104 protein-coding genes, 2 tRNA genes and 1 riboswitch (1 of these 107 running past the window's edge) are annotated in these 113,291 nt (G+C 65.6%); of the genes, 53 read left to right on the top strand and 53 right to left on the bottom strand.

The features are described from left to right. Positions 1–762 (top strand): ThiF family adenylyltransferase (locus tag YH64_RS05705; RefSeq protein ID WP_143215265.1); only part of this gene is annotated, 762 nt, incomplete at its 5' end. An 8-nt stretch (positions 763–770) separates the two neighbouring features. On the opposite strand, the gene YH64_RS05710 is transcribed toward YH64_RS05705, so the two are convergent. Genes YH64_RS05710 through YH64_RS05720 form a run of 3 tightly spaced genes read right to left on the bottom strand, consistent with a single transcriptional unit; the run spans position 771 to position 2,822 of the window. Then, positions 771–1,082: a non-heme iron oxygenase ferredoxin subunit gene (locus YH64_RS05710; protein WP_046803552.1), complete on the bottom strand. Its 312-nt coding sequence runs from the start codon at positions 1,080–1,082 to the stop codon at positions 771–773. A gap of 25 nt (positions 1,083–1,107) precedes the next feature. After that, on the bottom strand, positions 1,108–1,581 hold the full coding sequence (locus tag YH64_RS05715; RefSeq protein WP_143215275.1) for an aromatic-ring-hydroxylating dioxygenase subunit beta: 474 nt from the start codon (positions 1,579–1,581) through the stop codon (positions 1,108–1,110). Positions 1,582–1,583: 2 nt separating this feature from the next. Then, positions 1,584–2,822 carry an aromatic ring-hydroxylating dioxygenase subunit alpha gene (locus YH64_RS05720; protein WP_046803529.1) on the bottom strand — a complete coding sequence of 413 codons (1,239 nt, stop codon included), beginning with the start codon at positions 2,820–2,822 and terminating at the stop codon, positions 1,584–1,586. Positions 2,823–2,969: 147 nt separating this feature from the next. Between YH64_RS05720 and YH64_RS05725 the strand changes: the two genes are divergently transcribed. Continuing rightward, the gene (locus YH64_RS05725) at positions 2,970–3,902 is read left to right on the top strand and encodes a LysR family transcriptional regulator (protein WP_046803528.1); all 933 of its coding nucleotides are present in this window, start codon (positions 2,970–2,972) and stop codon (positions 3,900–3,902) included. Here the strand turns inward: YH64_RS05725 and YH64_RS05730 are convergent. From YH64_RS05730 to uvrA, 3 genes are all read right to left on the bottom strand, one after another. Beyond that, on the bottom strand, positions 3,883–4,515 hold the full coding sequence (locus YH64_RS05730; RefSeq protein WP_046803527.1) for an aminotransferase class IV family protein: 633 nt from the start codon (positions 4,513–4,515) through the stop codon (positions 3,883–3,885). The two genes, YH64_RS05725 and YH64_RS05730, sit on opposite strands and share 20 nt — an antisense overlap. 75 nt (positions 4,516–4,590) lie before the next feature. Next, entirely contained in the window at positions 4,591–5,742 is a 1,152-nt protein-coding gene (locus YH64_RS05735; protein ID WP_046803526.1) for an aminodeoxychorismate synthase component I, read from the bottom strand. 5 nt (positions 5,743–5,747) lie between these two features. After that, positions 5,748–11,552: an excinuclease ABC subunit UvrA gene (gene uvrA, locus YH64_RS05740; protein ID WP_046803525.1), complete on the bottom strand. Its 5,805-nt coding sequence runs from the start codon at positions 11,550–11,552 to the stop codon at positions 5,748–5,750. A gap of 292 nt (positions 11,553–11,844) precedes the next feature. Between uvrA and YH64_RS05745 the strand changes: the two genes are divergently transcribed. The 4 genes from YH64_RS05745 to YH64_RS30455 all read left to right on the top strand — a co-directional run bounded on the left by YH64_RS05745 (position 11,845) and on the right by YH64_RS30455 (position 14,594). Further along, on the top strand, positions 11,845–12,630 hold the full coding sequence (locus YH64_RS05745; protein WP_046803524.1) for an IclR family transcriptional regulator: 786 nt from the start codon (positions 11,845–11,847) through the stop codon (positions 12,628–12,630). Positions 12,631–12,652: 22 nt separating this feature from the next. Next, on the top strand, positions 12,653–13,300 hold the full coding sequence (locus YH64_RS05750) for a bifunctional 4-hydroxy-2-oxoglutarate aldolase/2-dehydro-3-deoxy-phosphogluconate aldolase (protein WP_143215266.1): 648 nt from the start codon (positions 12,653–12,655) through the stop codon (positions 13,298–13,300). Continuing rightward, complete coding sequence (locus YH64_RS05755; RefSeq protein WP_046803522.1) at positions 13,293–14,252, top strand: sugar kinase; 960 nt, start codon at positions 13,293–13,295, stop codon at positions 14,250–14,252. The genes YH64_RS05750 and YH64_RS05755 overlap by 8 nt, the downstream gene beginning before the upstream one ends. A gap of 213 nt (positions 14,253–14,465) precedes the next feature. Further along, positions 14,466–14,594, top strand: coding sequence for a hypothetical protein (locus YH64_RS30455; protein WP_006226408.1), 129 nt, complete (start codon positions 14,466–14,468; stop codon positions 14,592–14,594). A 56-nt stretch (positions 14,595–14,650) separates the two neighbouring features. On the opposite strand, the gene YH64_RS05760 is transcribed toward YH64_RS30455, so the two are convergent. Further along, positions 14,651–15,634: a LysR family transcriptional regulator gene (locus YH64_RS05760; RefSeq protein WP_046803521.1), complete on the bottom strand. Its 984-nt coding sequence runs from the start codon at positions 15,632–15,634 to the stop codon at positions 14,651–14,653. A gap of 256 nt (positions 15,635–15,890) precedes the next feature. Between YH64_RS05760 and YH64_RS05765 the strand changes: the two genes are divergently transcribed. After that, entirely contained in the window at positions 15,891–16,826 is a 936-nt protein-coding gene (locus YH64_RS05765) for a glycosyltransferase family A protein (RefSeq protein ID WP_046803520.1), read from the top strand. Here YH64_RS05765 and YH64_RS05770 read toward each other — a convergent pair. From YH64_RS05770 to YH64_RS05835, 14 genes are all read right to left on the bottom strand, one after another. Continuing rightward, positions 16,823–17,590 (bottom strand): ABC transporter ATP-binding protein, encoded by a 768-nt coding sequence (locus tag YH64_RS05770; RefSeq protein WP_046803519.1) that lies wholly within the window; start codon positions 17,588–17,590, stop codon positions 16,823–16,825. The genes YH64_RS05765 and YH64_RS05770 overlap by 4 nt on opposite strands. Then, complete coding sequence (locus tag YH64_RS05775) at positions 17,590–19,383, bottom strand: ATP-binding cassette domain-containing protein (RefSeq protein WP_046803518.1); 1,794 nt, start codon at positions 19,381–19,383, stop codon at positions 17,590–17,592. Before YH64_RS05775 ends, YH64_RS05770 begins: the two co-directional genes overlap by 1 nt. Beyond that, complete coding sequence (locus YH64_RS05780) at positions 19,380–20,420, bottom strand: branched-chain amino acid ABC transporter permease (RefSeq protein WP_046803517.1); 1,041 nt, start codon at positions 20,418–20,420, stop codon at positions 19,380–19,382. Before YH64_RS05780 ends, YH64_RS05775 begins: the two co-directional genes overlap by 4 nt. Before the next feature lie 18 nt (positions 20,421–20,438). Next, positions 20,439–21,590, bottom strand: a complete 1,152-nt coding sequence (locus YH64_RS05785; protein WP_046803516.1) for an ABC transporter substrate-binding protein — start codon at positions 21,588–21,590, stop codon at positions 20,439–20,441. 193 nt (positions 21,591–21,783) lie between these two features. Next, on the bottom strand, positions 21,784–22,512 hold the full coding sequence (locus tag YH64_RS05790) for an SDR family NAD(P)-dependent oxidoreductase (RefSeq protein WP_046803515.1): 729 nt from the start codon (positions 22,510–22,512) through the stop codon (positions 21,784–21,786). A gap of 45 nt (positions 22,513–22,557) precedes the next feature. Continuing rightward, positions 22,558–23,343 carry a cyclase family protein gene (locus YH64_RS05795; RefSeq protein WP_046803514.1) on the bottom strand — a complete coding sequence of 262 codons (786 nt, stop codon included), beginning with the start codon at positions 23,341–23,343 and terminating at the stop codon, positions 22,558–22,560. Positions 23,344–23,432: 89 nt separating this feature from the next. Further along, positions 23,433–24,674, bottom strand: coding sequence for an SDR family NAD(P)-dependent oxidoreductase (locus YH64_RS05800; protein ID WP_046803513.1), 1,242 nt, complete (start codon positions 24,672–24,674; stop codon positions 23,433–23,435). Further along, positions 24,671–25,840 carry a thiolase family protein gene (locus YH64_RS05805; RefSeq protein WP_046803512.1) on the bottom strand — a complete coding sequence of 390 codons (1,170 nt, stop codon included), beginning with the start codon at positions 25,838–25,840 and terminating at the stop codon, positions 24,671–24,673. Before YH64_RS05805 ends, YH64_RS05800 begins: the two co-directional genes overlap by 4 nt. Then, positions 25,837–27,486 carry an AMP-binding protein gene (locus YH64_RS05810; protein ID WP_046803511.1) on the bottom strand — a complete coding sequence of 550 codons (1,650 nt, stop codon included), beginning with the start codon at positions 27,484–27,486 and terminating at the stop codon, positions 25,837–25,839. Before YH64_RS05810 ends, YH64_RS05805 begins: the two co-directional genes overlap by 4 nt. 9 nt (positions 27,487–27,495) lie before the next feature. Beyond that, positions 27,496–27,987 (bottom strand): aromatic-ring-hydroxylating dioxygenase subunit beta, encoded by a 492-nt coding sequence (locus tag YH64_RS05815; RefSeq protein ID WP_046803510.1) that lies wholly within the window; start codon positions 27,985–27,987, stop codon positions 27,496–27,498. Next, positions 27,984–29,303, bottom strand: coding sequence for an aromatic ring-hydroxylating dioxygenase subunit alpha (locus YH64_RS05820; protein ID WP_046803509.1), 1,320 nt, complete (start codon positions 29,301–29,303; stop codon positions 27,984–27,986). The genes YH64_RS05815 and YH64_RS05820 overlap by 4 nt, the downstream gene beginning before the upstream one ends. Positions 29,304–29,333: 30 nt before the next feature. Beyond that, positions 29,334–30,311, bottom strand: a complete 978-nt coding sequence (locus YH64_RS05825) for a PDR/VanB family oxidoreductase (protein ID WP_046803508.1) — start codon at positions 30,309–30,311, stop codon at positions 29,334–29,336. Between the two features lie 50 nt (positions 30,312–30,361). Continuing rightward, positions 30,362–31,918 carry an indolepyruvate oxidoreductase subunit beta family protein gene (locus tag YH64_RS05830; protein WP_046803507.1) on the bottom strand — a complete coding sequence of 519 codons (1,557 nt, stop codon included), beginning with the start codon at positions 31,916–31,918 and terminating at the stop codon, positions 30,362–30,364. Positions 31,919–31,931: 13 nt separating this feature from the next. Next, a complete protein-coding gene (locus tag YH64_RS05835; protein WP_046803506.1) occupies positions 31,932–34,169 on the bottom strand; it encodes an indolepyruvate ferredoxin oxidoreductase subunit alpha in 2,238 nt (745 codons plus the stop codon). Here YH64_RS05835 and YH64_RS05840 point away from each other — a divergent pair. From YH64_RS05840 to YH64_RS05870, 7 genes are all read left to right on the top strand, one after another. Then, positions 34,150–34,512 (top strand): hypothetical protein, encoded by a 363-nt coding sequence (locus YH64_RS05840; protein WP_143215267.1) that lies wholly within the window; start codon positions 34,150–34,152, stop codon positions 34,510–34,512. The genes YH64_RS05835 and YH64_RS05840 overlap by 20 nt on opposite strands. 26 nt (positions 34,513–34,538) lie before the next feature. Continuing rightward, positions 34,539–35,045 (top strand): MarR family winged helix-turn-helix transcriptional regulator, encoded by a 507-nt coding sequence (locus YH64_RS05845; protein WP_046803551.1) that lies wholly within the window; start codon positions 34,539–34,541, stop codon positions 35,043–35,045. A gap of 224 nt (positions 35,046–35,269) precedes the next feature. Then, complete coding sequence (locus YH64_RS05850; protein WP_046803505.1) at positions 35,270–36,841, top strand: ABC transporter substrate-binding protein; 1,572 nt, start codon at positions 35,270–35,272, stop codon at positions 36,839–36,841. A gap of 64 nt (positions 36,842–36,905) precedes the next feature. Continuing rightward, entirely contained in the window at positions 36,906–37,895 is a 990-nt protein-coding gene (locus YH64_RS05855; protein ID WP_046803504.1) for an ABC transporter permease, read from the top strand. After that, positions 37,895–38,809: an ABC transporter permease gene (locus YH64_RS05860; protein ID WP_046803503.1), complete on the top strand. Its 915-nt coding sequence runs from the start codon at positions 37,895–37,897 to the stop codon at positions 38,807–38,809. The genes YH64_RS05855 and YH64_RS05860 overlap by 1 nt, the downstream gene beginning before the upstream one ends. A gap of 7 nt (positions 38,810–38,816) precedes the next feature. Next, positions 38,817–39,797 (top strand): ABC transporter ATP-binding protein, encoded by a 981-nt coding sequence (locus YH64_RS05865; protein ID WP_046803502.1) that lies wholly within the window; start codon positions 38,817–38,819, stop codon positions 39,795–39,797. Beyond that, a complete protein-coding gene (locus tag YH64_RS05870) occupies positions 39,794–40,783 on the top strand; it encodes an ABC transporter ATP-binding protein (protein ID WP_046803501.1) in 990 nt (329 codons plus the stop codon). The genes YH64_RS05865 and YH64_RS05870 overlap by 4 nt, the downstream gene beginning before the upstream one ends. Before the next feature lie 79 nt (positions 40,784–40,862). Here YH64_RS05870 and YH64_RS05875 read toward each other — a convergent pair whose 3' ends face one another. Further along, positions 40,863–41,384, bottom strand: coding sequence for a hypothetical protein (locus YH64_RS05875; protein ID WP_046803500.1), 522 nt, complete (start codon positions 41,382–41,384; stop codon positions 40,863–40,865). A gap of 308 nt (positions 41,385–41,692) precedes the next feature. On the opposite strand from YH64_RS05875, the gene YH64_RS05880 reads away from it, so the two are divergent. The 4 genes from YH64_RS05880 (at position 41,693) to YH64_RS05895 (ending at position 45,716) form a co-directional block, all read left to right on the top strand. Beyond that, positions 41,693–42,607: a DMT family transporter gene (locus YH64_RS05880; RefSeq protein ID WP_046803499.1), complete on the top strand. Its 915-nt coding sequence runs from the start codon at positions 41,693–41,695 to the stop codon at positions 42,605–42,607. A 203-nt stretch (positions 42,608–42,810) separates the two neighbouring features. Then, entirely contained in the window at positions 42,811–44,484 is a 1,674-nt protein-coding gene (ettA, locus tag YH64_RS05885) for an energy-dependent translational throttle protein EttA (protein WP_006217650.1), read from the top strand. A 284-nt stretch (positions 44,485–44,768) separates the two neighbouring features. After that, positions 44,769–45,302 carry an isochorismatase family protein gene (locus tag YH64_RS05890; RefSeq protein WP_046803498.1) on the top strand — a complete coding sequence of 178 codons (534 nt, stop codon included), beginning with the start codon at positions 44,769–44,771 and terminating at the stop codon, positions 45,300–45,302. A 189-nt stretch (positions 45,303–45,491) separates the two neighbouring features. Next, positions 45,492–45,716, top strand: coding sequence for a glycine zipper 2TM domain-containing protein (locus YH64_RS05895; protein WP_039882797.1), 225 nt, complete (start codon positions 45,492–45,494; stop codon positions 45,714–45,716). Between the two features lie 95 nt (positions 45,717–45,811). Here YH64_RS05895 and minE read toward each other — a convergent pair whose 3' ends face one another. From minE to YH64_RS05915, 4 genes are all read right to left on the bottom strand, one after another. Next, a complete protein-coding gene (minE, locus tag YH64_RS05900; protein ID WP_006217654.1) occupies positions 45,812–46,069 on the bottom strand; it encodes a cell division topological specificity factor MinE in 258 nt (85 codons plus the stop codon). 3 nt (positions 46,070–46,072) lie between these two features. Beyond that, entirely contained in the window at positions 46,073–46,888 is an 816-nt protein-coding gene (gene minD, locus YH64_RS05905) for a septum site-determining protein MinD (RefSeq protein ID WP_006217655.1), read from the bottom strand. Positions 46,889–47,029: 141 nt separating this feature from the next. Further along, the gene (gene minC, locus YH64_RS05910) at positions 47,030–47,953 is read right to left on the bottom strand and encodes a septum site-determining protein MinC (protein WP_046803550.1); all 924 of its coding nucleotides are present in this window, start codon (positions 47,951–47,953) and stop codon (positions 47,030–47,032) included. Between the two features lie 175 nt (positions 47,954–48,128). Next, positions 48,129–49,898 carry a glutamine--tRNA ligase/YqeY domain fusion protein gene (locus tag YH64_RS05915; RefSeq protein WP_120153999.1) on the bottom strand — a complete coding sequence of 590 codons (1,770 nt, stop codon included), beginning with the start codon at positions 49,896–49,898 and terminating at the stop codon, positions 48,129–48,131. Between the two features lie 136 nt (positions 49,899–50,034). On the opposite strand from YH64_RS05915, the gene YH64_RS05920 reads away from it, so the two are divergent. Continuing rightward, positions 50,035–51,378, top strand: coding sequence for a cytochrome ubiquinol oxidase subunit I (locus YH64_RS05920; protein WP_046803496.1), 1,344 nt, complete (start codon positions 50,035–50,037; stop codon positions 51,376–51,378). Continuing rightward, positions 51,375–52,430, top strand: coding sequence for a cytochrome d ubiquinol oxidase subunit II (locus YH64_RS05925; RefSeq protein WP_046803495.1), 1,056 nt, complete (start codon positions 51,375–51,377; stop codon positions 52,428–52,430). Before YH64_RS05920 ends, YH64_RS05925 begins: the two co-directional genes overlap by 4 nt. 58 nt (positions 52,431–52,488) lie before the next feature. Here YH64_RS05925 and recQ read toward each other — a convergent pair whose 3' ends face one another. Then, positions 52,489–54,318, bottom strand: a complete 1,830-nt coding sequence (gene recQ / locus YH64_RS05930; protein WP_046803494.1) for a DNA helicase RecQ — start codon at positions 54,316–54,318, stop codon at positions 52,489–52,491. 92 nt (positions 54,319–54,410) lie between these two features. Then, positions 54,411–55,772: a fimbrial protein gene (locus tag YH64_RS05935; protein WP_223264804.1), complete on the bottom strand. Its 1,362-nt coding sequence runs from the start codon at positions 55,770–55,772 to the stop codon at positions 54,411–54,413. A gap of 292 nt (positions 55,773–56,064) precedes the next feature. Between YH64_RS05935 and YH64_RS05940 the strand changes: the two genes are divergently transcribed. The 5 genes from YH64_RS05940 to YH64_RS05960 all read left to right on the top strand — a co-directional run bounded on the left by YH64_RS05940 (position 56,065) and on the right by YH64_RS05960 (position 61,633). Further along, positions 56,065–56,766, top strand: a complete 702-nt coding sequence (locus YH64_RS05940; RefSeq protein ID WP_039882801.1) for a response regulator — start codon at positions 56,065–56,067, stop codon at positions 56,764–56,766. Further along, on the top strand, positions 56,766–58,376 hold the full coding sequence (locus tag YH64_RS05945; RefSeq protein WP_046803492.1) for an ATP-binding protein: 1,611 nt from the start codon (positions 56,766–56,768) through the stop codon (positions 58,374–58,376). Before YH64_RS05940 ends, YH64_RS05945 begins: the two co-directional genes overlap by 1 nt. 101 nt (positions 58,377–58,477) lie before the next feature. Further along, a complete protein-coding gene (ruvB, locus tag YH64_RS05950) occupies positions 58,478–59,551 on the top strand; it encodes a Holliday junction branch migration DNA helicase RuvB (protein WP_046803491.1) in 1,074 nt (357 codons plus the stop codon). Between the two features lie 91 nt (positions 59,552–59,642). Continuing rightward, positions 59,643–60,608: a threo-3-hydroxy-L-aspartate ammonia-lyase gene (locus YH64_RS05955; RefSeq protein WP_046803490.1), complete on the top strand. Its 966-nt coding sequence runs from the start codon at positions 59,643–59,645 to the stop codon at positions 60,606–60,608. 104 nt (positions 60,609–60,712) lie between these two features. After that, positions 60,713–61,633, top strand: a complete 921-nt coding sequence (locus tag YH64_RS05960) for a complex I NDUFA9 subunit family protein (protein WP_046803489.1) — start codon at positions 60,713–60,715, stop codon at positions 61,631–61,633. Here the strand turns inward: YH64_RS05960 and ruvA are convergent. The 6 genes from ruvA to YH64_RS05990 form a co-directional block, all read right to left on the bottom strand. Continuing rightward, positions 61,630–62,202 carry a Holliday junction branch migration protein RuvA gene (gene ruvA / locus YH64_RS05965; RefSeq protein ID WP_046803488.1) on the bottom strand — a complete coding sequence of 191 codons (573 nt, stop codon included), beginning with the start codon at positions 62,200–62,202 and terminating at the stop codon, positions 61,630–61,632. The genes YH64_RS05960 and ruvA overlap by 4 nt on opposite strands. A gap of 89 nt (positions 62,203–62,291) precedes the next feature. After that, on the bottom strand, positions 62,292–62,840 hold the full coding sequence (ruvC, locus tag YH64_RS05970; RefSeq protein WP_046803487.1) for a crossover junction endodeoxyribonuclease RuvC: 549 nt from the start codon (positions 62,838–62,840) through the stop codon (positions 62,292–62,294). Further along, a complete protein-coding gene (purH, locus tag YH64_RS05975) occupies positions 62,840–64,429 on the bottom strand; it encodes a bifunctional phosphoribosylaminoimidazolecarboxamide formyltransferase/IMP cyclohydrolase (RefSeq protein WP_046803486.1) in 1,590 nt (529 codons plus the stop codon). Before purH ends, ruvC begins: the two co-directional genes overlap by 1 nt. Before the next feature lie 105 nt (positions 64,430–64,534). Next, complete coding sequence (locus YH64_RS05980; protein ID WP_006217670.1) at positions 64,535–64,774, bottom strand: helix-turn-helix domain-containing protein; 240 nt, start codon at positions 64,772–64,774, stop codon at positions 64,535–64,537. Positions 64,775–64,810: 36 nt separating this feature from the next. Further along, the gene (gene dusB / locus YH64_RS05985) at positions 64,811–65,836 is read right to left on the bottom strand and encodes a tRNA dihydrouridine synthase DusB (RefSeq protein ID WP_046803485.1); all 1,026 of its coding nucleotides are present in this window, start codon (positions 65,834–65,836) and stop codon (positions 64,811–64,813) included. A 72-nt stretch (positions 65,837–65,908) separates the two neighbouring features. Further along, on the bottom strand, positions 65,909–67,105 hold the full coding sequence (locus YH64_RS05990; protein WP_046803484.1) for a UbiH/UbiF/VisC/COQ6 family ubiquinone biosynthesis hydroxylase: 1,197 nt from the start codon (positions 67,103–67,105) through the stop codon (positions 65,909–65,911). A gap of 78 nt (positions 67,106–67,183) precedes the next feature. Here YH64_RS05990 and YH64_RS05995 point away from each other — a divergent pair, with 78 nt between their 5' ends. Beyond that, positions 67,184–67,672, top strand: coding sequence for a TM2 domain-containing protein (locus tag YH64_RS05995; RefSeq protein WP_082134374.1), 489 nt, complete (start codon positions 67,184–67,186; stop codon positions 67,670–67,672). A gap of 73 nt (positions 67,673–67,745) precedes the next feature. Here the strand turns inward: YH64_RS05995 and YH64_RS06000 are convergent, their stop codons facing one another. Further along, positions 67,746–69,092 (bottom strand): aminopeptidase P N-terminal domain-containing protein, encoded by a 1,347-nt coding sequence (locus YH64_RS06000; RefSeq protein ID WP_046803483.1) that lies wholly within the window; start codon positions 69,090–69,092, stop codon positions 67,746–67,748. A 136-nt stretch (positions 69,093–69,228) separates the two neighbouring features. Further along, positions 69,229–69,392, top strand: a riboswitch (yybP-ykoY riboswitch). A gap of 80 nt (positions 69,393–69,472) precedes the next feature. On the opposite strand from YH64_RS06000, the gene YH64_RS06005 reads away from it, so the two are divergent. The 5 genes from YH64_RS06005 (at position 69,473) to YH64_RS06025 (ending at position 76,654) form a co-directional block, all read left to right on the top strand. After that, positions 69,473–70,480 (top strand): sodium:calcium antiporter, encoded by a 1,008-nt coding sequence (locus YH64_RS06005; protein WP_046803482.1) that lies wholly within the window; start codon positions 69,473–69,475, stop codon positions 70,478–70,480. 462 nt (positions 70,481–70,942) lie between these two features. Then, complete coding sequence (locus YH64_RS06010) at positions 70,943–71,281, top strand: hypothetical protein (protein WP_039882806.1); 339 nt, start codon at positions 70,943–70,945, stop codon at positions 71,279–71,281. A gap of 424 nt (positions 71,282–71,705) precedes the next feature. Continuing rightward, positions 71,706–74,510: a magnesium-translocating P-type ATPase gene (mgtA, locus tag YH64_RS06015; protein WP_046803481.1), complete on the top strand. Its 2,805-nt coding sequence runs from the start codon at positions 71,706–71,708 to the stop codon at positions 74,508–74,510. A gap of 61 nt (positions 74,511–74,571) precedes the next feature. Further along, complete coding sequence (locus YH64_RS06020) at positions 74,572–75,684, top strand: porin (RefSeq protein ID WP_046803480.1); 1,113 nt, start codon at positions 74,572–74,574, stop codon at positions 75,682–75,684. Positions 75,685–75,781: 97 nt separating this feature from the next. Then, positions 75,782–76,654: a cytochrome c oxidase assembly protein gene (locus tag YH64_RS06025; protein ID WP_104143544.1), complete on the top strand. Its 873-nt coding sequence runs from the start codon at positions 75,782–75,784 to the stop codon at positions 76,652–76,654. Positions 76,655–76,677: 23 nt separating this feature from the next. On the opposite strand, the gene galU is transcribed toward YH64_RS06025, so the two are convergent. Next, entirely contained in the window at positions 76,678–77,529 is an 852-nt protein-coding gene (gene galU / locus YH64_RS06030) for a UTP--glucose-1-phosphate uridylyltransferase GalU (RefSeq protein ID WP_046803479.1), read from the bottom strand. Between the two features lie 57 nt (positions 77,530–77,586). Here galU and YH64_RS06035 point away from each other — a divergent pair, with 57 nt between their 5' ends. After that, on the top strand, positions 77,587–79,110 hold the full coding sequence (locus YH64_RS06035) for a M48 family metalloprotease (RefSeq protein WP_046803478.1): 1,524 nt from the start codon (positions 77,587–77,589) through the stop codon (positions 79,108–79,110). An 85-nt stretch (positions 79,111–79,195) separates the two neighbouring features. On the opposite strand, the gene YH64_RS06040 is transcribed toward YH64_RS06035, so the two are convergent. The 3 genes from YH64_RS06040 to YH64_RS06050 are packed head-to-tail and all read right to left on the bottom strand — an operon-like array spanning position 79,196 to position 80,995. After that, positions 79,196–80,296 (bottom strand): YheT family hydrolase, encoded by a 1,101-nt coding sequence (locus tag YH64_RS06040; RefSeq protein ID WP_046803477.1) that lies wholly within the window; start codon positions 80,294–80,296, stop codon positions 79,196–79,198. A gap of 17 nt (positions 80,297–80,313) precedes the next feature. After that, entirely contained in the window at positions 80,314–80,736 is a 423-nt protein-coding gene (locus tag YH64_RS06045; protein ID WP_006217685.1) for a nuclear transport factor 2 family protein, read from the bottom strand. 43 nt (positions 80,737–80,779) lie between these two features. Then, a complete protein-coding gene (locus YH64_RS06050) occupies positions 80,780–80,995 on the bottom strand; it encodes a zinc-finger domain-containing protein (protein WP_006217686.1) in 216 nt (71 codons plus the stop codon). A 298-nt stretch (positions 80,996–81,293) separates the two neighbouring features. On the opposite strand from YH64_RS06050, the gene YH64_RS06055 reads away from it, so the two are divergent. The 3 genes from YH64_RS06055 (at position 81,294) to YH64_RS06065 (ending at position 84,248) form a co-directional block, all read left to right on the top strand. After that, complete coding sequence (locus YH64_RS06055; RefSeq protein ID WP_046803476.1) at positions 81,294–82,043, top strand: AzlC family ABC transporter permease; 750 nt, start codon at positions 81,294–81,296, stop codon at positions 82,041–82,043. Continuing rightward, positions 82,040–82,375, top strand: a complete 336-nt coding sequence (locus YH64_RS06060; protein ID WP_046803475.1) for an AzlD domain-containing protein — start codon at positions 82,040–82,042, stop codon at positions 82,373–82,375. The genes YH64_RS06055 and YH64_RS06060 overlap by 4 nt, the downstream gene beginning before the upstream one ends. A gap of 382 nt (positions 82,376–82,757) precedes the next feature. Next, positions 82,758–84,248 carry a DEAD/DEAH box helicase gene (locus tag YH64_RS06065; protein WP_104143545.1) on the top strand — a complete coding sequence of 497 codons (1,491 nt, stop codon included), beginning with the start codon at positions 82,758–82,760 and terminating at the stop codon, positions 84,246–84,248. Positions 84,249–84,321: 73 nt separating this feature from the next. Here the strand turns inward: YH64_RS06065 and YH64_RS06070 are convergent, their stop codons facing one another. Then, positions 84,322–84,705, bottom strand: coding sequence for a thioredoxin family protein (locus YH64_RS06070; RefSeq protein ID WP_046803474.1), 384 nt, complete (start codon positions 84,703–84,705; stop codon positions 84,322–84,324). Positions 84,706–84,770: 65 nt separating this feature from the next. Here YH64_RS06070 and YH64_RS06075 point away from each other — a divergent pair, with 65 nt between their 5' ends. The 3 genes from YH64_RS06075 to YH64_RS06085 all read left to right on the top strand — a co-directional run bounded on the left by YH64_RS06075 (position 84,771) and on the right by YH64_RS06085 (position 87,417). Beyond that, positions 84,771–85,580, top strand: a complete 810-nt coding sequence (locus tag YH64_RS06075; protein ID WP_046803473.1) for an EI24 domain-containing protein — start codon at positions 84,771–84,773, stop codon at positions 85,578–85,580. Positions 85,581–85,614: 34 nt separating this feature from the next. Beyond that, on the top strand, positions 85,615–86,430 hold the full coding sequence (locus tag YH64_RS06080) for a molybdopterin-binding protein (protein ID WP_046803472.1): 816 nt from the start codon (positions 85,615–85,617) through the stop codon (positions 86,428–86,430). 123 nt (positions 86,431–86,553) lie between these two features. Then, complete coding sequence (locus tag YH64_RS06085; protein ID WP_046803471.1) at positions 86,554–87,417, top strand: IclR family transcriptional regulator; 864 nt, start codon at positions 86,554–86,556, stop codon at positions 87,415–87,417. Between the two features lie 90 nt (positions 87,418–87,507). Here the strand turns inward: YH64_RS06085 and YH64_RS06090 are convergent, their stop codons facing one another. After that, positions 87,508–88,485 carry a tripartite tricarboxylate transporter substrate binding protein BugD gene (locus tag YH64_RS06090; protein WP_046803470.1) on the bottom strand — a complete coding sequence of 326 codons (978 nt, stop codon included), beginning with the start codon at positions 88,483–88,485 and terminating at the stop codon, positions 87,508–87,510. A gap of 382 nt (positions 88,486–88,867) precedes the next feature. Here YH64_RS06090 and YH64_RS06095 point away from each other — a divergent pair, with 382 nt between their 5' ends. Continuing rightward, on the top strand, positions 88,868–89,446 hold the full coding sequence (locus YH64_RS06095; RefSeq protein WP_046803469.1) for a phasin family protein: 579 nt from the start codon (positions 88,868–88,870) through the stop codon (positions 89,444–89,446). A 146-nt stretch (positions 89,447–89,592) separates the two neighbouring features. On the opposite strand, the gene YH64_RS06100 is transcribed toward YH64_RS06095, so the two are convergent. From YH64_RS06100 to YH64_RS06120, 5 genes are all read right to left on the bottom strand, one after another. After that, entirely contained in the window at positions 89,593–90,636 is a 1,044-nt protein-coding gene (locus YH64_RS06100) for a quinone-dependent dihydroorotate dehydrogenase (RefSeq protein WP_046803468.1), read from the bottom strand. Between the two features lie 66 nt (positions 90,637–90,702). After that, positions 90,703–91,437: an arginyltransferase gene (locus tag YH64_RS06105; RefSeq protein WP_046803467.1), complete on the bottom strand. Its 735-nt coding sequence runs from the start codon at positions 91,435–91,437 to the stop codon at positions 90,703–90,705. A 47-nt stretch (positions 91,438–91,484) separates the two neighbouring features. Continuing rightward, the gene (gene aat, locus YH64_RS06110) at positions 91,485–92,297 is read right to left on the bottom strand and encodes a leucyl/phenylalanyl-tRNA--protein transferase (RefSeq protein ID WP_082134372.1); all 813 of its coding nucleotides are present in this window, start codon (positions 92,295–92,297) and stop codon (positions 91,485–91,487) included. Then, positions 92,294–92,875 (bottom strand): NUDIX hydrolase, encoded by a 582-nt coding sequence (locus tag YH64_RS06115; protein WP_046803466.1) that lies wholly within the window; start codon positions 92,873–92,875, stop codon positions 92,294–92,296. The genes aat and YH64_RS06115 overlap by 4 nt, the downstream gene beginning before the upstream one ends. Positions 92,876–92,885: 10 nt before the next feature. Next, positions 92,886–93,818 (bottom strand): LysR family transcriptional regulator, encoded by a 933-nt coding sequence (locus YH64_RS06120; RefSeq protein ID WP_046803465.1) that lies wholly within the window; start codon positions 93,816–93,818, stop codon positions 92,886–92,888. Between the two features lie 128 nt (positions 93,819–93,946). On the opposite strand from YH64_RS06120, the gene YH64_RS06125 reads away from it, so the two are divergent. After that, a complete protein-coding gene (locus YH64_RS06125; protein ID WP_046803545.1) occupies positions 93,947–94,348 on the top strand; it encodes a DoxX family protein in 402 nt (133 codons plus the stop codon). 60 nt (positions 94,349–94,408) lie between these two features. Here the strand turns inward: YH64_RS06125 and YH64_RS06130 are convergent, their stop codons facing one another. The 5 genes from YH64_RS06130 to YH64_RS06150 all read right to left on the bottom strand — a co-directional run bounded on the left by YH64_RS06130 (position 94,409) and on the right by YH64_RS06150 (position 96,850). Continuing rightward, positions 94,409–94,999: a DUF2946 family protein gene (locus tag YH64_RS06130; RefSeq protein ID WP_046803464.1), complete on the bottom strand. Its 591-nt coding sequence runs from the start codon at positions 94,997–94,999 to the stop codon at positions 94,409–94,411. Positions 95,000–95,001: 2 nt separating this feature from the next. Continuing rightward, positions 95,002–95,319: a hypothetical protein gene (locus YH64_RS06135; protein ID WP_052945942.1), complete on the bottom strand. Its 318-nt coding sequence runs from the start codon at positions 95,317–95,319 to the stop codon at positions 95,002–95,004. Positions 95,320–95,419: 100 nt separating this feature from the next. Then, a tRNA-Cys gene (locus YH64_RS06140) sits at positions 95,420–95,493 on the bottom strand. Between the two features lie 55 nt (positions 95,494–95,548). Further along, a tRNA-Gly gene (locus YH64_RS06145) sits at positions 95,549–95,624 on the bottom strand. A gap of 146 nt (positions 95,625–95,770) precedes the next feature. Then, positions 95,771–96,850, bottom strand: a complete 1,080-nt coding sequence (locus YH64_RS06150) for a GlxA family transcriptional regulator (RefSeq protein WP_046803463.1) — start codon at positions 96,848–96,850, stop codon at positions 95,771–95,773. 285 nt (positions 96,851–97,135) lie between these two features. On the opposite strand from YH64_RS06150, the gene glyA reads away from it, so the two are divergent. The 10 genes from glyA to YH64_RS06200 are packed head-to-tail and all read left to right on the top strand — an operon-like array spanning position 97,136 to position 109,400. Next, on the top strand, positions 97,136–98,413 hold the full coding sequence (gene glyA / locus YH64_RS06155; protein WP_046803461.1) for a serine hydroxymethyltransferase: 1,278 nt from the start codon (positions 97,136–97,138) through the stop codon (positions 98,411–98,413). A gap of 27 nt (positions 98,414–98,440) precedes the next feature. Then, positions 98,441–99,427: a dipeptidase gene (locus tag YH64_RS06160; protein WP_046803460.1), complete on the top strand. Its 987-nt coding sequence runs from the start codon at positions 98,441–98,443 to the stop codon at positions 99,425–99,427. Between the two features lie 12 nt (positions 99,428–99,439). After that, a complete protein-coding gene (locus YH64_RS06165; RefSeq protein ID WP_046803459.1) occupies positions 99,440–99,961 on the top strand; it encodes a 4-vinyl reductase in 522 nt (173 codons plus the stop codon). Positions 99,962–99,968: 7 nt separating this feature from the next. Continuing rightward, positions 99,969–102,032, top strand: a complete 2,064-nt coding sequence (locus tag YH64_RS06170) for an NADH:flavin oxidoreductase (RefSeq protein ID WP_046803458.1) — start codon at positions 99,969–99,971, stop codon at positions 102,030–102,032. A 2-nt stretch (positions 102,033–102,034) separates the two neighbouring features. Next, complete coding sequence (locus YH64_RS06175; protein ID WP_046803457.1) at positions 102,035–103,933, top strand: (Fe-S)-binding protein; 1,899 nt, start codon at positions 102,035–102,037, stop codon at positions 103,931–103,933. Continuing rightward, on the top strand, positions 103,930–105,159 hold the full coding sequence (locus YH64_RS06180; protein WP_046803456.1) for an electron transfer flavoprotein subunit alpha/FixB family protein: 1,230 nt from the start codon (positions 103,930–103,932) through the stop codon (positions 105,157–105,159). Before YH64_RS06175 ends, YH64_RS06180 begins: the two co-directional genes overlap by 4 nt. Beyond that, entirely contained in the window at positions 105,152–105,919 is a 768-nt protein-coding gene (locus tag YH64_RS06185) for a hypothetical protein (RefSeq protein WP_046803455.1), read from the top strand. Before YH64_RS06180 ends, YH64_RS06185 begins: the two co-directional genes overlap by 8 nt. 8 nt (positions 105,920–105,927) lie before the next feature. Next, entirely contained in the window at positions 105,928–107,205 is a 1,278-nt protein-coding gene (locus YH64_RS06190; protein ID WP_046803454.1) for an aromatic ring-hydroxylating dioxygenase subunit alpha, read from the top strand. A gap of 9 nt (positions 107,206–107,214) precedes the next feature. Beyond that, positions 107,215–108,360, top strand: coding sequence for a hybrid-cluster NAD(P)-dependent oxidoreductase (locus tag YH64_RS06195; RefSeq protein ID WP_046803453.1), 1,146 nt, complete (start codon positions 107,215–107,217; stop codon positions 108,358–108,360). Between the two features lie 17 nt (positions 108,361–108,377). Next, positions 108,378–109,400 carry a GlxA family transcriptional regulator gene (locus YH64_RS06200; RefSeq protein ID WP_082134371.1) on the top strand — a complete coding sequence of 341 codons (1,023 nt, stop codon included), beginning with the start codon at positions 108,378–108,380 and terminating at the stop codon, positions 109,398–109,400. A 7-nt stretch (positions 109,401–109,407) separates the two neighbouring features. Here the strand turns inward: YH64_RS06200 and fdhA are convergent, their stop codons facing one another. Together fdhA and YH64_RS30080 are read right to left on the bottom strand one after the other, a co-directional pair. Continuing rightward, positions 109,408–110,604 (bottom strand): formaldehyde dehydrogenase, glutathione-independent, encoded by a 1,197-nt coding sequence (gene fdhA / locus YH64_RS06205; protein WP_046803452.1) that lies wholly within the window; start codon positions 110,602–110,604, stop codon positions 109,408–109,410. Between the two features lie 29 nt (positions 110,605–110,633). Further along, entirely contained in the window at positions 110,634–110,771 is a 138-nt protein-coding gene (locus YH64_RS30080; protein ID WP_185975337.1) for a hypothetical protein, read from the bottom strand. A 64-nt stretch (positions 110,772–110,835) separates the two neighbouring features. Here YH64_RS30080 and YH64_RS06210 point away from each other — a divergent pair, with 64 nt between their 5' ends. The 3 genes in view from YH64_RS06210 to YH64_RS06220 are tightly spaced (at most 15 nt apart) and all read left to right on the top strand, a layout consistent with a single transcriptional unit that may run on beyond the window. Beyond that, positions 110,836–112,080, top strand: coding sequence for a sarcosine oxidase subunit beta family protein (locus YH64_RS06210; protein ID WP_046803451.1), 1,245 nt, complete (start codon positions 110,836–110,838; stop codon positions 112,078–112,080). A 15-nt stretch (positions 112,081–112,095) separates the two neighbouring features. Continuing rightward, a complete protein-coding gene (locus YH64_RS06215) occupies positions 112,096–112,374 on the top strand; it encodes a sarcosine oxidase subunit delta (protein WP_046803450.1) in 279 nt (92 codons plus the stop codon). After that, positions 112,371–113,291, top strand: the 5' end (the start) of a protein-coding gene (locus YH64_RS06220) for a sarcosine oxidase subunit alpha family protein (RefSeq protein ID WP_046803449.1). 2,091 nt of this gene lie beyond the right edge of the window; the window shows 921 of its 3,012 coding nt (coding positions 1–921); it begins with the start codon at positions 112,371–112,373; the stop codon falls past the right edge of the window. The genes YH64_RS06215 and YH64_RS06220 overlap by 4 nt, the downstream gene beginning before the upstream one ends.

Raw genomic sequence — 113,291 nt, forward strand, 5'->3', positions numbered from 1 at the left:
CAAGCGCCCGCGCACTTGCAGCGCGCGCACGTGGCCGTGGCCGGCTTGGGCGGCGTCGGGTCGTGGACGGTTGAGGCGCTGGCGCGTTGCGGCGTGGGCGCGTTGACGTTGATCGACCTGGATCACATCGCCGAATCCAACGTCAATCGGCAACTGCACGCGCTGACGTCCACGTTGGGCAAGTCCAAGGTGGATGCGATGGCCGAGCGGGTGCTGGAGATCAACCCCGAATGCCGCGTGACCCGGGTGGATGACTTCGTGTCGCCCGAGAACGTGGCCGAGGTGCTGCCCGGCCCCTACACCGTCATCATCGATTGCACCGACCAGGCAGCCGCCAAGATCGCAATGATCCTGCACGCGCGCGCATTGGGCGTGCCGATGCTGCTGTGCGGCGGCGCGGGCGGCAAGACCGATCCGCTGGCGTTGCGGGCAGGGGACTTGTCGGCGGCGGTGAACGACGCCTTGTTGTCCAAGCTGCGCAACAAGCTGCGCCGCGAACACGGGTTTCCGCGCGCGTCCGACCAGCACGGCAAGGCGCTCAAGCGCGTGCCCAAGATGGGCGTGCATGCGCTGTGGTTCGACCAGCCGGCCATTCTGCCCGACGCGTGGACGCGCCCCACTGAAGGCGAGGACGATGTCGGCGCCGCCGGCCAGGCGACCGCCCCGCAAGGCTTGTCCTGCGCGGGCTACGGCTCGGTGGTGACGGTGACGGCGGCCATGGGCATGGCAGCGGCCAACGAAGCGCTGCGCATGGCGATCTGAACGCGGCGCTACAGCGCCACGAACACCATTCCGTCTTCGATCCTGACCGGATAGGTCGCCACGTTCTCGCGCAAGGGCGAACACAGCGCCCGGCCGTCGCGCACATCGAAACGCCCCTGGTGCAGCGGGCATTCAATTTCATGGCCGGTCAAAAAGCCGTCGCACAGGCGGGCGTTGCCGTGCGTACAGAGGTTGTCCGTGGCGTAGACCTGGCCGTCCACGCCGTACAGCGCAATTTCGCGGTCGCCCGCCTGCACGGCAATCACGTCGTCTTCGGGCACATCGGCATGGGCGATGGCCTGTATCCATTGGGTGGTCATCGTCATGGCGGTGATCCTGGCTAGGCTAGATGGGGTAGATCAGCGAATTGGGCACCAGCTCGCTGTCGAAGATGCACAAGCGCGATTCGAACTTCATGCCGTCGGGCGTGTCGCGCACCACGTCCAGGTAGCGGCCCACGTTGAATACCGTGGTCAGCTGATTGGGCTTGGTGCGAAAGACGGCGTAGCTGGCTTCGGATTCGATGCGGTCGCCCTGGACCGACAGCACGCGCGGCGCTCCGACCACGTGGCGCTGGTAATACGGGTCGTGGAAGATCGTTTCGGTGGCGCCGTAAATGCGGTCTTTCAGCATGCCGCGGCTTTCGAACGCCATGGTGGCCAGTGGGTAGCCGCGTTCATGGTTTTCGCGGGGCAGCACCTTGTAGACGCAGTCTTCCAGGAAAAAGTCGGGCCACTTGTCCCATTGCTCTGCGTCCAGCGCGGCGGCGTAGTCGGTGTACAGGCAGGTCAGCCGGTAATAAAGCGGAAAGTCCAGCATCGTCATGCCTCCATCACGCGTCGCCAATACGCGTACATGCCGCGTATCAACGTTTCAGTGACCATGTGGTCGGTGTTCTCGGCCGTCTTGCCGCCCAGTTCCGCCACGCTGCGGTGCCACGGCTTCTGTTGAAAACCCGATTGCGAAAATTCGATCACTTCGCCGTCGTCGGCCGACACGAAGCCGGCCGGGCCAAACAGGTTTGCCTGGCGCAGCCGCCGCTGCGTCATCTCGGGCGTGTCATCGGCAAAGCCGAAGTGCGTCCAGACGAAGTCGAAGGCGTCGTGGCCCACGGGCTGGATGTGGCGGGTGGATAGCGAATTGACCTGCTGCTGGATGATGACGCTGGGAAACAGCGTCATCAGCACGGCGGTGGGGCCGTTCCACCAGGGCTCCGGCACGATGTCCAGGAACCGGTCATCGTTCAGCGACATCTGTTCCTTGAAGCTGGACACGCCGCTGGTTACGCTGCCCTTGCCGCCCTGGCCGCGCGTGGAAATCATGGCGGCGTGGCGAAAATGGCGGTCCATCTTCAGTTCTGAGCGGTTGTCGGCGCGCCACAGGCCAAAGGTGACGAACCAGGTGTGCAGCAGGCCCGGGTGGTAGGGGTCTTTGATGTTTTCCTGCATCAGCTTCCAGTTGCCGGGGATGCGCTGACGGCTGTAGCCGTGGATAAGCAGCTGGCGGCCGTCGAACACGCGGTCGAAGTAATGCAGGATGTCCGGGCCCAGATAGTCTTCGAGCGGTTCGGCGTCGTGGTCGAACGAGGCGAATACGACGCCGTTGCGACAGGCCACCGCCAGCTTGGTCAGGCTATGGTCCTCGGTTTTGAAGTCGGGCGGCATGCCGCCGTTGACCTTGCCGTCCTGCTTGACGCCGCGCCGGAACGGCACGCCGATCAGGTTGCCTTGCAGGTCGTAGTTCCACTGGTGATACGGGCAGACGAATTCGGTGCGGTTGCCGGAACGTTCGCGGCAGAACTGCACGCCACGGTGGGCGCATACGTTTTCCACCACGCGGACCTGGCCGTCGTTGTCGCGCAGCAGGATGACGGAACGTTCGCCGACGGCGGTGCGCTTGAAGTCGCCGGGGTTGGGGATTTCGGCTTCCAGGCCGACATAGCACCAGTGCGCCTGGTAGAAAAAACGTTCCAGCTCGCGTTGGTGCAGGGCGGCGTCGGTGTAGACGCCGAACGGAATGCGGTGGGAACCGTCGTCCGGCCAGGGCGGGTCGATGGGCATGGCTTGTCTCCGAGTCGTTGTCGCGGCTTTTATCGCGGCGTTTATCGCTGCTTTTATCGGTCCATGTTCCGCCACGCGCAAAAATAAATAAATAGAATCTGGTCAATAGAACGCATCACCAGAATCAATATTGGTGGAGACAAGCGCATGAACCTGAAAGACGTGGACCTGAACCTGCTGGTCGTCTTCAACGAACTGCACAGGCATGGCCGGGTATCCGCCGCCGCGCACAGCCTGGGCATCTCGCAGCCCGGCGTCAGCAACGCGCTGACCCGTCTGCGCAAGCTGCTGGGCGATGAGCTGTTCCTGCGCACGTCGCGCGGCATGGTGCCCACGCCCTATGCCGAGGCGCTGGCCCAGCCCATCGCGGACGCGCTGGCGGCGCTGCATGGCACGCTGAACGCGCGCGCCGTGTTCGACCCCGCAAGCAGCGAACGGGCCTTCGTGATCGGTGTGAACGATGTGGGCGAAACCTATTTCCTGCCACGCCTGATGCGGGCGCTGGACGCCGCCGCCCCGGGCGTCACCATCCGCACGGTGCGCACCACGTCGATCGACGTGCGTGACGAAATGGAGCGCGGCCGCATCGATGTGGCGATGGGTTTCCTGCCCGGCCTGCAAAGCGGTTTTTTCCAGCGCAAGCTGTTCAGCCAGCCTTACGTGTGCATTTTCCGGCGCGACCATCCCCTGGCGCATTCGGGCGTGTCAGCCAAACAATTCCGCACCGCCGAGCACGTGGCCATCGTGTCAGAAGGCACCGGGCACGGCGTGGTGGACGAGGTGATCGCACGCGCCGGCATCCAGCGCCGCTTGCGGTTGACGGTGCCGCACTTCATTGCGGTGGGGCCGGTGTTGCAGGCCACCGACATGATCGCGGTGGTGCCGCAGCGCTTTGCCGATTGCGCCTGTGCGCCCTTCGGGCTGGCGACGGCGCCCTGTCCGGTGAAGATTCCGGAGTCGGTCATCAATGTGTTCTGGCACGCGCGCAACCATCGCGATCCCGCCAATCAGTGGCTGCGGCAGGTGGTGGTGGAGCAGTTTGCCGAGCCGGACGGGCGGGTCAGGCTTCCCGCAGGGTGACGTTGAACCAGCCGCGCAGCGCGTTCGACAGCCGGATTTCGTCGGCGGCATGCAGGTCGGCCAGCGTCAGCACGCGTTCGCGCACGTTGGCCGTATCCAGCAGTTCGCCGCGCTGCACGCCGGGCAGGCAGCCACTGTCCACCGGGGGCGTATACCAGCGGCCGTCCAGGCGCAGGTATACGTTGCTGCGGCTGCCTTCGCAAAGTTCGCCGCGTTCGTTCAGATAGAGCAGGTCAAAGATGTGCGGATGCGCCGGCAGCCATTCGATGGTCTTGGTGTACCAGGGGCGGTGCGTGGTTTTGTAGCGCAGCAGCGGTTCGGTCGAGCGCAGCGTTTCGGGCGCCAGCATCACTTCCTGCACGGCGGGCAGGGGCGGCAGCATGGCGGTCTGGATCTGGCGGCTGCCGTCGCGGGCCACCAGCAACCGCAGCCGATGCGCGCCCGGGGTCACCAGGCTGGTAGCGGCGATCATGATGTCGCCTTCAACGGCGCGCCCGGCCCAGACATAACCCAGGTCCTTGCAGGACGCCTCCAGCCGCTTCAGGTGGCGGTCCAGCAAGGGCACGCGCTGTTCGGCATCAACCAGGATGGTCTCGATCAATTCGGGTTGCATGGGTCGCTCCTGGTCGTGGCGGGTGTGGCCGGGCTCTATGCTACTACCGCCGTCGCCGGAAGTTCCAGCGCGGCATCAGGCGCGCAGGATCCGGGCTTTCCAATGGCACTCCTGCCATTCCTCGGCGGGGTCCGAATCGTGCACGATGCCGCCGCCCACGCTGTAGACGCCCTGGCCGGCGTCATCCAGCACCAGGGTGCGGATCGCCACGTTCAACGAAAAATCGCCATCCGGCGCCAGCCAGCCCACGCTGCCGCAATACAGGCCGCGCGGGCCGGTTTCCATCTGGCGGATGCGGCGCATGGCCGCGACCTTGGGGGCACCGGTGATCGAACCGCAGGGGAACAGCGCGCGCAGCACGGCTTCCAGGGTGGCGTCGGGCGCCTGTGCCGACACGGTGGACGTCATGGTCCAGACGGTGGGATAGCGCTCCAGCGAGAACAACGCGTCGACCTTGACCGAGCCCGGCTGGGCCAGGCGACCCAGGTCGTTGCGCAGCAGGTCCACGATCATCAGGTTTTCGGCGCGGTTTTTCTCGCTGGCCAGCAGGGCCTGCCCCAGCCGCGTGTCTTCCCCGGCATCGGCATGGCGTGGCGCGGTGCCCTTCATGGGGCGGGTCGTCAGCCGCGAGCCGTCTCGCCGTACGAAAAGCTCGGGCGAAAACGACAGCACCGTGCGCGCGCCGTCCTGGATAAAGGCGGCGTGGGCGACCGGGTTGCGGGCGGCGATGCGCCGGTAAAGCGTGGCCGCATCGCCCTGGACTTGCACGTCCAGCGGCTGGGTGTAGTTGACTTGGTATAGCTCGCCGTCTTCGATCAGGCCCCGGATGGCGTTGATCTGGCGCACGTAGTTGGCCTCCGTCATGCGCGGGGCGGGCAGGGTGATGGCGGAGTCGGCGCGTGCCGCATCGGCGCTTGCCGAATCGGGCGCGTCCCACGGCGCTTCGTCGACCTTGCGTTCGAACACCAGCGCGGTCAGGCGCGGGCGGCCGTCGTCTTGGGGAGGCGTCCAAGGGCCGGTCGGCGCCGCCCGCGAGGCTTCGGGCAGCAGCCATTCGCCCAATTCGTAGTCCAGCAACAGGGCCACCCAGCGGCCCTGTTGCCGGGCGGCCTCGATGGCCGCCAGCGCCGGGCCGACCTCGGCGGCGGTGCGTGCCTCGATCCGGGAGCAAAAGCCCTCGAACTTCAGTGCGCGACCGGCCAGCCGGTCTTCAAAACGACAATGCATGCTTGCTACGGATGTTGATGAGCCAGGAATTCCGTCAGGACGCGTCCCGTGTGGGAATGGTCGGCCAGGGTCATCACATGTTCCGGCGAGCCTTCGGCAACCAGCTGCCCGCCACCCGTGCCGCCTTCGGGGCCCAGGTCCAGCAGCCAGTCGGCTTCGGCGATGACGTCCAGATTATGCTCGATCACGACCACCGTATTGCCGGCTTCCACCAGGCGATGCAGCACGTGGATGAGCTTTTCGACGTCGGCCATCGACAGGCCCACCGTGGGCTCGTCCAGCACGTACAGCGTGTGCGGGATGCGCGAGGCGCGGCCGGTCTTGATCAGCCCGTCGGTCAGGCGCGCCTTGGATAGCTCGGTCACCAGCTTGATGCGCTGGGCCTCGCCGCCCGACAGCGTGGGCGACGGCTGGCCCAGCGTCAAATAACCCAGGCCCACGTCCTGCATCAATTGCAGCGGGCGATGGATCTTCGGGTGCGCGGCAAAGTAGCCGATGGCGTCGTCCACTTCCATGGACAGCAGCTCGCCGGCGTTCTTGCCGCGCATCTGCACGCTGAGCGTGTCGCTGTTGAAGCGCGCGCCGTTGCAGGCGTCGCACGGCACTTTGACGTCGGGCAGGAAGTTCATTTCGATGGTGCGCATGCCCTGGCCTTCGCAGATGGGGCAGCGGCCATCGCCGGTGTTGAACGAGAAGCGCGCCGCCGTCCAGCCGCGCATGCGGGCTTCGCGGGTGTCGGCGAACTGCTTGCGCACGTCGTCCCAGAAGCCCACATAAGTGGCCGGGCACGAGCGCGGCGTCTTGCCGATGGGGGTCTGGTCCACTTCCAGCACGCGGTCGATGGCTTCCCAGCCCTTGATGCTTTCGCAGCCCGCCCAGCCCGGGGCCTTGCCCTGCGACACGGCTTGCGTCAGGTTGTCCAGCAGCACTTCGCGCGCCAGCGTGGACTTGCCGGAACCGGATACCCCGGTCACCACGCTCAGCCGGCCCACCGGAATCTTGGCGTCCACGCTGCGCAGGTTATGCAGGCGCGCGCCTCGGATTTCGATCATGGGCGTGTCCGCTTCCACCGGACGGCGGCCTTGCAGCGGATGCGCCAGCGGCGTCTTCAGGTAGCGGCCGGTGATGGATTCCGGCGCGTTCATGACGTCTTCCACGGTGCCTTGTGCCACGACCCGACCGCCACGGATGCCCGCGCCCGGCCCGATGTCGATCACGTGCGAGGCGCGGCGGATGGTGTCGTCGTCATGTTCCACCACCACCAGCGTGTTGCCGTTGCCTTCCAGGCGCGCCAGCGCGTCCAGCAGGATGCGGTTGTCGCGCGGGTGCAGGCCGATGGTGGGTTCGTCCAGCACATAGCAAACGCCTTGCAGGTTGGAACCGAGCTGCGCGGCCAGGCGGATGCGCTGCGCTTCGCCGCCGGACAGCGTGGGCGCGGCGCGGTCCAGCGCCAGGTAGTTCAGGCCCACTTCCTGCATGAAGTTCAGGCGGCCGCGAATTTCGGTCAGGATGTCGCGGGCGATCTCGCCTTCGCGGCCACGCGCCACCAGTCCGGTAAAGAAGGTGTGCGCGTCGGACACCGGCAGCGACGCCAGTTCGGCAATGGACTTGTCGCGCCAGCGCACGGCGCGCGCCACGCGGTTCAGGCGCTGCCCGTCGCACTGCGTGCACGCCTTGGCCTCGCCTTCGTACCAGGCGTTCCAGGCGGTTTCCTCGCCCGTCTGCTCTTCGTCAAAGCCCTGCAATTGCAGGCCCGTGCCGTAGCAGCCCGTGCACCAGCCATGCTTGGAGTTGTATGAGAACAGACGCGGATCAGGTTCCGGGAAGCTGGTGCCGCAAGACGGGCACGCGCGCTTGACCGAAAAGTGCTGCTGCTGCAATTCGCTGTTCAGCGCTTCATGCAGCTTGTTCACCGGCCACACCACCGACATCACGCCCTGGCCGTTTTCCAGCGCGCTTTTGACGGCGGCGCGCAGGTCGGCCTCGTTGGCCGGGTCCACCACCACGTCCGCCACGGGCAGTTCGATGGTGTGTTCCTTGTAGCGGTCCAGGCGCGGCCACGGGGCCACGGGGATGAACTCGCCATCCACGCGCAGGTGCGAATGGCCCTTCGAACCGGCCCACTTGGCCAGGTCCGTGTAATAACCCTTGCGCGCGGTGACCAGCGGGGCCAGCAGCCCGATGTGCACGCCCTTGTGGTCGCGCAGCAGGCGCGCCACGATCTGGTCCGTGTTCTGCGGTTCAACGGCCACGTTGCAATCCGGGCAGTACTGCGTGCCCAGCTTCACATAGAGCAGGCGCAGGAAATGGTGGATTTCCGTCATCGTGGCCACGGTGGACTTGCGCCCGCCACGGCTGGTGCGCTGTTCGATGGCCACGGTGGGCGGAATGCCGAAGATGGCGTCCACGTCGGGCTTGCCGGCCGGCTGCACGATGGCGCGCGCGTAGGCGTTCAGCGATTCCAGATAGCGGCGCTGGCCTTCGTTGAACAGGATGTCGAACGCCAGGGTTGACTTGCCCGAGCCAGACACGCCGGTGATCACGGTGAATTTATCGTGCGGGATTTCAACGCTGATGTTCTTCAGGTTGTGCTCGCGCGCGTTGCGGATCTCGATGGCCATGTTGCCTTGGCGACGCGCGCGCATCACGGACTGCAATGGCGTGCCTTCGCCGGCGCCGGGGCCGGCGGCATCGGTGGCCACGTCCGCGCCGTTGTAGACGGCGGTGGGCTCGGCGATGCGCGCGGTCAGGCCGGCTTGCTCGACTTCCTGCGCGTCGATGTCGCTGGTGACCACCACGTCGGCCGGCAGGATGCTGACTTCGTAGTCACGCAGCGCCGCGCCGGTATGCGACTTGGGGTTGTCCATCAGGTCTTGCGGGGTGCCCACGCCGATCAGCAGGCCGCCGGCGTCGCCGCCTTCGGGGCCCAGGTCGATCAGCCAGTCGGCCGCGCGGATCACGTCTAGATTGTGTTCGATGACCAGCAGCGTGTGGCCGGCGGCCAGCAGCTTGCGAAACGCGCGCATCAGACGTGCCACGTCGTCAAAGTGCAGGCCGGTGGTGGGCTCGTCGAACAGGAACAGGCTGCCCTTCTTGGCAACCTTGGCGGTGGAAATGCCGCTGCGCGCGGCTTCGGCCAGGTGGCCGGCCAGCTTCAGGCGCTGCGCCTCGCCACCGGACAGCGTGGGCACGGGTTGCCCCAGGCGCACGTATTCCAGGCCCACGTCGGCCAGCGGCGCCAGGCCGGTCTGCACGTCGCGCAGGCCCTTGAAGAAGTCCAGCGCTTCGCTGACCGTCATGGCCAGCACTTCGTCGATGGACGCGCTTTTGCCCAGGTGTTCGACACGCACTTCCAGCACTTCGGGGCGGAATCGCTTGCCGTCGCAGTCGGGGCAACGCAGGTAGACGTCGGACAGGAACTGCATTTCGACGTGTTCGAAGCCGGTGCCGCCGCAGGTGGGGCAGCGGCCGTCGCCACCGTTGAAGCTGAACGTGCCGGCCGTGTAGGCGCGTTCGCGCGCGAGCGGGGCCTGGGCGAACAGCTTGCGGATGGCGTCAAAGGCGCCCACGTAGCTGGCGGGGTTGGACCGCGCCGTCTTGCCGATGGGCGTCTGGTCCACCATGACCACGTCGGCGATCTGCTCGGCGCCCAACAGGCGGTCGAACGCGCCGGGCGTTTCCGACGGCTTGCCCTTTTGCTTCAGCAGCGCGGGGTACAGCACGTCTTGCACCAGCGTGGACTTGCCCGAGCCGGACACGCCGGTCACGCAGACCAGCCGGCCCAGCGGCAGTTCGACGGACACGTTTTTCAGATTGTGCGCGTTGACGCCTTCGAGCAGCAGGCGCGGCGTGTTGGCTGCCACCGGCATGGGGCGCGGGGCTTCCACGCGCTGGCGTCCGCCCAGGTAGTTGCCCGTCAGCGTGTCGGCCGCGCGCAGTTGCTTGGGCGTGCCGTCAAAAACGATGTAGCCGCCGCGTTCGCCGGGGCCGGGGCCGATGTCGATGATGCGATCGGCCGCCACCATGACCTGCGGGTCGTGTTCCACCACCACCAGCGTGTTGCCGGCGTTGCGCAAGCGATGCATGACTTCGACCACGCGGTGCATGTCGCGCGGGTGCAGGCCGATGGACGGCTCGTCCAGCACGAACAGCGTGTTCACCAGCGAGGTGCCCAGCGCGGTGGTCAGGTTGATGCGCTGCACTTCGCCGCCCGACAGCGTGCGGCTCTGGCGGTCCAGCGTCAGGTAGCCCAGGCCCACGTCGCACAGGAACTTCAGGCGCGCGCGCACCTCGGTCATCAAGAGGTCGGTGGCTGCATCCAGCGCGCCCGAGAAAGACAGCCCGTCAAAGAAGCGCCGTACCCGTTCGATGGGCAACAGCATCACGTCATGGATCGACAGGCCGCCGATGTTGTTCAGCTGATCGCGCGACCAGTTGGCGGCGACCGGCATGAAGCGCTGATAGCGGCCGTCTTCGGGCGGCAGCACGGTGTCGGCTTCTTCCTTGGTGCCCAGGCGCCACAGCAGCGCATCCGGTTTCAGGCGCGCGCCGTTGCAGGTGGGGCAGGGCGTGTAGCTGCGGTACTTGGACAGCAGCACGCGCACGTGCATCTTGTACGCCTTGGTTTCCAGCCAGTCGAAAAAGCGCTGCACGCCGTACCACTGGTGCTTCCAGGCATCGTTGCCGCCCTTCCAGTCGGGCGTGCCGTACAGCACCCAGCGCTTGTGTTCTTCGCTAAGGCTTTTCCAGGGCACGCCCAGCGGCACGCCCGCGCGGGGGGCGTACTTTTGCAGCTCGTCCTGGCATTCCTTGTAGGACGGCGTGGTCCAGGGCTTGATGGCGCCTTCCATCAGGGTCTTGTTTTCGTCGGGGATGACCAGGCCGAAGTCGATGCCGATCACGCGGCCAAAGCCCCGGCACGCCTCGCAGGCGCCCAGCGGGGAATTGAACGAGAAGCTGCTGGGCAGCGGGTCGGTGTATTCGATGTTGCAGTCGGCGCAGTGCAGGCGGTCGCTGTATTTCCAGATGTCCGCGTTCTCGCCCTCGGCGTTCATGACGTAGACGGCCAGGTGCCCGGCGCCCATGCGCAGTGCCGTGTCCAGCGCTTCCATCACGCGTTCGCGTTCGGTGCCGGCGAAGCGGAAACGGTCTTGGATAACGTGCAGGATGCGGCGTTCTTCGCCGGCGTCCTTGGCGGCCTTGCCCTTCTTGGCGCCTTTGGCCGGCTTGGCCACGGTGGCGCGCGGCACCGCCGTTTCCTCGGCGTGCACGCGGGTGTAGCCCTGCTGCTCAAGAAAGCCGCGCACTTCGTCTTCGGTGAAGTTGGCGGGCACGGCAATGGGAAAGGTCACCACCAGGCGCGGGTCGCCGGCCACGGCGGCGCGTTCGGCCAGCGAGTGATAGACGGATTCGGGCGTGTCGCGCCGGACCAGCTTGCCGCAGCCCCGGCAGTACAGCCGCGCGCCGCGCGCAAACAGCAGTTTCAGGTGGTCGTTCAGTTCGGTCATCGTGCCGACCGTGCTGCGCGAGCTGCGCACCGGGTTGGTCTGATCGATGGCGATGGCGGGCAAAATGCCCTCGATGCGGTCTACCTGGGGCTTGTCCATGCGGTCCAGGAACTGGCGCGCGTAGGGCGAGAAGGTTTCCACGTAGCGCCGTTGGCCTTCGGCGTACAGGGTGTCGAAAGCCAGCGAACTTTTGCCGGACCCCGACACGCCGGTCACAACGACCAATTCGCCGGTGGCGAGGGTCAGGTCCAGGTTTTTAAGGTTGTTCTGGCGTGCGCCAACGATGCGGATTTGGGAGCTCATGGACGGTATCGTAGCCTGAGGAAGCCGCCTGCCCGAGCGATAACCCATCGCTGGTTCCAAGCGCGGCGATATGGAATAATTGCCTATATTGTGATGCGGTTGTCCATATTGTGGACACCGCCAGGCGGTCTAGCTGTACAAATAAACAGTATCGCAGATTCGTCTGAAATCCGCGCTGCCTGCATTTCGAATCTGTGGCGTTCTTAGGACTTCTTCGAATTTCTGGGTTGAAGGTCTACGCCGTTCCATGTGCCGTCCAAGGACGGCGCATGGGTCTTATCTGGGGACGTTCTTGTCGGAAACCAAGGTCGCGGGCGCTGCCGCGTTCGGGAAATTCATGGCCGTGCTGCAAGCCGTTGCCGATGCGCCAGAGCCGCCCACGGCCGCCGCGCTGGCGCGCGTTTGCGGCTATCCCCGCCCCACCGTCTACCGTATCGTGGCGGCCCTGGCCGAGCAGGGCATGGTGGCCGAAACGGGCGGCGCCTATCGGCTGGGCACGCGGCTGATATCGCTGGCCAGCCGGGCGTGGTCGCGGTTCGACCTGCGCGCCGCCCTGGCGCCCGACCTGCAAGCCCTGCGCGATGCCACCGGCGAAACGGTCCATCTGGCCGTGCCGGCGGGCCACGAAATGATCTATATCGACAAACTGGAAAGCCCCGGGCCCGTCCGCATGGTGTCGCGCGTGGGCGCGTCCGTGGCGCTGCATTCCAGCGCGGTGGGCAAGGCCTATCTTGCCGCGCTGGACGAGGCGGCCCGCGAACAGCTGCTGCGCGGGCTGCCCCTGCCGGCGCGCATGCCGGGCACCGTCACCAGCTTGCCGGCGCTGCGCGCCGTGCTGGAGGAAGCCCGAGGCCGGGGCTACGCCATGGACGACGAAGAAAATGAAGCCGGTATCGTCTGCTATGGCGTGGCGCTGTGCGACGCGGCCGGCCGGCCAGTGGCGGGCGTTAGCGTCAGCACGCTGCTGTTCCGGCGCCAGGACGATCCCCAAACCGCTTATATCGACCCCTTGCTGCGGCTGCGCGATGCCGCCGTGGCCAAACTTGCCGTGTTGCCGGTGTCCACCGGCGGCGCCTGACCGTCAGCCTCAGAGGAATCCCATGACCGCATCCGCTCCCCTCGCGTCCAAGCTATCCGCCTTGCTGGCGGCCCGGGTCGTGCCCGTGCTGCGCTATACCGACGCCGCCACCGCCGCCTATGCCGCCGAAGTGGCGGTGGCGGCCAGTTGCCGCACCCTGGAATTGACCTGGACGATTCCCGGCGTGACCGACCTGGTTCGCGCGCTGCGCGACAAGCACGGCCCCAGCCTGCTGCTGGGCGTGGGCACCGTGCTGGACGAAACCCAGGCGCGCGAGGCGCTGGTGGCCGGCGCCGATTTCCTGGTGTCGCCGGGCCTGGCCACCGATATCGTCGACATGGCCCATGCCGCCGACGCCCTGTGCCTGTTGGGCGCCTTTACCCCCACCGAAGTATTGGCCGCGCGGCGCGCGGGCGTGGATGTGGTGAAGGTTTTTCCGGCGGATACGGGCGGCCCCAAGCACCTGGCCGCCCTGAAATCCGTGTTTCCCGACACCATCTTCTGCCCCACGGGCGGCGTCACGCAGGAAAACATGGGCGCGTATTTCGCGGCCGGGGCCGGCTTGGTCGGCATCGGCAGCAACCTTTATGACAAGGCCGCCTTCGCCGCGCGCGATACGGCGGCTCTGGTCGCGCAGATCACTCGCACCCTGGAGGCGTCCCATGGCTGACGTGGACTTCGACATCGTCGCGCTGGGCGAGCCGCTGATCGAACTGAACCAGACGCACAAGGGCCAGCTTCAATACCTGCAAGGCTTTGGCGGCGATACCTCCAACGCAGCCATCGCGGCGGCCCGGCAAGGCGCGCGCTGCGCCTATCTGACCCGGGTGGGCAACGACGCCTTCGGCGCGCAGTTCCTGGACCTGTGGCAGGCAGAAGGCGTGGACACGTCCGGCGTGCAGCGCGACGACGACGCCCACACGGGCCTGTATTTCGTGCAGCACGGGCCCGACGGCCATGCGTTCAGCTACCTGCGCCGGGGCTCGGCCGCCAGCCTGATGACGCCGGCCCTGCTGGACAGCGGGCTGATCGAACGCAGCCGCTTCCTGCATGTGTCGGGCATCAGCATGGCAATCAGCACCAGCGCCTGCGACACGGTGTTTGCCGCCATGCAACGGGCCAGGGCGGCGGGCACCCAGATCAGCCTGGATTCCAACTTGCGCCTGCGCCTGTGGCCCGTGGACCGCGCCCGCGCCATCCTGCGCGAAACGATGCGGCAGGCCGATCTGTTCTTGCCCAGCATGGACGACATGCAGCACCTGACCGGCAATGACGACCCCGAACGCACGCTGGACTGGATCCGCGACGGCGGCGCGGCAGGCGTGGTCGTGCTGAAACTGGGCAAGGACGGTTCCATCATCGACGACGGCAAGACCCGCACGCCGATGGCCGCCCTGCGCGTGGACGCCGTGGACGCCACCGGGGCGGGCGACTGCTTTGCCGGCAGCTTGCTGGCCCGGCGCTGCCAGGGCGACAGCTGGGAAGAGGCCGTGCGCTATGCCAACGCGGCGGCGGCGCTGTCCACCCTGGGCTATGGCGCGGTGGACCCGCTGCCGCGTGCCGAGCAGGTTCGGGAACGCTTGGCGTTGCTGGCGGGGCAGGGCGCCGCGGGGTCGAAGTAGGCCTGGGGCGAGGGAGCGGGGGCGGAGGCGGTCGATGCCGCCTGGATCAATTCAGGGACGGGTCTCCGCCGCGCCGCCATGCACCCCAAATGCCCGCCATTGGCGTCGGCAGGAAATTTCAGGCTAAAATGCCAAGTTATCCGAATTTTTTCCGCCAGCCTGATCCCCGGTTGTGCGGTGACTTTTTTCCGCAAATTCAACAGGAGAATCAACATGGCTGAACGCAAACGCGTGCGTCGTAACACCCTGGAACGCCGTTGCCTGGGCAAGGCCTTCAAGCGCTTGTTCGTCAAGTCGCCCAAGGGTGTTTTCAAGATGCTGGAAAAGATCAAGCGCGTCTAATCGACGTTCTGGATCTGAAAAATCCCCGCAGGGCTTCGTGCCTTGCGGGGATTTTTTTATGCAGGGGCCGGGCCAAGCTTGGGCTTGATGAAATCCATGAACGCGCGCGTCTTGGCCGGTTGGATGCTTGACGGGTACACCGCGTAGATCGAGATCGGGTCCACTGACCAGCCCGGCAGCACGCGGCGCAGCGAGTTGCGCTTGATGATCGGGTCCAGCGCCAGGCAGTTGGGCATGCGGGTGATGGCCAGGTCCAGGCCGGCAAGCGTGCCCGCGATGCTCATGTTGTTGGCCGCCAGATGGCCGCTGACCGGCACCACTTCGCTGACCGTGCCGTCGTGCAGCGTCCAGTACGAATGCGCGTCGTCGATCGTGGTTCGCAGGCACTGGTGTTGCGTCAATTCGCCCGGTGTCCGGGGTTCGCCATGGCGTTGCAGGTAGCGCTCGGACGCATACAGGTAGTTGTCCAGGGACACCAGCTCCTGCACCACGGCGCCAACCGGGCGGCCGGCGTTGCCGCCATTGCCGTTACCGTTCCCGTTGCCATGGCCGACGTCCAGCGTCGTCGGCGAAATATCCCCATCGCGGCCAAACCGCAGCACCACGTCAAACGGCGTGCCTTGCGCGTCGGACGCCGTCATCATGCTCAGGTCAAATTCGCATTCGACGTCGGGATACTGGTCGGTGAAGTCCTTGATGGTTTCGGGCAGCAGCCACATCGCCAGGCTGTACGGCATCGACACCCGCAGGTTGCCCGACGGGCCGCCGGACAGCGACAGCAACTGCTCGTGCGCGAGCCGGGCCTCGTCGATCAGGCCCTGGCAGCGGCGCATGTAGGCGGCGCCCGCTTCGGTCAGATCCAGCCGCCGGGTGTTGCGGTTGATCAGCCGCAGGCCGATCGCGCGTTCCAGTTCGTTGATACGCCGCGACAGCGTGGACGTAGGCATGTCCAGCGCGCGCGCGGCCATGCTGAAGCTCTTGCGCTTGGCGACCTCTACAAACAAGGCAATGTCATTGAGCTGGACGGTCGAAGCTTCCATAGGCGTTCCGGATTTGGCCGCACGAGTTTACGCCACTCGCGCACCGCAGCGCTTGGACAAAAGATCGCGATAAATCCGCCAACGCCGCGCCACAGCCGCGCGATATTGCCTAAAAATCGCATGGGTTGACAGATTTGATTGCAAATTTGAATGCCGTGGCATCGGTTCACGTTGGCATATCCCCTACACTTCAGGCGAAAACAGACAGACCAAGACCGCAGCGGTGGCACGGAGATCGCAAAGGGGCATAGCAGGCATGACCGATACACCAACGTTTTTCACCGTTCTAACGCCCACCTACAACCGGGCGGGTACGCTGCACCGGGTGTACGAATCGCTTTCCCGGCAGACATTCAGGGACTTCGAATGGGTCGTGGTGGACGACGGCTCCACCGACAACACCCACGAATCCATCCTGGACTGGCAGACGCGCGCGGATTTTCCCATCCGCTACATCTGGCAGAACAACCAGCACAAGAAAACCGCCTTCAATCGGGGCGTGCGCGAAGCCAACGGCCAGATGATCGTCGGCCTGGACAGCGACGACGAGATGCCGCCCGACGCACTGGCCATCTTCAAGGAAGCCTGGGAAGCCATCCCGCCCGCGCGCCGCGATTCCTATGTGGCCGTGACCGGGCTGTGCGCGCGGCCCGACGGCAGCATCGTCGGCGACCGCTATCCGCAAGACGTGTTCGACAGCACCGCCGTGGATGTGTACTTCCGCTATCGCATCAAGGGCGAGAAGTTCGGCTGTATGCGCACCGACATCCTGCGCAAATATCCTTTTCCGGAAGACGTGGCCGGCTTCGTGCCGGAAAGCCTGGTGTGGTGGGCGATTGCGCGCGCGGGCTATCTCAGCCGCTTCATCAACCGCGTGGTGCGCACGTACCACGACACCCCGGGCGGCTTGTCCCAAGGCGCGGTGTCGGTCAGCAACAACGCCCAAGGCCTGTACCTGCTGGCCTGGGACATGCTGCAACATCACCTGGAATTCTTCCGCTACCGCCCGCGCGAATTCATCATGGCGGCCGCGCGCTACACGCGCTTTCGGCTGCACCTGAAGCATTCGGGCGTGCCCACGGCAGTGGGCGCCTATCGGCTGACCAACCCCATGGCAACCTTCATGGTCGCGGCGATGTGGCCGGTGGGCTATGCGCTGTACCGGCGGGATCGGCGGCGCGGCGTGGCCTAGACCGCCGTGGGGGCGGCGGGCACGGCAGGCGCGGACGCGCCATGCCCCAGCCCCAGATACACCTCGACCACGCGCGGGTCCACCGCCACCTCGGCGGCCGGCCCTTCCAGCGTGACGGCGCCCGTTTCCAGCACGTAGGCGTAGTCGGCCACTTGCAGCGCCGCGCGGGCGTTCTGTTCGATCAGCAGGATCGACACGCCCATCTCGCGCAGCCGCGCCACAATCTTGAACACTTCACGCACGATGCGCGGCGCCAGCCCCAGGCTGGGTTCGTCCAGCATCAGCAGGCGCGGCTTGGCCATCAACGCGCGTCCCACGGCCAGCATCTGGCGTTCACCACCCGACAGCGTGCCCGCCAGTTGCGCATGGCGTTCCTTCAGTCGCGGGAACAGCTCGTAAACTTCCGCCAGCGTTTTGTCCTGGTCGCGCAAGCCCGTGCGAAAACGGTGGAAACCGCCCAGCATCAGGTTGTCGTGCACCGTCATTTCAGAAAACAGCTCGCGCTTTTCGGGCACCAGGTTCATGCCGGCCGCCACCATTTCCTCGATCTCGGCATGCTCCTGCGGCTTCCCGCCGAACACGATCTGGCCCGTGGAGGGCAACACGCCCATGATGGCCGACAGCAAGGTGGTCTTGCCCGCGCCGTTGGGGCCGATCACGGTCACGATCTGGCCTTCGCCCACCGTCAGGCTCACGCCCGAGACCGCTTCGACCTTGTCGTACGCCACGCGCAAGTCGCGCACTTCCAGCAGATTCGTGCTCATCATTCCACTCCGCCCAGATAGGCCTCAAGCACCGCGGGGTTGTGCTGGATCTCGGCCGGCAAGCCCTCGGCGATTTTTTCGCCGAAGTCCATGACCACCACGCGATCCACCAAGCCCATCACGAAGTCCATGTCGTGCTCGACCAGCAAGATGGCCATGCCTTCCGAGCGCAGCTTCTTCAGCAGCTCGGCCAGCTCGCATTTTTCCTGATAGCGCAGCCCCGCCGCCGGCTCGTCCAGCAGCAGGAGGCAAGGGTCCGACGCCAGCGCCCGCGCGATTTCCAGAATGCGCTGTTGCCCCAAGGCCAGCGATCCGGCTTCGTCGTGCAGGTGCTTGCCCAGCCCCACGCGTTCGACCTGTCGCGCGGCCTCGGCCAGCAGGCGCGCTTCCTCGGCCCGGTCCAGGCGCCAGGCGGCCGGCAGCACGCCACGATGGCCGCGCAGGTGCGCGCCGATCGCCACGTTTTCCAGCACGCTCATGCGGCCCAACAGGCGCACATGCTGGAACGTGCGAGACAAACCCAGGCGCGCGATCTTGCGCGCACCGGCGCCCGCCACCGATTGCCCCAGCAGCGTGACCTGGCCCGAGGTGGGCGTGTCCACGCCCGAAATCTGGTTGAACATCGTGCTCTTGCCCGCGCCGTTGGGGCCGATCAACGCCAGGATCTCACCGGCGCGTATCTCCAGGTTCATGGCGTTGTTGGCGACCAGGCCGCCGAACTTGCGCGTCACGTCCACCGCCTTCAACACCACCTCGCCGCGCGCCGGCATGGGCTTGCGCGGCAGGGGCTCGGCGTTCATGTCCACGCGGCGCACTGCTTTCTTCACGCGGATCCAGCGCGTCAGCACCGGCCACAGGCCGCTGCGGGCGCGGTGCAGCAACAGCACCATGCCGAAGCCGAACACGATGACTTCAAAGTTGCCCGTCTGCCCCAACACCTTGGGCAACCAGTCTTGCAACCATTGCTTGGCCACCGTAAACACGCCGGCGCCCACCAGCGCGCCCCAGACCTGGCCCGCGCCGCCAATCACCGTCATGAACAGGTATTCGATACCCATTTGCAGGCCGAACGGATTCGGGTTCACAAAGCGCTGCATGTGCGCGTACAGCCAGCCGGACGCGCAGGCCTGCAACGCCGCGATGATGAAGATCACCATGCGCGAGCGCGCCGTGTTCACGCCCATGGATTCGGCCATCACGCGGCCGCCCTTGAGCGCGCGGATGGCGCGGCCTTCGCGCGAATCCAGCAGGTTCTGCGTGGACCAGACGGCCACCATCAGAAACGCCCAGATCAGGTAGTAGATGCTGCCGCCGTCGTGCAGCGGCCAGCCGAACAGGTTGATGGCCGGGATGTCAGGGATGCCGGTATGGCCGCCCAACCCTTCCACCGAGCCGAACGCAAAGTACAGCGACAGGCCCCAGGCGATGGTGCCCAGCGGCAGAAAGTGGCCCGACAGCTTCAGCGTGATCGCGCCTAGCAGGTAGGCGATGACCAGCGTCAGCAACAAGCCGGCCAGCAGCGTCAACCAGGGCGATGCGCCCAGCCAGGCCAGCCACGACGGCAGCGTGTCGGCGCGGGTGGTCAGCAGCGCCGTGGTGTAGGCGCCCACGCCCACGAAGGCCGCCTGGCCGAAGCTGGTCAGGCCGCCCACGCCGGTCAGCAGCACCAGGCCCAGCGCTACCAGCGCGTACAGGCCGATGTAGTTCAGCAGCGTGATATAGAACGGCGGCAGGGCCAGCGGCCCCAGCGCCAGCAGCGCCAGAAACGCGACGAGGATGATGCGGGGGTTCATTCGTCTTCTTCCTCGACGTGATGGCTTTTCAACGAGCGCCAGAGCAGCACGGGAATGATCAGCGTGAACACGATGATTTCCTTGTACGCGCTGGCCCAGAACGACGAGAACGCTTCGATCAGCCCGACCAGCACCGCGCCGGCCGCCGCCAAGGGGTAGCTGACCAGGCCGCCGATGATGGCGCCCACGAAGCCCTTCAGGCTGACCATGAAGCCCGAATCGAAATACATGGTGGTGATGGGGGCGATGAGTATGCCCGACACCGTGCCGATCAACGCGGCAAGAAAAAACGTGGCGCGCCCGGCGAAGATGGGCGAAATGCCCATCAGCCGCGCGCCCAGCCGGTTGAACGCCGCGGCGCGCAGCGCCTTGCCGTACATCGAGCGTTCAAAGAACTGGTACAGCACCACGATCAGCACGGCCGACACCGCCACCACCCAAAGCGCCTGGCTGTTGACGTTGATGGGACCCAGCGCCAGGCTGGCGTCGGAAAAAGGCGCGGTGCGCGCGCCCTCGGCGCCGAACGCCAGCAGGCCCAGGCCCACCAGCGCCAGGTGCACGGCAATGGACACGATCAGCAGCACCAGCGTGGACGCCGAGGCGATCGGCTGATAGAACAGCCGATACAGCTGCGGCCCCATCGGCACCACCAGCAGCAGCGTCAACAACGCCTGCACGGCCATCGGCAGCTGCGCCAGCGGCAGTTGGTACAACAGCCCCGCCAGGATCAGCGGGTAGATCGCCTTGGCCGCGATGCGCCAAAGCCCGCGCGAGCGGCCCGGGCGCTTGGCCCGCGCCATCAGGTCGGCCACGGCTTCAGCCAGCGCGAAGGCCAGCAGCAGCCACACCAGCAGCACGGGCTTGCCGGCCTGGATGGCCGCCATGGTCAGCGCGCCGAAGGCGACGAACTCGCCCTGGGGGATGAACAGCACGCGGGTAACGGTAAAGACCAGCAGGATCGACAACGCCAACAACGCATAAATCGCGCCGTTGGTGATGCCGTCCTGCCCGAGTATCAAGGCGATCTGAGCATTCATGCGAAAAGGTCCAAGCCGTTACTTCACCAGCGTCCAGTTGCCGTCCTTGACGGTGATGAGCTCGCGGCCGCGATCATCGAAACCGCTGTGGTCGGCGGCGCTCATGTTGTAGACGCCTTGCGTGCCCACCAGCTCCTTGGTCTGTTCCAGCGCGTCGCGCAAGGCGCTGCGGAATTCCTTGGTGCCCGGCTTGCCGGCCTTCTCGGCAATCGGCACGGCCTTTTCCAGCAGCAGCCCGGCGTCGTAGACGTTGGCGCCGAAGGTGGCGGGCTTGGAACCGTTCAGCTTTTCGTACGCGGCGATGTAGTCGGTGGCGACTTTCTTGGACGGGTTGCTGTCCGGCATTTCCGGCAGCACCAGCATCAGGCTGGCGGCCAGCACCGTGCCTTCGACCTTCTTGCCGCCCAGTTTCAGGAAGTCGGGTAGCGCCGCGCCGTGGGTCTGGTAGAACTTGCCCTTGTAGCCCTGATCGAACAGCGTCGTCTGCGGCAGCACGCTGGCGGCGCCGGGGGCGGCCACCAGCACGGCGTCCGGCTTGGCGGCCAGGATCTTCAAGGCTTGGCCCGTGACCGAGCTGTCAAAGCGCAGATAGCGCTCGTTCGCAATGATCTTGATGCCTTTCTCGGTGGCCAGGCCCGAGAAGACCTTGTACCAATTCTCGCCATACGGATCGTTCAGGCCGATGAAGCCCACCGTCTTGATGCCGGTCTTGGCCATGTGGTCGACCAGCGCGCGCGCGATGATGTCGTCGTTCTGCGTGGTCTTGAACACCCACTTCTTCTGCTCGTTCATGGGCAGCACCACGGCCGCCGTGCCCACCGGCGCCAGCATCGGCACGCCGGCCTCGGCGGCGAACTGGATCACGCCCATGGCGTTGGGCGAACCCGACGGGCCGATCAACGCGTCCACGTTCTGTTCCGAAATCAGCTTCTTGAACGCCGTCACCGAGTTGGTGGAATCGCTGGCGTCGTCCAGCGAGACATATTCCACGGTCAGGTCGCCGATTTTCTTGGGCAGCAGCGGCACGGTGTTCTTCTGCGGAATGCCGACCAGTGCGGTCGGGCCGGTGGAAGACGTGACGACGCCCACTTTCATTTGCGCCAACGCGGGCAGGGCGAACAGGGCGGCAACGGCGGCGGCCGCGGCCAGGGGGAGTTTCTTCGACAGCATGGCAAAACCTCCGGATAGGGAGCAGGGTGGGGGTGCAGCTGAAAAGCGGAGAAAACGGGAACAGCGAAAATCTTGGGAATCGCGAGAATTACTTGTTGCTTAAAATTTCTAACCTGCAAGGATCAGCACTGTAGACGGGCTCTTGGTGCTTACCTATCCGTCAAAACCCGAAGCATGCATGGCGCAACGTCCACTAGATGGTGATGGAACTGACGCTGGCGCCGCCGCAGACGAACAGCGTCTGGCCGGTGACGAAGCTGTTGGCGGGGTCGGCAAAGAACATCACCGCGCGCGCCACGTCGTCGGAGCGGCCCAGGCGCTTGACCGGAATGCCGTTGGCCAGCTGCTTTTCCCGTTCGCTGCCGGGTTCGATCACTTCGTAGAACATGTCCGTCTGGATCGGGCCGGGGGCCACCACGTTCACCGTGATGCCATGGGGCGCCAGTTCCAGCGACCAGGTGCGCGCCATGCCCACCATGCCGGCCTTGGTGGCCGAATAGGCGGTGCGCGTGGGCAGGCCCAATGCGCCGCGCGACGACATCATCACGATGCGGCCGAAATGGCGTTCCTGCATGCCGGGCAGCGCCGCCTGCACCAGGCTGATCGCGGCGCCCAGGTGAATCTGCGTCAGGCCGTGCAGTTCTTCCTGCGTTACCTGGGGCAGCAGATTCGGCCAGATGACGCCCGCGTTGTGGATAACGTGGCTGATCGGAAAGCGGGACGCGGCCTCCTGGCCGGCCTGCGCGGTGGCGTCCGCATCCAGCAGGTCCACCTGCATGTTGTGCAGGCGCGGGTGGGTAAAGTCCGCCGCGCGGCGCGCCATTGAAATCACTTCATAGCCGGCGTCCAGCATGCTGCGGCAGATCTCGGCGCCTATGCCGGCGCTGCCGCCGGTGACCAGCGCTACGTGTTGTTGTGTCATGCGTGTCCTTGGTTGGGTTGCCGTATAGGCCGAGTCCGGCGGGGCTCAGGCGCGGGGCGCCAGCGCCAGCACGCGCAGCGGGCTGCCCGAGCCGCTGCGGATCTTCAGCGGGGCCGAGAAAATCACGGCGCCGGTGGGCGGCAACTGGTCCAGGTTGGTCAGGCACTGCAAGCCGTAGCGGTTATTGCCGTGCATGTAGTAGTGGCAGGGGTAGGGCGGGTTCAGGTGGTGGGCCTGGCCGGCGTCGGTGCCCACCGATTCCGTGCCGAAGCCATGCACATCGCGTTCCTTGATCAGCCACGGCACCACGTCGGCGTCCGGGCCGGGCGAGTGGGCGCCGTCTTCCTGCATATTCAGGTATTCAACGGGCTTGGCGCGCTTGGACCAATCGGTGCGCATCAGCACCCACGACCGCGCGGGGATGCGGCCGTGCTTTTCCTCCCAGGCCTTGACGAAGTCGATGGTCAGCAGAAAGTCGGGGTTGTCGCGGGCCTCGGCGGAACAGTCGATCACGCACGCGCTGGCGATGAAGGCGTCGATGGGAATCGTGTCGACCGTGTTGTCGGGCTGGTCCTTGCCCGATACCCAGTGGGCGGGCGCGTCGAAGTGCGTGCCGGTGTGCTCGGAACACGAAAAATTGTTCCAGTACCAAGCCGGGCCGCGCTCGTCATAGCGCGAGATTTCTTCCATGCGGAACGGCCACGCCTGGCCGAATTCCGGCGGCAGGACGATGGTGGGAAATTCCGGCGTCAGCGTCTCGGTCAAGTCCACCAGGCCGATGCGGCCGGTGACAAGTTCCGTCATGAATTGGGCAAGAATGTTCTGGCTCATGCTGCGGCTCCTGGGGGGGGCGCGTCGCTTGCGCGATGCGCCGGAGGGAATCTGGGGTGTTGTCTTGGGCAGTGGCGTGGCGGGCGCGGTCAGGCGCCCAGCTCGCGTTCCAGCCCCTTGGGGTTGTCGGCCAGGCGTGCTCGGAATTCCTGCGCCACGTCGCCCACATACACGTCTTCCACGCCGTCCTTCAGCGCGCGCACGATGGCGGCGGCGATGGCGGCGGGGGCGACGCGCGGCGGCGGCGTGCGCTGTTCCCATTCGTGGTCGACGGGGCCGGGAAACACGTTCACCACCCGCACGCCGGCGCCGCGCATTTCCGCGCGCAGGCATTGCGTCAGCGACAAGGCGGCGGCCTTCGATGCCGACCACATGCCGCGCGACGGCAGGTTCATGTGCGCGTAGATGGACAGCACGTTGACCCAGGCGGTGGCGTTGTTGACGCCGTCGGCGGCGCGGCTGCACAGGGCGGGGCCGAAGCTTTGCGCCAGGCGCATCAGGCCCAGCACGTTCACGTCCATGGCGTCGCGCGCGGTGTTTACGTCCTTGCGGTAGAGCAGGCCGCCTTCGCGTTCCAGGTCGGCCGTGTTCACCAGGATTTCCACCTTGCCGCCGATTGAGGCGGCAAGCCGATCCACGGAATCGGAATCCGTCACGTCCAGGGCAACCGACTGCACGCGCGGGTCGGCAACCAGCGCGTCAAAGGCCGCGTCGCGCTTCCAGGCCTGCGCATCGCCCAGGAACACCGTGGGGCAGCCCGCGTCCAGCAAGGCCCGCGCCACGGCCTGGCCCACCGCCGACTTGCCGTCGGTGACCAGCGCGCGGCGGAACTTCGGGTCGCACGAGGTTTCGCGCAGCGTCTTGTCGTCTTCCATGTTGGGCGTATTCCTTTCAGGCAGGGCGATCATCACGGCTTGGCCGCTGCGGTCCAGCTTCAGCGCCAGCCGCACGCGGGCGCCGTCGGCGCAGTCCTGGTGCACGTGCGCCACGACGGAGGGGCCGGCGTCCATCACCACCGTGCCGACGCGCCAGGGCAGGCGTTCGCGGAAATACAGGTCGTTGCTGTGATGCAAGGTGGTGCTGACCAGCAGCACGCCGTTGGGGTCGGCAGGACGCCAGGGCAGGTGTTCGGACAGGCAGTGGCCGCAGACTTCGCGCGGCGGATACTGCACCGCGCCGCAATCGGCGCAGGTCTGCAAATCGAAGCGGCCTTCGGCGGCGGCGGCCGTCAGGCCCAGCGCCGCGCGGCTGCGCGAGCCGGGCGGCAAGGTGGGCTGGCGGGTGCGCGCAACCGGATTCTTCCGGGGCGGCTTGGCTAGCGGCTCGGTCATGCGTCGCTCCTTGCCAGGATGGCCGCGGCGGTGCACAGGCCGCGGTCGTAATTGATCATGCCGAAACCGCTGACCATGCCAACGCGCGCGTCGGCCACTTGCGTGCCGCCCGCCGTGCCGGTCAATTGGCGCAGCGCTTCGACCATGCCCAGGTAGCCGCCCGCCGCGCCCGCCTGACCCACCGACAGCTGGCCGCCGTTGGTGTTGAAGGGGAAGCTGCCGTCCACGGTGAAGGTGTGGGCGCGGACGAATTCCGGCGCGTCGCCCTTGTTGCAAAAGCCCAGGTCTTCGATCTGCATCAGGTTGATGACGGGGTAGTCGTCATAGGCTTGCAGGAAGTCCATGTCGGCCGGCGTGGCGTTGGCCTGGCCGTACAGTTCGTCCACGTCCATGGTCCAGCCGCCGCGCGTCTGGATGGGGTCTTCGATCCAGGCGTTGTGGCGTTCGATGGTGGACAGGATGCGGGCATAGGGCAGGTTCAAGGCGCGGGCCTGGTCTTCACGCATGACGAGGAACGCGTCGGCGCCCGCGCAGGGCATCACGCAGTCGAACAGATGGATGGGGTCGGTAATGACGCGCGCGTCCAGATACTGTTGCAGGCTCAGCGGCTTTTTCATCAGCGCGTGCGGGTAGCGCAAGGCGTTGTCGCGCTGCGCCACGCACAGCTTGCCGAAATCCTCGCGCGTGGCGCCGGTGGTGCGCATGTAGTGCGCCGTCAGCAGCGCGAAGCTGGCGTTGGGACCGCCCGCGCCATAGGGGTAGACGGCGTCTTGCGCAAAGCGCGAAAACTGGCTGACGGTATTGCGAAACGAGTCCACGTGGTTGGTGTCGCCCGCGATGCAGGCGACGATGTTTGCGTCGCCCGCCTGCACGGCGCGGGCCGCGCGGCGCAGCGCGGCCACGCCGCTGGCGCCGCCCATGGGAATGTGATCCAGCCAGCGCGGGCTCATGCCCAGGTGCTGGACCAGGCCGACGGCGGTGTCCGGCGCCAGCGTGAAGCTGGACACGCACAGGCCGTCCACGTCCTGCTTGGCCACGCCGGATTGCCGGATCAGCGCGCCCAGCGCGCGGCCCAGCCACCAGTGGGCGGCATGCGTGGAATAACGTTCGTACGGGATGGTGACGGGCAGGGCCGCCACGATGCCGTCATAGCCCAGGCGGCTCATTGGGCAGACTCCTGGCGGTCGGGCGCCTGGCGCTTTTTCATGGCGTTGGTGTCGATGCAGCGCGCCGTGCCGGGCAAGGTCGGCGCCAGCGTTTTCATTTCGCCGCGCTGGATCTTGTTGGTGGTGGTCAGCGGCAGGCTGTCCACAAAGGCCACATAGCCGGGCGCTTTGTAATAGGCCAGCTGTTGCAGGCACCACTGCACGATATCGCGCGCGGCATCGGCCATGGCGGCGTCGTCGGCGGGCAGGGCTTCGGGCACGACGCAGGCCAGCACTTCGTCGCCGCGCACCGGGTCGGGCACGGCGGCCACGGCCACCGCCTTGACCAGCGGATGCTGCATCAGCACGCTTTCCACTTCCACGGCCGAGATGTTTTCGCCGCTGCGGCGGATCACGTTTTTCTTGCGATCCACAAAGCGCAGCGCGCCGTCGGCTTCGCGGCGCACGATGTCGCCCGTATGGAACCAGCCGTCTTGCCAGGCCTCGTCGGTGGCCGCTTCATCTTTCAGGTAGCCGGCGAAGAAGCCGTAGCGCGGGTCGTCGCCGGCGTGCCGCACCAGCAGTTCGCCGTGTTCGCCCACGGCGGCGGGCTGGCCCGCGTCCGTCACGATGCGCACCTGCACGTCGTCTTCTTCGCGGCCAAAGCTGCTGGTGCCGACGTGGCGCGGTTCGTGGTTGGCGATGATGACGGCGCCCGCGCCGGTTTCGGTCATGGCCCAGGCTTCCAGCAAGGGAAAGCCGAAGCGCGCTTCAAACGGCGCATGCAGCTTGCGGTCCACGCCCGCGCCAAAGCCGAAGCGGATGGCGGGTTGCAGGTCGCGCTCGGACGGCGGCGCCTTCATCAGTATGGCGGGCATCACGCCCAGGTAATGCAGCACGGTGGCGCCGGCGTCGCGCACGCTGTCCCACCACGTCTTGGGGTGGAAGCGGTCTAGCGGAATCAGGCATCCGCCGGTCAGCACCATGGCCATGGCGGAATACGCCATGGCGTTCATGTGCACCAGCGGCAGCGGCGTCAGCATGCGTTCCTGGCCGGGGCGCAGCGTTGCCAGCCCGCCGATGCGCGCATACCAGCCGCCCGCGTGCAGGAAATAGCGGTTGGGCAGGATGCAACCCTTGGGGCGGCCGGTCGTGCCGGACGTGTACAGCAGGGCGCATTCCGTCAGCTCGGTGGGCGCGGTGTCGGCCAGCGGCGCGGTGAAGGGCGCGGGCGGCGGTGCATCGTCGGGGCCCATCACACGCAAGGGGCGGCCCGCGCGTTCGGCAGCGGCCAGCAGGTCGGCGTGGCGGGTGGGCAGGGCAACGGCCAGGGCGATCTCGGAATGGCCGGTCAGGTATTCGAGTTCGGCCGCGCGCAGGTCCGGGTTGATCGGCACCACCGACACGCCCAGCGCGTTCAAGGCGAACCAATGCAGGAAGAAGGCGGGGCGATTTTCCAGCAGCAGCCCCACCCGGTGGCCGTGGCCGTAGCCGGCCGCCGCATAGGCGGCGCGCAGCGTTTCAATGGCGTCGGCCGCGCGGCCATACGACAGTTCGCCGGCGTCTATGCCATAGACCTGGGCCGTTTCCGGCAGGATGCACAGGAAGGGCTGCGCGCGGTAGCGCGAAGCGGTGTCGGCAAATGCCTGGTGGACGGTGGTGCTCACAAGCCGCTCCTACATGAACAGTTGGATGTTGCCGAAGGCGGCGTCGCAGTTGACCAGGTCAACGCGCTTCAAACGGATGCGCAGCGCGCCGTCCTGTTCCACCAGGTGGTGCGTGGCCCAGCCGGCGTACAGCGTCTGCAAGTCCTGGCGCGTTTCAACATAGTGAAAGGCGGTGCGCACCACATGGCGGCCTTCTTCAGGCGCGGCGTCGGGGTGGCCGTGTTCGACGGTGGGCGCTTGCAGCAGGTGATGGCAGCGGCTTTTAGGCTGCTGCGAAAATGTGCGCTGGCCCGCCAAGCGCTCCACGCGCACGCGCAGCAGCAGCTTGTCTTCGTACATCAGGGACGCGTGCAGCTTGGGGTCCGTCTGGCCGTGCGCCAGCGGCATCCAGTAGTAGCCGTCTTCGGTGTACAGGTTCAGCCAGTCTTCGAAGCGCAGCTCGTCCAGCAGGCGCGCTTCGGCGTAGACAAAGTCGATCAACTCGCGGTCGCTTGCGCTCATACCGACTCCGATCCGGTCATGTAGCGGCCCCATGCGCGGTATTGGTTGCGCATCTGCCATTCGTTGGTGCCGTTGGTGGTGACGTTCTTCTGGCCGGCTTCGTCGGGCGTATACAGCCGGCCCACATTGACCCAGTCGCGCGCGCGGGAATTCAGGCCGTCTTGGGCGCGTTCGTACATTTCCAGATCGTCATGGCCGACAACGGAGGTGGGCGCGTTGATCAGCCGGTTGTACATCAGCGTGCGCTCCAGCAGCAGGTCGGGCGCGCCGACCAGGCGGAAGGTCCACGATTCCACCAGCGTGCGGTCGGCGGCAAGGGGCTTGAAGATGCGCAGCGTCTGGATCGGGCCCTTCACCATGATGTTGGGGAAGTACACGGTGTTGTGGCGCACGTCGCCCAGGATCTGCTTGGCGCGTTCCTCGCCGTAGGCGGCCACCATGGATTCCCAGTAGCCCGGCACGCCGGAGTACGACGCGTGGATCGAGTCCGATACGCCGGTGTGCCCGTGGCCGTTTTCCCAGACGCGGATGCCCATGTTTTCAAAGAACTCGTACGGCGAGATAAAGGGCGCGAACAGTTCCACCGCCATCGGCTTGGGCGTGCCTTCGGGCGCCTGCTCCCAGACCTTAACGGCCGTGCCCGCCGACGATTCGTGCGCCACCATCGGGTGGCAGGTATCGGTCTGGTTATCGACCAGCATCTTCCAGTTGCAGCGGTGCATGTAGCGCAGCACGCCACCGGCCACTTCCAGCCGGCCCTCGGGCGAGCGGTCCACCATGTTGTCCAGCGTGGACAAGGAATCGCCGAAGAAATCCTCGAACGACTGGCCTTCCGGATTCAGGCGGCAGAACACAAAGCCGCGATGGTTCTTGACGTCTTTGACGGCGGCCATGCCCTGGCTGGCTTCGCAGTTTTCCAGGCCGGTGTTCTCGTAGCCTTTCTTCAGGGGGATCGACAGCAGGCTGCCGTCCGTCTTGAATGTCCAGGCGTGGTACGGACAGCGAAAGAACTTGCCGGTGTTGCCGCAGGCGTCGCCAGCCACCATCGTGCCTTTGTGCGGGCAGCGGTTGTGCAGCACGCGCACGGTCTTGTCGCTGTGGCGCACCATCACCACGGGCTGGTTGCCGACGGTCGTGGTGATGTAGTCGCCGTTGTTGGGCACCTGGCTGTCGTGGCCGACGTAGACCCAGGTGTTGGCGTACAGGCGTTCCATTTCCAGGTCGAATAGTTCCTGGTCGATGAACAGGTCCTTGTGCACTTCCGTGTCGCGCACCAGGGCGCGGATGGCGTCGGGGTTGTCGCGGTATTTGGCCATGGTCGCTTCCTTGTCGTCGGGGCGGCAGCGTTACAGGTCCAGCACCAGGCGGGCGGATTTCGCGCGCGAGATACAGATCTGGATGATCTTGCCGCTGGCCTTCTCGGTGTCCGAGAGGTAGTAGTCGCGATGATCGGGCTCGCCTTCCAGCACCGTTGCCTGGCACACGCCGCATTCGCCGCGCTTGCAGTCGTACATCGGGTCGCAGCCTTCTTCTTCCATGACGTCGACGATGGTCTTGTCGGCGGGAATGGTCAGCGTGCGGCCGGACTGGCGCAGCTCGACTTCAAACGCCTGGTCGCCGGCTTGCGCGGCGGCGGTGACGAACAGTTCGAAGTGAACGTGGGCGTCGGGCCAGTGGCGGGCCCTGGCGCCGGCAATCACGGCATCGATCAAGCCCTTGGGGCCGCACACGTACAGGTGCTGGCGCGGGTTGGAGGCGGCCAGCAGCGCTTGCAGGTCGAAGCGGCAGGCGGGGTCGTCATCCGCGTGTACGGTCAGGTTGCCGCCCGCCAGCGCTTCGAGCTCGCCCAGGAAGGCCAGTTGATCCTTGCTGCGGCCACAGTAGTGCAGATGAAAGTCGCGCCCGGCGGCTTTGAGCGCGGCGGCCATGGACGCCACCGGCGTAATGCCGATGCCACCCGCGATCAGCACCACGGGTTCGTCGCCTGCCGGAGATTCATGCAGCGGAAAATCGTTCTTGGGGCCTTCCACGCTAAGCGTGTCGCCTTCGGCCAGCGCATGCATGTGGCGCGAGCCGCCCTGGCTGGTTTCTTCCAGCCGTACGCCCAGCCGGTATTCGGTGGGCTGCGCGAACTGGCCGGCGTCGGGCGTCAGCTGCACCAGCGAATAGCAGCGCGGTTCATGCACACCAGGCACGGTGACCTTCAGATGCGCGCCGGGGCCGAAGGCGGGCAGCGGCCCGGCATCTTCGCGCGCCAGCCGGAAGGAACGGATCAACGGCGATTCTTGCCGGACTTCCCGGACGATCAGTTTCAGTGTCTGCACGGCGTTTGTCTCTTTCGGTATTCCGGTATTCCGGTATTCGGGTAGCGGGATCAGGCCGCCAGCTTTTCGGCCAGCTTCTCGGCCATCTGGCGTTCCATCGGGGCGCAGCTTTCGTTGGCCAGCGCGGTCTCGCGCAGCGTGCGCAGCGTCTCGGCCGCATCGGCGCGGCCCACCAGCTGTGCCGCCGCCGCGATCAGCTGGCGATACTTGCCGCCGCCGCGCACGTGCGTATCGCTATAACCCTTGACCAGACGCCGGCAGTTAACGGTTTCAACGGCCAGGGCGTAGTCCTGCGGCGCCAGCCGGGCAATCAGGTCCAGCCATTGCCGCAAGCCTTCCGATTCGATTTGATGGCGCAACGTACGGCGGCGAAAGCGGCGCATGCCGGCCAGCGAATACAGCATCAGGAAGCCGCCCAGCGTGCCGCTTTGCATCAAGCGGCCTTTGCCCAGGCGGCGTTCCACAAAGCCGCCGAAGGCCTTGGACCCTTCCAGCCAGCGGCCCATGCGCGTGGGCATCGTGCCGCAGATTTCTTCCAGGCGCGGGTGCATGTAGTCGGTGGTCATCACCAGTTGGTCCGGCCGTGCACCCACTTCGTTTCGCACCCGTTCAAAGCGGGTGCCGCGCGTTTTCAGGTCGGCCACGCGGATCACGTCGTCGTAGGCCATGGCGGTGGCGACGTAGCGCGCGGCGGCACAGGTCAGCGCCCAGCCTTGGGCGTCGCCGCCGTGTTGGGCGTCCAGGTCGCGCAGCGCTTTCATGTGGCGCAGGTAGTCGGTGGCGTAGGCGGCGTCCTGGAATTCAAGCTGGCGGCGCACGCCGGCCGTCAGCATGGGCTGGGCACAGGCGGGGAAGTCGCGCTTGATGGTGTCCAGCAGCGCTTGCGTCTTCGGGCTGGCGGCGCGTTCGGGCACGTCGGGCACGGGGCGCGTCAGGTCGATGGCGGCGGGTTGGGCGGGCGCGGCATGGGCGGCGTCAAAGCCCAGCGCAAAGGCGCGCAGGCTGGCGTCCACGCCCAGGCCCGCGCGGCGCACGGTGGCCTCGTAGTCGTCGCGCGTGAAGGGCAGGGCGCCGCTGCCGGCCACCGCGCCAAACAGGCTGGCGCTGATGACGCTGCCGGCGCGGTCGGCCAGGTCTTGCAGGTCGAAGCACAGGAAGCGCTTGGCGGCGGCGCGGCCGGCTTCCAGCACTTTGTTGGGGTCGGCAATGCCGTTGCCGGGCGCGGACTTTTCGCTGACGGCGTAGCTGCGGTGCGACGAGGACAGCAACACCGTGCGTTCCGGCGTGACCAGGCCACGCTGGATGGCGCGGCCGCCTTCCATCAGTTCGGCGGCAACGACCAGATCCACGTCGCCGGGGGTGGGCATCAACGCCAGCGCGGGCGGGCGTCCGGCGCGCGCCACGTCCGCTTCGGGCAGCAGTTCCAGGTAGTAGATGGTGGCGCCGGTGCGCTGCGCCACGCCGGGCACCGATGTGGTTTGCGCCCACCAGCCGGCGTGTTCGGCCATGTCGACGATCCAGTCGGCCAGGACGCCGCCGCCCTGGCCGCCCATGGCCAGGATGGCGATCTTGATGGGGTTGCCTTGCTGCATTGCCGGCGGGTTCATGAAGGGCTAGTCCTTACAGGGCGTATTGGGCCAGCCGCGCGGCGCGGCGGCGTTGCAGGAAACCGATCACGGCGCCGCGCATGCGTGCCAGGAAGCGGTCGGTGCCGGTGGGGTTGTGCACGATATCGGCGCGATAGAAAGACGGGCACAGCACGGCGGCATGGGCCACTTCGCCGCAGTTGCCGCAGCCCACGCAGCTGCTTTCCACGTGCGCTACCGGGTCTTCCTTCAAGGGGTCGCCGCTGTCCTTGATGGACAGCGATGGGCAGCCGGACAGCCGGATACAGGCGTGGTCGCCGGTGCAGACGTCGGGGTCCACGCCAAAGCGTTCCTTGACCACGCGGCGGCCTTCCTTGACGGCCTTGTTGAATAGCGGCTTGATGCGGCGCTGCTTGTTCAGCATGCATTCGGACTGCGCGATGATGACCTTCGGACCCTTGATGTCGGTGGTCAGCGCTTCTTCGATGGTGGCGCGCACCTTGGCCACGTCGTAGGTGCGGTCCAGCGTGCGCACCCACTTCACGCCCACGCCGCGCACGGCATGATCGATGGGGTTGTTGGTGGAGCGGTCGGGGTTGTCGGCACGCGACGACAAAATGTCCTGCCCGCCGGTCGCCGACGCATAGAAGTTGTCGACGATGACGATGACGCCGTCGTACTTGTTGAATACCGCGTTGCCGATGCCGGACGACAAGCCGTTATGCCAGAAGCCGCCGTCGCCCATGATGGAAATGGGGCGCTTGGCGGCGGGCACATTGAACGCCGCCGCGCTGGAGGCGCCCAGGCCGTAGCCCATGGTGGTGGCGCCCAGGTTGAAGGGCGGCAGGATGGAGAAAAGGTGGCAGCCGATGTCGCAGGAAATGTGATGCTGCCCCAGCTTTTCCTGGGCCAGCGTCAGCGCGGAAAAGATCGGGCGTTCGGGGCAGCCCGTACAGAAGCCGGCAGGGCGCGGTGGCACCACCGAGGCCAGCCCGTCCACCTGCTTGTGGAAGGTGATCGGTTGCTCGACGAGCTTTGCCGCAGGCTTCGGACGCGCGACTTCGGTGATTTCAAGTTGGCTGCTGGGGGCTTGGGCTTGGGCCACCGCATCCACCGCCACCGCCGCATGCGTCTGTAGCGATTCAGGACGATGGCGCTTCAAGAATTCGCGCACGCCGTCGCGCATCACTTGCGTGGTGTATTCGCCCGCCATCGGCAACACGTCCTTGCCGGACAGGTGCGTGTCGATACCCGCCTTGCGCAGGACAGCGTGCAGGTTCTGTTCGATGTAATCCGGCTGGCCTTCTTCCAGCAGCAGCACTGCGCGCTTGCCCCGGCAGAATTCCGTGACCTCGTCTTCGATGACGGGGTAGGTCACGTTCATGACGTAAAGCGGAATGCGGCTGTTGCCGAAGTTATCGGCCAGGCCCAGCAGTTGCAGCGAGCGGATGACGCCGTTGTACAGGCCGCCTTGCAGGATCAGGCCGATATCGTCCTGGTCGCCGTCAAAGTGCTCGTTCAGTTTGTGTTCTTTGATATAGCGGATGGCGGCGGGCCAGCGGTCCTTGATTTTTTCCTGCTCGTGCAGGAAGGATGCGGGCGGCAGCACGATGCGGCTGGTGTCGCGCGCCGGGCTTTCCAACGCCTGCGCCAGCGAAAACGCGGGCCGCTTGTTTTCCTTGGCAATGAAGCGGCCATGCACGTGGCAACCCCGGATGCGCAGTTGCAGCATCACCGGCGTCTTGCTGGCTTCCGACAATTCAAAGCCGTCTTCCACGGCCTTGACCATGCTTTCCAGGTTGGGGCGCGGGTCCAGCAGCCAGATCTGCGACTTCATGGCGAACGCGTGCGAGCGTTCCTGCATGATGGACGAGCCTTCGCCGTAGTCTTCGCCCACGATGACCAGCGCGCCGCCCGTCACGCCGCCCGATGCCAGGTTGGCCAGCGCATCCGACGCCACGTTGGTGCCCACGGTGGACTTCCACGTGACCGCGCCGCGTATCGGGTACATGACGGACGCCGCCAGGGTCGCGGCGGCGGTGGCTTCCGAGGCGCTGGCCTCGAAATGCACGCCCAGTTCTTGCAGGATGTCGTTGGCGTCGGCCAGCACATCCATCAAATGCGAAATGGGCGAACCCTGATAGCCCGCCACATAGCCCACACCCGATTGCAGCAAGGCTTTGGTGACGGCAAGAATGCCCTCGCCGCGAAACTCTTCGCCGGCGCCGATGCGCAACTGCTGGACTTCTTTCTTGAAAGACCTTTCAGCCATCTCGAACTCCTGGTGGGGCCGGATGACCGGTCCTCAAGCCTTGCTGCCGTGCAGCATCGTCGTGCCACGAAATTGTCGTCTGAAAAATACTTTAGGAGTCAACGTTTTAGCTGTCAACAAAAAAGATGAAATTTCATGGAAATCAAAAAATATCACGCTAAAACAAGGATGTATATACTGGTTGTTCTCTAGCTTCATGGCGGGTTTTCGGCCCCGCTATGGTGCAAAAACGGGTTGCGATTCGGGGTATACCCTGTGCTGCGCAACAGCATTGCCGTGCATCATGGCGCGCGTTTGCGCCGTCGTGGTGCAATGCGTTTTTTCGGCCGTCGGCCATTCATGAATTCCGGTGCGTGGGAGCAAAGCAACATGCGGTTGGACAAGCAGCGGGACACACAACTGACGGGGCGCGGCACTTCAGGGCCGCGTTTCGTTGACGGCTATCTGGCATACCTGCTGGCGCAGGCCAGCCAGCGCATCTCGGCCGAATTCCATATGCAGGTCAAGGCGGCCGGGCTATCGGTGACCGAATGGCGGGTGCTGGCCAGCCTGGAAGGCAGCCCCGGCGAAACCATCGGCACCCTGGCCGTGCTGGCCATCACCAAGCAACCCACGCTAAGCAAGGTGGTGCAGCGGATGGAAGCCGAGGGGCTGGTGGCGCGCACCGGCGTGCGGGCCGACCGCCGCCAGACGCGCGTGTGCATCACCACCAAGGGCACCCACTTGATCGCGGGCCTGTGCGAACAGGCGTTGCAGCATCAAAAAGCCGTGCTGGCGCCGTTTGGTGAAGAAAAGGCGGCGCTGCTGATCGACATGCTGGAAGTGTTGATGACCGAGCACGTGCCGCTGGAACTGCCGATCGACGCCGAGGAATAAGCGCGCGGTGATTCGGGCGGTGATTCGGGCGGTGATGGCGGACGTTGCATCCGCGCACTCGAACATTGTTCGACCCAACAATTTTGTTACATGCTTATGCGTCCCTTAATAGATCCCCCTCTGTGAAAAGGGGCCACGGTACGCATAAACCCTGAATTGACTGGGGTCTTACGCGTAGGCACACTCGGCGCCGGTATTCAGACTAATGTCAGGAGTTAACCCCTATGCGCCGCACTTTGATTGCTATCGCGATCGCCGCCGCCGTGGCTGTGCCCTCGATCGGGCAGGCCAAGACTTTCCGTTGGGCCGCCCAAGGCGACATCCTTACGTTCGACCCGCACTCGCAAAACGAGGGCATGACGATCGCCGCCAACAGCTACATCTACGAGCCGCTGGTGGACTACGACAAGACGTTCAAGGTGGTGCCGCGCCTGGCCACGGAATGGGAACAGGTGTCGCCGACGCTGTATCGCTTCAAGCTGCGCCCCGGGGTGAAGTTCCATGACGGCGCGGCCTTCACCGCCGACGACGCGGTGTTCTCGATTCACCGCGCCATGGCGCCCACGTCGAACTACAAGGCCTACACGACCGGCATCAAGGAAGCGCGCAAGATCGACGACCTGACCATCGAGATCGAAACGTCGGCGCCCAACCCGGTGCTGCTGCGCCAGCTGACCAACGTGTTCATCATGAACAAGGCCTGGTCCGAAAAGAACAACATCGCCAAGCCGCAGGACTACGTCAACAAAGAAGAGACCTTTGGCGCGCGCAACACCAACGGCACCGGCCCCTACAAGCTGAAGACGCGCGAAGTGGACGTGCGCACCGTCTTTGAAGAAAACAAGGACTGGTGGAACAAGGCCGGCAAGGTCGGTAACGTGACCGAGGTGGTGTTTACGCCCATCAAGCAGAACGCCACGCGCACCGCCGCGTTGCTGTCCGGCGAAATCGACTTCGTGCTGGACCCCGCCGCGCAGGATCTGGAGCGCTTGCGCCAGGCGCAGAAGGTGGTCGAAGGCAACGAATACCGCACCATTTACCTGGGCCTGGACCAGAAGCGTCCGGAATTGCAGTACTCGAACATCAAGGGCAAGAACCCGTTCCAGGACATCCGCGTGCGCGAAGCGCTGTACCGCGCCATCGACGTGGACGCCATCAAGCGCGCCGTGATGCGCGGCCTGTCCGCGCCCACCGGCACGATGATCGCGCCGCAGGTGCATGGCTGGGCGGAATCGGTGCACAAGCGCGTGCCCTACGACCCCGAAAAGTCGCGCGCGTTGCTCAAGGAAGCTGGCTACGACGGCACCTTGAACTTCACGCTGGACTGCCCCAACAACCGCTACATCAACGACGAAGCCATCTGCCAGGCCGTGGTCGGCATGTGGGCCAAGGTGGGTGTGAAGGCCACGATGAACGCCATGCCGCGTTCCACGTACTTCCCCAAGGTGCAGTCGTTCGACACCAGCGCCTACCTGTTCGGCTGGGGCGTGCCCACGTTCGACGCCATGTACTCGTTGCAGAACCTGATCCGCACCAAGGGCGAGGGCGCGGACGGCATGTACAACCTGGGCGGCTACAGCAACAAGGAACTTGACGTCATCATCGACCGCATCAAGACCGAGACCGATCCCGCCAAGCGCGACGCCGACATCATCACCGTGCTGCAAGGGCACGCCAAGGACTTCGGCCACATCCCGCTGCATGACCAGGTCATCCCCTGGGCGATGCGCAAGAACGTCACGGTTATCCACCGTGCCGACAATCGCCTTGTTGCCGACTGGGTCAAGGTTGACTGATCCCGGCTAACCAGACGGCGCGGCGCCCACCCGGCGCGCGCCGTCTGTTTTTGGTTGTTCCCCTATGTTTGCTTTCATACTGCGCCGCCTGTTGCAGGCCGTAGCGGTGATGCTCACCGTCGCGCTGCTGGCCTTTGTGCTTTTCCAATACGTCGGCGACCCTGTTACCATCATGCTGGGGCAGGACGCCACCGATGCCGAGCGCGTCGAACTGCGTGAACGCCTGGGCCTGAACGAGCCCGCCATCGTTCAATTCGGCCATTTCGTGGCCAACGCCGCGCAGGGCAATTTCGGCATTTCGCTGCGCCAGAGCGAACCCGTTTCCACTTTGCTCAAGTCCCGCCTGCCGGCCACGCTGGAGCTGTCCATGGTGGCCGCCTTGCTGGCGCTGGTGGTGGGCGTGCCGCTGGGCGTGTACACCGCGCTCAAGCGCAACAGCCTGGTTTCGCAGCTGCTGCTGGCCGGCTCCTTGCTGGGCGTGTCGCTGCCCACCTTCCTGATCGGCATCCTGCTGATCCTGGTGTTCTCGGTGCAGCTGGGCTGGCTGCCCAGCTACGGGCGGGGCGATACCGTCGCCGTAGGCTGGTGGACGTCGGGGCTGTTCACCGCCACCGGCTGGAAGCACCTGATCCTGCCGTCCATCACCTTGTCGTTGTTCCAGATGACGTTGGTGCTGCGCCTGGTGCGTTCTGAAATGCTGGAAGTGCTGCGGTCGGACTACATCAAGTTCGCCCGCGCACGGGGGCTGAAGCGCCGCGCCATTCACTTTGGCCACGCGCTGAAGAACACGATGGTGCCCGTCATCACGATCACCGGCTTGCAACTGGGCGGCATCATCGCGTTTGCCATCGTCACGGAAACCGTATTCCAGTGGCCGGGCATGGGCCTGCTGTTCATCCAGGCGGTGCAATTTGCCGACGTGCCGGTCATGGCCGCGTACCTGTGCCTGATCGCGCTGGTGTTCGTGGTGATCAACCTGGTGGTCGATCTGCTTTATTTCGTCGTCGACCCGCGCTTGCGTTCCGGGATGACTCGCGCCGGGGGGGCTCACTGATGCGCGCCGCACTCAAACGCTGGTGGGACAGCGACATTGCCTGGGCCTGGCGCCGCGCGCCCGTGGCCATCATCGCGACCCTGTTGCTGGTGACGCTGCTGATCGGCTCGTTCGGCGCCGGCTGGGTCGCGCCGCACAACCCGTTCGATCTGACTACGGTAGAACTGCTGGACGCCTTGCTGCCGCCCGCCTGGGAAGCCAACGGCCAGGCCACCTACCTGCTGGGCACGGATAGCCAGGGCCGCGACCTGTATTCCGCCATCCTCTACGGCACGCGCGTGTCGCTGTTGATCGGGCTGGCGTCGGTGCTGCTGTCGATGTTGATCGGCATCGTGCTGGGGCTGATTTCCGGCTACGCGGGTGGGCGCATCGATGCGTTCATCATGCGGGTGGCCGACGTGCAGCTGTCGTTCCCGGCGATTCTGATCGCGCTGTTGATCGATGGCGTGGCGCGTGCCGCCGTGCCGCGCGAGATGCACGAGCTGATCGCGTTCCCCGTGCTGATCGGCGCCATCGCGCTGGCCGGCTGGCCGCAGTACGCACGCACCGTGCGCGGGTCCACGCTGGTGGAGAAAAACCGCGAATACGTGCAGGCGGCGCGCGTGATCGGCGTGGCCTCGCCCGTCATCATGTTCCGCCACGTGCTGCCCAATGTGCTGGGGCCGGTGCTGGTGCTGGCCACGGTGCACCTGGCCACCGCCATCATCACCGAGGCGACCTTGTCGTTCCTGGGGGTGGGCGTGCCGCCGACCGCGCCGTCGCTGGGCACGCTGATCCGCATCGGCAACGATTTCCTGTTTTCCGGCGAATGGTGGATCACCATTTTTCCGGGCGCGGCGCTGGTGCTGCTGGTGCTGTCGGTCAACCTGCTGGGTGACTGGCTGCGCGATGCGCTCAACCCGCGGCTGAATTGAGGTAACCATGAGCGCACTTCTGGAAGTCCGCAATCTGCGCGTGGAATTTCCCACGCGCCGCGGCACGCTACGCGCCCTGGACGACGTGTCCTTTTCCATCCAGGCCGGCGAAGTGCTGGGCGTGGTGGGCGAATCGGGCGCCGGCAAATCACTGACCGGCGCCTCCATCATCGGCCTGCTGGAACCGCCGGGCCGTATCGCGGCGGGCGAAATCCTGCTGGCGGGCCGCCGCATCGACAACCTGCCCGACGAGCAGATGCGCCGCGTGCGCGGCCGCGAAATCGGCGCGGTGTTCCAGGACCCCTTGACGTCGCTGAACCCGCTGTACACGGTGGGCCGGCAGTTGGCGGAAACCATCGTCACGCATCTGGACATGACGTGGTCGCAGGCGCGCAACCGCGCGGTGGAATTGCTGGCGTCCACCGGCATCCCGGCCGCGCGTGAACGCATCGACCACTATCCGCACCAGTTCTCGGGCGGCATGCGGCAACGCGTGGTCATCGCGCTGGCGCTGGCGGCCGAGCCCAAGCTGGTGGTGGCCGATGAGCCCACCACGGCGCTGGATGTGTCCATCCAGGCGCAGATCATCGAACTGCTGAAACGCCTGTGCCGCGACCACGGCACGGCGGTCATGCTGATCACGCACGACATGGGCGTCATCGCCGAAACCGCCGACCGCGTGGCGGTGATGTACGCGGGCCGCGTGGCCGAGATCGGGCCGGTGGCCGACGTGATCCACAAGCCGCGCCATCCCTATACGGCGGGGTTGATGGGATCCATCCCGTCAATGGACGGGCACACGGAACGGCTGGTGCAGATCGACGGCAGCATGCCGCGCCTGAACGCCATTCCGCCGGGCTGCGCGTTCAATCCGCGTTGCGGCCAGCGCCTGCCGCGCTGCGCGACCGAGCGCCCCGAATTACTGCCGGCGGGCACGTCCCGCGCGGCCTGTTGGTTGCATGACGACAAAGCGATGGTGGCCGCATGAACGCGCCCTTGGTTGAAGTAAAGGATGCCGCGCGCTGGTTCGACGTGTCGCCGCCGTGGCTGGAACGCAAGCTGGCGGGCAAGCCGCGTGTAATGCTGCGCGCCGTCGACGGTGTGTCGTTCGACATTGCACGCGGTGAAACGCTGGCGCTGGTGGGCGAATCGGGCTGCGGAAAATCCACGGTCGCGCGCATGCTGGTGGGCTTGTACGGGCTGACGCGTGGCGACATCCGTTTCGACGGCCAGCCGCTGTCACGCATGTCGGAGAAGGGCGGCCGCAATCTGCGCAAGCGCTTGCAGATGATTTTTCAGGACCCGTACGCCAGCCTGAACCCGCGTTGGCGCGTGGGCCGCATCATCGCCGAACCCATGCTGACGCACACCACCATGACGCCCGCCGAACGTGTGGCGCGCGTCAGCGAATTGCTGTTGCAGGTGGGGCTGGACCCGGCTGATCAGGGGCGTTATCCGCATCAGTTTTCGGGCGGGCAGCGTCAACGCATCTCGATTGCGCGGGCGCTGGCGGTGAACCCGGAATTCCTGGTGTGCGACGAACCGACGTCGGCGCTTGACGTATCGGTGCAGGCGCAGGTGTTGAACCTGATGAAGGACCTGCAACGCAAGCTGGGGCTGACCTATCTGTTCATTTCGCACAACCTGGCGGTGGTGCACCATGTGGCCGACCGGGTGGGTGTGATGTACCTGGGCCGGATGGTGGAAGTGGCGCCACGCGATGAACTCTTTGCGCGGCCCAGGCATCCGTACACGCGGATGCTGCTTGAGGCGATTCCGGATATCAACGGGGCGGGCAAGCCGCGCACGGCGGTGGCCGGCGAAGTGCCCAATCCGCTGAACCCGCCATCAGGGTGCACGTTTCATCCGCGCTGCCCGCACGCCAATGACCGCTGCCGGGCCGAAGCGCCGGTTGCCATGTTGACTGGGGTTTCCGTGGTGGCCTGCCATGCGGTGGAGGAAGGGCGCGCCTGAGGAAGGATGCGCCCGAACGATAAGGGCGGGCTGCAATGGCGCCCAAGTCGTCACGGGCCGGACCCGACCCCGCCGGGTATCAGTGGCGGGGTTCGTGGACCGAGTCGTACGGCGTGTCGTCGTCCTCATCGTCCTCGTCCTCGTCTTCATCCTCTGCGTCGTCCGTGCTCGGGTCCGCTTGCGGTTCCTCGGTCAGCGCAAAGGGCAGGACGTCTTCCAGGTTGTCGGACCACGCGGATTCTTCGCCGTCGTGATCCAGCTTGATGAAGCGTTCGCCTTCGTTCAGCGAAATCTGCACGGCCCACAGGTACAGGCAGTCGTAGGTGTCGTCATCGGCATGCGGCAGCCCGCCGCGATTGCCCAGCAGGCGCGAGCCCGCGCCGCCCATCTGGACGTGAGTCTGCTCATCGTCCGCTTCCGCGCCTTCGTCCATCGGCACGCCATAGGTGACCCACTCGGTGCCTTCGTCGCCCAGGATGACTTCGGCCAGCACCGGCTTGCCCAGATAGGCGCTGAGGGCGTCGGCGGTCTTGGCCAGCATGTCCAGCTCGGACGTGCTGAAGTGGGTGACGGAGGCTGGGGGAGTGGCAGAGGCGGACATGAAGAGGGTTCCTGGGCGCGATGAAGCCGCGACGGCACGGCAAAATACGTAAAGTCAGGCGCTATTGTCGCGCGATCGGCGCTGCGTTGCATCAGGCGCTTGGATGACGCGGCGTTACAAGGCTGTCAGGCCCGCGCGGGCCGGCGGCTCAATGCCTTGCCGGCGTCCTGTTTTCAGCCTTTGTTCCACCGGCAATGCCCGACCTGCGGCCGTATCCCGATGGCGTACCGCGGCAACGGCACACCGTCATTCGGACAGGCCCTACACTTGCGCCCTGTTCTTATATTCCTCTTTCGCATCACCCATCCATGTCGCGATCCGACCCTTCCGCCGTTCCCGCCCGCTACCTGCTGTTTCCGCTGTTGGCTGCCCTGATCTGGTCCGTCAACATGATCGTCACGAAGATGGCCGCCGGCGTGATCTCGCCCGCCGTCATCGGCTTTTACCGCTGGGCGCTGGCCGGCGCCGTGCTGACGCCGTTCGCATTGCAAGGCGTGTGGACGCAACGCCGCCTGATCCTGCCGTACCTGCCCAAGTTCGCCGTGCTGGGCGGCTTGGGCATGGCGCTGTACCAAGGGCTGGCCTATGTGGCCGCGTCCAGCACCACCGCCACCAATATGGGCATCATCACCGCCATGATCCCGCTCTTGACCATCGCGGTGGGCACGGTGGTGCTGCGCCAGCGGCCCACGCTGATGGCGATGCTGGGCGGCGTGGTCTCGCTGGCCGGCCTGGCCCTGCTGATCGGCGAAGGCGACCCCGCGCGGCTGCTGTCCGTGGGCGCCAACCCGGGTGACCTGCTGATGGGCATGGCCGCGCTGGCCTATGCGCTGTATGGCGTGCTGCTGCGTCGCTGGGGCTTGCCGGTGGGCCCGTGGGTGTCGCTGTACGTGCAGATTGGGTTTGGCGTGCTGTTCCAGTTGCCGGCATTCCTGATGGCCGCGCCGTCGCCGTTGAACGCCGACAACGTGCCCGTGGTGCTGTACGCCGCGATATTTCCGTCCCTGTTTGCGCCTTTCCTGTGGATGCAGGGGGTCAAGCACCTGGGCCCGAACCGGGCCAGCATTTTCCTGAACCTGATGCCGGTGGGCACGGTGGCCATCGCTTCGGTGTTCCTGGACGAAAAGCCGCATCTGTTCCATATCGTGGGCGGCTTGCTGGCGCTGGCCGGGGTCATGCTGGCGCAGATGCGTACCCCGCGCCTGGGGGGACGGCGCGGGTAGAGGGGCGACGAAGGGGCGACGAAGGGGCAGTGACCCGGGCAGTGACCCGGGCAATGACCCGAGCAGCGACTTGAGCAGTGACAGGGACGGAGAACCGGAGCGGAGAACGGGGGGTAACCCCGACGTTCCGCTCCTGACGCACGCCTGTCAGGGTTCCGGCCTACAATCGACGGTTCATCAGCTTTCTTTCCCTATACGAGCCCATGGCCCAATACGTCTACACCATGAACCGCGTCGGCAAGATCGTGCCGCCCAAGCGGCAGATCCTGCGTGACATCTCGCTTTCGTTTTTTCCTGGCGCCAAGATCGGCGTGCTGGGCCTGAACGGCTCGGGCAAGTCGACGCTGCTGAAGATCATGGCGGGCGTCGATAAAGAGATCGAAGGCGAAGCCATTCCCATGCCGGGCCTGAACATCGGCTATCTGCCGCAGGAACCGCAACTGAACCCCGAGCACACGGTGCGCCAATCGGTCGAAGAGGGCCTGGGCGCCGTCGTCACCGCCAAGAAGCGCCTGGACGAGGTCTACGCCGCCTACGCCGAGCCGGACGCCGACTTCGACGCGCTGGCCGCTGAACAGGCCGACCTCGAAGCCATCATCGCCGCCGCCGCCTCCAGCGGTTCGGACGACATCGAACACCAGATGGAAATCGCCGCCGACGCCTTGCGCCTGCCGCCCTGGGACGCCATCGTCGGCAACCTGTCCGGTGGTGAAAAGCGCCGCGTGGCCCTGTGCCGCCTGCTGCTGTCCAAGCCCGACATGCTGCTGCTGGACGAACCCACCAACCACTTGGACGCCGAAAGCGTGGAATGGCTGGAGCAATTCCTGCACAAGTTCCCCGGCACCGTCGTCGGCGTGACCCACGATCGCTACTTCCTGGACAACGCCGCCGAATGGATCCTGGAACTGGATCGCGGCTACGGCATCCCCTGGAAGGGCAACTACAGCTCGTGGCTTGAGCAAAAAGAAGACCGCCTGAAGCAGGAAGAGTCCTCGGAATCGGCCCGCCAGAAGACCATCAAGAAAGAACTGGAATGGGTGCGCCAGAACCCGAAGGGCCGTCAGGCCAAGGCCAAGGCTCGCCTGGCCCGCTTCGAAGAACTGTCGTCCTACGAATACCAGAAGCGCAACGAAACCCAGGAAATCTTCATTCCCGTGGGCGAGCGCCTGGGCAACGAGGTCATCGAATTCAACAACGTCAGCAAGGCGTATGGCGATCGCCTGTTGATCGATAACCTGAGCTTCAAGATTCCGCCGGGCGCCATCGTCGGCATCATCGGCGCCAACGGCGCCGGTAAGTCCACGCTGTTCCGCATGATCGCGGGCCGCGAGCAACCGGATTCGGGCGAAGTCACCATCGGCCAAACCGTCAAGCTGGCCTACGTGGACCAGTCGCGCGATGCGCTGGAAGACAAAAAGACGGTGTTCGATGCGGTGGCCGACGGCGCCGACATCCTGACCGTGGGCAAGTTCGAAATGTCGTCGCGCGCCTACCTGGGCCGCTTCAACTTCAAGGGCGGCGACCAGAACAAGGTCGTGGGCCAGCTGTCCGGCGGCGAGCGCGGCCGCCTGCACATGGCCAAGACGCTGATCGCCGGCGGCAACGTGCTGCTGCTTGACGAACCGTCCAACGACCTTGACGTTGAAACGCTGCGCGCGCTGGAAGATGCCTTGCTGGAGTTCCCCGGCAGCGTCATGGTCATCAGCCACGATCGCTGGTTCCTGGACCGCATCGCCACGCACATCCTGGCCTTTGAAGGCGATTCGCAAGTGGTGTTCTTCGATGGCAACTACCAAGAGTACGAAGCCGACAAGAAGCGCCGCCTGGGCGAAGAAGGCGCCAAGCCCAAGCGCCTGCGCTACAAGGCATTGAAGTAAGCGCTGAAGTAAGTGCTGAAGTAAGTGCTGAATTGGCAATCAGCTTGTTCAGTCCAAGAATCCCGGCCCACGCGCCGGGATTTTTTTCGCGGCGATGAAATCAAAATTGCGTCGTGCGTCCGGTGCCTTGCTGTGGACCGAAGACAAGCGTCTGTGCTCCGTCGTCAAGACGCTGAACCTGTCCGGTCGGGTCGCCGCTATATCATTAGGCAACACGCGCGCGCTTCGGCTGCGCCGCGTTGCGGTTCCCCTCTATTCCGTTGCCGGCTTTCCGGAGATTCCCAATGCTGCTGCAAGCCTCCGATTCCACTTTCCTCATCGTCGACATGCAAGGTCGATTGATGCCCGTCATTCACGACAACGAGGCCGTGCTGCACACCACGCACAAGCTCGCACAGGCCGCGCGCTTGCTTGATGTGCCGGTCATCGCCACCGAGCATCACAGCAAGATGCTGGGCGTCACCGTGGATCCGTTGCGCGGCATCGTGCAGTCCACTTTTCAGAAGATGCACTTTTCTTCCACGCGTGAACCAGGCTTTGAAGCGTGGCTGCCGGCCGCGCGCAAGACCATTCTGGTGGCCGGTTGTGAAGCGCATATCTGCGTGCTGCAAACCGTGATCGGCCTGGCCGACATGGGCTATCACGCGGTGCTCGTGTCGGACGCGGCGGGCTCGCGCAAGCCGTCGGACCACCACGCCGCGCTGCGCCGCGCGCGGGCACATGGCGCGGATATCGTCACATCGGAAATGGCGATATTCGAATGGATGCAAACTTGCGAACATCCCCGTTTTCGCGAGGTGTTACGTCTCGTCAAATAGCCGACGCGCCCTGCAACATCGTCCCTGGGGCGCGCAATTATTCTCTCGCTGTTTGACACAATTCCTGGGCAAACCTAACACCACACGTGCGGATATTTTGAGATCCTGAAGTTTCTAAACCCATATGGGGATCGCGCGCTCGCGTCAGGTCCATGGTGCGGCCCCGGGGATAAGAATAGGAGCCTCATCATGAAAATCGCATCTCTTTCCAAAATCTGTGTCGCACTCGCAATGACCGCCGCCATGGCAGGCTGCTCGTCCTGGGATGGCATGAGCCATCGTCAAAAGAGCACGGTGGGCGGGGCCGCTTTGGGCGGCGTCGCAGGCGCCGTCATCACCAACGGCGGGGTCCTGGGTACGGTGGGTGGAGCGGCGATCGGCGGCGTGATCGGCGATCAGGTCGGCAAGCACTAAACGCTGCCCAGCAGCAAAAAGCCCGGCATTGCCGGGCTTTTTTTTGGCCGTGACCAAGATGCGATTCGCGCCGGCAAACCGGCGCGACCGCCGCATCACGTTTCGTTCTGCGGCATCTCGATCTTCACTTCCAACACTTCCAGCGTGTCCTGGCGTTCCAGGTGCACCTTGATGTCTTCGGGGTTGATCTTCACGTACTTTGAAATCACGGCGATAAGTTCCTGCTGCAGCTGCGGCAGGTAGTCGGGCGAGTCGCCGCGGCCCCGCTCGTGGGCCAGGATGATCTGCAACCGTTCCTTGGCGACGGACGCGGAAGTTTTCTTTTGACCAAGCAGAAACGACAGGAAGGACATTGCTTACTTGCCTCCGAACAGGCGTTTCAGGAAACCGGGCTTTTCGTAATCGGTAAAGCGCAGGGCCTTGTCTTCGCCAAGGTAACGGGCCACGACGTCCTTGTACGCTTCGGAGACGTCGGTCTCTTTCAGGTGGATCGCCGGCAGGCCTTGGTTGGAGGCTTGCAGCACGGCTTCCGATTCGGGAATGACACCGATCAGCTTGATGCGCAGAATGTCTTCGATATCGCCCAGCGACAGCATCTCGCCGTCGACCACGCGCTTGGGGTTGTAGCGCGTGAGCAGCAGGAATTCCTTGACGGGTTCACCGCCGTCCACCGCGCGCTTGGACTTGGCCGCCAGGATGCCCAGGATGCGATCGGAATCGCGTACCGACGAGACTTCCGGGTTTGTCACGACCAATGCGTCGTCGGCGAAATAAGCGGCCATCAGCGCGCCCGTTTCAATACCGGCCGGCGAGTCGCAGACGATGTATTCGAAACCCATTTCCTTCAGGTCGTTGATGACCTTTTCCACGCCTTCCTGCGTCAGCGCGTCTTTGTCGCGCGTTTGCGAGGCGGGCAGGATGAACAGGTTTTCAAGCTGCTTGTCCTTGATCAGCGCCTGGTTGAGGGTGGCTTCGCCCTGAATCACGTTGACGAAGTCGTACACCACGCGACGCTCGCAGCCCATGATGAGGTCGAGATTGCGCAGGCCGACATCGAAGTCGATGACAGCGGTCTTGTGGCCCCGCATCGCGAGGCCCGCGGAAAAACTGGCGCTCGTCGTGGTTTTACCCACGCCGCCTTTGCCGGAAGTCACCACAACAATGCGTGTCATGACGATCAAACCCTTATGTTCGAATAAATCGCGTTATCGTAAAGCAAAAAGCCCATGTAAGGCTTCTTACAGAATGTGTTGAGACCTGAGGTTCCGGACGATGTGCGTGGCGTGCGCGCACGCCGCCTTGCCATCGTCCGATCAGCTTTTCAGGGCCTCGATCCGCAGCGTGTCGCCATCCAGGCGAACCAGCGCCGGCTGGTTTTGCAACGTGCGGTCAAGCTTGTCTTCCACCACGCGGTACACGCCGGCCACAGCCAGCAGTTCCGCGTCCAGATGCGTCGTGAAAATGCGCGCCGAGGTATCGCCGCGCGCGCCCGCCATGGCCTTGCCGCGCAAGGGTCCGTAGACGTGCACATTGCCGTCGGCGATGACTTCGGCACCCTGGCTGACCATGCCGATCACGACCAGGTCCGTGTGGCGCGCGTACACGCGCTGGCCCGATCGCAGCGGCTTGGTGATGACCAGCGCCGATGCCGAATGCGGCGCGGCCTGCGTGGGGGTGGGGGCAGAGGTGGTGTTGCTGGCTTCGCGCGCGGGCATCGGCTCGGCGGACGTGGGCTTGGCGGGCGTGTCAGCCGCAGCGCTATCCGTGGCAGCGTTATCCGTGGCTGCGCTATCCGTGGCTGCGCTATCCGCCGCCGAGGTATCCGTGGGGGCGGGCGCGGTTTCAACGGCCGCGGCCGGCACCGACGGCACGGGCGTCGACACATCATTGGGCGGCGCGGTGTCCACCACGGGGGCAGGGCGCGCGGGCGGGGTGGAAAGCTCAACCGGTGCCAGGCCGGCGTCGCGCGCGGCCTTCAGGTTGGCGCCTTCGGCGACCACGCCGATGGCGGGCAGGTTGTGCGCGCGCAGCGCGGCAACCAGCGCCGGCCAGTCGATGGCGTCTTCGACGCGGCTGGCGTCGATGACCACGGGTTCGTTTTCAAAAAAGCTGCCGGCATCCGCCATGCGCTTGGCCAGCGCGGCGGCGAGGCGTTCGGGGTCCGCGCTGTGCAGAACCACGCGAATGGCATAAAGGGTGGCGCTTTTGAAGTCCAGGGCTAGCGATTCAGTATTCATCTTGATTGTGGCTGGCGGTCCGGGCGCCAGGAAAACGGCGCGCGTAACCGGCTGCGGGATGTCGGGCATGATAACCCGCGCCGGGGTGGGGTGCGCAGGGGGGAAGACGAAAGAACAAGGCGCCCGAAGGCGCCTTTTTCCGTGTTACGCACGCGTGGCGGCGTGGCGCGGCGGCTTAGCCTTGCGCCCAGGAATCGCGCAGGGTCACGATGCGGTTGAGCACCGGCGCGTCAGGCGTGGATTCCTTCAGGTCGGCCGTGAAATACCCCAGGCGTTCGAACTGCCAGGTGGCGCCCGGCGTGGCGACGGTGCCGGGTTCCAGCCAGGCCGTGACGGTCTGTTTGGAGTTCGGGTTCAGGCAGGTCAGGAAGTCCTTGTCGCCACCGTCGGGACGCGCATCGGCGAACAGGCGGTCGTACAGGTGGATCTGGGCAGGCACCGCGTGGGCCGCGCTGACCCAGGTGATGTTGCCCTTGACCTTGACGCTGTCCGCGCCCGGCGTGCCGCTTTTGGTCTCGGGCAGGTATTCGGCCTGCACCTCGACGATTTCGCCGGCTTCGTTCTTGGTGAAGCCGGTGCAGCGCACGACGTAGCCGTACTTCAGGCGCACGGTGTTGCCCGGGAACAGGCGGAAGTACTTCTTGGGCGCTTCCTCTCGGAAGTCGTCGCGTTCGATCCACAGTTCGCGCGACAGCGGGAATTCGCGCACGCCGGCTTCCGGGTCGTGCGGGTTGCGCGGCGCGGTGCAGGGCTCGGACTGGCCTTCGGGGTAGTTCGTGATGACCAGCTTGATCGGGTCTAGCACGGCCACCGAGCGGGCCGCGATGGGGTCGAGGTCGTCGCGCACGGCTTGCTCAAGCAGGCTGTAGTCAATGCGCGAATCGGACTTGGACACGGCGGTGCGGTCGCAGAACAGGCGGATCGAGGCCGGCGTGTAGCCACGGCGGCGCAGGCCGAAGATGGTCGGCATGCGCGGGTCGTCCCAGCCGTCGACGTGGCCTTCGCGCACCAGTTGCAACAGCTTGCGCTTGCTGGTGACGACGTAGCTCAGGTTCAGGCGGGCGAATTCATATTGGTGCGGCAGCGGCTGGGCCAGCTTGCCCAGTTCGGCCAGGCGCGTCAGGATCCAGTCGTAGAACGGACGCTGGTCTTCGAATTCCAGCGTGCAGACGCTGTGCGTGATGCCTTCCAGCGCGTCCTCCACCGGATGTGCCCAGCTGTACATCGGGTAGATGCACCACTGGTTGCCCGTGCGGTGGTGGGTGGCGTGGCGCACGCGGTACATGACCGGATCGCGCAAATTGATGTTGGGCGAAGCCATGTTGATCTTGGCGCGCAGCACCAGGCTGCCGTCGGGATGCTTGCCGTCGCGCATCTCGCGCAGCAGGGCGATCGATTCAGCGGCGGGGCGGTTGCGCCACGGCGAATCGGTGCCCGGCTCGGTCAGCGTGCCACGGTTGGCGCGGATTTCCTCGGGGCTTTGCTCGTCGACATAGGCATGGCCGGCTTGGACCAGGGCTTCGGCGAATTCGTACATATAGCCGAAGTAGTCGCTGGCGAAGTACAGGTTTTCCTTGCCATCGGCGGCCTTCCAGTCAAAGCCCAGCCAGCGCACGGCTTCGATGATGGCGTCGACGTATTCCTGGTCTTCCTTTTCCGGGTTGGTGTCGTCAAAGCGCAGATGACAGACACCGCCGAAGTCGCGCGCCAGGCCGAAGTTCACGCAGATGCTCTTGGCGTGACCGATGTGCAGGTAGCCGTTGGGCTCCGGCGGAAAGCGCGTGCGGATGCGGGCCGGGTCCGGGTCGCCCTGTTCCTGCACGGCGGCCGGGCCAGGCTTGCCCGCCCAGCGTTTGCCCTGGAAGCGGTTGGCTTCGAGGTCGTCCTGGACGATGTTGAGCAGGAAATTGGATGCAGCAGGGGTCGGCGTCGTGGCGGAGGTCATTCTTGAAAGAATAGGAAAAAGCGGCGACAAAGCGTCAATTTTGCCACGTTCCGCAACAGGGGCCTTTTTGAACCCTCTGCAACCGGTTTCAAACTGTCCCCACAGCCTTGTAACTGGCTCTACACTACGGGCCATCATGGATATATCCACCCTTTCCCTGGCCCGTGCGCAGTTCGTGGCCAGCCTGAGCTTTCTGGCGCTTTTCCTGGCGGTTTCCCTGGCGCTTGCCTGGGTGCTTCTGTTTTTTAAAGTGCGCGCCCGCTGGTCCGGCCGCCCCGGCTGGACTGCCGCCTATCGGTTCTGGGTGCGCATTTTTGCGCTGGCCTTCGTCCTGACATTGGCGGCCAGCGTGCCCGTGCTGATCCAGATAGGCAGCCTGTGGGCGGGCCTGATGGACAAGATCGGCAACGTGGCCGGCCCGCTGCTGGGCTACGGCATCCTGTCGGTATTCATCCTGAAGTCCTGCTTTCTGGGCGTCATGCTGTTCGGGCAGCGCCGGGTGTCCGACGGCGCCCATACCCTGGCCGTGCTGATGGTGGCCGTGGGCCAGTTGGTGGCGGTGTTCTGGGTGCTGGCCTTGCAGTCATGGATGCAGACACCCGATGGCGCGATCCTGGTCGATGGCCGCTACCAGGTCTACGACTGGGTGGCCGTGGTGCTGAACCCGTCGTTGGGCTGGCGCATGGCCGTGGTGGCGGTGGGCGCGGCGCTGGCTGCCTCGTTCCTGATGATGGGCGTGACGGCATTGCAGGCGCTGCGCCGTCCGCTGGGCGATGGCGAACGCAACGCCTTCAAGACCGCGCTGGTCATCGCCGTGCTGGCCGCGATCCTTCAAATTCCCGTGGCCACCGGCGCGGGCCAGATGGTGGCCAAGCTGCAACCGGCCAAGGCCGCCGCCGCCGCCGGCTTCTGGGAAAGCGGCGCCGAACCTCAGCTGGTGCTGTTTGGCTGGCCCGATGCGCGCGCCCACACCAACGTGTCCGACATCACCATTCACAATGCCGGTGGCCGCTGGCTGCATCGCAACGCCGACGGCACCTACCGGGGCCTGGACAAGTATTCCGGCATGTTGCCGCCGGTGGCCTTGACGTTCTGGTCGCTGCGGGTGGCGGTGGCGGCGGGGCTGTTGATGCTGGCCGTGGCGTGCGTGACGTTCCTGTGGACGTTCCGGCGCGGGCTGGACCCATCGACGCTGCCCGTGTGGTGGCAGCGCGTGCTGTGCGGCATGATGTTTTCGGGCGGGATTGCCGTGGTGGCCACTTGGTGGGTGTCGATCATCGGCCTGCAACCTTTCGTGGTGAACGGCACCATCACGCAATCCGAAGTGCTGGGGCAGATGCCGTCCAGCACGGTGCTCTACGGGCTGATGGGGTATGGCCTGCTGTATGCCCTGCTGCTGGCCGCGTTCACGGGCATGCTGTTTCACGCCGCCCGCTATGGGGTGGTGCCGGTACGTAAATTGGGCGGAGGCTCGCCATGATCGCCATGCTGGCCGCATCGCAGGGGCTCAGCCCCGAAGACCCTTCTTTCTGGATGCCGTTGGCCTTCATGGGCCTGTTGTTCGTGGTGATTGCCGCCGGCATGGTCCTGGACGGCTTCGATCTGGGCGTGGGCATCCTGCTGCAACTGGCGCCCGAACACGAGCGCGGCCGCATGATGTCGCTGTTGAGCCCGTGGCGCGACGCCAACGAATTCTGGTTGCTGCTGGGCATGGGGCTGTTCGCCTCGGCATTCCCGTTTGCGTGGGGGGCGGTGCTGGGCAAGCTGTACGGGCCGTTGACGTTCATGGTGCTGGGCGTGGTGCTGCGCAGCGTGTCGTTTGAATTCCGCATCCGCGCGCGCAACGAAATGAAGCCGCGCTGGATCTTCGGCTTTTGGGCGGGCTCCCTCATCACGGCGTTCGGGCAGGGCATGCTGCTGGGGCGCATCGCCACGGGCTATCAGTCCGATGCGGGCTACGGCTGGTTCGCCATGTTCGTCGGCCTGTGCGCGGTAGCCGCCTATGTGCTGCTGGGTGCATCGTGGTTGGTCATGCGCGTGGACGGCGATTTGCAACGCCGCGCCGCCTATTGGGCGCGCCACGCCATCCGCTGGACGGCGGTGGGCATGGTGGCCATTGCCGTGACGCTGGGCCTGGCCAATGCCGGCATCTTCTACAAATGGAGCAACATCGCGCACCTGAGCCTGGCCGCCACGGTGTGGGTGCTGATGCTGGCCGGCTACGTGGCGGCCGAAATGCTGCTGACGCGCCTTCCCGGCCGCGCCGACCGCTTCAGCTGGTTGCCCTTCGTGCTGTGCGTGGCGCTGTTCCTGCTGATGTTGAGCGGCTTGGCCTACAGCCTGTTCCCGTACCTGATCCTGGACGACATGACGCTGTGGGATGGCGCGGGCGCGCTGGGGTCGATGCGCCTGGTCATGGCCGGCGCGGTCGTGGGCATTCCGGTGGTGTTGGTGTTCAACATCCTGGCGTACCGGTCGGTGTTCGGCAAAGAACGCCCGCCGGTGCCGCTGTTGCCGCCGCCGTCGTATTGAGGCGCGGGGCGTGGGGGCGGGGCGCCGGGAAAAGGAGCGCTCCCCCGGGGGCGGGCCGTTACAGCACCGGCTTGGCCACGCGTTGCAGGATTTCTTCGCCGTAGGCTTCCAGCTTGCGCGCGCCCACGCCGCTGATGTGGCTAAGGGCGTCCATGGACTCTGGCTGCGCCAGGGCAATTTCACGCAGCGTGGCGTCATGGAAAATGACATAGGCCGGCACGCCGTGGCTCTTGGCCACTTCGCCGCGCCAGGCGCGCAGGGCTTCGAACACGGGTTGCAGTTCGGCCGGCAGGTCGATGGCCGCTGCCTTGGGCCGCCCGCTGCTGGTCTTGCCCGACCGCGTCTTCTTTTCGGATTCGCGGCGCAGCATCAGCTGGCGTTCGCCCTTGAGCACCGCGCGGCTGCCTTCGGTCAGGGCCAGGGTGCCGAAGCCTTCGTTGTCCACCGTCAACAAGCCTTGCGCCAGCAGCTGGCGCAGCACGCCGCGCCACGCGGTATCGCTAAGGTCTTCGCCCACGCCGAACACGCTTAGCGTTTCGTGGCCGTGCTGCTTGGTGCGGTCGGTGACCTTGCCACGCAGAATGTCGATGATATGGCCCGCGCCATAGCGCTGGCCGCGTTCTTTCCACAAGCGGTAAACGGCGGACAGCACCTTCTGCGCGGCCACCGTGCCGTCCCAGGCTTGCGGCGGTTCCAGGCAGACGTCGCAGTTGCCGCAGGCGGTAATGTGCTGGCCAAAGTACGCCAGCAGCCGCACGCGCCGGCATTCCACCGTTTCGCACAGGCCCAGCATCGCGTCCAGCTGTTGACCCAGCCGACGGCGATAGGATTCGTCGCCGGGGGATTCATCGATCATGCGGCGCTGTTGCACCACGTCTTGCAGGCCGTAAGCCAGCCACGCCGTGGCGGGCAGCCCATCACGGCCGGCCCGGCCGGTTTCCTGGTAGTAGCCTTCAACCGACTTGGGCAGGTCGATGTGCGCCACAAAACGCACGTCAGGCTTGTCGATGCCCATGCCGAAGGCAATGGTGGCCACCATGACCACGCCGTCTTCGCGCAGGAACCGGGATTGGTTGGCGGCGCGCACCTGCGGGCTGAGCCCCGCGTGATACGGCATGGCGTCAATGCCCTGGTTGCACAGGAATTCGGCGGTTTCCTCGACCCGCGCCCGCGACAGGCCGTACACCACGCCGGACTCGCCCTGGTGTTCCGTGCGGATCATCTCCAGCAGCTGCTTGCGCACTTCGTTCTTTTCAACGATGCGGTAGCGGATGTTGGGGCGGTCGAAGCTGGACACGAAGTGCCGGGCGTCGTCCAGCGACAGGCGTTGGGCGATCTCGGTCCGGGTCTCGGCCGTGGCCGTGGCCGTCAGCGCGATGCGTGGCACATCGGGCCAGCGCTCGTGCAGCATGGACAGGCCCAGGTATTCCGGCCGGAAATCATGGCCCCATTGCGACACGCAATGCGCTTCGTCGATAGCGAACAGGGCGATGCGGCCGCGTTCCAGCAGTTGCAGGCAGCGGTCGGTCAGCAGCCGTTCGGGGGCGACGTAAAGCAGATCCAGCTCGCCGGCCAGAAACGCCTGTTCGACGTCGCGGGCCACGCGCCAGTCCTGCGTGGAGTTCAGGAACGCGGCGCGCACGCCCAATTCGGTCAGGGCGTCGACCTGGTCCTGCATCAGCGCAATCAGGGGCGACACGACAATGCCGGTGCCTTCACGCACCAGCGACGGAATCTGGTAACAGAGCGATTTCCCTCCGCCCGTGGGCATCAGGACCAGCGCGTCGCCGCCGTCGATCACTTGTTCGACAATGGCTTGCTGGTCGCCGCGGAAGGATTCGTAACCGAAAACGCGCTGTAGTACGCCCAGGGCGCGCGCGTCAGACATGGGGGTAGGCCGGAAGCATCATGGCAGGGATTTTAAGCCGCAATTTCCGGGCGCCTGTTTCAGGGGGATATTTCCGTCCGGCTTGCGGCCTGCTACCAGCTCAGCCACGTGCCGCGCATGAAGGTGTCCACCGGCATGCTCAGGTTGGCCCGCCATTCATAGTTGCCCGACACGATGTCGCGGTCGGCGCCCACGGCCAGCTTGACCTTGGGCGCGACGAACATGCTGTGGGTCAGCCCCACGCGCTGCTCGGCAAGCACCGAGCCTTCGTGCAGGCCCGAATAGGTGCCGCTGAAGGTGCCCCAGCCCTGGATCGGCACACCGGCCGACAGCGTATTGCGCGATTGCGGGGCCGCGGCCACGCCGCCGGAGTAATTGGACAGGTCGCCGAACCCCGCACCGATCTGCTCGTTCGTGTAGCCCAGGTTGACGGCGTCCGCAACCTCGACGTTGTAGCCGAAGCGGTAGCGCCAGGCGTTGGACGCGTCGAACGAACTTTGCGTGGCGCCGGCCTGGAAGGTGCCGTATTCACCAGCGGCATAGGTGGTGCCCATGCCGCGCGTGGTCAGCGACGGGGCGCTTTGCATCTGGCCTTCGACGGTCAGCGCGGGCGTCAGGCCGTAGCGCACGCTGCCCATGCCGACCGATGCGCCATAGTCCACCGCGCCTGAACTGGCGGCGGGGTCCATGCGGTTGAGCTTGCCCACCGACGACGAATAGCCAAAGCTGCCCTCCGGCACGGTGGCGGCCGACCCGGCCCAATTGGCGATCTGCAAGCCGCCCACCGGGGCGGTGCTGCCCCAGGCGGGGGCGTTGGCGTTGATGTTGCCCACCGTCAGCGACGGGCCGGCGGTGTTGCGGTAGACCCAATTGCGGTCGCCGCCGTAACGCAGGCCGTCCTGGCCGCTGACCGATGAAAACCACGGGCGAGTCGGGCGCGACACGCCCGAAATCACCACGACGGGGATGCGGGGTATGTCACTTTCTTCCAGCGCGAAGGAATAGTCCGGCACGCTGCTGTCCGACGTGCCGCTGTCGTCCGGCGCATTGCCGTCGGCCGCGCCCGCAACCTGATCGTCGCAAGCCAGCGCGCCCCCCTCCATGCCTTGCGACAAGCCGGTATTCAAACCGGGAATTGCTTCGTCGCCGCTGTCCTCGGTGCCTTGCACGCTGGTGTCCAAGGCCGGCTCGGCGGCCCGCAAGCCGCAGGGCGGCGGGCCCAGGGGCACGGCACGCGATTCGATCGACGGCGCCGGACGCACGGGGATCGGCTGTACCGGGGACAGTACGCCGATGCCGCGTGCCACCAGCACCGGCGCGCCCTGGGCGGGCATCGAATTGGGAAGGGGGGACGCAGCCAGCGTGTCGGCAAGCGCGGTAGCCAGCGGGCAGCACATTCCCGCCGTCAGCGCCGCATGCAACAGCCGTCTGCGCCAGTTTGCAGGGGCGACCATAAAAACAGTGTAGAAAGGGGACGCCGCGGTAGCTGTAAACGATTTTTAGTAAACCGGACCAGCGGCAAGGCAAGCAGGTATTTTACGGCCAGTGGGCCGGTGCGGAAAAGGGTCCGGAACGGGTTTTGCAGATGGCCAAGCACCTGCAAACCAGTCGCCAATCACGCGCCGACCGCCCGTGGAGCTGCTGCCGGAGCGTTTCCAGACACCTGCCGTACATCATGCAACAGGTGTATTTCAGTTGATTTCCTGCCCCTTGCGGCTTGGCGCGCCGCGCCGCACTATGGCATCCATGGACAATCCTCATACCAAGCTGCTGGTCGTGGACGACGACCCGGCCCTAAGACAACTGCTGGCCGACTACCTGAATCGGCACGGCTACGACACCTTGCTGGCGCCGGACGCCACCGATCTGTCGTCGCGCATTACCCGCTACGCGCCCGACCTGCTCGTGCTTGACCGCATGCTGCCCGGTGGCGATGGCGCCGACGCCTGCCGCCGCCTGCGCGAGCAAGGCGAAGACATCCCCGTCATTCTGCTGACCGCGCGCGACGAGGCGGTGGACCGCATCATCGGCCTGGAAGCCGGCGCCGACGATTATGTCGGCAAGCCCTTCGACCCGCGCGAACTGCTGGCCCGCATTGAAGCCGTGCTGCGTCGCAAGCGCGGCCCGTCCGCGCTGACCAAAGACGCGCCGGTCACGTTCGGCCCGTTCCTGTTCGACCCGTCCACCCGCCAGTTGTCCCGTGACGGCACCGTCGTCAAGCTGACCGGCGGCGAAATCAACCTGCTGGAAGCGCTGGTGCGCAACGCGGGCAAGCCGTTGTCGCGCGAACGCCTGCTGGCGCTGGCGCGCGATGATGACGCGGGCGAACGCAACGACCGCGCCATCGACATCGCCATCCTGCGCCTGCGCCGCGTCATTGAAGACGACCCCAAGCAACCGCGCTGGATCCAGACCGTCTGGGGCATCGGCTACCGGTTTTCCCCCTGATGCGTTTTCCCGCCCGCTTTCTGGTGCCGCGCTCGTTGCGGGCGCGCCTGATCCTGCTGATCCTGGGCGCTGTGCTGTTGACGCAAGCGGCCACGCTGGTGACGGTGTCGTACTTCCGGCACAAGTTCATGGAAGACGTGGCCATCGGCTATATCGTCACCACGATCCGCACGCTGCGCGCGGCGCTGTCCGAGGTGCCCGCCGAGGACCGCGCCGATTTCGTGCGCACCGCGTCGCAGAACCAGTGGCGCCTGTGGTCGCGCGTGTTGCCGGCCGAAGCCAAGCTTCAGCGTTTCAACGGCCGCCGTCCGCCGCCGCCGCCACGTGCCGCGCCACGTCCGCCACCGCCGCCGTCTTCCGACACCCGACCCGACACCCGGCCCGATTCGCGACCCGATTCGCGACCCGACTCCCGGCCCGGCGAATCGCCGCCTCCGCCGCCCTCTGACGGGCGCGGCGTCGACCCCGGCGACTCGCGCAGCGCCCAGCAGCGCGAGGCCGACCACGCCGCCCATGAAGAGCGCATGAAGCGCTACCAGCCCGAACCCGACGACATCCGTCGCGACCTGCGCGTGCTGGTGCAGTTGCTGAACGAACGGCTCAATGACGGCACGCGCGTGGCGCTGTCGCGCGGCCCCACGCCCGAGATCTTCATTTCGCTGGCGCCCAATTCCGCCAGCGAAGACGTACCGCGCCTGCGCGAATGGCTGGTCATTCCGCTGGAACGGCTGGACCCGCCCGTTGCCACGCCGTTCATCGCGGCCTGGCTGGGCGGATTGGGCCTGTTGCTGCTGTTGGCCGTGGGCTTTTCGTGGCACATCACGCGCCCCATCACGCGCTTGGCCGATGCGGCCGACCAGCTTGCCGCCGGGCAGCCGCAGCGCGTGGAACCGTCTGGCCCGCACGAGACCCGCGCGCTGGGCGAACGCTTCAACGCCATGCTGGACGCCCTGGCCGAGTCCGACTCCGTGCGCCGCACGCTGCTGTCCGGCCTGCCGCATGACCTGAAGGGGCCGTTGTCGCGCATGTGGCTGCGCATTGAAATGGCCGACGATTCCAAGCTGAAGGAAGGCTTGCGCACCGACCTGCAAGACATGCAGCACATGGTCGACCAGTTCATCGGTTTTGTGCGCGGCACGGACCCGGCCGCCTACCGCTATGCCCCCATCGTGCTGTCCGACTGGCTGGTCGAACGCGTGGGCGCGTGGCAGGGGGCGGGCACCGATATCCATCTGGCGTCCGTGGACGACGATGCGCCGCTGGTGGTGCAGGCCGACGCGGTGGCGCTGGGCCGCCTGTTGGATAACCTGATCGGCAATGCGCTCAATCATGGCGCGCCGCCGGTCAATGTCAGCCTGCGCCGCGAAGACCGCGAGGCCGTGCTGGACGTGTCGGACCATGGCCCCGGCATCGTGCCGGAACGCCGCCAGGAGGCGCTGCGCCCCTTCAGCCGCCTGGACGACGCGCGTACCCGCACGGGCAGCGTGGGGTTGGGGCTGGCGCTGGCCGAGGCGATTGCGCGCGCGCACGGCGGGTCCCTGGAACTGCGCCAGGCGGAATCCGGCGGGCTGTGCGTACGGGTGAAGCTGCCGTTGTCGGAAAACGGCTGACGCGGGTGGGGGCCAGCTAGTCGCCCCCACCACGGCCCGCACCCGCCGACTCGCCATACGGTACGATGCATCCTGCTTCGTCCCTTGTCGTTTTTCGCACCATGGCCATTCAGTCCGATTCCCTTTCCTCTCGTCCCGACGCCCCTCGTATCGTGGCGCCGCAGCCGGTGTCGCCCAACGAGGAATCGATCGAGCGCGCCCTGCGGCCCAAGGCCCTTCAGGAATACGTCGGCCAGCAGCGCGCCCGCGAACAGCTTGAAATCTTCATCGCGGCCGCGCGCAAGCGCGGCGAGGCGCTGGACCACGTGCTGCTGTTCGGCCCCCCGGGCCTGGGCAAGACCACGCTGGCCCACATCATTGCGCATGAAATGGGCGTGCAACTGCGCCAGACGTCGGGCCCTGTGCTGGAACGCCCCGGCGACCTGGCGGCATTGCTGACCAACCTGGAAAAGAACGATGTGCTGTTCATCGACGAGATCCACCGCCTGTCGCCCGTGGTCGAGGAAATTCTCTACCCGGCGCTGGAAGACTTCCAGATCGACATCCTGATCGGTGAAGGCCCGGCCGCGCGCAGCGTCAAGCTGGACCTGCAACCGTTCACGCTGGTGGGCGCCACCACGCGAGCCGGCATGTTGACCAACCCGCTGCGTGATCGTTTTGGCATCGTGTCGCGGCTTGAGTTCTACAACGCCACGGACCTGGGCCACATCGTGACCCGCAGCGCGGGTTTGCTGAACGCCGTCATCACGCCGGACGGCGCGGCGGAAGTGGCACGCCGAGCGCGCGGCACGCCCCGCATCGCCAACCGCCTGCTGCGCCGCGTGCGCGACTACGCCGAGGTCAAGGCCAGCGGCACCATCGACGCCGACGTCGCGGGCCGCGCGCTGGCCATGCTGGAAGTGGACCCCCAAGGCCTGGACCTGATGGACCGCAAGCTGCTTGAAGCCATCATCCACAAGTTCGATGGCGGCCCGGTCGGCGTGGACAGCCTGGCCGCCGCGATCGGCGAAGAACGCGACACCATCGAAGACGTGATCGAGCCTTATCTGATCCAGCACGGCTACCTGCAACGCACGCCGCGCGGGCGCACCGCCACGCTGTCCACCTGGCGCCATCTGGGCCTGGCGCCACCGGCGGGCGCGGCCACCGGCAGCGGCGACCTGTTCAACAAATAGGCTAGTCGCCTCGGCGGGCGGCGCAATCGGCGTGACGGGTTTATGATCCTGGGGTTTTTCGACATTCCCGCGATCAAAGGACCAGATTTCCATGCTGCCCGAACTGCCTACCTATGATGACGTCGTACGCGCCAGCGAGCGCCTGGCCGGCAACGCCCACCGCACGCCCGTCCTGACCTCGGCCACGGCTGACGCGATCAGCGGCGCGTCGATCTTCTTCAAGTGCGAGAATTTCCAGCGCATGGGCGCGTTCAAGTTTCGCGGCGGCTACAACGCCATCGCGCGCCTGACGCCGGAGCAGCGCGCGGCGGGCGTGGTGACGTTTTCGTCGGGCAATCACGCGCAGGCCATCGCGCTGGCTTCCAAGCTGCAAGGCGTGTCGGCCACGATCATCATGCCGCTGGACGCCCCCGCGGCCAAGCGCGCCGCCACGGAAGGCTACGGCGGCAAGATCGTCACCTACGATCGCTACACCGAAGACCGCGAGCAGATCGCGCTGCGCATCCAGGCCGAAACCGGGGCCACGCTGATCCCGCCTTACGACCACGAAGACGTGATCACGGGGCAGGGCACGGCGGCCAAGGAGTTGTTCGAGGAAGTGGGCGAACTGGACTATCTTTTTGTCTGCCTGGGCGGCGGCGGCTTGTTGTCGGGATCGGCCCTGTCGGCGTTTGCGCTAAGCCCGCGTTGCCTGGTGTACGGCGTTGAGCCGGAAGCGGGCAATGATGGCCAGCAGTCGCTGCGCAAGGGTGAAATCGTCCGGATTCCCGCGCCCAAGACGCTGGCTGACGGCGCCGCTACCACGCACCTTGGCAATCTGACGTTCCCGCTGATCCAGAAGTATGTGCGCGATATCGTCACCGTCACGGACGCGCAGTTGGTCACCACCATGAAGTTCTTTGCCGAACGCATGAAGATGGTGGTGGAACCCACGGGCTGCCTGGCCGCCGCGGCGGTCATGCAAAACGTGGTGCCGGTAAGCGGCGCGCGGGTCGGTGTCATCATCAGCGGTGGCAATGTCGACCTTCCGGTCTACTCCCGGCTACTGGCGTCCTGACGCGGAAGTGGCGGCTCGTCCCCGGGCCGTCGATGCGTGCTTGCGGTTGTTGCCCGTGCAGGGCAGAATCGGGTCTCGATCCTGACTCGAACAGGGGCTGCGGCATGCGTATCCTTGTCATCGGCGGCACCGGTTTCATCGGCCGTCACCTGATTGCCCGACTTTCCGCCGACCTGCACCAGATCATCGTGCCCACCCGCCTGTTGGCGCGCGGCAGCGAATTGCAAGTCCTTCCGACCACCACGCTGATCCAGACCGACATCCATGACGATGCCGTGCTGGACCGCCTGGTGCGGGACTGCGACGCGGTGGTCAATCTTGTCGGCATCTTGCACGGCAACGTCGGCCGGCCTTATGGTTCGGCGTTCGCGCGGGCGCACGTGCATCTGCCGCAACGCATTGCGCGTGCGTGCCAACGTCACGGGGTTCGGCGCCTGCTGCACATGAGCGCGCTGGGGGCGGATTCCCAGGGCGACAGCATGTACCAGCGTTCCAAGGGCGACGGCGAGGCCGCTGTCAAAAGCGAATTCCCATCCGCCAACGATACGGGATGGACGATCTTCCGGCCCTCGGTGATCTTCGGCCCGGACGACAACTTCACGAATATGTTTGCGTCGCTGGCGCGCTGGCTGCCGGTCTTGCCGCTGGCGGGCGCCAACGCGCGCATGCAGCCGGTGTATGTGGGCGACGTGGTGGTGGCCATGGCGAACGCGCTGGGCGATTCCCAGACCTGTGGCAAGACCTATGAACTGGGCGGCCCGCAGGTTTACACGCTGGGTGAAATTGCGCGGCTGTGCGCGGCCTGGAGCGGCCATCCGCGCCCGGTGGTACCGGTGCCGATGGGCGTGGGGCGCATCCAGGCGCGCCTGTTCGAGTGCATGCCCGGCGAACCCTTGATGTCGCGCGACAACCTGGATTCCCTGCGCCGCGATAACGTCTGCGTGGGGCCGATGGCGCCTGAATTGCGCGTGGTGCCGACCGGCCTGGAAGCCGTGGCGCCACGCTACCTACAGCGGGCGCCTTAGCGCGCCAACGCCTTCAATGCCTGCTTGATGCCGTCGGACACGCCCACGCCTTCGGGCAGGGTCTTGAGCGCCGACAGCGACTCCTTCTCTGAATAACCCAGCGCCAGCAGGGCGTTCAAAATGTCCGACTGGTTGTCCGGCGTGGCGTGCGACGACGCCCCGATATCCGCGCCCAGCTTGCCGCGCATTTCCAACAACAGGCGTTCCGCCGTTTTTTTGCCGATGCCGGGCACGCGCGTCAGGCGGCCCGATTCCTGCAAGGTAATGGCCTGCGCCAGGTCGGCCACCGACATCCCCGACAACACCGACAGCGCGGTGCGCGCGCCAATGCCGCTGACCTTGATCAGCTGGCGAAACGCGCTGCGTTCGCCGGCGGTGCCGAAGCCATACAGGATGTGCGCGTCTTCACGCACGGTCAGGTGTGTATAAAGCGTGACGCGCGCGCCGGTCTCCGGCAGCGAATACAGCGTGCTCATGGACACGTCGATGTCATACCCCACGCCGCCCACGTCCACACAGATGGTGGGAGGCAGCTTTTCAATCAGGGTTCCGGTAATGCGTCCGATCATGGTGATGATGGCCTGGTAGCAATGGCGCGCGCGGAATGCGCGGCGAATGCGGGCATTCTATACGCCCGGGCAGGCGGTGCGCTGCGGGCTCAGCCGATCAGGCGGCCATTGCGCAGGCGCGTCTTGCCGCCCATGCGCAGCGCCGTGCCCAGCCGTTCCAGCTTGTCCTGCAAGGGGCCGACGTGGGCGTGACAGATGGCGCAGGCCAGCGCGTCGGCGGAGTCGGGCGCGGGCACGCCGTCCAGCGACAGCAGGTGCTGCACCATCATCTGCACCTGCTCCTTGGCGGCGCGGCCGGTGCCGACCACGGCTTTCTTGATCTGCAAGGCCGTGTATTCATGCACCGCCAGCGAACTGTCGGCCAGCGCGCACAACGCGGCGCCACGGGCCTGGCCCAGCAGCAGGGTAGACGCGGGGTTGGTGTTCAGGAAAACGATTTCAAGCGCCGCGACATCGGGTTGCGTGTCGCGCGCGACCTCGCGCAGATTGTCCAGGATGACTTTCAGGCGCTCGGCCAGCGTCAGCGCCGGCGGGACCACGATGGTCCCGCTGGCGACATAGCGCAGCCGCGAGCCCTCGGCATCGATCACACCGAAGCCGGTGCGGCGCAAGCCGGGATCGATGCCCAGGACGCGCATCAGTGGCGGAAGTGGCGGGTGCCGGTCAGCACCATGGCGATGCCGTGCTCGTCGGCCGCGGCGATGACTTCATCGTCACGCATGCTGCCGCCCGGCTGGATGACGCAGGTTGCGCCCGCCGCCACCACCACGTCCAGGCCGTCGCGGAACGGGAAGAACGCATCCGACGCCACGGCCGAGCCTTGCAGCGTCAGGCCGGCGTTTTCTGCCTTGATCGACGCAATGCGGGCCGAGTCGATGCGGCTCATCTGGCCGGCGCCCACGCCCAGCGTCATGCCCCCGCCCACGAACACGATGGCGTTGGACTTGACGTACTTGGCGACCTTCCAGGCGAAAGCCAGGTCGTTCATTTCCTGTTCGGTGGGCTGACGCTTGCTGACCACCTTGAGCGCATCGCGCGGCACGTTGTAGGCGTCCGGGGTCTGCACCAGCCAGCCGCCGCCCACGCGCTTGATGTCGAACGCGTTCTGGCCCACGCCCATCGGCACTTCCAGCACGCGCACGTTCTTCTTGGCGGCCAGGATGGCCAGCGCGGCGCCGTCGTAGGCGGGTGCCAGCAGCACTTCCATGAACTGGCCGCTGACGGCTTCGGCCGTGGCCGCGTCCACCGGACGGTTAAAGGCGATGATGCCGCCGAAGGCCGACGTCGGGTCGGTCTTGAAGGCTTGCTGGTAGGCGCCCAGCGTGTCGGCCGCCACGGCCACACCACACGGGTTGGCGTGCTTGACGATGACGCAGGCGGGCACATCGAAGCTGCGCGCGCATTCCCATGCCGCGTCGGCATCGGCGATGTTGTTGTAGGACAGTTCCTTGCCCTGCAATTGGCGGTAGTTGCCCAGCAGCCCGGCCGGACGCTGCGCGTCGACGTAGAACGCGGCGGTCTGGTGGGGGTTTTCGCCGTAGCGCAGCGCCTGTTCCTGCTTGACCTGCAAGGTCAGCGTGCCGGGCCATTCGTTACGGGCGGGCACCGCTTCCTGGGCCGGTTCGGCTTCGGTCAGGCTGGTCAGGTAGGCGGCGATGGCGCCGTCGTAGGCCGCCGTGTGGGCGTAGACCTTCGAGGCCAGCGCCAGGCGCAGGCCGTAGGACGTGCTGCCGCTCTTGTCCATTTCGGCCAGCACGCGGGAATAGTCGACCGGGTCGATCACGACCGTCACGCCGCCCGCTTCGGTGCCGTGGTTCTTGGCTGCCGCGCGCAGCATCGCCGGGCCGCCGATGTCGATGTTCTCGACGGCGTCCGCGAACGTGCAATCGGGCTTGGCCACGGTTTCACGGAACGGATACAGGTTCACCACCAGCATGTCGATGCGGTCGATGCCTGCCGCCTTGATGGTGTCCATGTGCTCGGCGCTGTCGCGACGGGCCAGCAGGCCGCCATGAATCTTGGGGTGCAGCGTCTTGACGCGGCCATCCAGGATTTCCGGCGACCCCGTGTGGGCGGCCACTTCGGTGACGGTCAGGCCGGAGTCGGCCAGCAGCTTGGCGGTGCCGCCGGTCGACAGCAGGCGCACGCCACGCGCGGCCAGGGCGCGGGCAAATTCAACGATGCCGGTCTTGTCGGACACCGAAAGCAGGGCGGTTTCGATTTTCATGGTGGGGGACGGGAGTCGGGCGGTGGGCCTTTCTCGTTCAGGTCGGGATGGGAATCTGCGAAGGAAAGGACGGTGCCCGCCGGGGGGCCGTCCTTCTTGAAAAAGCTATACCTGGATATTGTGCGCCAGCAACTTCTTGCGCAGGGTGTTGCGGGTGATGCCCAGCATTTCGGATGCGCGCGACTGGTTGCCGCCCGACCGCTCCAGCGCCACTTCAAGCACCGGGCGTTCCACGCAGCGCATCACCATGTCCCACATATCGTGGGGCTCGGATTCACCCAAGTCTTCGAAATAGCGCTCCAGGCTGGCGCGCACGCATTCTTCCAGGACATCTTTCTTGCTCATTTGAGTACAGATATTTTTATGTTGGTGTTGAGGCGGTTATGCCGCCAGCAGGGCTTCTGCGACCGGCGCCGGATGGGGCTCTCCGTCGCGCGAGAGGGTATCGAACCAATCCGACACCGCCCGCCACTGGTCGCGGGTATTGTCGATCAGGTTCATGTGGGCGCAGAACGAATCCGCCCCCGGCAGGCCGTCCAGATACCAGCCAATATGCTTGCGCGCCGTGCGTACGCCGGTGTGCTCGCCATAAAACCGGTAATGGTCGTCGAGATGTTCAAGCAACAGCTCGCGCATTTCCCCATAGGAGGGAGGGGCCAGTGACTCGCCCGTGCGCAAATAGTGATCGATTTCGCGGAAGATCCAGGGACGGCCTTGTGCCGCCCGGCCAATCATGACCGCGTCGGCGCCAGTGTAATCCAGGACGTGCTTGGCTTTTTCAGGCGAGTCGATATCCCCGTTTGCGATCACGGGAATGGTCAGCTCGGCCTTGACGGCGCGGATAGTGTCATATTCCGCCTCGCCCGTATAGAGGTCGGCGCGGGTGCGGCCGTGCAGCGTCAGCGCCGCGATGCCGGCATTTTCGGCCAGCTTGGCCACCCGCAGCGCGTTGCGGCTGTCGCGGTCCCAGCCGGTGCGGGTCTTCAGCGTGACCGGCACGCCCAGCGGCGCGCAGGCCGAGACCACGGCGTCCAGGATGCGGACGATCAGGTCTTCGTGGCGCAGCAGCGCGGACCCGGACGCCACGTTGCACACCTTCTTGACCGGGCAGCCCATGTTGATGTCGATAATGCGCGCGCCCTTGCCGGCGTTGAAGACGGCGGCCTCGGCCATCATGGCCGGGTCGGCGCCCGCGATCTGGACCGAAATAGGGGCGATCTCGCCATCATGATTCAGCCGCCGGGACGTCTTGACGCTATCCCATAGCTTGGGGTTGCTGGCGGCCATCTCGGACACGGCGTAGCCCGCCCCCAACTTCTTGCAAAGTTGTCGGAACGGACGGTCCGTCACGCCCGCCATGGGCGCGACAAGAACGTTGTTGGGAAGGGTCCATTGGCCTATGCGCATGGTCACATTTTAACCGGCTCGAATCGGACCCCTGTTTTCAGAGGCCGACAGCTTGGTAACAAGCGGCGCGGTTCAGGCGCGAAAGCCCTGCAACAAGTGCTGGGCCAGCGGGGCGCGCAGGGGCGAAGCCAGGTCCATGCCCAGCAAGGCCAGTCCACAGGCGTGCTCGACGGGCGCCAGCCCCGTGGCGAACACGCGCGGCATCAAATCGGTCAGGCCGGCGGTGATGAAACGGTCGACCTGCCGCGCCTGTGCGAATTCCGTCAGGCGCGCGGTGGGACTGGATTCCGGCTGCGCCAGCCAGCCGGCCAGCGTCTGGGCCAGGCGGGCGGCGTCGCGCAGGCCCAGGTTCAGGCCCTGGCCGGCCACGGGGTGCAGCGTCTGCGCGGCGTTGCCGATGGCCACCACGCGCCCTTGCACCTGGGCGCGCCGGGCCGCCAGCGCCAGCGGGAAGACGTGGCGCGGGGACTGGCTCGACAGCCGGCCCAGGCGGTCGCCAAAAGCTTGCGTCAGCGCTGCCGAGAACGCGGCGTTGTCCATCGCGGCCAGTTCGTTGGCGCGTTCGGGGGCGCTGCACCAGACCACCGAGTACGCATCGGGCGTTTGCGGATGGGGCAACAGGGCCAGCGGCCCTTCGGCGGTGAAGCGTTCCCAGGCCCAACCCCGGCGCGGCAGCGTGGCGTGGGCCGTGGTCAGCACGGCATGCTGGCCGTAATCGCGGCGCAGGTCCGTGGCGCCGGCACCGTCGGACTGCACGGCCACCTGGCACAGCAGGGTGTTGTCGCCCTGCGCGATGCGCACGCCGTCGGCGTCCTGGCGTTCGACCTGCGCGGCGGGGCCGGACAGCACGGTGACGCCGCAGGCGGCCACGCGTTCGTCCAGCTTGGCGTGCAAGCCGGCATAGGCCACCACGCTGCCCAGCTGAGGCACGTTGAAATCGGTGTTTTGAATGACCGTGCGACCCAGCCGGCCGCGCTGCGACACATGGATGTTGCGTATGTCGGCCGAGCGATCCGGCCACGCCAGCAACGACTCCAGCAACACGCGGCTGCCGTGGTTCATGGCAAGCACGCGCGGATCGGCGGCGGGAATGGTGGCGGCGGGCGATCCCGCGGCGGGCGATCCCGCGGCGGGGGCCGCTGCCGGAACGCTGCCCGCCAGCAGGGCGATGCGCGACGGGTCCGGCGCGACGCGCGCCAGCATCAGGGCCAGTACGCGGCCCACGGGGCCGGCACCAAGAATCGCGATATCGAAGGCGGATGCAGTCATGCCGGGATTTTAACCGTCCACTACAATCCGGCACAGCCAGCGCGGCGGGCCGCGCGTAACCCTTCCCGGTTGATCGACATGACGCAGGTTCAGGCTTCTTCTTCGGTGTCCGCTGCATCGGTTAGCGCCACTGCATCCGCCACCGCCCGCCGCCCGCGCGGCAAGGTCGCCGTGGGGCTGCTGGCCTGCCTGTTCGGCTCGTTTGGCGCGCATTGGTGGTACCTGGGCCGCCGCTACGCCTGGGCGGTAACGCTGCTGGCCATCGTCAGCCTGTTCTGCGCGTTTCGCTTCTACCCCGTCTGGTACGACAACCCGGCCTTCTTCCTGTTGTTCATCCCGATGATCGACGGCTTCATTGAAAGCGCCGTGTTCTCGCTGATGTCCGACGAGAAATTCGACCGGCGCTACAACCCCGACCTGGGGCGGCCCACATCCACGGGCTGGGGCCCGGTGCTGGTGGCGCTGCTGGCCTGCCTGGTGGGTTCGGTGGTGTCGATGTTCGCCATCGCGATGGTCGTTGTCTACGTCTGGGTCGCCATGGGCTGGCTGGACGGGCTGGTGCTGTAGCGCGGGATGCTGTCCGCCGCGGCGCTCATCGCTGCCCACGGCCTGCTGCGCTTTCCGCCCCCGCCCGGCGGCCCTATTCGCGCATCAACGCTTCGATTTCGGATGCCTGCACCGGCACCCCGCGCGTGATCAATTCGCAGCCTTCATCGGTAACCAGCGCATCGTCCTCGGTACGGATGCCGATGTTCCAGTAGCTTTCCGGCACATCGTCCGAGGGGCGCACGTAGATGCCCGGTTCGATCGTCAGCATCATGCCCCGTTCCAGCGTGCGCCACGGCCGGTCGCCGGAGGGCTGGGCGGGGCCGGGTTGCCGATAATCGCCCACGTCGTGCACGTCCAGCCCCAGCCAATGGCCGGTGCGGTGCATGTAGAAGCGGCTGTAGTCGCCCGATTCCAGCACGCCGTCCAGGGACCCCTTCAGCAGCTTCAAGTCGATCATGCCCTGTGCCAGCACGCGCAACGCGGCGTCGTGGCCGTCGTTGAAGGTGCGCCCGGGCGCGGTGGCCGCCGCCGCGGCTTCTTGCGCGGCCACGGTCAGGTCGTACAGCGCGCGCTGCGGGCCGCTGTAGCGCCCGTTGACGGGAAAGGTCCGAGTGATGTCGCTGGCGTAGCTGTCGACTTCGCAGCCCGCGTCGATCAGCACCAGGTCGCCGTCGCGCAGCACGGCTTCACCTGCCGGGTAATGCAGCACGCAGGCGTTGGCGCCCGCCGCGACGATGCTGTTGTAGGCCACGGCCTGGGCGCCGTGGCGGCGAAATTCATAGAGCAGTTCCGCTTCCAGTTCGTATTCGTGCATGCCGGGGCGGGCCACGCGCATGGCGCGGGCGTGCGCGCCGGCCGATATTTTGGCGGCGCGCCGCATGCTGGCGATTTCAGAGGCGTCCTTGATCAGCCGCATTTCCGCCAGCAACGGTCGAATGTCTTGTTGCCGACTGGGCGGCGCATGCCCGGCCCGCCCCGCATCACGCGCGGCGGACAGCCAGCGATGCAGGCGGCCGTCGCGATGCTTGTCGCCGGCCAGGGGCGCATACAGCGTGGGGTGGTCCAGCATCAGCTTTGGTATCAGTTCGTCCAGCGCATCGATCGGGTGCGCGTCGTCAAAGCCGAAATAATCGGCGGCCGCTTCGGGGCCGAACCGCTTGCCTTCCCATATTTCATGTTCGACATGGCGCGGCCGGCAAAACAACAGCGCGCGATCCGTGGCGCCCGCGATCAGTACCAGCCAGGCTGCCGGCTCGGTGAAACCGGTCAGGTAGAAAAAGTCGCTGTCGTGGCGGTAAGGGAACTCGGCGTCGCGGTTGCGGATCGCCTCGGGGGCGGTCGGCAAGATGGCGATGCCGCCGCCGTCGGCGCGCATCCGTTCCATCAAGCGTTGGCGGCGGGCGGCAAAGGGAGCGATGTCGGCGGGAGGCAGGCTCATGGCGGGCAGGGGCGCGAGCCCCGCGAAAGGTGAGGGATGCGGCTTACTTTACCCCGCTATCGCGCGCGCACAACAGCAGAAAGCCAACCGGCGCGGTCCAGGCGAATTTGACTGGACGGCGCGATTTGCGCTGCTACAATCGCGGCTCTGTCATTGGGGAGTAGCCATCCTTTGTCCCCAAAGGAGTTAGCGTCAACAGACTTGGTGGTTCAGTGCCGCGTAGCGGTTGCTAGAACTCCATGGCGCTAACGGTTTCCATGCAAGCGGCCCGCCCGCCGCATGGATCAGCCAGGCGAGACCTTTGGCCGCGTAGCGTTCACCCTAGCCGGGCGAGCCGTTGCGTCGCGCCAATTGGTTTCTGCTCGTCCGGCTGCGTTCATATGTTGCTCACCCTGTTCCTGTTTTTCCTGTCCGCGGCAGTGATTTATTTCGCCTGCGAATTCTTCGTCAATGGCGTTGAATGGGTCGGACACCGCTTCCACCTGGGCGCTACCGCTACCGGCACCGTGCTGGCGGCCTTCGGCACGGCCTTGCCCGAAAGCGCGGTCACTTTCATGGCCGTCGTGTTCGGCGACACCCCTGAACAGAAAGACATCGGCGTCGGCGCAGCCATGGGCGGCCCGCTGGTGCTGGCGACCCTGGCATACGCCGTGGTGGGCATCGCGCTGTGGCGCGCCCGCCGTGGAGGCCAGCCGGAAAAAGCCAACTGTATCAACGCGGACCAGCGCCGGCTGGCCCGCGACCAGGCCTGGTTCATGGGCATTTTCGTTTTCAAGGTGGGGCTGGGCCTGCTGGCCTTTGCCTGGAAGCCCTGGCTGGGCATTCTGTTCCTGGCCACTTACGGCATGTACGTCAAACGCGAACTTAGCCATGACGAAGAACGGGCCGATTCCGAAGACCTCGAACCGCTTAAGCTGCGGCCCCGCGACACCGACCCGTCGATGTTCTGGGCGGCGATGCAAACGGTGCTGGCGCTGGTGGTGATTGCCGGTGCATCGCACGTGTTCGTCAACCAGATCGAGCTGCTGGGCGTCGCCATGGGCGCGTCCCCGCACGTGGCCGCCTTGTTGCTGGCGCCCGTGGCCACTGAGCTGCCCGAAATCATGAATGCGCTGATCTGGGTCCGGCAGGGCAAGGAACGGTTGGCGCTGGCGAATATTTCGGGCGCCATGATGATCCAGGCCACCATACCCAGCGCGCTCGGTATTTTCATGACGCCGTGGCTGCTGGATGCGCCCTTGCTGGCGGCGGGCCTGTTCACGATGCTGTCGATCGGCCTGTTGTGGCTGCGCTTTCGCCGCTCGGTCATGAGCGTGCCCGCGTTGTCGGCGGTGGGCGGTTTTTATGCCCTGTTCGCGGCCTATCTGGGCTGGCATTTCTACGCCTGACAGCAACTGGCCTGAACGGAAAACACGGCGCCCGGCCTGCCAGGCCCGCGCCGCTTTTCTTTTTTGCATCAGTTGCGTCGTTGCACCGCAAAAACCTTGTCCATCAGTGGAAACCCGCGTAAAATCCGTCCGTTATCCATCCCAGGAGCAGTCTTCGTGAATACCGATTCCGGCGAAAGTAGTCGATCTTGCATCGACATCGCTGTCTGACAGGAAACACGCAGAGCTCCATCTGCCGCATCCTGTCATACAGGTTGCGGCGTATCCCAAGCCCAGGGTTCCACCCCGGGCAATAGCGCAAGCCTTCGGCTTGCCGGGAAATTCCCCAACGTAAACCGCCAGAACCGCCGCTAGTCGCAGCGTCAGCGTTCGTGCACGTCTTTTGTGCGCGTTTGCCATGCGCTGCGTCCGGCTGCACGCGTACTCGCGATCACGCTCCCCATTTTCGCAATGGAGGTCGTTATGCGTTTCTTCGACTTGTTCCTACGCCGCGCCGGCGTAGACCGTGCCACCGCCCTGGGCCGCCGTCGCGGCACGTCGCGTTTGACGGTCATTTGCCCGCGCGACGAACTGGGCGCCTTGCGCAAACAGATCTGCCTGGACTTCAGCGCCGCCGGCCTGGATGTCTCGCAAGTGCAGGTCGACCAAGGCCGCGACCCCAACCTGGCATCGGCTTGCATCACCGTCAATTGCCCGCCCGAACTGCGTGCTGAATTGATGTCGCAAGCGCGCCGCCTCAGCGCCAACCCCGCCGTGCGCCACGTGCATTTCGGCGCGCAAGCCGCCGCAATGGCTGCGTAACGCCCACTTGTCCCAGGAGAGATCATGCCTAGTGCCTTAGACCCCGACCCTCGATTGCGCCAAGTGCATGGCGCCGGCATGCCTGTCTGACCTGTCTTCTCGCCTGCGAGCCGACCGGCCGGACAGACTTCCGGTTCCGACGGACTCCGCAGCATTGAATCCCCGGCCTTACCGCGTCCCACTGACGAACGCGTCCACGGCGCCGGTTTCGATTCCCAGCTAGCTCCCTTTCCGTTTTTTGCACTCCGGCGCGATTCACCGCGATCCGGACACCGGCAACATTGCCCCGGTGCCTGCGCACGCCCGCATGGGCGGACCCACGGCTTTCCATCATGGCCGTGGTCCGTTCCTGCCCGCGTGGCCGGCGCCTGGGCGGGAAAGCCGTGTCTCCGACAAGAAATCCAAGAAAAACCGGAGCACTCCGATGTTTACCTTCCTGAAATCCTTCTTTTCGTCGGCCGCCGGCCGCCGCCGCGCAGGCCGTCACTTCCGCCGCACCCCCATTCTTGAACAGGGCGCTCAAACCGCCGTTGCGTCGACGCCGTCGGAGGCATCGCGGCGCGCCAACCGCCGCATGCTGGAGCAATCCCGCATGGGGCTGGACGCCTTGTTCACGCAGTTGGCCAGTGGCCGTGGCGGCTTGACGCAAGCCCAGGCCGACGCTGCCCGCGAACGCCACGGCGCCAACGAAGTCGACCACGAAAAGCCGCTGTCCTGGTATTCGCACCTGTGGCTGTCGTACCGCAACCCGTTCAATCTGCTGCTGACGGCGCTGGCTGGCCTGTCCTGGCTGACCGACGTGCGGATGGCCGAGGCCGACGACAAGTCGTGGACAGCCGTGGCCATCATCGGCTCCATGGTGGTGATTTCCACTGTGCTGCGCTTTGCCCAGGAACTGCGCTCGAACCGCGCGGCCGAAGCGCTGAAAGCCATGGTACAGAACACCGCTACCGTGCTGCGCGCGGACGTGCTGACGCCGGACGCCGCCAACGGTCGGCGCGTGTTCGGCGCCCCGCTGCACGACTCGGGCTCGTACCAGCTGGAAGTGCCGCTGGCTGAACTGGTGCCCGGCGACGTGGTGCTGCTTTCGGCCGGCGACATGATCCCCGCCGACTGCCGCATCCTGAACGCCAAGGACCTCTTCATCGCCCAGGCCGCCTTGACGGGCGAATCCCTGCCCGTTGAAAAGCACGCCGTCCAGCGCGAGGAAACCGACAACTCGCTAGAGCTGGAAAACATGGCTTTCATGGGCACCAATGTGGTCAGCGGATCAGGCAGCGCGCTGGTCATCGCCACCGGCGCCAATACCTACTTTGGTCAGCTGGCCGGCCGGGTCACCCAGGAAAGCCGTGCTCCGACGCAGTTTCAGCAGGGCATCAACCGTGTCAGCTGGGTGTTGATCCGCTTCATGCTGGTCATGGCTCCCATCGTCTTCGTCATCAATGGCGTCACCAAGGGCGATTGGCTGGAAGCCTTGCTGTTCGCGCTGGCAATCGCCGTGGGCCTGACGCCGGAAATGCTGCCGATGATCGTTACCGCCACGCTGGCCAAGGGCGCGTTGCGCATGTCCCGCCGCAAGGTCGTCGTCAAGCGCCTGGACGCGATCCAGAACCTGGGCGCGATGAACGTGCTGTGCACCGACAAGACGGGCACGCTGACGCAAGACCGCATCGTGCTGGAACGCCACACCGACGTGTACGGATCCAGCAGCGACGATGTGTTGGCCTATGCCTACCTGAACAGCTACTACCAGACCGGCCTGAAGAACCTGCTGGATGTGGCGGTGTTGCAGCATGCCGAGGTCAAGCGCAGCCTGAACCTGGCCACCAAGTACCGCAAGGTCGATGAGATTCCTTTTGATTTTTCGCGGCGGCGGATGTCCGTTGTCGTCAACGAAACGGAAAACGGCCGTGACCATCACGAGTTGATCTGCAAAGGCGCGCTGGAAGAAATGCTGACGGCGTGCACGGGCTTGCGCGTGGGCGATTCGGTATTTCCGCTGACCGACGCGCGGCGCGCGGATATCCGGCGCGTCACGGCCGAGCTGAACCGCGACGGGCTGCGCGTCATCGCGGTGGGCGTCAAGGAAATGCCGCCCACGCAACTGGCCTATGGCGTGGCCGACGAGTCCGACCTGGTGCTGGTGGGGTACATCGCCTTCCTGGATCCTCCCAAGGAATCGACCGGCCCGGCGCTGGCCGCGCTGAAGGCGTCCGGCATTGAGGTCAAGGTGTTGACCGGAGATGTGGAACTGGTCACGCAGAAAGTCTGCCGCGAGGTCGATTTCGAGGTGCGCGGCGTGTATCTGGGCGCGCAGATTGAAGCCATGGACGATGCGGAACTGGCGGTGGCGGTGCGCCAGGCCAACGTGTTTGCCCGCCTGACGCCCGCGCACAAGGAACGCATCGTGCGCAGCCTGCGTGCACAAGGCGATACGGTGGGGTTCATGGGCGACGGCATCAACGACGCCCCGGCCCTGCGCGCGGCCGACGTCGGTATTTCCGTGGATTCCGCGGTGGATATCTCGAAGGAAGCCGCCGACATCATCTTGCTGGAAAAGAGCCTGATGGTGCTGGAGGACGGCGTGATCGAAGGCCGCAAGACCTTTTGCAACATGCTCAAGTACCTGAAGATGACGGCCAGCTCGAACTTCGGCAATGTGTTCTCGGTGCTGGTCGCCAGCGCCTTCCTGCCGTTCCTGCCGATGCTGCCTATTCACCTGCTGCTGCAGAATTTGATGTACGACGTATCGCAAACGGCAATTCCCTTCGACAATGTCGACGAAGAACTGCTGAAGAAGCCGCAGCAATGGGATGCGGACGGCCTGGGCCGCTTCATGGTGTTCTTCGGCCCGATCAGCTCGCTGTTCGATATCGCGCTGTTCGGCATCATGTGGTTTGTGTTCCATGCCAATGCGCCGGAGCATCAGACGCTGTTCCAGTCCGGCTGGTTCGTTGAGGGCTTGCTGTCGCAGACGCTGATCGTGCACATGATCCGGACGCGCCGCATTCCTTTCCTGCAAAGCCGGGCGTCCTGGCCGTTGATGGCGATGACGGCAATGGTGGTGGTGCTGGGCCTGATGCTGCCGTTCTCGCCGCTGGCCGAGTACTTCCAGCTGCAAGCGTTGCCATGGGGCTATTTCCCCTGGCTGGTGGGGGTGTTGCTGAGCTACTGCGTGCTGACGCAGTTGCTCAAGGGCATTTGGGTACGTCGTTACGGCTGGCAATAAGGCCGCAATAAGGTCACATCTGGCGGGGCGGGCAATGGCGCTCGCCCTGATAGGAGAAAGCATGAAAAAGGCATTCTGCGCGGTCGTCATGGTCGGTGGGCTGATTTTGTCGCCCGTGCTGGCCACGGCCGCCGCCGTCGAAGACTTCGGCCTGCACCTGTACGGCGTCGTCGATGCCGGGGTAGCGGTGACCAGCGTGTCCGGCCAAGGCAGCCACGCCGGCGTGCTGAACGGCGGGCTGACGGATTCACTTTGGGGGTTGTCGGGCACCGACGATCTGGGCGGCGGCTGGCGCAGCCGCTTCGGCCTTGAAAGCGGCTTCGACCCGTCCAGCGGCCAGCTGGAAGACGAGGGCCGCCTGTTCAACTACGCGGCCTGGGTCGGCTTGGGCAACGATACCTATGGCGAGGTGCGCCTGGGGCGCCAGCGCACCATCGGCCAGACGTTCGGCAACGCGCTGGAAATTGCGTCCTGGAAGGACATGGGCATGGGCGCCACGTTCAAGGCCTCGGACAACTTCCAGTTCAGCAATATGGTGAACGTGACGTCGGCGGACTGGAACGGCTTCCAGCTAGGCGCGGGCTACTCGTTCGATGCCGGCGACCAGAATCGGTTTCGGTCCAACCAGAACACCCGCGCGGTCAGCGCCGGGCTGAAGTATGAAAGCGGACCACTGCTGGCCGTGGCCACGTGGGATCAATTGCAGCTGGCCAGTTCCGATTCGGCTGCAGAGGCCAAGCGGCCCCGCGCCGTGCAATTGGGCGCGGCTTACGACTTTGAAGTGCTGAAACTGTCACTGGCGTGGTCGCGGCAACAAAACGGCTATGTCGGCCTGGACGGCGGCGACCCCGACAACCTGGGCCAGGGCCTGGGTCCGGCCCCGTTTGTCCAGGGCGGCACCATCAATGCCTGGCTGGTGGGCGCCAGCGTGCCGTTCGGCCCGGGCACCGTGCTGGTGCAGTGGTCCCTGGCGCGACCCGACTGGCAGTGGGACAACGGCATGACGGCGCGCAAGGCCCAGGTGGCGACCCTGGGTTATACCTATGCCTTGTCACCACGCACGACGCTATACGGCTTTGCCGGGTACGCGTCCAACTACACGCTGGACGACCAGTTCGACCCCGCCCATTCCCACACCACGCGCGTCGGAGCGGGCGTTTCGCATCACTTCTGATCCTGCCGGCCCACCGGACCACGGGCCGGCGCGGTCTACTACAATCAGCCCACAGGCCGGCGCGCGCCGCCGGCCCGTCTTTCCCGATGTCTTTCGGATGGCCCGCATGGATAGTCTTGAATGGCTCATACCCTGGGAGTTCTCTCCCACGTTGGTCGCCTCCTTCGTGGTGGCGATCGTGCTGTTCGTGCGCGGGCAACGCGTTCACCATGTGACCGGCGCGCGTCGCTTTTTCTTTTGGCTGGGGCTGGTGCTGCTGTATCTGTCGATGCATACGCGCGTCGACTATTACGCCGAACGGATGTTCTTCATCCACCGCATCCAGCATCTGGTGCTACACCATTTGGGTCCGCTGCTGGTGATGGCGGCATTTCCGGGCCAGGTCATGCGCGCCGGGCTGCCGATGTCCTGGCGCATCCGGCTGCGTGACTTTCTGCGCACGCGTAGCGGGCGGGTCACCGTTGCCGTACTGACCAACAAGATTTTCGTGCCGACGCTGTTCGTCTTCCTGGTGCTGGTCTGGCTGATTCCGTCCGTGCAGTTCTATTCCATGCTGGACTGGCGCCTGTATCGCCTGATGAACTGGTCCGTGGTGATCAGCGGCTTCATGTACTGGAACCTGATCCTGGATCGCCGCCCCGCGCCGCCCGCGGCCATGACGCCGGGCGGACGCGTGATTTCTCCGGTGCTGACCATGCTGCCGCAGATGGTGGCGGGCGCCGTCATCGCCTTCACTGAAAGCGATATCTATCCGTTGTTTGAGCTCTGTGGCCGCGCCATCGCCATGTCGGCGCAAACAGACCAGACCATCGGCGGCCTCACGATGTGGATTCCGGCTGCCTTGGTCGAGGTGATCGGCTTGATGGTGGCCTTGGGCACCTTGATGCGCTTGTCCGCCAAGGGGCGGCTGCGCAAGGTGGACCGCGATGCGCGCGCCCGGGCCAAGGCCCGCGCGGCGCTATCCGCCTGAACGTGGTTCAGGCCGGCCGGGGCTTATTCCGGCACCAGTCCGTGATACTTCTTGCCCAGCGCCACGGTGGCCTGGAACATCCCCGCCTTGTTGCCGCAGTCGTAGCGCACGCCGTCAAAGCGGTGCGCGAACACGGCGCGCTCGCGCATCAGCGAGGCAATGCCGTCCGTCAGCTGGATTTCGTTGCCCGCGCCCATCTTGGTTGAACGCAGGTGGTCAAAAATGGCGGCTTCCAGCACGTAGCGGCCCACGACGGCCAGCGTCGACGGGGCGGCATCGGGCTCGGGCTTTTCCACAATATGCGTGACGCGTTCCGTGCGCGGATCCAGGTTCGCTTCGCCGGCGCGGGTGGCCACGATGCCGTACTTGCGGGTATCGGCGCGGGGCACATCCTGCACGCCCAACACGCTGGCGTTCTGGGCCACGGCCACATCCACCAATTGCTTCATGGCCGGCGTGTCGGCGTCGATCAGGTCATCGGCCAGCAATACGGCAAAGGGTTCGTCGCCCACGGCGGGGGCGGCCGACAGCACGGCGTGGCCCAGGCCCAGCGGCGCGGATTGGCGGATGTAGAGGCAATTGACATGCGCGGGTAGAATGCCCCGCACCATGGCAAGCAGCTCGTGCTTGGCTTTGCTTTCCAGGTCGGATTCAAGTTCCGGGGCCGAGTCGAAGTGGTCTTCGATGGCGCGCTTGTTGCGGCCCGTCACGAAGATCAGATCGGTGATGCCGGCGGCGACCGCTTCTTCAACGGCGTATTGAATCAATGGCTTATCGACCACGGGCAGCATTTCCTTGGGCATCGCCTTGGTGGCGGGCAGGAAGCGGGTGCCCATGCCGGCGACAGGGAAAACGGCTTTACGGACGGGACGCATTGAGACCTCGTTGGGAGTATCGATGAAACATTTTAAGCTCATCGCTATCATAGGCTTATGAACCGCAGGAACATGCCATCCATTTGCGCTATTGCGAAACGAAGCGCGATTCTCGCCCTGAGCGCCGCGTTGATCGCCCCCTCCCTTCCCGTTGCCGCCTGGGCGCAACCGGTGGGTCTGCCAACCATGGGGGCCGCATCCGCCGCCGAGCTCTCGCCCATGCTGGAACGCAGCCTGGGCGAGGCCATCATGTCGCAAGGCCGGCGTGACCCGACTTATGTCGACGACCCCGAGCTCAGCCAATATCTGACCACCATGGGCCGCAAGCTGGCGGCCTTTGCGCCGGGGGCCGTGCCCGACGTCGAAATGTTTGGCGTGCGCGACCCCGAAATCAACGCTTTTGCGATGCCGGGCGGATTTATCGGCGTCAATACCGGCCTGATCGTGTCCTCGGGCAGCGAATCGGAACTGGCCGCCGTGCTGGCGCACGAAATCGGCCACGTCGTGCAGCGCCACATCGCGCGCGGCATGACGCAGCAGAACCAGAACGGCATGGTGATGCTGGCCAGCCTGGCCGGCGCGTTGCTGGCCGCGCTGGCCGGTGGCGGCGGCAACCTGGCGATGGGCGTGGCGGCGTTTGGCCAGGCCGCCGCCATCAACCGCCAGCTGGGCTTTTCGCGCGATGCGGAACGCGAGGCCGACCGGGCCGGTTTCCAGATGCTGACCAAGGCGGGGTACGACGCCGAGGGCATGTCCCAGATGTTCTCGCGGCTGATGAATGCGTCGCGCCTGAACGAAGGGGCCGGCGGCGGTTCATGGGCCAGCACCCACCCTTTGTCCATCGAACGGATGTCCGATGTCCAGAACCGCGTGCGGTCCTTGCCGGCCTCGCGCCATATCGACAGTGACGATTTTTGGTACGTGCGCGCCAAGATGCGCGTGGTGCAGGGGCGCGACGCCGTCAGCCTGCGCTCGGCCGGGCAGCAATTGCAGGACGAGGCGCAAGCGCTGTCAGGGGTGCGGCAGTCGGCCGCCTATTACGGGCTGGCCCTGCAAGCGTTCCAGCGCAACAACCTGGCTGAAGCCGACCGGTACTGGAACCTGGCCACCGCAAACGGGCGCAATTCCGCGCAATTGGCCAAGCTTAGTGTCGACATCGCGCTGGCGCGCAAGGACACCGCCCGCGCCGTGGAGTTGGCGCAGGCCGCCGCCAAGCGCTGGCCGGACCAGCGGGCGCTGGGTATCGCCTATGCGCAGGCGTTGCAAAGCAACGGCCGCCATGCCGAGGCGCAGGATTATCTGCGCGCCAAGATCAAGCAATGGGGCAGCGACGAACCCAGCCTGTATCAGATGCTGGCGCAAAGCGAAGAGCGCAATGGCAAGCCCGTGCAGGCGCGCCGAGACCTGGCGCGGTTTTATGTCATGACCGGGGCGTTCGCCGCCGCCGAGTCGCAGCTACAGCAGGCGCGCGGCCTGTCGACCGACTTCTACGAGCAATCGCAGATCGACGTGCAGATCAAGGAAGTCAAAGACAAGCTGGCCGAAGAACGACAGCTGCTGGAACGCTTCAAATCGGGTTGATGGCAGGCGGCGATGCCGTAATGGCCGGAGTCATCCGGCCGCCGCTTGTGCCAGCGGCCAACTACTGCCGCGCTTACCGCTACAGCTACAGGCCCGTTTCGAAGAAGCGGCCCAGCCGCTGGGGCAGCCAGTTCAGGTGTGCGGGAAACGCGCCCGTCGGAAAGCCGGCATGGCCGCCGTCGCTGGGCTGGTGCAGCAAGATGGTGGGCGAGCAGTCTTCCGGCTTGGGCAGCGATGCTGCCGGAATGAAGGGGTCGTTGCGGGCGTTGAGCACCAGCGTGGGCACCGAAATCTTGGGCAGCCACGGCTTGCTGGACGCACGCGTCCAGTAGTCCAGCGCATTGCGAAACCCGTGCATCGGCGCGGTGTAGGTGTCGTCGAATTCGCGCAGGTCGTGCGCATGCGCGATACGCATCACGTCGATCGCGCCAGGAAAACGATGCGCCTTTTCCAATACCTTGTGCTTGAGCGTCTTCAGGAAATGCGCGGTGTATACGCGCCGGTTGAAGATGCCGGTGGACAGGGTCTTGCCGCAGGCGACCAGGTCCAGCGGCACGGAAACGCCTGCCGCGGCGGTCAGCCAGGTGGTGTCTTCCTGGTGTTCACCCAGGTATTTCAATAGCGCATTGCCGCCCAGCGACACGCCCACCGCATGCCAGCGCGCATGCGGAATGCGGTCGCGCACGGTCTTGAGCAGGAAGCCGACTTCAGCGGAATCACCCGAGTAATACGCGCGCGCCAGGCGGTTGGGCACGCCCGAACAACCCCGAAAATGCGCGATGACGACGATCCAGCCGCGCGCGCGGAAATAATGAGCAACGGACTGGGCGTAGCGGCTGTTGCTGCCGCCTTCCAGGCCATGGAACAGGATCAGCGCGGGGGTGTCGGGCGTTTGCGGCAGCGACTGCCAGTCGGGGGCCGTCATCCATCGCGCCGCGGCGGTCTTGCCATTGGCAACCGGGCCCTGTCCGCTGACAGGCGCACCGTCGGCAGCCTTGTGCGGAAACAGGCCGGGTCCGGTCCAGTCGAAGTCCACGAAATCGGTGTCGGGCGTGTCCACCCGGTCGCGCACGAAGGCGATCCGGTGGTATTGCGCGAACAAGGACGCGTAGACCGTCTGGCTGTCGCCTCCGGGTAACCAGGAGGGGACGGGGCATGGAGACGAGTCAAGACGAGCAGCGGCCAACTAAAAATCCACCCGATTCAATGCAGCATGTCGGGTACGTCGTGCAAGTCGAGCACCCCGGCTTCCGTGGGCGCCGACGACGAATGATGCATGACCATGCGCCATCCGGTTGGACCCTTGTGGTAGATGTTCGTGGCGTAGCAGTTTGCAAACTGCGTGCCTTCGCGCGTGCGCACCGCCACCTGTTCAACCAGCACGTGCACCGCGCACATCATGCTGAGCATGACCAGCGGGCGCAGCGGACGGACATGCAGCGGCCCGTTGGACAGCACCTGCTGCCAGGAGTCGTGCACCGCCGAGTGGCCGACAATGCGCAGGCCCCCGGGGTGGATGCAGACGACTTCTTCGTCGTCGGCCCACACCTGCATCAGGCGGACGCAGTCCCCCTGTTCCAGGGCTTCGTAGAACGCGTGTTCGGCTTCTTCGGGGGTGGCAAACATAGGGCTGCGGTAACCGTGGCGTTGGGCGTCGAAGGCGGCTGGCTTAGTGGTGGCCGTGCAGCACCGTGCCGGCCTTCAGGCGATATTGCGCGCCGCAGTAGGCGCAGCTTGCAGAGCCGGTACGGGCCACGTCAAGGAAGACGCGCGGGTGCATGCTCCACAGCGGCGCCTTCGGGCCGGGACAGAAAACGGGCAGGTCTTCAGCGCCGACTTCAATGACTTCGTGAGCGTTCGGGACGGCGGCCGGGGCAGCGGTCATGGATCTTCCTGAATAAAAAAACCGATAAACGGCGGGTTGGGCAATGTGCGGCCGGTATTGAACCCACCGCGCGAATCACAACTGACTTAGCCAGTGATGGTACTTCGGGACGCGGCCATTCACCATGGCCGATTTTGCGCCGCGCCAGGCCCGACCAGCCAAGAATTTTCAGGCGCGTATTGTATCAAGCGACGAGGTTACAATACCGGCCTATTCGCGCACCGGCGTGGTGCCATTCGGCCCACGCAATCCGTAAGAGTTCCCATGTCGTCCTGTCCGAACCGCCAGGGGCCAGCCGTTGTCCTCTGAATCCGCGCTTTCTGAATCCGAAGATCCCGGCGCGGTGCGCCAGCAACGCCTGAACGCCTTTCGCGCCGGCGTGCACGCTATCGTGCCTGCGTTGATCGCCACGGCAACCTGGGGCTTGGTGACGGGTGTGGCGATGGTCAAGTCGGGGCTGACCGAATCCATGGCGTTGGCCATGACGCTCTTGCTGTACGCGGGCTCGGCTCAGTTGACGTCGTTGCCGCTGATCGCCACGGGCGCACCGCTCTGGCTGATCTTCGCCGCCGGCTTTGTCGTGAACCTGCGCTTTCTGATTTTCGGCGCGGCCTTGCAGCCGTATTTCCGGCATCTGTCCTGGCCCAAGCGTTTGGGGCTGGGCTACTTCACCACCGATATGGGCTTCGTGCTGTTCATGCCGCGCTACGGCGATTCGGCCGAACGCGGCACGCGCGATCAACTCTGGTTCTTCCTGGGCACCATCGTGCCGGGGTGGCTGGTGTGGCAATCGTCTTCCATCGTCGGCATTTATCTGGGCACCATGGTGCCCACCGGCTGGTCGCTGGATTTTGCGGCGGTGCTGGCCCTGTTGGCGATTACCGTGCCGCTGGCCAATTCCAAGCCGATGCTGGTGTCCATGCTGGCCGCCGGCGTGGTGGCCTGGACGGGGCAGGTGCTGCCATTGCGGCTGGGCTTGGCCGCGGCCGTCATCGCGGGCGTCGTGGCCGGCATGTGGGCCGAACGATTTTTCAAGGCGCGTCCATGACCCTCTGGCCCTCCGAGATCTACGTCTATTCGGCGATCCTGTTGCTGGCCCTGTGCAGCGTCCTGACGCGCGCCGGCTTCATGCTTTTCGGCGATTACATTCCTTTGCCCGATGGCGTGCGGCGCGCGTTGCGCTATGCGCCCGCCGCCGCGCTGACCGCCATCGTCGTGCCGGACCTCTTGCCTTGGAAGGCGGGCTTGGGGCCGGTGTTTGATTACAAGTTGGTGGCCGGTCTGGTCGCCATCCTGGTTTTTCTCCGCACCCGTAGCGCGGTGCTGGTGATCGTGGTCGGCATGCTGGTCTTGTGGGGGCTGCGCTGGCTGGCCGGCTGATGTTCGGCTTTCGATCATGATTAGTCCATCTGGTGGACAGTCTAAACCGGCTGGAAGCGGGCGTGCCCGTTGTCTGGCGGTGTTGCCGTACCCGTCTGAAACCACTCTTTGATGTTGTGGTAGGGCGCCTGCGCTAAAATCCACGTTATCCACAGCAATCCGGGCCTGGTACTGCCCTCATAAGTATCGAATCCCGAATGCGCCCGCTGGCCTGCAAGGCAGGGTGCCGATTGCCCGCGAAGCCGAATCCGCTTCGCGGCGATTTGCGTGCCGTCGCGATGCGACCACGCGTATTCAGATTGCCCCGATGCATATGTAGTGCAGTGCATGTAGCACTCTCGTTTTGTTCTTTTTCACTGGTCCCGGTATCTGCCAAACCCTGATGACTGAATCCACTCAATCCGTAGCACCCCCCGCCGACGCGCCCGCGCCGACGTTTGCCGATTTTGGACTGCACCCGCTGCTGCTCCAGTCCATCGCCGAAACCGGCTACACCATTCCGACGCCCATTCAGGCGCAAGCCATCCCCGTCGTGGTGGAAGGGCGCGACGTCATGGGCGCCGCCCAGACCGGCACCGGCAAGACGGCCGCGTTCACCGTGCCCATCCTGCACCGCCTGATGCCGCTGGCCAACACCAGCGCCTCGCCCGCGCGCCACCCGGTGCGCGCGCTGATCCTCACGCCCACGCGCGAGCTGGCCGACCAGGTGTTCGAAAGCGTCAAGCGCTACAGCAAGCAAACGCCCCTGCGTTCCGCCGTGGTGTTCGGTGGCGTGGATATCGGTCCGCAAAAAGAAGCGCTGCGTCGCGGCTGCGAAATCCTGGTGGCCACGCCCGGCCGCCTGCTGGACCACGTCGAACAAAAGAACGTGAACCTGAGCCAGGTCGGCATCCTGGTGCTGGACGAAGCGGACCGCATGCTGGACATGGGCTTTCTGCCCGACCTGGAACGCATCATCCGCCTGCTGCCCGCGCAGCGTCAGGGCCTGCTGTTTTCGGCCACGTTCAGCAACGAAATCCGCAAACTGGGCCGTTCGTACCTGAACCAGCCGGTCGAGATCGAAGTCGCGGCGCGCAATGCCACGGCCACCACCATCACGCAGATCGCCTACAAGATGTCCAGCGACGCCAAGCGCGCCGCCGTCGTGCATCTGGTGAAGTCGCGCGGCCTGAAGCAGGTGATCGTGTTTTCGAACACCAAGATCGGCACGGCCCGGCTGGCTCGCGAACTTGAACGCGATGGCGTCAAGGCCGAATCGATTCACGGCGACAAGACCCAGGCCGACCGCATGAAGGCGCTGGAAGCCTTCAAGGCCGGCGACCTGGAAGTGCTGGTGGCCACCGACGTGGCCGCGCGCGGCCTGGACGTGGCCGGCGTGCCTTGCGTCATCAACTATGACCTGCCGTACAACGCCGAAGACTACGTGCACCGCATTGGCCGGACCGGCCGCGCGGGCGCATCGGGCGAAGCCATTGCGCTGTTCACGCCGGATGAAGAACGCTTCCTGCTCGACATCGAAAAGCTGATCAAGCGCGAAGTGCCGCGCGGTACGCTGGACTTGCCGGCCGACGCCGTGGCGCGCAGCCATCGCCGCAGCGAAGACCGCCCGTCGTCCTCTTCCTCGTCCTCGCGCGAGGGTCGTGAATCAAGCCGTGAAGGAAGCCGTGGCGACCGCGGTGGCCGTTCATCCGATCGCCGCTCGGGCTACACGTCGGGCGGCTCGCGCCAACCGGTGGATGATTTCTTCCTGAAGCCCTACGAGCCCTCGGCGTCGTCTTCGTCCGAGCAAGAACCCGCGCCCAAGAACGACAGCGGTTCGTCGTCGCCCAAGCGCCAGGTGGCAGTGTTGCTGGGCGGCTCGCGCAAGAACTGATCGCCGCCCCGCGCCGCATAAAAAAACCCGCAACGCCGTTTGGCCTTGCGGGTTTTTTTGTCGGTGCCGGGAATCAGGCGGCTAGCAGTTTTGGCAGATCGGGTAGTGCGGAACTGACTGCCGGGCTGTTCGCGTCCACGCTTTCAATCAGGCGTTCCAGATGGCCGATGTGCGGCAACATGGGGCCATAGAACACCACGCGCGACCCGATTTGCACCAGCAGAGTCGGGAAGTTCTCGACATCGATATCGCCCAGCAGTTCGGCATGGTCTTCGATGTCTATCCAGGCGAACACGTGCTGCGGCAGGGCGTCTGCCAACGCTTCAAGCTTGGGCTTGTACTGTTCGCAGGTGTCGCACCAGGCCGCGCAGAAGCAGGCGATGAGCCAGGTGTCGGGGGTTGCGCTTAGCCGCGCGCGCAAGGGGGCCAGGTCAGAGCCGGGTACGAGTAGAGACATGTGAGCAGATCGGGGCGTGTTTGACTATCATACCCGGGATGTCCACCCCCCTTTTTCAAGCTCTTATGACCGCTTTACGCCCCGATACCGCCGCGCCCGGCAATGGCCGATTCTCTGGCGCCGGCACGGGCGCCGTCAGCGTTGGCCAGGCGTTCAAGCGCGCGCTGGTGTCGCAATGCCATCCGACGATGCTGTTCGCGGTGCTTCTGCCATTCCTGATTGCGCTGGTTGGCGCGTTCCTGTTGCTGTATCTGTTCTGGACGCCATTGACCGACTGGCTGCGCGCCGAGGTGTCCCACTGGGACATGGTGAATCGCGCCGACGAATGGATGATCGCAATGGGCCTGTTTTCGCTCAAGATCTATCTCATCCCCGTCATTGCCGCCGCCATTTTGCTGCCCGTGTCCGGCATCCTGGGCCTGGCCATTGCCGCTGTTTTCGTGATGCCGCTGGTGCTGCGCCACGTGGGGCAGCGCGAATATGCCAGCGTGACGCCGCAGGGCAAGTTCTCGACGGCGGTCAGCGTATGGAACGCCATCTGGGTATCGGCCGCCTTCGCCGCCGGCTGGGTGCTGACGCTGCCCTTGTGGCTGGTGCCGCCCATGGCGATCATCCTGTCGATCTTCTGGTGGGCCTTTGCTTTTTCGCGGATGATGCGCGTGGACGCCATCGTGGAACACGCCAGCCCCGAAGAACGCAAGCTGATCCTGGAACGCAACAACGGCGGCTTCTGGACCATCGGGCTTATTTGCTCACTGCTGAACTTGCTGCCGCCCGCCTGGATTATCCTGCCGGTGTTTTCGGCGCTGGTCTACGCGCACTACGGCCTGGAAGCGCTTCGGCGTTTGCGCCAGGATCGTGTCATCGAAGCCTGACCGGCATTTAACCCTTACCGTTTTGGAACTGGACATGGCCGCAGAATCCGCCGCCCGTCGCATCGGTCTTATCATCGTTGGCGACGAAATCCTCTCGGGCCGCCGTCAGGACAAGCATTTTTCAAAGGTCGTCGAGCTCCTCAGTGCTCGCGGCATGCAACTGGGTTGGGCCGAATTCCTGCCCGACGACCGCGACACACTGGTGGCGGCCTACAAGCGCAGCTTCGCCACGGGCGACGTCGTGTTCTCCTGCGGCGGCATCGGCGGCACGCCTGATGACCACACCCGCCAAGCCGCCGCTGCCGCGCTGGGCTTGCCATTGGCGCTGCACCCGGAGGCCGAGCAGGCGATTGCGCTGCGCACCGCCGAAATGGCGGCCAAGGGCCAGGGCACGGCCGACATGAGCGCGCCGGAAAACCAGCAGCGCCTGCAAATGGGCGTGTTTCCGCAAGGCTGCGAGATCGTTCCCAACCCGTACAACCGTATTCCGGGCTTCTTCATCCACGACCACACCTTCGTACCCGGCTTTCCCGTGATGGCCTGGCCGATGCTGGAATGGACCCTGGACACACGCTATCGTGCGCTGCAACATGTGCGCGCCCATGTCGAGCATTCTTTCCTGGTGTTCAGCATGCCCGAATCGCGCATCACGCCGGCTATGGTCAGCGTGGAAAGCCGCTGGCCCGACGTGCGCGCCTTCAGCCTGCCCAGCGTGGGCGAAGCGGGCGGAACGCCCCATATTGAGCTGGGCGTCAAAGGGGAACCGGCGGCCGCCGCCGAGGCGCTGGAGTTCTTGCGCGCCGAGGTGCTGCGCCTGGGCGGAAAGCTGGCGCCGCCCGCCGCAGCTTGATCTCGTCGCAAAAAAGCCATTGCAAAACGGCGTCTTAAATTTCACAATACGGGAAAGAACTGTTTGCTGCGTTGCCGCAAGGCCGGTCTTTTACGGCGTTGCGGCGCGAGCCTATTTCCCCCTATGCCCCGTCTGACGACACCCCGCACTCCCCTGGACGCCGAGACCGAAGGCGCGTCCGGCCACCCCATCGCCATCCAGGTCATCGAGCGAGCCATGCGCCTGCTCGACGCCCTGGCCGCGCAGCAAGACCCGGTCACCCTCAAGGAATTGTCGGCCACCACCGGCCTGCATGCCTCGACCGCGCACCGCATCCTGAACGACCTGGTCGTGGGACGCTACGTTGAACGCGTGGACAACGGCCTGTATCAGCTGGGCATGCGCCTGCTGGAATTGGGGTCGCTGGTGAAAGGGCGGCTGAACGTTCGCGAAGCGGCCATTTCCGCCATGCGGTCCCTGCACAAGCTAACGGGGCAGACCATCAACCTGTCGGTCCAGCAGGGCGACGAAATCGTCTATATCGACCGCGCCTGGAGCGAGCGCTCGGGCATGCAGGTGGTGCGTGCCATTGGCGGCCGTGCCCCGCTGCACCTGACCTCGACCGGCAAGCTGTTCCTGTCCACCGGCGATGCGCGCCAAGTGCGCGCGTACGCGCTGCGCACTGGCCTGGCCGGCCACACGCGCAACAGCCTGACCGACCTGGATCGCCTGGAACGTGAACTGGCGTTGGTGCGGCGCCATGGGTACGCCCGCGACAACGAAGAACTGGAACTGGGCGTGCGTTGCATCGCCGCCGGCATTTTTGACGATACCGGCAAGCTGGTGGCGGGGCTGTCCATCTCGGCCCCGGCCGAACGCTTGCAGGACGACTGGATTCGCGCGCTGGTCGATACCGCCGCCAGCATTTCCGAGGCGCTGGGCTACGAACCCTCGGTGTCCACCTGGTTCAACGGCTTGGGCATGGCGGCGGAAGCCTTGCGGCCCTGAGCAGTCCGCGCCCGCGCCGGTCCGGACCATGAAAAAAGCCCCTTTCGGGGCTTTTTTGCCATCCGGCCAGGGTCGGCCGCCAGCGTCAGCTTATTGCTGCTCGACGCCTGCCTTCTTGAATAGCTCGGCCCATTGCGGAACCTGCTGCTTGACCTTGGCCTCAAGTGCCTGCGGGTTGGCTTCGGCCGTCAGCACCGTGGCACCAAGCTGCTTCATGCGTTCCTGGAACTTCGGGTCGGCCAGGCCGGCCTGCAGGCTCTTGATCAGCTTGTCCACCACCGGCTTGGGCGTGCCCTTGGGCACCCACATCCCGTGCCAGATGCCCACTTCGAAACCCTTGTAGCCGGATTCGTCCATGGTCGGCAGCTTGTCCAGCGTGGGCACGCGCTTCAGGCTGGTCACGGCATAGGCCTTGACCTTGCCGCTTTCGATCTGCTGCGTCGTGTTGGTGGTCTGGTCGCACAGCAGGTCGACCTGCTTGCCCAGCAAATCGTTCATGGCGGGCGCGGTGCCCTTGTACGGAATCGTCAGCAGCTGGACGCCCAGCGCTTCCACCAGCATGGTGCCGCACAGGTGGCTGGCCGCGCCGATGCCGGCGTTGGCCAGCGAGACCTTGTCCTTGTTCTGTTTGACGTATTCGGCCAGTTCCTTGATGTTGTTCGGCGGGAAGTCCGAACGCGCGATGATGGTCATGGGCACGTCGACCACCAGGCCGATGGGCTCAAAGCTCTTGTACGGGTCGTAGCCGGGGTTCTTGTACAGGGACGGCGCCGTGGAGAAGCCGGCGTGCATCAGCAGAATGGAATAGCCATCGGGCTGGGCGCGCGCAACCTGCGTGGTGCCGATGGTGCCGCCGGCACCGCCCTTGTTCTCAACCACGACCGTCTGTCCCAGGCTCGGCCGCATGGCTTCGGCCAGCGATCGGGCGACGTTGTCGGTCGGGCCGCCTGCGGCGAACGGCACCACCATATTGATGGGGCGTTCCGGAAATTCCGCGTGGGCGGCGCCGGCCGCGAACATGGCGCTGGCCGCGAGCAGGGCCGTAAGCGTGCGGGGAATAAAGGTCATGAAGTCTCCAATTGCAGGGTTTTGCTTGCTGCGATTTAGTTTTTGGCCGCTGACTTATCGATTGTTTTTTCTGTCATCAGCGTGAAAGCAGTTTAGAAAAGAATTGATACGCCGTCATGTCGGGTTTTTCCCGAAGCAGGGCAAAACCTTGTTCTGGATCAATGGCGTGCACGCGGCTGCACCGTTAAAGTGCAAATACTTGTTGCGTTGCACAAAAACTGCTTGACAGCAATTTGTGGCAGTCTAGAATGTGAATTGTGCAGTGCATCAAACGGGCCGGCGGTAGCTTGTAGTACCAGTTTCCGCGCACGTTCCTATTTCTCGTCGCAGACACCAATCCTTCTTGCCGGAAAGCTTCCGGCTACCCCTAAAGGAGCATTCTATGAGCGCAATTCCGCAGCAAGTCCTGGACCGCCAAAAGGCAAGCATCAACACTTTTGTGGCTGCCCAGTCCGCCGTTTTCGCCGGCTTTGAAAAGCTGGTTGAGCTGAACATGAAGGTTGTGCGCGCCACGCTGGACGAAGTCGCCCAGAAGTCGCAACAAGCCTCTGAAGTCAAGGATCCGCAGGAAGCCGCCGCGTTTGCGTCGGGCCTGCTGCAGCCGGGCGCTGAAAAGGCCATGGCTTACACCAAGCACGTGTACGACATCGTTGCCGGCGTGCAAGGCAGCCTGGTCAAGCTGACCGAAGAGCAAATCGCTGAAAGCCAGCAGCAACTGAGCGAAGCCGTCGACCAACTGTCGAAGAACGCTCCGGCCGGTTCGGAAAGCGCCGTTGCCCTGATCAAGTCCTCGCTGGCCACCGCGACCAGCGCCTACGACTCCGTGACCAAGGCTGCCAAGCAGGCCGCTGAAGTCGCCGAATCGAACCTGAATGCCGCCGCCAACGCGACCTTCAAGGCTGCGACGGATGCTGCCGACGCCGCCACCAAGGTTGCCAGCCGTAGCCGTCGCACCGCCTGAGTCCTGGCGCGCGATGCTGCGCAAATCGCAGTAATGTAGTACTGTTGAGTGACAGAGCAGAGCTGGAATTAGGGCCACCCACCGGGTGGCCCCTTTTTTTTGTCCCGCATTTTGCGCTGCGCGCCGCGAGCGTGGGGAGGCAGCGTTCAGCGCTTTGCCGTAGCCCGCACGCATTCGCCCACCAGGGCGGGGCCCCGGTAGATCAAGCCCGTATACAACTGCACGGCGTCCGCGCCGGCGTCCATCTTTTCGCGGGCCTGTGCGCCCGACAACACCCCGCCCACTCCGATAATCGCCAGGCTGTTGCCCAGCTGCGCCTTCAGGCGGCGAATCACTTTCAATGACAGCTCGTGCACCGGTGCGCCCGACAGGCCGCCGGCTTCTTCGGCATGCGCCTGACCGGTGACCGCATCGCGCGACAGCGTGGTGTTGGTGGCGATGACGCCGTCAATGCCATGGCGGGGCAGCGTGTCGGCGATGGCGTCGATCTGTTCTTCGGTCAGGTCGGGGGCGATCTTTACCGCCATGGGCACGCGGCGCTGGTGCTGGTCTTCCAGCGCACGGCGCTTGTCGGCCAGTTGCGCCAGCAAGGCCGAGAGCTCGTCCCCGCTTTGCAGCGCGCGCAAATTTTTGGTGTTGGGCGACGAAATATTCACCGTCACGTAATCGGCATGCGGGTACACGCCCTCCAGCCCGATCAGGTAGTCATCAGCGGCGCGCTCGATCGGCGTGTCCGCGTTCTTTCCGATATTCAGGCCCAGGATGCCGCCTTGCTTGCGCCACTGGCTGCGCTGCACGTTCGCCAGGAACGCGGGCAGGCCCTGGTTGTTGAAGCCCAGACGGTTGATCAGCGCGTTGGCGCGCGGCAGGCGGAACATGCGCGGCTTGGGGTTGCCGGGTTGCGCGCGAGGCGTCACGGTGCCGACTTCAATGAAACCAAAGCCCAGGTTACCCAGCGCGTCGATATAGGCGCCGTTCTTGTCCAGCCCCGCCGCCAGCCCGATGGGGTTGGCCAGCCGCATGCCCATCAGCGTGCTAGGCGCCGAGGGCTGCGCATGCATCAGCTTGCGCGTCGCGCCGCATTCATAGGCGCGTTGCAGGCCCGACAGCGTGACTTCGTGGGCGGTTTCCGCGTCCATGGCAAAAAGCGCCGGGCGGGCCAGGGGGTAGGCGTGGAAGAGGATAGACATGGGGCGGAATTGTAGAGCCAATTTCGCCGCGCTTGCCGCAATCGGGCCGCGCACCGTACGGCACGATCAAAGGGACAGGTAGTCCTGATTCCGCCATTCCCCGTCGATAAGAAACTGCGCGGGTTGGAAGCTGGACTTGTAAGACATCTTGCGGCTTTCGGCGATCCAGTAGCCCAGGTACAGCCACGGCAGGTTCAACGTGCGGCACTGCTCGATCTGCCACAGGATGCTGTAGGTGCCCAGGCTGCCCTCGATATCGGGGTCGTAAAAGGTATAGACCGACGACAGCCCGTCGTCCAGCACGTCGATGATGGACACCATCATCAGCACACCGTCCGCGTCGCGAAATTCAACCAGCCGCGTGTTGACCCGGCTGGTCAGCAGAAACTGCGCATATTGCGTGCGGCTGTCCTCGTCCATGCCGCCGCCCGGATGCCGGCCTTGCTGGTAGCGCGTATACAGCCGGTAGTGCTCGGGCGACCACGCCAATTCCGCAACGAACGACTGCAACGATTGGTGATCGCGCCACGCCCGCCGCTGGCTGCGGTTGGGGGCAAAGCCCGACGTGTCGACACGCACCGGCACGCAGGCATGGCAGTTGTCGCAATGGGGACGGTACGTGAACAGCCCGCTACGGCGAAAGCCCTGTTCGACCAGCTGGGAATAGGTGCCCGCGTTGATCAGATGCCCGGGCGCGGCAACCTGCGACCGCGCCTGGCGGCCCGGCAGGTAGCTGCACGGGTAAGGCGCGGTTGCATAGAACTGCAGCGTGGAGAAGGGAAGTTCTTTGAGCTGGCTCATGGGGAAGTGCGCATCGCGCGGTACGTCCGCGACGCGATGGCTACATATTAACGCTTAAGTGGCGTTGCATCGGACGCTGAATCCCGCGTCGGTTCCGCTGCCTGGTGGGGTGTGGAACGGGTCGCGGGCAACAGGCGGCCCAGGCTGTCCAGCGTGCCCGGCGCCCAGAAAATCGGGGGCTGGGCGGTGGCCCGGCGTACATGTTGCAGGAACTGCGCGCGCGGTATCGGGCGTGCGCCCAGGCTGGCCAGATGCTGGGTCTGCTGCTGGCAATCGATGCGCTCGACGCCTTGCGCCGCCAGGTAGCGAACCAGGTACGCCAGCGCGATCTTCGACGCGTTAGGGGCGAGCGTAAACATGGATTCACCAAAGAACATGCGCCCCAGGCTGATGCCGTACAGGCCACCGGCGAGCTCGCCATCGATCCAGGTTTCGATGCTGTGCACGTAGCCCGCCCGATGCCATTCGGCATACGCCTGCTGCATGGCGGCGGTGATCCAGGTGCCCGGTTGGCCGTCACGCGGCGCGGCGCATTGCGCCATGACCCTCGAAAACACCGTGTCGACACGCACTTGCACGCGCGGCTGGGCGTCGATTTCCTGCGCAGCGATCTGCCGCAGCAGCTTACGCAGCGAATGGGACGGCGAAAAATCCTTGGTGGCCAGCACCATGCGCGGGTCGGGGCTCCACCACAGCACGGGCTCGCCTTCGGAATACCAGGGAAAGATGCCGTTCGAGTAAGCCTGGATCAGCCTGTCCATCGACAGGTCCGCGCCGGCCGCAAGCAGGCCGTCGGGTTCCGTCAGCGCATATTCCGCTGGCGGAAACGGGGTGTCGACGGCAAGCCAGGGCAGCTTCAACGGTGCGATTCTAGGGTGTAGTGATGGGGCACGAACGCGCCTTGGCGTCGGTCGTCGAAGTAGTGTTGCAAGGTCGTTACCACCGTGCGAAACGCCAGGTCGTCCCAGGGAATGTCGGCTTCGTCGTACCAGCGGGCTTCCAGGCTTTCGGGGCCGGGGTCCAGTTCGGGGCCTAGCGCCTGGGCCAGATAGAACACGTGCACCTGGTCGATCTGCGGCAGGTCGATCATGGTGTAGAGCTCGCCAAGCTGAATGCGCGCGCCGGACTCTTCCAGCGTTTCGCGGGCCGCGCCTTGTGCCGTGCTTTCGCCCAATTCCATGAAACCCGCCGGCAGCGTCCAGGTGTTGTAGCGCGGTTCGATCGCACGGCGGCAGAGCAGTACGCGGTTTTCCCACACGGGCACCGTGCCAACCACCAACCGCGGGTTCTGGTAGTGGATCGCGCCGCAGTGATCGCAGACGTCGCGCTCACGGTTGTCGCCTTCCGGCACCCGGCGGGTGATGGGCGTGGCGCACTGGCTGCAAAAAAGCGAACGGCGGGGGGCGGGGAAGTATTCGATGGACGGTTTCGCGGTCATGGGTAGGATTCTAACGGCTGCGGCGCGCCGTGGCGCGTCCCCCTGGGGGGGCCGGCGCACTGCCGCCAAACCGCTCTTCAAGATGCTCGACAAAAGAGCGGACCTTGGGCGACAGGAAGCGGCGATGCGGATAGATGGCGTACATGGAGATGGGTGTGTGCGCATAGTCGGCCAGCAAGGCCACCAGGCGCCCCGCGCGAATGTCGTCGCCGACCAGGAACTCGGGTTGCAGGATAACGCCGTGGCCCGCCAGCGCCGCCGTGCGCAGCACATCGCCGTTATTGGCGCGCAGCGCTGCGTTCACCCGCACCAGATGCGTCACGCCGTCCTTCTCGAAATGCCATTCATTGCCGGTGCTGGCGTAGGAATAGTGCAGGCAGCGATGCTGCTTCAAGTCTTCCGGGGTGGTCGGCGTGCCGTGCTGCTTCAGGTAGGCCGGCGCCGCGCAGACCAGCAACTGCTGAGGCGCCAGCGGGCGCGCAACCAACGATGAATCCTGAAGCGGACCGATGCGCACCGCCATGTCGTAGCCGTCCTCGACCAGATCCACCACGCGGTCGTTCAGGTCCAGGTCGATGATGACGTCGGGATAACGTTGCAGGTATTCGGCAATGGCCGGCCCCAGGTGCAGGATGCCGAACGACACGGGCGCGCTGACGCGCAAACGGCCGCTGGGGCGCTGGCCTTCGGCCTGTAGCGACAGCTCCAGGTCGGCGACTTCCGCCAGGATCGGCCGGACGCGCTCGTAGAAGGCGCGCCCCGCGTCCGTCATGCTGAGTTTGCGGGTGGTGCGGTTCAACAGGCGCACGCCGTACTTCTGTTCCAGGTAGGCGATCTGCCGCGTCACGACCGAACGCGCCTGGCCCATCTTGTCGGCGGCTGCCGCGAACGAGCCAAGCTCGACGACCTTGGCGTAGGTCTGCATGGCGGTGTGAGTGTCCAAGATTGTTTCCTATCGGGGAACAATAATTTGCAATTCTGCCTATTTATCTTTGTTTTTGGAATCGTAAGAATGGCGGCCTGATGCATCGTCCGGTCTTGGACGATCCGCGCTACCCAGAAGGATTTGCCATGATCGATACCCGTACCGCTCCCTATGCCGCGCTGTTACTGCGCGTGGCGCTTGGCGTCATGTTCCTGGCCCACGGCCTGACCAAGCTGCTGGTCTTCACGCTGCCCGGCACCGCCCAGTTCTTCGCCAAGATCGGCTTTGCCGGCTGGCTGGCCTATCCGGTCACGTTCTTTGAAGTGGGCGCGGGCGTGCTGCTTATCCTGGGCATCGTGCCGCGCTGGGTGGCGGCCATCGCGGTGGTGCAGTTGTTCGTGGCGTCGACCGTGCACTTTGGCAACGGCTGGGGCTTTGGCAACGCGGGCGGCGGCTGGGAATATCCCATCTTCCTGACCGTGGCGGCCGCCGTGCTGATGCTGCTGGGCGATGGCAAATTTGCCCTGGTCAAAAGCGGCCGCGGCTGATTTCCGCAACGCCTTGTGTTGCCAGTAGCCGCCCCGTGTTGCCCCGCCGCAGATCTGGCGCTACGCGGCCGGATTTGGCTCGAAGCCCAGGCGGCGCGCCACCTCCTGCCGCGTGATCGCGCGCAGCGGCGCGGGGGCGTAGACGCCCGGCCATGACACGGTGATCTCAGCGTCAGGCGCCAAGCTTGCCAGGGCGTCCAGGACCGGCGCGCCGTCCTTGGCCGACATTTTTTCCAGCAGGGCGGGCAGATCACGGTCCAGCACCAGCCCGGCGCCCGCCGGCGTGGACGCATATAGCTGGCCGCCATCGTCCAGCCACCAGGCGCTGACGGCGTCGACCGCCGCATCCGTGTGCGTGCGCAACCCGTGATTGTCGTCGTTCAGGCGCAGCACGAAGGGCGCGCCATCCAGCCGCACGAACACGCGTTGCGGGCCGTTCTGGAAAAACCAGCGGCCCGCGTCATCGTGTTCATAATTCCGATTCATGAAGTCCAGGATCTGGGCATTGGTGATGGATTCGCCCGGCCCGCCTTGCGCAGCCTGCCCCTGCGGATGCAGTCGCCAACGCCCACGCCCGTCCAGCGACAGCCAGCCATACACGGCCGGCACGTTGGGCCAGCGGGCAATGGCGTCCTTCACCGATTGATCCATGTTCAGGGCCGGATGATGATTGAAGGCGGGGTGATGACGATGGCAGGCGCGGGCATCGGCATCACGACCTGCGGCGCGGCGTAATAGCCTTCGCGATAGTCATCGCGGCACTTGCGCTTTTCCTGATATTCGCCGTTGCGCTTCCATTTGCGCTCGACCTTGCACGCGCCATCCCAGTACTTTTCTTTGTACTCACGCCCATGGCGATGATGATGGCGGTCGGAGTCGGCTTCGGCCGTTATCGGCGCCAACGTCAACATCGCGGCGGCGGACAGGGCAAGCACGGGGGAACGAGCGCGGAAATTCAGAATGCGGTGCATAGTGTCGACGTCAATGGAAAACGGCGTCACCTTAGCAATCATTCGATTGTCAGCGCGTAGGGATGCGTAACGAGATGCTGGGGGGAGGGGGGAAAGATGCTGGAGGCGCAAGCCGGAATCGAACCGACGTACACGGATTTGCAATCCGCTGCATAACCACTCTGCCATTGCGCCAGCACTTGCAAGAAAAAAGGAAGCGCGGTGTTGGCCGATGCTTCCTTCTTGTATTTGGAGCGGGAGACGAGTCTCGAACTCGCGACCTCAACCTTGGCAAGGTTGCGCTCTACCAACTGAGCTACTCCCGCGGGGTACTGCTTACAGCCATTGCTTTTGCTGTATTTCCTGCTTTGCCGAAGGAAATTCCTGCTGGAACCGCCACCGGTTTTGGTGAAGTTTGAGAAGCTTTTCTCAAAGGCCGTGTCCACCAAAGACAGCGATTATACACAGAATTTCAGGCTTGTGTAGCGGGGCGCGTGGGGCGAAGAAAAAAAGCGTCGGGCCCGGTTTCCGCGCCTATCGCCGAGGCAAAACCCGGCCCATGGGCGTCATGGTCGAACGTGCGGGGATTGCGGCGTTCCGAGCTGGGCGCCGCGCCATAGACCGCGCGGTAGGTCTTGCTGAAATGGCAAGGCGATTGAAATCCGCATGCGGTGGTGATGTGCGTGATCGACATCGGCGTCTGCCGCAGCAGTGCCCGCGCATGCCGCAGGCGCAGGCTCAGATAATGTTGCTTGGGCGTCGTACCCAGGTGCTCGCGGAACAGGCGTTGCAGTTGCCGCTGCGATGCGCCCGACAGTTGCGCCAGTTCCTCCAGCGACAGCGGCTCTTTCAGATTGACCTCCATCAGCGCGATCACCTCTGCCAGCGCGGGATGCGAGGCGGGCATGCGGATCGACGTCGGCATGCGTTGCCTGTCCTTGTGGTCGCGCACGTGCCCGATGGTGAATTGGTTAGCGATCAGCGCGACGATGGCGGGTCCCACGGATTCGCCCACCAGGTTAAGCATCATGTCCAGCGGCGCGGTGCCGCCTGTACAGGTGATGCGATCGCGGTCGATCACGAACAGCTTGTGCGACAGCCTGCTATGCGGAAATTCGCTGCGCAGCGCGACCAGGTCTTCCCAGTGCATGGCGCAGGTATAGCCGTTGAGCAGACCGGCCTGCATCAGCGTGTGCGCGCCGGTGCACAGGCTGCCCAACGTTACGTCGCACGCCGCCAGGCGCCGCAGCCAGTCTCGCGTGGCCGGGTCGTTGTCCACGCGGTTGCGCTTGCCGCCGCAAACGAACACGGCGTCGGGCAACGTGGCCTCGTCCAGCACGTCTGCGTGCACCTGCAAGCCATTGCTGGCCGTGATGGGTCCGCATGACGGCGCTACCACCGACCAACGGTAATACTGCCGGCCCAACAGGTGGTTGGCCATGCGCAGCACTTCAATCGCCGTCGAGAACGACAGCATCGTGAACTGCGGCAAGGGCAGGAAACCGAAGTGGCGCAGGTGCCGGCGATCACGGTTCGGCGAACGTGCAGTCATGGCTAGGCTCCTTGGTAGGAATACACGGACTGAATGCCGGTACTGACCTTCCGGCAGTTGACCGTTGCAATCGTAGGCCAGCCGGACGCGTCTGCCCTTAGGAACAATACGAAAATTGCAGAGGATTACGACATATGCCTTTGCGCGCTGTGCGACCCCCTGTCGCAATCGGACAAGATGTGGTCCGGTTCAGATAACAGTGCACATGACCTTTAAGAAAGAATGCTTCACAGGCCCCGCTTACGCCGGATTCTTGAACGTCATTGCTCCTTCAGGCAGGTCGACATGTTCCAGTCTTCATCCCCGTTCTTCTCATCGCCGCTCGACAAGCGCGATCCCGTCGTGATGGCCATGCAGGACCGGGAACTGCGCCGCCAGCAAACCCAGATCGAGCTGATCGCGTCCGAAAACCTGGTGTCGCGCGCCGTGTTGCAAGCGCAGGGTTCGGTGCTGACCAACAAGTACGCCGAAGGCTACGTCGGCCGGCGCTATTACGGCGGCTGCGACCACGTGGACGAGGTCGAGTCGCTGGCGCTGCTGCGCGTACGCGAACTGTTTCACGCCGACTACGCCAACGTGCAACCGCATTCCGGCGCGCAGGCCAACGGCGCGGTGATGCTGGCGCTGCTGGAACCCGGCGACACCGTGCTGGGCATGTCGCTGGATGCCGGCGGGCACCTGACCCACGGCGCACGGCCGGCAATGTCGGGCAAGTGGTTCAACGCGGTGCAGTACGGCGTGCGCCGGGAAGACAGCCTGATCGATTACGACGAGGTCCGGCGACTGGCGCTGGAGCATCGGCCCAAGCTCATCATCGCGGGGTTTTCAGCCTATCCCAGGCAGCCGGACTTTGCCCGCTTTCGCCAGATCGCCGACGAGGCCGGCGCCATGCTGATGGTCGACATGGCGCATATCGCGGGCTTGGTGGCGGCGGGCAGGCACCCCAGCCCGGTGCCGCACGCACATGTCGTCACGTCCACCACGCACAAGACCCTGCGCGGCCCGCGCGGCGGCTTCATCCTGACCAATGACGGCGCCATCGCCAAGAAGATCAATTCCGCCGTGTTTCCCGGCTTGCAGGGCGGACCCCTGATGCACGTGGTGGCGGCCAAGGCGGTGGCCTTCGGCGAGGCGCTGCATACGGACTTCAAACGCTACATCGACCGCGTGCTGGCAAACGCCGACGTGCTGGGCGATGTGCTGCGTGAAGGCGGCATCGACCTGGTTTCCGGCGGCACCGACAACCACCTGCTGCTGCTCGACCTGCGTTCCAAGGGGCTGACCGGCGCGCATGTGGAGCGCACGCTGGAACGCGCCGGCATCACGTGCAACAAGAACGGCATTCCGTTCGATACGCAAAAGCCGTCGGTCACTTCCGGCATCCGGCTGGGCACGCCGGCCGCCACCTCGCGCGGGTTTGGCGAAGACGAGTTTCGCGCCGTGGGCGAAATGATCGTGCATGTCGTGGACATGCTGGCCACCAGCCCCGACGAACACGAAGCAACCGAACGACGCATTCGAGCTGAAGTCCACGCGCTGTGCCAGCGCCATCCCATCTACTAAGCGGCACAACATCGGGGGGGAAATCCCATGGCTACGCTGCATCAGAAAAGCATGGTTATCGACGGCCTGATCATCTCGAAATGGGACCGGTCCGTTTTTGAAGACATGAAGCAAGGCGGCCTGACCGCGGCCAACTGCACGGTGTCGGTGTGGGAAGGGTTCGAGCAAACGGTCTCGAACATTGCCGCCATGAAAGCCCTGATCCGCGCCAACGAGGATCTGGTCACGTTGGTGCGCACCACGGACGATATCCGCCGCGCCAAGCGCGACGGCAAGACGGGCATCATTCTTGGCTTTCAGAACGGCCAGGCGTTCGAAGACAATCTGGGCGCCATCGAAGCTTTTGCCGACATGGGCGTGCGCGTGGTCCAGCTTTGCTACAACACGCAGAACCTGATCGGCACCGGCTGCTATGAGCGCGACGGCGGCTTGTCCGGTTACGGCCGCGAAGTCATCGCCGAGATGAACCGCGTCGGCATCATGGTTGACCTGTCGCACGTGGGCGCCCAAACCTCCGAAGAAGCGATCCTGGCATCGACCCGGCCCGTTTGCTATTCGCACTGCCTGCCGGCGGGCCTGAAAGAACACCCGCGCAATAAAAGCGACGCGCAACTGCGGTTTATCGCGGAACGCGGCGGCTTCATCGGCGTGACGATGTTCCCGCCGTTTCTCAAGCGCGGCGTGCAAGCCACGGTGGACGACTACGTCGAAGCCATTGGCTACGTCGTGAATCTGGTGGGCGAAGACGCGGTGGGCATCGGCACCGATTTCACCCAAGGCTACGGACAGCCGTTTTTTGATTGGCTGACGCATGACAAGGGCCGGTACCGCCGGCTGACGGACTTCGGTGCCATCCGCAACCCCGAAGGCATCCAGACGATAGGCCAATTTCCCAACCTGACCGATGCGATGCAGCGCGCGGGCTGGAGCGAAATCCACATCCGAAAAATACTGGGCGAAAACTGGCTGCGCGTGTTTGGCGACGTCTGGCCTGCCGACGCGCCGGCGGCTTAAGGAGCAACCAACATGAATCCCCAGCTTCCGATCGACGTCAACGAACAGACGGGCGTGTGGAGCACGGACGGCATGCCGATGCTGTATGTGCCGCGCCATTTCTTCATCAACAACCACACGGCGGTAGAGGCGGCGTTGGGCCGGGAGGCCTATGCGCACATTCTGTACGACGCCGGGCACCGCTCGGCCTACCACTGGTGCAATGAAGAGTCGCGCGAGCATCGCCTGAGCGGGCTGGCGGTTTATGAACACTACCTGATGCGGCTGTCGCAGCGCGGCTGGGGGCTGTTCCGGCTGACGGACGCGGACCCCACCGCGATGACGGCGCGCATCGTGCTGCGCCATTCCGCATTCGTGCTGGGCCAGCCCCAGGGCGAGGGCAAGCGCTGCCACATGTTTGCCGGATGGTTCGCGGGGGCGATGGACTGGGTGGCCGACCAGCACGGCGGCGCCACGCGCGCCCAGTGCGTGGAAAGCCAATGCGCCGCCGAAGGGCACGCGCACTGCGAGTTCACCGTTAGCCCCATCACCTGAGGCCGGCATGCGTTATCCCCACCTGTTTGCGCCACTGACGCTGAACCGCCTGGTGCTGCGCAATCGCATCGTCAGCACCGCGCACGCCGAAGTGCACGCGGACCCGGGCGGTTTGCCGGGCGACCGCTACATTGCCTACTACGAAGAAAAGGCCAAGGGCGGCCTTGGCCTGGCCATCTGCGGCGGCTCCAGCCCCGTGTCGCTGGATAGCCCGCAAGGGTGGTGGCGGTCGGTCAACCTGACCACCGACCGGGTCATCGAACCGTTGGCCAGACTTAGCGAAGCCATGCATCGCCACGGCGCCAAGGTGATGATCCAGGCAACGCACATGGGCCGGCGTTCGGCATGGCACGGGGAGCATTGGCCGCACTTGCTGTCGCCGTCCGGTGTGCGCGAGCCCGTGCATCGGGGCAACGCCAAGACGATTGAAGTCGAAGAGATCGGCCGCATCATCAGCGACTTTGCCGCCGCGGCAAAGCGGGTGCAGCAAGCCGGCATGGACGGCATCGAGATATCCGCCGCGCACCAGCATCTGATCGACCAGTTCTGGAGCCCGCGCACCAACTTTCGCACCGACGCCTATGGCGGCAGCTTGCGCAACCGCCTGCGCTTCGGGCTGGACGTGCTGCACGCCGTGCGCGAGGCGGTTGGCGCCGATTTCTGCGTGGGCCTGCGCATGTGCGGCGACGAATTCCACGACGATGGGCTCGACCACGAGGCGCTGCGCGAAATTGCCCAGGCCATGGCGGACACCGGCCTGATCGATTACCTGGGCGTCATCGGCTCCGGTGCCGACACGCACAATTCCCTGGCCAACTGCATGCCGCCGATGGCGTTGCCCCCCGAACCCTTCGCCCACCTGGCGGCCGGCATCAAATCGGTAGTGCGGATACCGGTGATGCACGCACAAAGCATCCGCGACGCGGTGCAGGCCGAGCGGTTGCTGGCAGCCGGCCATGCGGACCTGGTGGGCATGACGCGCGCGCATATTGCCGACCCGCATCTGGTCGTGAAGATCCGCGACGACCGCGAAGACGAGATCAAACAATGCGTGGGCGCCAACTACTGTATCGACAGGCAGTACGACGGGCTGGACGTGCTGTGCATCCAGAACGCGGCAACGGCTCGTGAAGAAACCATGCCGCACGTGATCGCGCGATCGCGCGGCGTGGAGCGAAAAGTGGTGGTGGTTGGCGCCGGGCCCGCGGGCATGGAAGCCGCGCGCGTGTGCGCCGAGCGCGGGCATGAAGTCGTGCTGTTTGAACGCGCCGCCGCCATTGGCGGCCAGATTCTGCTGGCCGCCAAGGCGCCGCAGCGCGAACAGATGGACGGCATCGTGCGGTGGTTCGCGCTGGAGCTCAAGCGCCTGGGTGTGGACTGCCGCCTGGGCGCGCTGGCAACCGAAGAAATGGTGTTGGCGCAGCGCCCGGATATTGTTGTGTTGGCCACGGGCGGACTCAGCCACGTTTACGAGCACCAGGCCTGGGGCGTGGCGCGCGGGCTGGCCGTGAGCTCCTGGGACATACTTTCCGGGCAGGTCGAGCCCGCGAAAAACGTGTTGGTGTACGACGGCGTCAGCACCCACGCGGGGGCAGGGGTAGCCGACTTCCTGGCCAGCCGGGGTGCGCACGTCGAGATCGTTACGCCCGACACCAAGGTGGCCGAGGACGTGGGCGGCACCACGTTCCCGATCTTCTACCGCCGCCTGTATGCGCAGCAGGTCGTGATGACGCCCAACCACTGGCTTGAACGCGTCAGTGCGGAAGGCGACAAGAAGGTGGCGCTGCTGCGCAACGAATACACCGAAGACCGCGAAGAGCGCGTGGTGGATCAGGTGGTCATTGAAAACGGCATCGTGCCCAATGACGCGCTGTACGGCATGCTCAAGCGCAAGTCCGTCAACATGGGCCAGACCGACCTGCACGCCTTGTACGCCGCCGACCCGCAGCCCGCGCTGGGCCAGCCTCTGGGCGACGGCCGTTTCCTGCTGTTTCGGGTGGGCGATTGCGTGTCGATGCACAACATCCACGCCGCCATTTATGACGCATTGCGGCTGTGCAAGGACTTTTGACCATGGAACAGTTTGCCGTCGTGGTTACCGCACTGTTCTGGGTGTCGCTGCTTGGGGTCTGCGTCGGCGGATGGCGGCGGGCTGCCTTGTGGCGCGTGGGCCGGGCCGCGCCGGTGCGCTGGCTGGATTTGTTGGCGGTGCCCAAGCGCTATTTTGTCGACCTGCATCGCGTGGTGGCGCGCGACCCCTACATCGCCCGGACTCATGTGGCGACGGCGGGCGGCGCGGTCGCGGCCATGGTGCTGGTGGCCATCAACTACGGCTTGGCGCTGTACTCGCCCGCGTTGGATATGGCCATTGCCGTGGCCGCCCTGGTGATGCTGGGCGGGCTGATATTCGTCTGGCACCGCCGTCGCAAACCGCCCAGGCGCCTGTCGCGCGGCCTGTGGGACCGCCTGCCGTGGATGCTGGGCGCATTGGCACTGGGCCTGTTGCTGCTGGGCGGCGTGTCCGCGCCCTGGCTGGCGGGCGCGGCCGGCCTGGGCACCGTGGCGCTGCTGACGCTGGGCGCCTGGGAGCTGACGGTCGGCATGGCGCGTGGCGGTCCCATGAAACATGCGCTGGCCGGCCTGCTGCACCTGGCTTTTCACCCCCGGCCCGAACGCTTCGGCCGCGCGTTGCCCGGCCAGAAAGCGGCCCTGCGCCCGTTGGCGCTGGGCGGCGACCCGGCGGCCGAGCCCCTGGGCGTGGGCAAACCGGCCGCCTTCGCGTGGAACCAACTGCTAAGTTTCGATGCGTGCGTGCAGTGCGGCAAGTGCGAAGCCGCGTGCCCGGCCTTTGCCGCCGGGCAACCGCTGAACCCCAAGAAGTTGATACAGGACATGGTGGTCGGCATGGCGGGTGGTTCGGACGCCGCCTATACCGGCAGCCCGATGCCGGGTGTGCCTGTCGGCGCACGCGAAGGCGCGGCGGACAAACCGCTAGTGCCCGGCCTGGTGGCGGCCGAGACGCTGTGGGCCTGCACCACGTGCAGGGCCTGCGTACACGAATGCCCCATGCTGATCGAACACGTGGACGCCGTGATCGATATGCGTCGCCAGCAGACGTTGCAGCACGGCGCCGCGCCCGGGACGGCGCCCACCGTCCTGGCCAACCTGCGCGAGACCGGCACGGCAGGCGGCTATGACCTGGGCGCGCGCCACCACTGGGCGGTGGACCTGAACGTGCCGTGGATACAGCCGGACCAGGCCGTGGACGTGCTGCTGATCGTCGGCGAGGGCGCCTTCGGACTGCGATACCAACGCAGCCTGCGCGCGCTGGTCAAGGCGATGCACGCGGGCGGCGTGGATTTCGCGGTGCTGGGCGACCGCGAGACCGACACCGGCGACATTGCCCGTCGGCTGGGCGACGAAGCCACGTTCCAGGTGCTGGCCACGCGCCTGATCCAGACGCTGGCGGGCCTGAGCTTTACGCGCATCGTCACGGCCGACCCGCACATCCTGCACAGCCTGCGCAATGAATATCCCGCGCTGGGCGGCCTGTACCAGGTGCAGCATCACACCAGCCTGCTTGCCGAACTGGCGGACGCCGGGCGGCTGCGATTCAAGCCGGCTGACGACACGCGCATCCTGACGTATCACGACCCCTGCTACCTGGGCCGCTACAACGGTGAAACCGAGGCGCCGCGCAAGTTGTTGCGCCGACTGGGCCTGCGTATCAACGAAATGGAACGCCATGGCTTGAACGCGCGCTGCTGCGGCGCGGGCGGGGGAGCGGCGTTGACGGATATTCCCGGCGAGCGCCGCATTCCCGACATCCGCATCCAGGACGCGCGCGATACCGGCGCAAGCCTGGTGGCGGTGGCCTGTCCCAATTGCACGGCCATGCTGGAGGGCGTGGTCGGCCCCCGCCCCGACGTGCGAGACATCGCCGAACTTGTCGCCGACGCCTTGGAGGCATGATGAACCCGATCCGCAGAATCGACCCGCGCAGGCAGTACACCGTGGCGCCTTCGGGTATTCGCCGCCTGGTGCTTGGCGCCGACCCCTCGGGCGATGCCATTGGCCGGCAAGCGCGCACCGTGCACAAGCCGGTACGCGCCACCGAAGCGTTGCGCTGCGTGCTGGCGGTGGCGCACAGCGATCGCGGGCAGCTGGACGCCCACGCTTGCCAAGCGGTGGCGGCCGCCGCACTGCTGGCCGCGCACGACACCTGGGTGCACCTGCTGGTGTTTGGAGAATTCCAGGGTGATGCCGCCGACTTGGGCGCAGACAGGCTGACCGTCATTGCCGCGCCGCCGGCCTATGCGCCCGACGCCGAACTGGCCGTGGTGCTGGCGCTGATGGAGCGCGACCGCCCGCTGCACGTCTTCCTGCCCGACAACGGGCTGCCCGACGGCGACCTGGGCCGACGCCTGGCCGCCGCCACGCGCGACACGGTCGCCACGCACGTCGTGGAACTGAGCCGCGACGGAGTGGCCAGCCCGTATCGCCAGGTGGCCGTGGGACGTGGCGCCTTCGGCCGCGCGGCATCAACGCCGGCCGCCTCGGCTCACGCCGGCCTGTCGCGGTCGCCGAGCGTGCCGAACCCGCCGACCCTGCCCACCCCCCAACACACGGGTCCAAGACGCACGCGGCGCGCGTTGCCCCGCATCGTGCTGCTGGCCCCGGATGCCGTCGATGATCGCTTGCCCTTCGTGGGCCACGGAGAAGCCGCTCGCGTCATGCCGCTACCGATGACATCGGCCTACCGTGACCATGGCACGCGCACGCTGCCCGCCACGGAAGTGGACCTGGAAGAGGCCGACCTGATCGTGTCCGCGGGTAACGGCATGCGCGACCTGGAAGGCTTTCATGCGCTGGCCGATGAGCTTGGCGCGGCCATCGGCGCCAGCCGTGTGGCCGTGGATGACGGGCGATTCGCGCGGGGCCAGCAGATCGGCGCAACGGGAAAAACCGTCAGCGCCAGCGCCTATCTGGCGTTCGGCATATCGGGCGCGGTGCAGCATCTGCAAGGCATCAAAGACTGCCGCCATGTGATTGCGATCAACCTGGACGCCGCCGCGCCGCTGGTCCGGCGCGCCGACCTCAGCATCATCGACGATACCCAACGCGTGGCGCGGGCGCTGCTTGCCCGCGTCAAGCAGGCGCGAGGCGCGCATCGACATCGTGAGGCTCCCGATGGCTGACCTGCGCATTGCGGTACTGGTATCGGTTGGCGCGCACCCGGTCAGCGGGGCGGCCCGCTTCAGCCGCAATGACGCCTTGGCCCTGGCCTTGGCGCGGACGATGGCAAGCGGCGACGCCAACGTTGATGTTGTCCATGCCGGCAACCCGGCCGATCCGGCGCTGCGGGACTACCTGGCGCTGGGCGCGCCGACGGTCCATGCCATCGACGTGCCGCCGGGGCGCGACGTTGCGGAGGCATTGGCCGAGTACGTGCGCGGGTACGACCTCGTGCTGTGCGGCACGCGCGCGGAAAGCGGCGACGGCAGCGGCCTGTTGCCCTATCTGGTGGCGCAGAAACGGCACCTGCCTTTGTTGCCCGCCGTACTGTCGGCCCGCATCGACGCGGGCAGCGTCGTCACGCAGCAATGCCTGCCCAAAGGGCGGCGGCGGGAAGTGGCCGCAACCCTGCCCGCGGTGGTGGCCGTGCATCCGCTGGCGGCGTTCGACGTGCGGCACGTCTATGCGCAAGAGCGCGCCGGGCAGGTGACGACGCACGTGCCCAAGGTTCCGGCCGCGGCGCTGGCCGCCACGCGCATCGAGGCCGCCACGGGCAGCCCGCGCAAGTTGGCGGCGCGTGAGTCGCGGTCGGGGCGCGCGCGCCTGCTGGCGGCCATCACGATGGAAAGCCGTGGCGGCACAGTCATCACCGAAGGAACCCCCGAGGAAAAGGCGCAGGCGGTCATCGACTACCTGCGCACCCACAGCCTGATCGACTACTGAGGTGGAACATGACCATCATCCAGCAGGTTTGCGCGGTGCGACCCCCTATCGATGCATCGCTACGCAAGCTGATCGCCGCGCGCCGGCCGGGCTATAGCCTGGACGCCGACTTCTATCTGAGTCCGGCCGTGTACGACATGGACATGGAAGCCATCTTCGGCCGGCACTGGCTGTTCGTGGCGGTTGAGCCCGACATCCCCGAGCCCGGCGATTACCTCGCGGTCGACATCGGCCGGCAGTCCGTGGTGCTGGTGCGCGACGACGACGGGCAGGTGCGCGGCTATCACAACGTCTGCCGGCATCGCGGCGCGCGCCTGTGCGTGACGCCGCAGGGTTCGGTCGGCAATCTGGTCTGTTCCTACCACCAGTGGACCTACACCTTGAACGGCAAGCTGGCCTACGCGGAACACATGGGCGAAGACTTCGACAAAAGCCTCTACAGCCTGAAGCCTGTCCGCGTGGAAACCTTGAGCGGCCTGATCTTTGTCTGCCTGAGCCCGGACGCGCCCGACGACTTCGAGATGATGCGCGCGCAGGTGGAACCTTATCTGCGGCCCCATCAACTGCGCGAAACCAAGGTCGCCGCGCAGATCGATATCGTCGAAGACTGCAACTGGAAGCTCACGATGGAAAACAACCGCGAGTGCTACCACTGCGCCGTCAACCATCCCGAACTGACCGTCTCGCTGTTTGAGTTTGGCTACGGCTACCAGCCCTCGCTGTCCAACGCCGCGCAAATGGATCAGTTCGAGAAAATGTCGGCCGCGCGTTGCCGCGAATGGGAAGCCGCCGGCCTGCCCAGCGCCGAGCGCGAAGCGCTGGACAGCTGCGTGACGGGCTATCGGGTGCGGCGCCTGCCGCTGGATCTGGCCGGCGAGTCGCAGACGCTGGACGGCAACGCGGCCTCGAACAAGCTGTTGGGAACCCTGACGCGCCGCGACCTGGGCGGCTTGTCGCTGTGGACGCAGCCCAACGCGTGGTTCCACTTCATGAGCGACCACATCGTCGCGTTCTCGGCGCTGCCGCTGGGGCCGGAAAAGACCCTGGTGCGCACGCGCTGGCTGGTGCACAAGGACGCGGTGGAAAACGTGGATTACGACGTCCAGAACCTGACGGCCGTGTGGCGGGCCACCAATGCACAGGACCGTGCGCTGGTCGAGATCTCGCAGCAAGGTGTGCGCAGCCCCGCGTACCAGCCCGGGCCGTATTCGCCGTTTACCGAAAGCCTGGTCGACAAGTTCTGCAACTGGTATGTCGGCCGCCTGGCGGCCCATTATCTGGATTAAGAGACCGCCATGCCGCACGCGCTTTTACGTATTCATCAGCCGGAATTCTGGCAGCGGCTGCCTTCCCCGTGGGACTGCGACATCGAAGAAACCCTGCTGTGCTGCCAGGTGCGGCAAGAGACCGCCGACGTCAAGAGCTTCTATTTCCGCTCGCGCGCGGGCCATGCGTTTCAGTTTTCGCCGGGGCAGTTTTTGACGTTTGAGCTGGATATCGACGGCGAACGCCTGAACCGTTGCTACACGATATCGTCGCCGCCGACGCGGCCGCATACCCTGTCCATCACCGTCAAGCGCGTGCCGGGCGGCAAGGCGTCGAACTGGCTGCATGACTGCCTGGAGGTGGGCGACCCGTTGCGCGTGCTGGGTCCGGCGGGCGTGTTTTCGTCCGCCTTGCATCCGGCCGAGCGATATCTGTTCCTGTCGGCCGGGTCGGGCATTACGCCGTTGATGTCCATGGCGCGCACCCATCGCGACCTTTGCGACGACCGCGACACGGTATTCGTGCATAGCGCCCGCACGCCCGACGACATCATCTTCGGCCGCGAAATTGCGCTGTTTGCCGCCAGCCAGCGCCACTTTCGCGCGCACTTCATCTGCGAAAGCCTGGGCGAGCACACCGGATGGCACGGCTTGACCGGCCGCTTGAGCCTGCCTTTGCTGGAATTGATTGCGCCTGATTTCCGGCAGCGCGAGATCTTCGTCTGCGGCCCCGCGCCGTATATGCAGGCGGTAAGCCAGATGCTGCGCACGGTGGGCTTCGACATGGCGCGTCATCACGAAGAGAGCTTCTCGTTTGAAACGCTGTCTGATGCGGCGACGGCGCGCAACGAGGCGTCGCCGCCGAACCCGCCCAGGGCCGCCGATGCCGCCACAGATACCGCCACGGACACCGCCACCTATAGCATCCGCTTCCAGCAAAGCGACCGCACCATTGCCTGCGCGGCCGACCAGCCGTTGCTGGAGGCCGCGCGCGCTGCCGGATTGCGGATGGCGGCTTCCTGCACCCAGGGCTTGTGCGGCACGTGCAAGGTGCGGCTGCTGGAAGGCAACGTCAACATGCAGCACCAAGGCGGCATCCGGCAACGCGAAATCGATCAGGGCATGGTGTTGCTATGCTGCAGCCGGCCGTTAAGCAATTTGCTCATCGACAAATGAAGAGGGGGCCAATACCCATGCCTATGCACGCAGCGTCCGCGCGCATTGCCGACCCGTCCTGGCCGGTGCTCGAGGCGCCCGCCGTCGAGCCCGGCCAGGTGCATTTCGGCTTTTTGCTGTTGCCCAATTTTTCGATGATCGCGTTTTCGGGCGCGGTGGAAGTCCTGCGCATGGCCAACTACGTCAGCCGCCGCGAACTCTACCGCTGGTCGGTCATGACGCTGGATGGCGCGGCAGTGCAAGCCAGCAATCGGCTGCCGATCCGGCCCTTGCCCTCAAGGGGGCTGGTGGACGACTGGGATGCGCTGATCGTCTGCGGCGGCCTCCAGGTGCAGGACCAGGTGACTGAACCCGTCATCAAAGTGCTTCACAGCGCCGCCCGCCAAGGCGTGGCGCTGGGCGGCATCTGCACCGGCAGCTACGCGCTGGTCAAGGCCGGCCTGATGACCGGGTATCGCTGCGCCATGCACTGGGAAAACCTGTATGCCGTGCGCGAGGAGTTTCCCGCTGTCGAGCTGACCGAAGAACTCTTCGTCATCGACCGCGACCGCATGACCAGTTCCGGCGGCACCGCGCCGATCGACCTGATGCTGGGCATCACCGCCGAACGCTTCGGACCCGAGCTGGCGCAGGGCGTGTCCGAACAGTTCATGCTGGAACGGATCCGCCTGCCGTCGGAACGGCAGCACATTCCGATGGTGGCCCGCGTGGGATTCAACCGCCAGGAACTGCTGAACGTCGCGCAGCTGATGGAGGAGCATATCGAAGACCCGCTGTCGTTCAGGCAGATCGCCGTCCAGATCGGGCTGTCGCAACGCCAGCTGCAACGCATGTTCAAGTACTACCTGGGCATGTCGCCCATGCGCTATTACCTGTGGTTGCGCTTGCTGCGCGCGCGCGAACTGCTGCTTCAGACCCACATGACCATCATGGGCGTGACCGTGGCCTGCGGGTTTCAGTCGCCTTGCCATTTCAGCAAGGCGTACCGCGCCCGCTTCGGGCGTTCGCCCAGCAGCGAGCGCAGGCAGGCGCTGGATTAGCCCGGGCTCAGGCGGACAGCATCGCGTGCGGGTCGATCACGAATTTCTTCGGGGCGCCCGCGTCAAACGCCGCATAGCCGTCCGGCGCGGCGTCCAGCGTGATGACCTGCACGCCCACGACTTCCGCGATGTTGATGCGGTCCCACAAGATGGCCTGCATCAGCGCGCGGTTGTATTTCAGCACCGGTGTTTGGCCCGTGTGAAAGCTGTGCGCCTTGGCCCAGCCCAGGCCGAAGCGCACTGACAGGCTGCCGCGGCGCGCGGCGGGATCGTTCGCGCCGGGGTCGTCGGTAACGTACAGCCCGGGAATGCCAATGCGGCCCGCCACCCGGGTCACGTCCATCAGCGCGTTCAACACGGCGGCCGGCGCTTCCGCCTGCGACCCGGTCGAGCCATGCCCGCGCGCTTCAAAGCCGACGGCGTCGATGGCGCAATCCACTTCCGGGGTGCCCAGCAGCGTGGCGATCTGCACGCCCAGCGGCGCGTCCAACGACAGGTCCGCCGTTTCGAAGCCGACCTTGCGTGCGTGTTGCAGCCGCTGGCGATTCATGTCGCCCACGATGACCACCGCCGCGCCCAGTAGCCGCGCGGACGCGGCGGCGGCCATGCCGACCGGGCCGGCGCCGGCCACGTATACCGTGCTGCCCGGGCCTACGCCCGCGCTGACGGCACCGTGGAAACCGGTGGGCAGGATGTCCGACAGGCAGGTCAGGTCGCGGATCTTGGCCATGGCCTGATCGCGGTCCGGAAACCGCAGCAGGTTGAAATCGGCATACGGCACCATGACGAATTCGGCCTGTCCGCCGATCCAGTCGCCCATGTCCACATACCCATAGGCGCCGCCCGCGCGCGCCGGGTTGACGGTCAGGCAAACGCCGGTGTCCTGTTCCTTGCACGTGCGGCAGCGTCCGCACGCCACGTTGAAGGGAACCGACACCAGGTCGCCCACCGCCAGCGTTTCCACGTCGCGGCCCACTTCAATGACCTCTCCGGTGATCTCGTGGCCCAGCACCAGGCCCGTTTGCGCGGTCGTGCGGCCGCGCACCATGTGCTGGTCCGAGCCGCAGATGTTGGTGGAGACCACCCTCAGGATGACGCCGTGTTCGATCTTGCGTCCCCGCGGGTCCTCCAGTTTGGGAAAGCTGATCGACTGCACTTGGACCCGCCCGTCGCCCACGTACACCACGCCTCTGTTCGCTGCCATGACTGCGTCTCCCTGCCGGCCGGGCCGGATCAATGCGGGCCGGTGCCCGCTACCGCCAGATTTTGGCAAGCCGCAATGCCGTCAACCTTGACGCGCGCGACATGAAGCAGCCGGTATGCGCCAGCGGGCGCCTGGGCGGCGGGCTTGTCGGGATCAGGCAAGTTCATGGCCGACGCGGCACGTCACGGCCGGCGCCTTCAGAGAAGAATGGATCACCGTCTAGGAGCCACGATGAGCCGCTATTCCCTGTTCAGCCTGATCCGCAATGGCTTTTCAAACCACGAACGCTGGCCGCGCGCCTGGCGCAGCCCGGACCCCCGGCCCGCCTACGACATCGTGGTGGTCGGCGGCGGGGGCCATGGGCTGGCCACGGCGTACTACCTGGCCAAGGAGCACGGGCTTAAGAACATCGCCGTGCTTGAAAAGGGCTGGGTGGGCGGCGGCAATACCGCGCGCAACACCACGATCGTGCGATCCAACTACCTGTGGGATGAATCGTCCCAGCTGTATGAAAAATCGATGCAGCTGTGGGAAGGGCTGTCGCAGGAGCTCAACTACAACGTCATGTTCAGCCAGCGCGGCGTGATGAACCTGGCGCACACGCTGCAAGACGTGCGCGATACGCAGCGGCGTATCACTGCCAACCGCTACAACGGCATCGACGGAGAATGGCTGACCCCCGCGCAGGTCAAGGAAATCGTTCCCGCCATCAACCTGGACTGCCGCTACCCCGTGCTGGGCGCGTCGTTCCAGCGGCGCGGCGGCGTGGCGCGGCACGACGCGGTGGCGTGGGGGTACGCGCGCGCGGCGGACCGGCTGGGCGTGGACATCATTGAAAACTGCGCGGTCACGGGGATACGTCGCGAAGACGGTCAGGTGCGCGGCGTGGAGACGGCGCGCGGCTTCATCCAGGCGGGCAAGGTTGCCGTCGTGGCCGCGGGCCATTCCAGCGTGATCGCCGACATGGCGGGCCTGCGGCTGCCCTTGGAAAGCCATCCGCTGCAAGCGCTGGTGTCCGAGCCGCTCAAGCCCGTGCTGGACACCGTCGTGATGTCCAACGCGGTGCACGCGTATATCAGCCAGTCGGACAAGGGCGATCTCGTGATCGGCGCGGGCATCGACCAGTACGTGGGCTATGGGCAGCGCGGCAGCTTCCACCTGATCGAAAGCACCTTGCAGGCGATTGTCGAGATGTTCCCGGCATTCAGCCGCGTGCGCATGAACCGCCAGTGGGGCGGCATCGTGGACGTGTCGCCCGACGCCTGCCCCATCATTTCAACGACGCCCATCAAGGGGCTGTACTTCAACTGCGGCTGGGGCACGGGCGGCTTCAAGGCCACACCGGGGTCGGGATGGGTCTTTGCCTACACGGTGGCCAACAACGCGCCGCATCGGCTGAACGCCCCGTTTTCGCTGGACCGCTTCCATACCGGCCACTTGATCGACGAACACGGCGCGGCCGCCGTCGCGCACTGATTGCGGAGCTTACCCATGCTGATGCTGACTTGTCCCTACTGCGGCCCGCGTGCCGAAACGGAATTCACCTGCGGCGGCGAGGCCGACATCGTTCGGCCGCTGGATTGCGATGCCCTGACCGACGCGCAATGGGCCGACTACGCATTCATGCGGCGCAACGAACGCGGCCGTGCGCGCGAGCAATGGCAGCACGCCCACGGTTGCCGCCGCTGGTTCCTGGCGGAACGCGATACGGTCAGCCATGAATTTCATGGCTTCCACACTTTCGAGCACGCGGCCGGAGAACGCAAATGAGGCAACCCCATCGGCTCGCGCACGGCGGACGCCTCGACACGGCGACGTCCATCGAATTCACCTTCAATGGCCGCACCCTTTACGGCTGCCAGGGCGACACGCTGGCGTCCGCGCTGCTGGCCAACGGCGAGCATTTCGTGGGGCGCAGCTTCAAGTACCACCGCCCGCGCGGCGTCATGACGGCGGGCGTCGAAGAGCCCAATGCCCTGGTGCAGCTGGAAGACGGCGGGCATACCGTGCCCAACCCGGCCGCCACGACAATTGAACTGTATGAAGGCCTGCGCGCCACCAGCGTCAACGCCGCGCCCGACCTTGAGCGCGACCGCATGGCCATCCTGCAACGGGTGGGGCGCTTTATTCCTGCGGGCTTCTACTACAAGACGTTCATGTGGCCCAGGCGCTGGTGGCCTCGCTACGAACGCCTTATCCGCCAGGCGGGCGGGCTGGGGCGTGCACCGGCGCAGCCCGACCCGGACCACTACGACAAGCGCTACGCCCATTGCGATGTCCTGGTGGTGGGAGGCGGGCCTGCCGGCCTGGCCGCGGCGATGGCGGCGGGCATGGCGGGCGCGCGCGTGATCCTCGTCGACAACCAGTCCGAACTGGGCGGCGGCCTGCTGTCCAGTCCCGCGCTGATCAATGGCGCGGCCAACAACGACTGGATCCGTCAGACGCATGCCGCGCTGCAAGGCATGAGCGATGTGCGCATCTTGTCGCGCAGCACGGCGTTCGGCTATCACGACCAGAACCTGGTGACGGTGTGCGAGCAGCTTACCGACCATCTCCCCGTCACGGGGCGTCGCGGGGTGCGTCAACGGCTATGGAAGGTTCGCGCCAAGCAAGTCGTGCTGGCTACCGGCGCGCACGAACGGCCGTTGCTGTTCGGCAATAACGACTTGCCCGGCATCATGCTGGCA

This window comes from Achromobacter sp. LC458, from assembly GCF_001005835.2.
In the GTDB taxonomy this organism is placed as follows: domain Bacteria; phylum Pseudomonadota; class Gammaproteobacteria; order Burkholderiales; family Burkholderiaceae_B; genus Achromobacter; species Achromobacter spanius_B.

Excerpts from the sequence above, each read along its gene's own strand:
- mgtA (WP_046803481.1), top strand. The coding sequence starts at position 71,706 with ATGTTTACCTTCCTGAAATCCTTCTTTTCGTCGGCCGCCGGCCGCCGC.
- YH64_RS05925 (WP_046803495.1), top strand. The coding sequence starts at position 51,375 with ATGATCGCCATGCTGGCCGCATCGCAGGGGCTCAGCCCCGAAGACCCT.
- YH64_RS05800 (WP_046803513.1), bottom strand. The coding sequence starts at position 24,674 with ATGACCGAGCCGCTAGCCAAGCCGCCCCGGAAGAATCCGGTTGCGCGC.
- YH64_RS05785 (WP_046803516.1), bottom strand. The coding sequence starts at position 21,590 with ATGCTGTCGAAGAAACTCCCCCTGGCCGCGGCCGCCGCCGTTGCCGCC.
- YH64_RS05765 (WP_046803520.1), top strand. The coding sequence starts at position 15,891 with ATGACCGATACACCAACGTTTTTCACCGTTCTAACGCCCACCTACAAC.
- YH64_RS05730 (WP_046803527.1), bottom strand. The coding sequence starts at position 4,515 with ATGCAACCCGAATTGATCGAGACCATCCTGGTTGATGCCGAACAGCGC.
- YH64_RS05845 (WP_046803551.1), top strand. The coding sequence starts at position 34,539 with ATGCGGTTGGACAAGCAGCGGGACACACAACTGACGGGGCGCGGCACT.
- YH64_RS05860 (WP_046803503.1), top strand. The coding sequence starts at position 37,895 with ATGCGCGCCGCACTCAAACGCTGGTGGGACAGCGACATTGCCTGGGCC.
- ruvA (WP_046803488.1), bottom strand. The coding sequence starts at position 62,202 with ATGATCGGACGCATTACCGGAACCCTGATTGAAAAGCTGCCTCCCACC.
- galU (WP_046803479.1), bottom strand. The coding sequence starts at position 77,529 with ATGCGTCCCGTCCGTAAAGCCGTTTTCCCTGTCGCCGGCATGGGCACC.
- ruvB (WP_046803491.1), top strand. The coding sequence starts at position 58,478 with ATGGCCATTCAGTCCGATTCCCTTTCCTCTCGTCCCGACGCCCCTCGT.
- YH64_RS05980 (WP_006217670.1), bottom strand. The coding sequence starts at position 64,774 with ATGAGCAAGAAAGATGTCCTGGAAGAATGCGTGCGCGCCAGCCTGGAG.
- YH64_RS05795 (WP_046803514.1), bottom strand. The coding sequence starts at position 23,343 with ATGAGCCAGAACATTCTTGCCCAATTCATGACGGAACTTGTCACCGGC.
- YH64_RS06210 (WP_046803451.1), top strand. The coding sequence starts at position 110,836 with ATGAGCCGCTATTCCCTGTTCAGCCTGATCCGCAATGGCTTTTCAAAC.
- YH64_RS05820 (WP_046803509.1), bottom strand. The coding sequence starts at position 29,303 with ATGGCCAAATACCGCGACAACCCCGACGCCATCCGCGCCCTGGTGCGC.
- YH64_RS05960 (WP_046803489.1), top strand. The coding sequence starts at position 60,713 with ATGCGTATCCTTGTCATCGGCGGCACCGGTTTCATCGGCCGTCACCTG.
- YH64_RS05750 (WP_143215266.1), top strand. The coding sequence starts at position 12,653 with ATGACCGCATCCGCTCCCCTCGCGTCCAAGCTATCCGCCTTGCTGGCG.
- YH64_RS05890 (WP_046803498.1), top strand. The coding sequence starts at position 44,769 with ATGCTGCTGCAAGCCTCCGATTCCACTTTCCTCATCGTCGACATGCAA.
- YH64_RS06025 (WP_104143544.1), top strand. The coding sequence starts at position 75,782 with ATGGCCCGCATGGATAGTCTTGAATGGCTCATACCCTGGGAGTTCTCT.
- YH64_RS05780 (WP_046803517.1), bottom strand. The coding sequence starts at position 20,420 with ATGAATGCTCAGATCGCCTTGATACTCGGGCAGGACGGCATCACCAAC.
- recQ (WP_046803494.1), bottom strand. The coding sequence starts at position 54,318 with ATGTCTGACGCGCGCGCCCTGGGCGTACTACAGCGCGTTTTCGGTTAC.
- YH64_RS05715 (WP_143215275.1), bottom strand. The coding sequence starts at position 1,581 with ATGCTGGACTTTCCGCTTTATTACCGGCTGACCTGCCTGTACACCGAC.
- YH64_RS06190 (WP_046803454.1), top strand. The coding sequence starts at position 105,928 with ATGACCATCATCCAGCAGGTTTGCGCGGTGCGACCCCCTATCGATGCA.
- YH64_RS06085 (WP_046803471.1), top strand. The coding sequence starts at position 86,554 with ATGCCCCGTCTGACGACACCCCGCACTCCCCTGGACGCCGAGACCGAA.
- dusB (WP_046803485.1), bottom strand. The coding sequence starts at position 65,836 with ATGCGCATAGGCCAATGGACCCTTCCCAACAACGTTCTTGTCGCGCCC.
- YH64_RS05855 (WP_046803504.1), top strand. The coding sequence starts at position 36,906 with ATGTTTGCTTTCATACTGCGCCGCCTGTTGCAGGCCGTAGCGGTGATG.
- YH64_RS06020 (WP_046803480.1), top strand. The coding sequence starts at position 74,572 with ATGAAAAAGGCATTCTGCGCGGTCGTCATGGTCGGTGGGCTGATTTTG.
- YH64_RS06185 (WP_046803455.1), top strand. The coding sequence starts at position 105,152 with ATGGCTGACCTGCGCATTGCGGTACTGGTATCGGTTGGCGCGCACCCG.
- YH64_RS05945 (WP_046803492.1), top strand. The coding sequence starts at position 56,766 with ATGCGTTTTCCCGCCCGCTTTCTGGTGCCGCGCTCGTTGCGGGCGCGC.
- YH64_RS06125 (WP_046803545.1), top strand. The coding sequence starts at position 93,947 with ATGATCGATACCCGTACCGCTCCCTATGCCGCGCTGTTACTGCGCGTG.
- YH64_RS06105 (WP_046803467.1), bottom strand. The coding sequence starts at position 91,437 with ATGAGCCAGCTCAAAGAACTTCCCTTCTCCACGCTGCAGTTCTATGCA.
- YH64_RS05790 (WP_046803515.1), bottom strand. The coding sequence starts at position 22,512 with ATGACACAACAACACGTAGCGCTGGTCACCGGCGGCAGCGCCGGCATA.
- purH (WP_046803486.1), bottom strand. The coding sequence starts at position 64,429 with ATGAAAATCGAAACCGCCCTGCTTTCGGTGTCCGACAAGACCGGCATC.
- YH64_RS06045 (WP_006217685.1), bottom strand. The coding sequence starts at position 80,736 with ATGTTTGCCACCCCCGAAGAAGCCGAACACGCGTTCTACGAAGCCCTG.
- YH64_RS05755 (WP_046803522.1), top strand. The coding sequence starts at position 13,293 with ATGGCTGACGTGGACTTCGACATCGTCGCGCTGGGCGAGCCGCTGATC.
- YH64_RS05990 (WP_046803484.1), bottom strand. The coding sequence starts at position 67,105 with ATGACTGCATCCGCCTTCGATATCGCGATTCTTGGTGCCGGCCCCGTG.
- YH64_RS05955 (WP_046803490.1), top strand. The coding sequence starts at position 59,643 with ATGCTGCCCGAACTGCCTACCTATGATGACGTCGTACGCGCCAGCGAG.
- YH64_RS05865 (WP_046803502.1), top strand. The coding sequence starts at position 38,817 with ATGAGCGCACTTCTGGAAGTCCGCAATCTGCGCGTGGAATTTCCCACG.
- YH64_RS05835 (WP_046803506.1), bottom strand. The coding sequence starts at position 34,169 with ATGGCTGAAAGGTCTTTCAAGAAAGAAGTCCAGCAGTTGCGCATCGGC.
- YH64_RS06170 (WP_046803458.1), top strand. The coding sequence starts at position 99,969 with ATGCGTTATCCCCACCTGTTTGCGCCACTGACGCTGAACCGCCTGGTG.
- YH64_RS30080 (WP_185975337.1), bottom strand. The coding sequence starts at position 110,771 with ATGAACTTGCCTGATCCCGACAAGCCCGCCGCCCAGGCGCCCGCTGGC.
- YH64_RS06165 (WP_046803459.1), top strand. The coding sequence starts at position 99,440 with ATGAATCCCCAGCTTCCGATCGACGTCAACGAACAGACGGGCGTGTGG.
- YH64_RS05940 (WP_039882801.1), top strand. The coding sequence starts at position 56,065 with ATGGACAATCCTCATACCAAGCTGCTGGTCGTGGACGACGACCCGGCC.
- YH64_RS06075 (WP_046803473.1), top strand. The coding sequence starts at position 84,771 with ATGACCGCTTTACGCCCCGATACCGCCGCGCCCGGCAATGGCCGATTC.
- YH64_RS05735 (WP_046803526.1), bottom strand. The coding sequence starts at position 5,742 with ATGCATTGTCGTTTTGAAGACCGGCTGGCCGGTCGCGCACTGAAGTTC.
- ettA (WP_006217650.1), top strand. The coding sequence starts at position 42,811 with ATGGCCCAATACGTCTACACCATGAACCGCGTCGGCAAGATCGTGCCG.
- YH64_RS06035 (WP_046803478.1), top strand. The coding sequence starts at position 77,587 with ATGAACCGCAGGAACATGCCATCCATTTGCGCTATTGCGAAACGAAGC.
- minE (WP_006217654.1), bottom strand. The coding sequence starts at position 46,069 with ATGTCCTTCCTGTCGTTTCTGCTTGGTCAAAAGAAAACTTCCGCGTCC.
- YH64_RS06005 (WP_046803482.1), top strand. The coding sequence starts at position 69,473 with ATGTTGCTCACCCTGTTCCTGTTTTTCCTGTCCGCGGCAGTGATTTAT.
- YH64_RS06090 (WP_046803470.1), bottom strand. The coding sequence starts at position 88,485 with ATGACCTTTATTCCCCGCACGCTTACGGCCCTGCTCGCGGCCAGCGCC.
- YH64_RS06200 (WP_082134371.1), top strand. The coding sequence starts at position 108,378 with ATGCCTATGCACGCAGCGTCCGCGCGCATTGCCGACCCGTCCTGGCCG.
- YH64_RS06135 (WP_052945942.1), bottom strand. The coding sequence starts at position 95,319 with ATGCACCGCATTCTGAATTTCCGCGCTCGTTCCCCCGTGCTTGCCCTG.
- YH64_RS06060 (WP_046803475.1), top strand. The coding sequence starts at position 82,040 with ATGACCCTCTGGCCCTCCGAGATCTACGTCTATTCGGCGATCCTGTTG.
- YH64_RS06095 (WP_046803469.1), top strand. The coding sequence starts at position 88,868 with ATGAGCGCAATTCCGCAGCAAGTCCTGGACCGCCAAAAGGCAAGCATC.
- YH64_RS05880 (WP_046803499.1), top strand. The coding sequence starts at position 41,693 with ATGTCGCGATCCGACCCTTCCGCCGTTCCCGCCCGCTACCTGCTGTTT.
- YH64_RS05870 (WP_046803501.1), top strand. The coding sequence starts at position 39,794 with ATGAACGCGCCCTTGGTTGAAGTAAAGGATGCCGCGCGCTGGTTCGAC.
- YH64_RS06000 (WP_046803483.1), bottom strand. The coding sequence starts at position 69,092 with ATGAGCCTGCCTCCCGCCGACATCGCTCCCTTTGCCGCCCGCCGCCAA.
- minC (WP_046803550.1), bottom strand. The coding sequence starts at position 47,953 with ATGAATACTGAATCGCTAGCCCTGGACTTCAAAAGCGCCACCCTTTAT.
- YH64_RS05775 (WP_046803518.1), bottom strand. The coding sequence starts at position 19,383 with ATGAACCCCCGCATCATCCTCGTCGCGTTTCTGGCGCTGCTGGCGCTG.
- YH64_RS05725 (WP_046803528.1), top strand. The coding sequence starts at position 2,970 with ATGAACCTGAAAGACGTGGACCTGAACCTGCTGGTCGTCTTCAACGAA.
- fdhA (WP_046803452.1), bottom strand. The coding sequence starts at position 110,604 with ATGGCAGCGAACAGAGGCGTGGTGTACGTGGGCGACGGGCGGGTCCAA.
- YH64_RS06195 (WP_046803453.1), top strand. The coding sequence starts at position 107,215 with ATGCCGCACGCGCTTTTACGTATTCATCAGCCGGAATTCTGGCAGCGG.
- YH64_RS05760 (WP_046803521.1), bottom strand. The coding sequence starts at position 15,634 with ATGGAAGCTTCGACCGTCCAGCTCAATGACATTGCCTTGTTTGTAGAG.
- YH64_RS05850 (WP_046803505.1), top strand. The coding sequence starts at position 35,270 with ATGCGCCGCACTTTGATTGCTATCGCGATCGCCGCCGCCGTGGCTGTG.
- glyA (WP_046803461.1), top strand. The coding sequence starts at position 97,136 with ATGTTCCAGTCTTCATCCCCGTTCTTCTCATCGCCGCTCGACAAGCGC.
- ruvC (WP_046803487.1), bottom strand. The coding sequence starts at position 62,840 with ATGCGCGTCCTGGGCATCGATCCCGGCTTGCGCCGCACCGGCTTCGGT.
- YH64_RS06100 (WP_046803468.1), bottom strand. The coding sequence starts at position 90,636 with ATGTCTATCCTCTTCCACGCCTACCCCCTGGCCCGCCCGGCGCTTTTT.
- YH64_RS05830 (WP_046803507.1), bottom strand. The coding sequence starts at position 31,918 with ATGAACCCGCCGGCAATGCAGCAAGGCAACCCCATCAAGATCGCCATC.
- YH64_RS06150 (WP_046803463.1), bottom strand. The coding sequence starts at position 96,850 with ATGACTGCACGTTCGCCGAACCGTGATCGCCGGCACCTGCGCCACTTC.
- YH64_RS06050 (WP_006217686.1), bottom strand. The coding sequence starts at position 80,995 with ATGACCGCTGCCCCGGCCGCCGTCCCGAACGCTCACGAAGTCATTGAA.
- YH64_RS05710 (WP_046803552.1), bottom strand. The coding sequence starts at position 1,082 with ATGACCACCCAATGGATACAGGCCATCGCCCATGCCGATGTGCCCGAA.
- YH64_RS05875 (WP_046803500.1), bottom strand. The coding sequence starts at position 41,384 with ATGTCCGCCTCTGCCACTCCCCCAGCCTCCGTCACCCACTTCAGCACG.
- YH64_RS05935 (WP_223264804.1), bottom strand. The coding sequence starts at position 55,772 with ATGGTCGCCCCTGCAAACTGGCGCAGACGGCTGTTGCATGCGGCGCTG.
- YH64_RS05770 (WP_046803519.1), bottom strand. The coding sequence starts at position 17,590 with ATGAGCACGAATCTGCTGGAAGTGCGCGACTTGCGCGTGGCGTACGAC.
- YH64_RS06180 (WP_046803456.1), top strand. The coding sequence starts at position 103,930 with ATGATGAACCCGATCCGCAGAATCGACCCGCGCAGGCAGTACACCGTG.
- YH64_RS06080 (WP_046803472.1), top strand. The coding sequence starts at position 85,615 with ATGGCCGCAGAATCCGCCGCCCGTCGCATCGGTCTTATCATCGTTGGC.
- YH64_RS05895 (WP_039882797.1), top strand. The coding sequence starts at position 45,492 with ATGAAAATCGCATCTCTTTCCAAAATCTGTGTCGCACTCGCAATGACC.
- YH64_RS05920 (WP_046803496.1), top strand. The coding sequence starts at position 50,035 with ATGGATATATCCACCCTTTCCCTGGCCCGTGCGCAGTTCGTGGCCAGC.
- YH64_RS06130 (WP_046803464.1), bottom strand. The coding sequence starts at position 94,999 with ATGGATCAATCGGTGAAGGACGCCATTGCCCGCTGGCCCAACGTGCCG.
- YH64_RS30455 (WP_006226408.1), top strand. The coding sequence starts at position 14,466 with ATGGCTGAACGCAAACGCGTGCGTCGTAACACCCTGGAACGCCGTTGC.
- YH64_RS06160 (WP_046803460.1), top strand. The coding sequence starts at position 98,441 with ATGGCTACGCTGCATCAGAAAAGCATGGTTATCGACGGCCTGATCATC.
- YH64_RS06065 (WP_104143545.1), top strand. The coding sequence starts at position 82,758 with ATGACTGAATCCACTCAATCCGTAGCACCCCCCGCCGACGCGCCCGCG.
- YH64_RS05815 (WP_046803510.1), bottom strand. The coding sequence starts at position 27,987 with ATGAGCGCAAGCGACCGCGAGTTGATCGACTTTGTCTACGCCGAAGCG.
- YH64_RS06215 (WP_046803450.1), top strand. The coding sequence starts at position 112,096 with ATGCTGATGCTGACTTGTCCCTACTGCGGCCCGCGTGCCGAAACGGAA.
- YH64_RS06115 (WP_046803466.1), bottom strand. The coding sequence starts at position 92,875 with ATGACCGCGAAACCGTCCATCGAATACTTCCCCGCCCCCCGCCGTTCG.
- YH64_RS06010 (WP_039882806.1), top strand. The coding sequence starts at position 70,943 with ATGCGTTTCTTCGACTTGTTCCTACGCCGCGCCGGCGTAGACCGTGCC.
- YH64_RS06070 (WP_046803474.1), bottom strand. The coding sequence starts at position 84,705 with ATGTCTCTACTCGTACCCGGCTCTGACCTGGCCCCCTTGCGCGCGCGG.
- minD (WP_006217655.1), bottom strand. The coding sequence starts at position 46,888 with ATGACACGCATTGTTGTGGTGACTTCCGGCAAAGGCGGCGTGGGTAAA.
- YH64_RS06175 (WP_046803457.1), top strand. The coding sequence starts at position 102,035 with ATGGAACAGTTTGCCGTCGTGGTTACCGCACTGTTCTGGGTGTCGCTG.
- YH64_RS05995 (WP_082134374.1), top strand. The coding sequence starts at position 67,184 with ATGACGCAGGTTCAGGCTTCTTCTTCGGTGTCCGCTGCATCGGTTAGC.
- YH64_RS05805 (WP_046803512.1), bottom strand. The coding sequence starts at position 25,840 with ATGAGCCGCCTGGGCTATGACGGCATCGTGGCGGCCCTGCCCGTCACC.
- uvrA (WP_046803525.1), bottom strand. The coding sequence starts at position 11,552 with ATGAGCTCCCAAATCCGCATCGTTGGCGCACGCCAGAACAACCTTAAA.
- YH64_RS05915 (WP_120153999.1), bottom strand. The coding sequence starts at position 49,898 with ATGACCTCCGCCACGACGCCGACCCCTGCTGCATCCAATTTCCTGCTC.
- YH64_RS05720 (WP_046803529.1), bottom strand. The coding sequence starts at position 2,822 with ATGCCCATCGACCCGCCCTGGCCGGACGACGGTTCCCACCGCATTCCG.